Source organism: Xenorhabdus bakwenae (assembly GCF_030272115.1).
GTDB lineage: Bacteria > Pseudomonadota > Gammaproteobacteria > Enterobacterales > Enterobacteriaceae > Xenorhabdus > Xenorhabdus bakwenae.
Genome location: NZ_CP119194.1, coordinates 1383906 through 1498467 on the forward strand (window position 1 = coordinate 1383906; position 114562 = coordinate 1498467).

Below are 114562 nucleotides of genomic sequence, written 5' to 3' on the forward strand. Positions count from 1 at the left end.
GCGGGTAATTAAGCGGCCGTGATAACGGGAAAGACGGGTGAGAAATTCAGGTAAACGTTCGTGAGGCAGAGCGGGGTGATGGTTGGCTTTGACAGTGGAAAGTGCGCCAGCCATATCATTAGCCGGATTGGATTCAAGAATATCGTTCTGGACAGCGTAGCGCATGATGGAGGTCACACGTTGTTGTAACCGTTGGGCAATGTCGTGTTTACCGTCAGCATCAACGGTTTTGATCGGGGCTAAAAGCTGGCTTGTCCGCAAAGTGGAAATATCTAGCCTGCCAATATGCGGGAAAATATAATGCTCAAGGCTGCGCATGATACGGTTGCCGTGATCTTCACTCCAACGTTTATTGCTGGCGTGCCAGTCACGGGCGACTTTTTCAAAGGTATATTTTCCCTTTGCTCCGACATGTGCCTCTTTTTTCTCAGCTTTGGGATCAATGCCCTGAGCAATCAGCTTCTTGGCTTCATCTCGCCTGGCGCGAGCATCAGCTAAAGAAACGGTAGGATAGACACCGAAAGCCAGTCGGTCTTCTTTTTTATCGGTCGGTCGGCGATACTTCATACGCCAGTATTTTGAACCGCGAGAAGTAATCTCCAAATAGAGACCACCACCATCGGCGAGTTTGTAGGTTTTTTCTTTGGGTTTTGCTGTTTCGATGAGTCGTGCGTTTAGTTTCATTATAGGGGGCACATTTAAAATAGAAGTGTAGGTGCCCCTGATTATGCCCCGACGTGCATGTTGATTGCAATAGACTGGAGTAGACCTAAAAAGAAAAGACCTGATTGATTTATCAGGTCTTTCTAGGAGTTAGTTTACTAGAGTAGACGTTAGTAAACTTATGTTTGGTGCCCAGGGCGGGACTTGAACCCGCACAGCCTTACAGCCGAGGGATTTTAAAGACTAGTATACCACTTTTAAAAACAATAAGTTAAAAAAATCAAAGCATTATATGTGCTAAATATTACTATTTATTGCTATTTGTTTGGCACTGCTGCCAACAAAATTACTCGTCAAGTTGATCGTAAGGATTCAGTGTTAAAGCTAGTTCTAAATGGTCTGGTGCGAAGTGGGCATAACGCATAGTCATGTTAATTGTGCTGTGCCCTAAAATGCGTTGCAGAACTAAAATGTTACCTCCATTCATCATAAAATGACTGGCGAAGGTATGCCGAAGAACGTGGGTGCATTGTCCTTCCGGTAAATCAATTCCTGCTCTTTTAACCGCATTTTCAAAAGCATCGTAACAATTGGAAAATAATTTACCTCGCTTTTTAGGGAAGCGGTCATACAGTCGCTGTGATATTGGTATCGTTCTGTTTTTGCTGCTTTTGGTTTTTGTATATGTGACTTTGTATTTCATTAGCTGAGATTGGCTCAAATCCTGTGCTTCACTCCAGCGGGCACCGGTAGCTAAACAGAGCCGTACAACATTACCGAGATCTTTGTTGTTGGAATTATCACACTCAGCTAATAGTAGCTTAATATCGTTGGGATATAGGAACGCCAATTCTTTCTCTGATTCCCTAAATTGCCGAATGCCATTAAGTGGATTTTCACCTTCCCATTCACCCAAACGAGTCAACTCAGAAAAAACAGCGTGTAAGTATGATTGTTCTCTGTTTACAGTCGATTGGCTAGGTGATTTGCGCCCTTTGGCATTCCATTTGCCGTTTAATCTTTCTTCACGATAAACAGCAAACATATTCTTATTAAACTCTTTAGCAAATGGGTCTTTTAATCGCTCGCATATTGCTTTTAATTTTGCTTTTCGCGCTTCTCCATCTTTTAACGTTTTCCCATGTAATTCATACCAACGGTTAACCAATTCGCTCAATTTAATCGCATTGGATATATCAATATTCAGAGTTTGCTTTTGCATTAACTGCCGCTCGAATGCCATCGCCTCACCTTTTGTTATGAATTGGCGTCTGACACGACGACCATTACGGCCGTCAGGGAAGCATTGGCATTGCCATTTACCATTGGAAAGTTTGCTTACTGCCATAGTTCACTACCTCGGTAATTCATAACCTTGCGGAGAAAATTGGAAGGTTAAGGTGGGTTTATCTGATTGAACATCGATATATGCAGAATGCTCGTAGTTCTTTGACTGGTGATAATAACGTCCAGATTTTGATTTTGAGGCTAATGAATACATTTTAGTACTTAGTTTCATATATTCATTCGTAGTTCTGCTGGGATCTATGGCTGCTTGAAATGCAGAGACAACACAAAAGGCGGTAAGTTGCTCAGTCAATGTATTAGGAGCGGGGTATACATTAATATCAACATTGAATTTGCCTTTTGTATTGATATCTTTGGAAAAACTAACAAAAACATCGTTAGTAAATTGCGTGTTATATTGTATTTCGTCTTCATCGCCAATTTTACGGGGTATTTCTAGCGTGAATACTTGTTCGCTACATTGGACGTTATCCACAATATTATTTATGGCTTTTTTGTATAGCTCATTCACAGGGGTAGCATTAACAAAGCTAGACCAAGCGGAAACAATCATCATACAACTGGGAATAAACTGTTTTAGTTCCATAAGACACTATTTCCTTAATAATATATGATAATGAAATATAAAAATGATTGCGCCCAAAATTGTTAATGATGTAAATTTGAGGCGCAATCGTTCGTTACATTTGTTACATTTCTGCTTCTGATGGTGATCGGGTATGTAAGCGTATTGCTAAACGTATTGCTAACCGCTTGTAGATTTAAGCGTGACGCCGAATTCATGGCGCGATAGTAATCTATTATTTCTTGTTCATCTGCTAATATTGGTTGTTTTTTCAGCCCTGTAATGATGTAGACAGTATCGAATCCATGCTTTGCTATTTCTTGTAAGTATAGACTTTCTGGGGTTAGAACGTCATTTTCAAAATTAATCTGCGTTTGACTGGAATACCCTGTCAAGTATGCAAAGTCCGTTTGACTAAGTCCCAATCGCTCACGTTCCTCTTTTATCCTGAATCCTATTGTGCTCATTAATAAGTATCTCCTATGCCAAATTGAATGTATTTCGCTCAAAAACATAAAAAACAAATAGTTAGTGATTAGCAATGTAACATTACGGCATAAGTGAAATATATTCACAGATCACAATTACAAACAAACATAATTTCTTATTGTTACTTTTAATATAGTTAATTATGCCATGATGGAGTTTTGTAAATTTATGAATAAATGATTGGTAATGGTGTGTATAACTATCATCCATTCTTCACCTGTTTATCAGGTGCGGATTGTGCAAATGCAGAACCGACAGCTTGCATGTTGCGGCGTGATTCTTCGTTCATTGCTCGGTAGTTTTCAACCAATATTTTTTCATCTATTGATATGTCAGGTCGAGAAGAACGATTACCAGTAATTATATATAAAATATCAACACCTAATGCCGCTAGGCGCTCTAAATATTTAGCGTCTGGAGACTTCTGATTATTCTCATAATTCCCCTGAGTGTTTTTGTGTATCCCTCCTATATCAGCTAACTCAGCTTGAGTTAGGTTGAGTCTTGTACGTTCTTCACGCAGTCTAAAACCGATCGTACACATTTTTTTGTGACTACCTCTTTGCAAAACACAAAATTTTGTGTTTAAATGTCGTTAATGTTTCTTAGTGGATCACAATATAACATTATGACACAAGATAAGCATGTAAGGCGCTCGCGATTGCCGCGAGGAACTGCCTATAAAAATCCGGTTCATGTCCGGTTTTCTGATGAAGAGTTTAAAGAACTAGATGCTATTGCTATCAGAGAAGGTCGTTCAAAATCCAGCATGGTACATGTCATCTATATGAGCGCTGTACAGAATTTTCGGTGATGAGTTATGAGAAATATCTTATTTGATGTGAAAATCGAATCAGCCTATGTATCACTCAAAAAGTACTCAGAAATAACCAAAATTCCTTTTGCTACATGTCGTGCAATGGTCGCTGATGGTCGCATTATTATCAGACCGAAGAAAAGAGCTAAAGATATGATAGAAGTCAACATGATCGCTATGTTGATGGATGCATATAACAACAGCCAAAAAATTATCTAACAGAGGGTAATAAAATGAAAAACGCAACATCCCTGAACTGTTCAAAACAGCAATTAGCCCTGATGGTGCGCCTGTATGATGTTTTTAATGATTTCAAAAACGAGGTGGCAATCACCCCTGAATATATCCCGGACACGCTGGCGCAGTTTGCATATGTATCACTCAAAAGGTATTCAGAAATAACCCAAACCCCTTTGGTTACATGTCGTGCAATGGTCGCTGATGGCCGCATCATCACCAGACCGAAGAAAAGAGCCAACGATACGCTAGAAGTCAACATGATCGCTATGTTGAAAGATGCTATCGCAAATAGCTGAAATATTAACTCAACAGAGGGTAATAAAATGAAAAACTCAACATCCCTGAACCGTTCAAAACGGCAATTAGCCATGATGGCACGCCTGTATGATGTTTTTGATGATGTCAAAAACGAGGTGGAAGTGACGCCTGAATTTATCCAGGAAACGCTGGTGCGGTTTATGCAGATGGCGACGGGTAATGATTATCACATTTCTAAGTCAGCGCGTATTGGGTTTGGGGAATTAGTACAGGCTCAGTCGGGGGTAGATGCTAACTCGTTGGTAGATTCGGTTAAAAAAGCGCTAAATGCTACAGGGTTAAAGAAGTTTGATCATAAATTGCTTTGTAATACCGAAAAAACTCTGCAACAAGTTTTGTCTGCTGTCCGTAATACTTTTGAAAGTAAATCGTTCGAGTTTAATGAACAGCATTTATTAAATGCGGGAGGGGTTTCTTCTTCTTCGGTGTGTGGTGCTGGCAAACTAAAAATATTTAAGCATGGTATATATGTAGGTGATATTACCTTTGAATTTGCTGATCAATAAACAGCCCCATAAATTGAGGCTGAGTGGTTCATTATTTGAGGGTATTGAGCATGCTTACAAAATTAGCGCTGAGAACATGTAAATCTGCAACAGCCTTATCTGTTCGATTTTTCATCGGGTTATTTACATGTGAAAAAGAATTCATGAGGGTTAAAAAATCCTCTCTGCTTTCTTCTTTTAGTGAGGCTGCTATAGCGCAAGTCATGATTTCAAGCGCGGTTATTCTATCTTCAATAAGATGTGCTTCACGCGATTTTTTTGCATCTTCGAAGAATTGGATTAGTTCATTTTTTGAGGTCATTAGATTTAACTCCTTTTATAGGTGGTTGATGTTTTTCGCCTGAGTCTCCGCTCAAAGAAACCGCAGGCGCAAAGAGGATACCACAGTACCATGCGCCGGACATGGCTAAAAGTCGGCAGCACAATAATAACGATGAGGTAATAAATATGCGAAATACTATTCCAACACCAGAGGAATTAAACAAGGGGAAAATTAAATTCGGCACGTTATTCATTCGCCCGTTACGTATCAGCGCTGTTTGCCCGTTCATCCGTTATCAGGTCGGGGACGGTGAATATTGCTACGGTAAATTTAATTCCAAAGAACAGGCCATTGATTTTTGTCGGCAGTTATATGAGGAACGGTTAGATGAACCAATTAAAGAGAGTGCAACACAAATATAAAATTTCCAGTGATGATTTTAATAAAAAAGTCACTAATAAAAACCATTTGGCCGAGATTTTAATCTCAATTGGTTTGGCGACAACAATGTTAACCCCGTTATTATCCCTATTATGAGGTGATGCAATGGCGAATACTGAATCTCATCGCGCAATATCATTAACATTGGATGAGAAAATACGCGGCATGAGTAAAATATCTGAGTTTTTAAATAGCCATTTTGATAATAATGGATCGCGCACCGATAAACAGCTGGCGGATTTTCTTGATTACATGCGCGACCGTACTAATAACCGTGTTTGGAATAATGAACGGTTCCTGCATATGATGTTTCATATGGCCGGATTTGATAAATCCCGTTATCACATCGGAATTAATGAATTTACGCCCGAAGAGAAAAAATCTTTTATTTTTATTCTTCATCAATGTCAGGCGATATGCTCGGTATTACCCAATAAGTTGGTTATACCTAAATTAACGCCGCATTAATTAATCACTGTAATCAAATTTTTTATGTGCTGACGCACAGGGCTTTTTATTACCTAAAAACAGGAAATAGAAATAATGAAAGAAAGTTATTTAGCAAAATATGCCAGAAAAAACGCTGATGAAGAATTCATCAAACAACTGGTTAAAGATGTGCGCCAGGCAGAACGAAAACATTGCGCGAGTTTATATGCCGTCCGTTTGGTGAAGATGTCCTCCCATGTTCTGGATAACGCGCTGTCGCCTTCTGCCAGCGCTGACCTGATGCAACGCGAATCTGAAAACATCGAGCGTGAGGCGCAGGAGTGGAGTTATGTCTAGGGAACTCGACCGCGCCTGTGAACGCATCGCCGAAATGCTGGCGTGCCGGATAGCCGCCCATGTTAACCGCCCGGTCGGTGTTTCTGCGTTTGCGTGTGAAGACTGTGGCGCACCCATTCCTAAAGAACGTCGCATGATTATTGCCGGTGTCACCCGCTGTGCAACCTGCCAGAGCGTTTTTGAACTGAAACAAAAACATTACCGGAGTGTGTGAGATGGCTAATAAAACCATCCTCAAATGGGCGGGTTCGAAAGCCCGCATTATGGATAAGTTGCTGCCACACTTGCCTGCGGGTAAGCGACTGGTTGAGCCGTTCGCGGGTTCTTGTGCGGTAATGATGAATACCGATTACCCAGAGTATTTGGTTGCTGATGCGAATGCGGATTTGATTAATTTATACCGTGAAGTTAACGCCGTTCCTGTCGACGTGTTTCTTTGTAAAGCGGAAGATTATTTTGAAGATTGGTTTCATTGTTTTAACACTGAAGATGATTATTACAAAAATAGAGACATCTTCAATGAGCGGCCTTTCGCAACCAGTGATGCTGATAAAGCGTGTTTGTTTCTCTACTTAAATCGCCACGGTTATAACGGACTTTGCCGCTATAACACCAAAGGTGAATTTAATGTTCCTTATGGGAAATATAAAAAGGTTTATTTTCCAGAGGCTGAAATCATAGCGTTTCGCCGTAAATCACGGGAGCGTGCGAGTTTCTCATGTCTTGAATGGCAGGACACATTAACTCTCGTTGATTATGGTGACGTGGTTTATTGCGATCCGCCGTACCTGACCAAAGGTAAGGCATTCACCCAATATCATGAAGTGAATTTCACCCCTGCTTATCATGAAGCATTGGCTGTTGATTTGTACACGCTCAATGCGCATCTCGGTGTCCCTGTCACCGTATCCAACTCAATTGCCGCCAAATCGCTTTATGCCGATCTCGGTTTCACTATCCATGAAATCGACGCCCCGCGCACGATTGCCGCCAATGGCAACCGTCAGCCTGCGAAAGAAATTATTGCGGTGTTGGAGGGCGCAGCATGAATCAATTACTGAAACATCACTGCACCGCACAATCCGCGTGCTCTGTTCCTGCGGCAACGCTCCCTGCTGGGAAAATGATTAAACTTTTCGAGGGTGATATTTCGGGTGAATACCATTGCGGCAACCCGGTGTCCATTCACTATCCATTGTTGCCATCCATACCGGGTTTACATCACCGGCAACCACAGACGAAAGAAATTCATTCAACTGAGCAGAGACAGCAAACACCTTTGTGCCAACTGGCAGATGTATTGGATCGCCACTGTCAAAAAGTTCAACCGTTTTTCGAGTCGCCTGGGCAGAAAGATGAATATTTGTCAGTAGCTCTTCCTGAGTGTCCCGATCATCCCATTCGAATATATGGTGCCGGGGTGAATGCAGATATGCGGTTTCTAATGCGTGCCGAACTAGTTCTTTCCATTCTCCGTAAGGTTTCCAGTCGGATGGAATGTACGACTTCAATAGCTGAGCAAGATGCCTTCGATGCTCTTTTTTGGGCAGCCAATGACGTGTTATGTGGCATGCCGTTACGCCAAGAAAAGCGTCGCAAGCGTCGTACATCACGCGGGCTGATAAAAACCTTACTTCGCCTTGAAGAACGGTTGCACCGGATAAGAAGCTAATGTGGTTCGCGTAATAAGGCGGATCAGATGATATTCCTGAATTATCCACTTATTAATCCTTAATTATGGTTGATTGACTTTATGACTGAACAGCATTGCCGCAATGTACAAAATTCAATAGCGGTACACAATCGCCAACGCACTGCCAATGGCAACTGCCAGAGGGCGAAAGAGATTATTGCGGTGCTAGAGGCGCGTGCATGAGCGAATTGCAGGAACACAACAGCGACGTATATATATCAATGCGTCGCCAGCGTGAAGAGTTTCAGCCGGAGTTGCCAAGCGATGCGACTCTGGCTGAGCGCATTATGTGGGAAGCTAATCAGGACGACGCAGAGTGGCGGCACGATATTATCGCCCACGTCCCTGATTTTCTGGCGATCTATTTTGCCACCAAATACGCCAGAATATTTAAAAAATCCGGTCGCCGCCGTGCCAATGAATTTTTGCTCAAAACAGCCAAGAATGTATTGCCACGGTTTGAATTGGTGATGAAACAGTACGAATTCAAGCATCGTGCTTCCGGGACGGTTCCCTTTCCGTTTATTGAACAATTGGAGCGTATTGCCCAGCTAGACCGGTCGGCCATCAAATCACTGGCAACAGGCATCACCAATTTTATGTCTGAAACCTATCAGTCAGTCACCCATGATTTTGCGGATAACCCGCCTGTAGAAGAGTGTGAAGCGCGTAAACGCCTAGAACGGGTTTATACCTTACTGGCTAAATTAACCCTGCAATCAGGCACGCAGCCGCCGTACTGGCAGCAGTTCATCAAAGGAAGGATAGAACCCAATGATGATCAGCTCTGTGCCGCTTTACTGCGCATGATGGATGCGCAGTGGTGGTATCGCCGATTAAAACGACTGTGTGACATTAAACTCGAACACTTGGCCATTGCTATTGGTCAGGTGCAAAAATCAGCGTCCCCTTACGTTTCCCGCACTACTCTGCACCGTTGGTTGGAACAAAAGCGCAGTAACTGGCAGTTTCTGAAAGAGTTCGATCTCGAAGACGAGGACGGAAACCGCACCGAATTATCAAAAATGGTGCTCGCCAGTGTGTCTAACCCAGCAATCAAACGTTGCGAATTGATGGTCAGAATGCGCGGTTTTGAAGATTTGGCTAAAGAAATGGGGTGTGTGGGGGAATTCTACACTATTACTGCGCCATCACGTTTTCATTCAGCCTATCAGGCAGGTGGCTTTGTCAAAAACTGGCAAGGCAATGATCCACGGGAAACCCAGAAATATCTTTGTAAAGTCTGGGCAAAAATTCGTGCCGCTTATAGCCGCGCGGGTATTCGCGTTTTCGGCTTCCGCGTGACTGAGCCTCATCATGATGGTACGCCACACTGGCACATGCTGCTATTTGTCCGCCCGGAACAGGTGGAAGCGTTACGGGATATTTTCTGTTATTACGCCCGTCTTGAAGACTCCGAAGAATTGCAGACACAGAAAGCCCTGAAAGCCCGTTTTCACGTAGAGCCTATTGATGAAGAAAAAGGCAGTGCGACCGGTTATATCGCGAAATATATCAGTAAAAATATTGATGGCTATGCAATGGATGACGAAGTGGATGGTGAAACCGGGCAGAAATGTAAGGACATGGCGAGGGCAGTTTCAGCGTGGGCGTCACATTGGAAAATTCGCCAGTTTCAACAAATCGGTGGTGCGCCTGTGTCTGTTTGGCGCGAATTACGCCGCATGGGGGATGATACAACCTCATCGGACGGTTTAGATATTGATTTTGCAGAAGTTCATAAAGCGGCTGACCGGGGTTATTGGGGGGAGTACACCAAAGCGCAGGGCGGTGCTTTTGTACGTCGTGCCGATCTCGTGGCGAGACTGTGGTATGAACGTGAAGAAAAAACAAATGCTTACGGGGAACCCGTTGATTGTATTAAGGGGGTTTTCTGCACCTTGGTCGGCGAAGATACTCCGATCATCACTCGCGTAAAAAACTGGCAGATTGTGCCGAAGTTAAAGGCAGATAACGATCCTGCCAATGGGAGGTTTTTGCCTTTATCTGGCGGCGCAGCCGCCCCTTGGAGTTCTGTCAATAACTGTACGGAGGCACGGAGGACGATTAACGACAATAAAAAGTTAGTGGAAAAAATTATTGACTATGCCGATTCAATCGGGATGGATTTTAGCCGATTTATGGCGCGGTCATTAATCATGAGTGGAAAAATTAGCATCAATGAACAGCCATTTAAGTTGTGGACGAATGGCAGTTTTATTCCGGTGGAAACAGAACGGCAGAAACAGGTGCGCCGCGAGGCACTGCGGCAGCGGATTAATAATCTTGGTGAAATGAGGAAGTTATGAGAATCAATTTGGGTAAATACGTGATTACATCGGATAGTCGTTCATTCACGCTGAATAAAAAGATGATAGCCAAAACAGGGAAAAATGCCGGGCAGGAGTCTTTGACGCCATTCCGATATTACACACAGTTAGCGCATCTAACCCGCGATGTAATCACAATGGGGGTTGATAGCAATGATATCAGTACATTGCAGCAACTCAGTGAGCGAATAGAGGAAATCGCGGCAGATTTTGCAGCGAGGATAGCCGAGGATAGCTAAATGATCACCTTAAATTTAACCCCTGAAATCGTTAACAACATCAACCAGAAATTTGAGTCAGGTTTATTTGTCTGGCAGGCACGCTGGAAAGCCAATCAACATCACCGAAATCGCTTTTTGCATAAAGCCAGACAGGTGGGTGCTGATTATTATTTCGTACTAGAAGCCTTAAGTGATGCCTGTCGGACAGGCCGGAACAAGTTTTTTATGTCAAATAAGGAATTCTTGCCGTTTTTTGTTCATAACGTTGCTCAGTATTTCCCTCAGCAGCAAAAGCGCCTGATTGAGCAGGCAGACGATATTAAGTCACTGAGGCTTAGTAATGGCACTGAAATCCGCTTTGTGCATGAAAACAGCCATGTTGCTGCATTGTCTGGTGATGTGTATGTGTCAGAGTGGGCTTGGTCGGATAATCCCGTTCAGTTGATACAATTAGCTTTGAGTCTATCAATACATAAGAACTCGCATAGAACGTTTTATTCATCCAGAGCTTCAGGAGATAACGGAGAGGCAGCTTATAAGCGGTTTTTTACTGGAAATTGTATCGGACGTGGCCCTGCTTTTTTCGATACGGTAACGTTGTTCGATGATGTTGAAAATCGATTTAATGAAGAACAACTTCGTAAGGCATGGTCACAAGAGGCATTTGAAGAGCTGTTTTTGTGCCGTTTGCCTCATCCCCGTTGGTAACCAGAGAGGACAAACCCAATGGCGAAATCCCCCGCAGAACGCAAAGCCGCCCAACGTCAACGCCAGCAGGAAGCTGGCGTCACCAAAATAGAATTGTTGCTCGATAATCAAGAATTAGCGATGTTGAAGCGCAATTGTGCCCTGAGACGTCCGGGGCGTGAACCCTACGATGTGGTTGAATACCTGACATTGCTTATTCGCAAAGATGATGTGGAGTTGCAGCAGACTATGCAGGCATTGGCAACGCGACGATGTGGCAAATGTGGCGATGGTCTTCCTGTGGTCGAATGTTGTTTTTCTGGTGACTCAGCGTGCTGGAACACATTAGGCTGGCATAAATTAAAACTGCAATTGTGATCATGTGACATGTCACGAAATGGTAGTAACCCTGCCTCAATGCGGGTTATTTTTGTTCTTAGTCATGGCTGCATAAAACCCCTTATTCCGCGCATCAATCCGCAAGATCAAATCAGGATCTCACATCCCGTCAAGCACCAGTATTGGCGCTTCTTGGAAGATCCCTTGCAGGTGCATAAAAAGCGACACATTTAGTGGGCAGGCGCGGCGGGGTCACGACTGCGCGTGGTGGCGTGTAATGACGTGCCAAAATCAGGTTTCATCACATCATTATTACAGTTGAAACTACATTTCATTCGGGCAAAAAAAAAGACCGCCTCGCAGACGGTCGCATCATCAAGTGATGGAGGTTAATCGTTGCTGTCCATCTCCAGCGAATACCGGTCAAACCGGATAACTTCTTCCCCAAGCCAGTCATTCAACTGTTGCATCTTGCTTTGCAGTGGCAGCAGTTCGTTGCGCACAAACACTTTAGCCGCTTTCTCCACATCCCCAAAGCCGCCGGCGTTCTCAGGAATGATCCCCATGATTTGTGGCGGGACACGATGCGCGGCCAGCATGTCATCACGGCTCACGTTCTTGATATTCAGAAATTCATCTTTCGCTGCGGCTTCGGACAGCGGAATAGTCTGAATGCCGTCTTTCTTGCCGCCGGGCGCATACAAAAACAGGTTGCGAAAGTTGCCGGGACCCTTGCTACTTTTCAGGGCTTCACGAATTTTATCCACATCATCGGTTTTCTGTGCCGCATCACTGATATAGAGAATATACCCCGCGTGCGAGCCATTGAGGTAATACTTGCGGCGGAACAAGGTTGATGCTTCATTGAGCAGAACGGACGGGATCGCCGCCAGATATTCCGGCAAGCCATAAAGCTCCTGATTAATATCCGGCTCTATCAAATGAAATACTTTCCCGGTCTGAAATTCAAACGGCTTGGTCTCATAGCCATATTGCACAAACCAATAGGTATCGAGATCCGCACCCCGGCGCGTGAACTTAGCCGGCGAGTGTTTCAGTGTCAGCGGTTGGCCTAATCGGTTATCGCGCAGCTCAAGATAGCCGTTACCAAACAGTAAAAAATCCAGCGCCCAGCTATCAAACGCCTGGCGGCTTAAATACTTGTGCGGAATGAACGTGCTGGTCAGGATGTTACGTTTAACAAAGATGGCACTGCTATGGTGGGGTGCGGCTCGGAACGTACGCGCCAGCCCGTTAAAACTGATGGGCGGCTCATAGTAATTATCGACCCGTACACATTCCAGATAATCAAAGATTTCACGTTTATCTAAAACGGGAATGGGGTCACCAAACGTAAATGCCTCCATTGAGGCGGTATCCGGCGTCTGTGTCAGTTTCTGGCTCTGGCGTTTCTTATTCTTACGGCTCATTAAAAAGACCTCAACAATATTACGGTGATTACTGTTTTCACCCGTGATAGGTTCGTTATAGAGGGCGTGCATGGTCGCCCATGCCAGGTCGGCATGGCTGGCTTCTTCGCTGCGGTCAGCTTCATAGGTGGGGCGGTTGCCACTGGCGGTGGTTGCCCGTCGGATGGCCATAAAAGACTGGGTGATGTCATTGCTGCCGGCGTCATATTCCAGCCGGTCATGGCTGATCACATCATAGGCTTTCAGTACCAGGGCATTTTTTAACGCGGGGTTATAAACAAACTCTTTGGCCGCCGGGAAAAAATCCCGCACATTCTGTAAAACCCCGTGACCCAGCCCGGTGGAGTCAATACCGATATATTGCACGTTATAACGTTCCGTCAGCTCTTTAATCGCGTCAGACTGGGCGCGAAAATCCATACCGCGCCATTGGTGGTGCTCCAGTATCCGAAATTTACCCCCCGGGAACAGGGGCGGCGCGATGACCACACAACCGGCACTGTCCCCGTTTTGTGTCCCTTTGGCGGGGTCGTATCCAATCCAGACCGGGTGATAGGCATACGGACGGATCATAAGGGGTTGCACGTCGTCCCACACTTCCCAGCTATCGACCAGGCACTTCTGCATTAACTGCAAATTAAAGATAGACGCAATATCATCGACAAACTCACACATCAGCAGGTTTTGATATTCATCCGGGCTGTATTCCAGGCTTAACTGGTCGATATCAAACAGGTTGCAGCCCCCGTGCACCGCATCCTCAACGGTCACAATCTGCCGCCACTGCCCATCACCGCACAACCGGCCATCAACCAAAGCCTGATGGCTGATATCCACCTCAATACGCTCGGCCTTGCGGCGTCCACGATTAAAGAGTTTTCCTGACCAGAACGGATACGCACTGTGGGTCAGGCTGGAGGGGGTAGAAAAGTAGGTCTGCCGCCATTTCTTGTGCATGGCCATGCCCGATGCCACCTTGCGCAATTCCTGAAATTTCGGTATCCAGAAATATTCATCCAGATAGAGATTGCCGTGGTAACTCTGTGCGGTGCGGGCATTTGTCCCCAGGAAATATAAGGTTGCCCCGTTCGCCAGCACGATTGGGTCGCCTTTCAGATCAGTGTCCACTTCACGGGCCATTTCGATGATGTATTGTTTAAAGACGTGCGCCTGCGCTTTACTGGCCGATAAAAATATTTGATTGCGTCCGGTGATCAGCGCATCCATAAACGCCTCGCGGGCAAAAAAATACGTTGCCCCGATTTGGCGTGATTTGAGGATATTGCGGATACGGCACTTTTGGCCGGACTGATACCAGACTTTCTGATAACCAAACATATTGGCGTAGAACAGGGCTTCCAGTTTTTCAATCTGTGCTTCGCTAAACAGGTTCTTTTCAGGTGCACGACGTTCACCTTTGTTGCGATTGGCCAGCCTGGGGTTTAAATCCACCTCATTGCCGCCATCCTGATAACGGTGAATTTTGGCGTGCCGTTCCAGCTGACGATAAAGCAGGTCGATTTCTTTGTAGTCTTTTCCCTCCTTGTTTTCTTTACTGATCAGCGTACAAAGGCGCACCTCCACACTCATTTCAACGCGGTCAAACGGGGTGATGTCATCCCATTTATCACGACGTTTCCAGCTGTGAATGGTGACGGCTTTCTCGTTGAGGATTTCAGCAATGCGCACGATCCGATACCCGCTAAAATACAGGTGCATAGCTCTCTTACGTGGGTCAAGGTCTTGTGATGTATTCATGCCGCCAGATTACTGACTGGCTATTCCTCCCGCGCTGCACGCCCGTTGTGCCATTGCCCATACAATGGCCCGGCATTGTTTCTTATCGTCCATCCCTGAAAACATAGGCTTACTCTTTTTTTTACGCATGAACCTACATTCAATTGCCGGAGCCTGAGCAATGACGAAAAAAAAGTAAGCCGGTGCGCCTTTGTGTTGAAGGGGCCACAACGGATGGCCGCAAAGTCCCGCGCCAATGGCTGACGGATATCGAAAAGAATTACAACCCCACTGTTTACGGTGCCCGTATCAATATGGAGCACTGGAATTACTCGTGGATGCCCCGTTTCGGTGATGTGGATTCAGTCTACACCGAAGAAATCAGCGAAGGCCCCTTGTCCGGCAAGCTGGCGCTGTATGGCGTGCTGTCGCCGACGCCTGAACTGGTGGAAATGAATAAAAAGCGCCAGAAAGTCTACACCTCGGTGGAAATCAATCCGAGCTTTTCGGATATGGGCGGCGCTTATCTGGTCGGGCTGGCGGTGACGGATAATCCGGCCAGTCTTGGCACTAGCATGCTGCAATTCAGTCGCGGTGCTGAGGGGGGTGAGAGCAACCTTGCTGAACGTAAGCAGCACAAAGATAACCTCTTTACTGCCGCCGAAGAAACCCTGTTCGAATTCGTTGAAGAGGAAGGAAATTCCACCATGCCCAGTTTGTTTGACCGCATCAAGGCGAAATTCACCAAAGAGCGCCAGCGTACTGATGAAAACCTGTCTGACGTGCACCAGGCCATCGAACTGTGTGCGGAAGAACAGACCAACACGGCCGCGCAGGTTGCTACGCTGACTCAGCAGGTTGAAAGCCTGTCCGGTTTGACACAGGAAAATGAAAACCTGAAATCAGAACTGGACGCACTGAAAGACACCCTGAGCCAGCAGGATAATAACCCGCAACGCCCCCACGCTTTCGGCGGTCAGGGCGAAAATACTGAAAACCTGACGGACTGCTAAACGGAAACGACAATGAGAAAAGAAACACGGTTTAAATTTAATGGTTACTTAACCCGTTTAAGCGAAATTTACGGGGTTGAACCCGGGGCGTTTGCCACCGCAAAAGTGGAAATCGAACCTTCCGCCGCGCAAAAGCTGGAAAGCAAAATTCAACTGAGTGCCGCCTTTTTAACGATGATCAATATTGTTCCCGTTAAAGCGCAAGTCGGGGAAAAAATCGGTTTAGGGATCGGCTCCACCATTGCCGGGACAACGGACACTAAAGATAAAGACCGTGAACCCACCGACCCCACCGATTTGTCTAAACAAGAGTATCACTGTAAGCAGACCAACTTTGATACCGCCATTCGTTACGAAAAATTGGATATGTGGGCCATTTTTGACGATTTCCAGCGCCGTATTCGTGATGAAATTATCAAACGCCAGGCGCTTGACCGCATCATGATTGGCTGGAACGGCACACACCGCGCCGCCACCTCTGACCGCACCACTCATAAATTATTGCAGGACGTTAACGTGGGTTGGTTACATAAAATCCGACGGGAAGCGCCCGACCATGTGATCGGTTCATCCACCGATAAAGACAGTAATGTTACGACCGCCGAACCGATCAAAGTGGGTAAAGGGGGCGATTACGCAAACCTCGATGCGCTGGTGATGCAGGCTGTTGATGATGCCATTTCCGAAGTGTACGCCGATGATACCGAACTGGTGGTCATTTGTGGCCGTCAGCTGCTATCCGATAAATATTTCCCTATCGTTAACCGTGACCAGGCCAACACCGAAGCGTTGGCGGCGGAGGTGATTATCAGCCAGAAACGGATTGGCGGATTGCCTGCGGTGCGGGTGCCGTATTTCCCTAAAGATGCCATGCTCATTACCCGGCTGGATAACCTGTCTATTTACTGGCAGGAAGACTCTCGTCGCCGTCAGGTGCTGGATAATCCAAAGCGCGACCGGGTGGAAAACTACGAATCCGTTAACGAAGATTACCTCGTCGAAGATTACGATTGTGTCGCGCTAATCGAAAACATTGCGCTAATCAAAGCCAAGTCTGCCGTACCCGCCGATACGGAAGATAAAAGCGGAGAATAAGCGTGAACCCGTGGGAAAAGAAACGCATGCAAGTGGAGGCCAGGCACGCCGCTGAATATGGCGGCAGGCTGGCCGATCCCTCGGTCACCACGCAAGTGAAGCTGATGTTACGTCAGCACAAGCGAGACTTAGGGAAAATCCAGTCATTTGAACGCAAAGCCACTTACAAACGCAAAGCGTTACCGCTGTATGAAACGTGGATCACTGAAACCCTCCACAATCAATCAGGGGGACAGGATGACGTTTTGATGTACCTCATGTTGTGGAGCTTTGATGCCGGTGTTTATGAGCAAGGGCTGGATATTGCCGAATACGCGTTAACACACCAGTTAACCATGCCAGAAGGACAATCACGTACAACAGGTTGTGCTATCGCGGAAGAAATGGCAGACCGGGCCAAAGACGCGTACACCGTGAAAAACCCGATCCCACTGGAGATATTACAGCGCGTCAGCTCACTGACTGAGCATGAAGATATGCCCGATAAAGTCCGTGGGGAACTCCATAAATGGTTGGGCTACAGCTTGCGTGATAATGGCTTTCCCCAACCGGCGTTGTGTGAGCTGCTGCGGGCCCTTGAACTCAATGATCGCTCAGGGGTGAAAGCGGATATTAAACAACTGGAAAAAATATTGTCAGCGCAACACCGCGCTGATGATTAACGAACGTGCCAACGCGCCAGGGCGGCGCGAGATAAGAAACCCGTTTTCGACCTCTCGCCCACCGCCCTACCTATTTTGAGGCTGTTATGGATTTCATTTCACCCGAACCGATCAAAGAAGTAGACCAAATTATCACCAGTGGTGATTTCTGGCCATCCATCCATACTGCCGATTTTCGCGCCACCATGCGCAGTGATGGCACGGTGACCTCGGGCCGCCTGATTGAAGCGTTGAAAAATGCGGTCATTGAAACCAACCGGGAGCTGGCAGGCTGGCAGTCACAACAAATCAGCCAGGGCTATCACACCCTGAAATCGGTTCCGGCCAGCCGGATTAACGACGAATCTGAACTGTTATACCTTTACCGCCGCGCGGTGTATTGCACGGCAAAAGCCGGGCTTAGCGAGCGTTACCGCGACATTGACACCACGCCGGACGGGACGAAAAAAGCCGATTCACTGGAGCCTGCTATCGATGATTTGCACCGTGATGCCGTGTGGGCCATCCAGCGCATTAAAGACACAACACACAATATTGTGGAACTGATCTGATGCAGATACGGACACAACAATATGACACGGTGGACGCCCTGTGCTGGCGTCACTATGGACGCACACACGGTGTTACCGAGCAGGTACTGGAGGCCAATCCCGGTCTGGCTGATGTCGGGGTCATTTTGCCCCACGGCATGGCGCTGGAACTGCCGGATATCGCACCCGCGCCTGTGACACCGATGATCCAACTATGGGACTAAGAGATGGATAAACAACCTGATGTATGGGCTGACATGTTAAATGGCCTAAAAAACTCGTGGCCGCAAATATCCGGCTCAGTGTTGGCTGCATTGATTTGTTACGGCCGCCTGATTTACGACGGCGTGGAACGAAAGAACCGCTGGGTAGAGGCGCTGCTCTGTGGTGCCCTGTCATGGAGTGTATCCAGCGGGCTAGAGATGTTTGGCATTCCTATCAGTTTTGCACCGGCTATCGGGGGTGCTGTTGGATTTATTGGCGTTGAGAAAATACGCGAATTTGCTGTTCGTGCCATTAATAAACGGTTGGGAGATAAACCGCATGAGTAGAGGCATTGACAATCACAATCCGGGCAATATCCGCCACGGGGATAACTGGCAGGGACTGTGCAGCAGGCAGACAGATAAGTCATTTTGTCAGTTTATTGCACCAGAGTACGGTATACGCGCTATGATCAAAATCCTGCGCACTTACGAGCGCAAATATGGTGATAACACTATCCGCCAGTTTATATCTCGCTGGGCACCACCGAATGAGAATGACACTGAGGCCTACATTGCTTATGTGAGCGATGCAGTGAGTGTCTCTCGCGATTCGGTGATTGATGTTAATAATCAGGACGTCATGACAGCGTTAGTCAAAGCGATGATCCAGATGGAGAACGGCAAGCAGCCTTATTCCGATGACACTTTCACACGGGCATTTGAGATGCTATGAAATTCAACACTCAATACCTGACTTTCGGTTATCTGGCGATTCTCACTACTTTGGTCTGGTTCGGCTACGGCAAATATCAGGACAAGGCTAAGGAATACCATAACTTAAAGTTAACGTATAACGAACAGGTCACCATCAACACCACCCAGCAAGAGCGCATCCAGCAACTCGCAGAACTGGACACCCAACACACTCAGGAACTCGCCAATGCCCAGATTGAAATCGATACTTTGCGCACTGATGTTGCCGCTGGCCGTCGCAAGCTGCGCATCAAAGCCACCTGTCCCGTGTCTGAAACCACTTCCTCCGGCAGCGCGGGCGATGCAGGAACCCCACAACTTACCGAACCAGCTAAACAAAATTATTACGATCTCCTCCGAATGATGGCGGAGAACGAGCAGCAGACGAAGTACTTGCAGGACTACATTCAGAACCAGTGTCAATAACAGGTGCCCCATGAATAAACCCCGTTTATTACGCGCTGTGCTGGCGACGAAAATTCCTTACCTGCGGGATAACCCCGAATACCTGCATCTGTTTGTGGAAAACGGTGCCGTGGTGGCCACATCCGCATCATCACTGTCCTACGAATATGAATACACCCTGAACCTGATTGCGGAAAGTTATCCCGGCGATCAGAATATTCTGATGGCAGTGATAGTGCACTGGCTGCGTGAGCATCAACCGGACATCTTCGCCAATCCGGATAACCGTCACAGCGGCTTCACCTTTGACGTCAATATCCTCAATGACGCCACCGCCGATATCAGCATTGATTTGAAACTGACTGAGCGTGTTGTGGTCACTCAGCAGGGTGATGTCAGCACGGTGGATGCGGTCCCTGAGCCAGAAAACCCGTTTGACCGGTGGTGAAATGGAAACGGACGAATTGCAGCCACTGGATACCGCCCTGACGGCGTTGTTAACCCAACTGTCCCCGGCCAGTCGCAAACAGCTTGCCCGCGAGATTGCACGGGACTTACGCCAGAGCCAGATGCAACGCATCCGCGCCCAGCGCAACCCTGACGGCAGCCGCTATACCCAGCGCAAGGCGCAAATACTCAAGGTACAGCGGGGCATGAAGTTTGTCTGGCGCGGTGAAACCCGCACCTTGAAAAACTGGCAGATCCGCAAGGGTAAGAATGGCGAAGTGATCACGGGATATGATGCTGAGCGCAAGGGCCTGCGCACCTTCTATAAAAACGATATCCAGCGCTTTCTGGAAGTCAAAACCGATCGCATTAATACCCATAAAAACAGCAGGAAAACCCGCATGTTTAAGAAACTGGCGACCGCCCGTTACCTGCGCCTGTCGGCCAGCGATAAAGAAGCGGCCATCTTCTTTGCCCCCAAAGTGGCCACTGTTGCGCGCGTCCATCATTTCGGCTTAAAAGAACGGATGCGGGGCAAAAACATCGAAGTTCAGTACCCATCACGCCGCCTGTTGGGGCTGACAGCGCAGGATATCGCGCATATCGAAGAGCAAATTCTCGCGCATCTCACCCGCTAATGTGTGTCAGGACTGGCACAACCCCAATAACGTGCAGAGCGGTACGCACAGTGACATGTTGTGCGCATGAACACACAATTTACCGAACTTTTGCGCCGGCTGCGCAACCTGATCCGCATTGGCACTGTCACCCGGGTAGATACTGCCCGTGGGATTTGTCGCGTGGAAACCGGGCATCTTGAAACAGACTGGCTGAACTGGCTGACCGCCAGAGCCGGGAGCGCCCGCACATGGTGGGCACCCAGTGTTGGCGAACAGGTTTTATTACTGTCTATCGGCGGCGATCTGACCACCGCCTTTGTGCTGCCAGCGATTTTTTCCGACGAATTTCCGGCCCCTTCCCACTCACCGACGGCCGCCCACCTGGTTTTTCCCGACGGGGCGGTGATTGAATACGAACCCCAAACCAGCGCATTAACGGTCACGGGGATTAAAACAGCCACCGTGAATGCGGCAGTGTCTGTCCATGTCACCGCACCGGATATCACCTGTACGGCCAGCAACCAAATCACCCTGGATACCCCGACCGTGATGTGTACGCACCATTTGACCACAGGCAGTCTGGAGATCCGGGACGGCGGGACGATGCGCGGCAATATCACCCACACTGACGGCCAATTCAGCTCTAACGGGATTGTGGTCGATTCACATCGGCACAATGGTGTCCGCAGTGGTGACGGCACGTCAGGAGGCCCCGTCTCATGAGGTATCTGGGTATGAATCGCCAGACCGGTGAGCAACTGACGGATATTAACCATATTCGCCAGTCCGTCAGCGATATTTTAATGACGCCCGTGGGCAGCCGGATCGCCCGCCGTCAGTATGGTTCCCTGTTGTCGGCACTGATAGATGCACCTCAAAACCCAGCGCTGCGCCTGCAACTGATGGCGGCCTGTTATACCGCTATCCAGCAATGGGAGCCGCGCATCATCGTCACGGCGATAACACTCAGTCAAAATGCGGCCGGACAAATGACGGTCGATATCAGCGGCCATTATTCCCCCGCCCGTGATCCGATTGCGTTTTCCGTGCCAGTGAGGTGACAATGCCAGACCTTGACTTAAGTCAGCTGCCCCCGCCCGATGTGGTTGAACCGCTGGATTTTGAAACGCTGTTTGCAGAGCGTAAAGCGGCGCTGATTGCCCTGTACCCGCCAGAGCAACGGGAGGCAATTACCCGCACTTTGGCGCTGGAATCGGAACCCATCACTAAGTTGCTCCAGGAAAATGCCTACCGTGAATTGCTGCTGCGCCAGCGCATTAATGAAGCGGCGCGTGCGGCGATGGTAGCGTATGCCGGCGGCAGTGATTTAGACCAGCTGGGCGCAAACAATAACGTCAGTCGATTGATATTGCAGCCGGCTGACAATAATGCCGTACCGCCGGTGCCTGCCGTGCTGGAGCCTGACCGCGATTATCGCGTGCGTATTCCGCAGGCGTTTGAGGGACTGAGCGTTGCCGGTCCCGTTGGTGCCTATGAATACCATGCACGCAGTGCTGACGGTCGTGTCGCCGATGCCTCGGTTGTTAGCCCCGCGCCGGCTTATGTGACAGTCAGTATTTTATCCCGTGAGGGGAACGGCGCGGCCAGTGATGAGCTGATTGCTACTGTCAGTCACGCCCTGAATGATGAGGACGTGCGCCCCGTCGCCGACCGCCTTACCGTGCAATCGGCCAAGATTATTGATTATGACATTGACGCCGTGTTGTACTGCTATCCCACGCCCGAATACGAGCCGATATTGCAGGATGCACGGGCCAGACTGGCGCGTTACACCGCCGAGCAGCACCGGATTGGCCGCGATATCGTGCGCAGTGCCATTTTTGCCGCACTGCATGTCCCCGGCGTACAACGTATTGAACTGAAAGCCCCCGCACAGGACATGATCCTGGATAAAACTCAGGCGAGTTTCTGTACCCGTGCCACCGTGACTATCGGGGGTTCCGATGAATAACCGCTTGCTGCCGGTCGGTTCCTCACCGCTGGAAGTGGCCGCCGCCGAAGCCCTGTCCAGTCTGGCGGCTATGCCTGTCCCCCTCCGTGACCTGTGGAACCCCGATCATTGCCCGGTGCCGTTGTTGCCGTATCTGGCGTGGGCGTGGTCGGTTGACCGCTGGGATATGGACTGGCCCGAACGCACCAAACGTGAATCCATCAAGGCGGCAATGTTTGTCCATAAGCACAAGGGCACCATTGGTGCTATCCGGCGCGTGGTCGAGCCGTTCGGTTACCTGATCCGCGTGACTGAATGGTGGCAGACCAACGAGGCACCCGGTACTTTCCGGCTCGATATCGGCGTGATGGAAACCGGCATTACAGCAGAAACCCATCAGGAGCTGGAACGGCTGATTTTTGATGCGAAACCGGCCTCGCGCCATTTGATTGGCATGTCCATTCAATTGGAAACGGGCGGTACAGCCTATTGTACTGTGACCAGCTACAGCGGGGATAGCCTGACTGTATACCCCTATTTACCTAAAGAAGTGGTTGTCTCCGGCGCTGACGTGGTGGGCGTGGCAGTCCATGTTATTGATGAAATGAGGATTAAATCATGAGCACGAAATTCTTTGCCCTGTTAACCCGGCTGGGCGCGGACAAACTCGCCAATGCCGCCGCACTGGGCACCAAACTGAACATCACCCATATGGCGGTGGGCGATGGGGGCGGAAAATTGCCGACACCGGACACCGCACAAACTAAACTCGTTAACGAACGCCGCCGTGCAGCGATTAATGTCCTGAGTGTTGATCCCAAAAACACCAACCAGATTATGGCTGAACAGGTTATACCGGAAAATGAAGGCGGTTGGTGGATACGGGAAATTGGCCTGTTTGATAAGGACGGCATTTTAATTGCGGTCGGCAACTGCGCGGAAACCTACAAGCCGCAATTGCAGGAAGGTTCCGGTCGTACTCAAACTATTCGCATGGTGCTGATTGTCAGCCATACGGACGCGGTGACATTGAAAATTGATCCGTCCGTGGTGCTGGCCACCCGCGAGTATGCGGATGCCGTGGTCGCTAACGCTATCCGTGAGCATGAGCAAAGCCGCCGCCATCCTGACGCGACCCTGAAAGAAAAGGGGTTTGTGATCCTGAATAGCGCGGTCAACAGCAACAGCGAAACACAGGCGGCAACCCCGAAAGCGGTCAAGGCGGCTTATGATTTGGCGGCGACGGCGAATAATAATGCCAATAGTTGCCTGGAGAAAAACAAGAACGGCGCAGATATCCCCAACAAACCGGAGTTTGTGAAAAACCTCGGTTTAACGGGAACTGTGGAACTGGCGGAAAATGCCTACTCTAAAACAGGTGGCGTGGTGGGCGGGCATGTCGATGCTGAGGGTGAAATCACGGGAAACAATATCGTCCGTGCCCGCAGTAATCTATCAACGGTCGAGATTAATGCGTCTGAGTCTAGTCCTAAATTGACTAGCCGTCAGGGTAATGGTGGCTGGAATAGCGCCTATATTCCACAAAAAAACGGAACCATCGCATTTTTGGACGATATCCCAGCACCTATAACACCCACTACAATTGCCCAATCCACAGGCCAATCGACAACCAGTATTATGAGTCAGCAGGCAACAACTCGGGTATTGGAGACGAAATTTAGCAAATCTGGCGGTAATATTGATGGTTTTGTTTCTGTTGCGGGTGAAATAACGGGAACCAATATCGTCCGTGCCCGCAGTAATCTATCAGTGATTGAATTAAATGCGTCTGATCCCCAACCGCAGCTAACCAGTCGCATTGGAAATAACGCGTGGTTTAACGCCCGTATTCCACAAAAAAACGGCACACTGGCCTGTTTGGATGATATACCCGCGCCAACCCGTATCGCGCAGTCAACTGGCACGGCAACAGATGTGGTAATGAGCCAGAAATCGGTCACCGATGCCATTTCTGCTCACGGGGTCGGGTATGCCCAGTCGTGGGTTCATGTGACAACGAGCCGGGTGATTGGCGCCTGGTATGTCAATGACACAAACAGGCCCATATTTGTTGTCATAGCGGTATCCCGCGACACTCGCGAGGGAACAGAGCAGTCAGCCGCGAATATTTCGTTTAAACAGGGCGGGGACGTTATACATATTCCCCTGGTTAGGGGGGCCAATAGTGGGGGCGCCCAGCGTGGGACAGGCAGTGCAATCATACCTGTCGGTGCTGCCTATTCAGTGACGACGGAATTTGATAATAAAATTACGAATTGGTGGGAGTTACGATAACAATGACAATGATGAAATATTTCAAATCACTTGATAATCAGGTATATGGATATACTGCCGACGGGTCGCAGGACGCGTGGATTAGACCAGATTTAATCCCAATTACTGAAGCTGAGGCCATAGCCATCGGCACGCCGCCGCCAACGCCGGAACAACTACAGCAGCGTGCGGCGTATGAGAAACGCGGCCTGTTGAGAACGGCAACCGAAAAAATTGCGATTTGGCAGGATGCGATTGACCTCGATATGGCCACCGACGCCGAAAAATCCGCATTAACCGAATGGCGTAAATACCGGGTACTGCTCAATCGGGTAGATTGTTCTACCGCCCCCGATATCCAATGGCCTGAGCAGCCGGAATAATTAAAGGGGCGTGATGCCCCTGATTTTCACTCTGGTGTTTTAGGCCAGTCGATGTCAGGTGCTGTCGAACAGTCGACGCGGTTCAATAACACTGTATATTTTTTCCATTCTGTCAATTTGCTCTGCTCTGCGTTCGTCGCCATTTTGAGGTCAGCAGCATACTGTAACGGTGTTATGGCATTTGCAGCCTGTGACATCAAATGCCGTTTTTGGGATTCGGCCTGTTGCTGCAATTCCGCTGACGTTGGCGGCGGGATATCGCCCCATGAGGGCAACCCGTCAGGCCCCGCAATGCGGATTTTTCCCGCCGGAGGGGCGTTAATAGCAAATTCATTAAAAACATCAACACTCACGGCGATGCCGTCGTCCGGCCATGATCCCGCATCCACATAATTTTGTTTCCACGCAATCGGACAAAATGCGTTATTTTTTGCGCTATAGAAATAATTCATATCAATACCCCACCGCTAACCAGTTACACTGTGTTTCATTTGTCGCCATTATCGCTGTAAAACCTGTGTTACTACGGTTACGTGCCTGAACATTCATTGTGCTGGAACCACTGCCGGATAACGACACGGTTATCTGCACGTTGGCACATTCCGTTGGGAACAAGGTAGGAAATTGTATCCACGTACTGTCGGAGTCAGCTCTGTTGATGGTTCCCCATTGTAAAATCAACCCCGTGTCAGCGCATCGCCAATACCCTGTCGTTGATTTAACCAGTATGTTTTTGGGTATGCTCTCGACAGTCGCCAGCGGTTTTTCGTTTAACGTGACGTTACCATTTCCCACCGTTAAATGCGTATCCGTCCGGGCATTGACGATTGACACGTTGCTGGTTCCATTTCCGCAACCAACTCGGTATCGTGAGATGCCATTGATGTCTGTGCCTTGGATGTAATTTGCCGCTCCGGGCGTGGCATTTTTCAGCTCAATGATTTTATTGTCCGAAATGATTGTGCCGCCGAATGCCGATAACGCGCCTACATCGCCCGCATGTAAATTCACGTCGTTATACAACGATTTCCCGTTAATTTTTCGGCTATTCAGTACCGCATTTTTCGCTAGCTCTGCCGTTCCCGATAAACCGAGGTTTTCTAGAATTACGCACTGGGTGGATTTGGGCAGTAGAAACGGGTAACTGACTGTTGAACGGGTTGAAATTAAACAAATTTTCAGTTCAATAAATGTGCAAAATGTGAGTTTGGAGGAACATCGGCGTTGATGGGTAAAAAACAATCTAAATATGCCGCGTGTTTGATAAAAACACCGTAATATAATTTTTTGCGATTTAAATGAAACAGTTTTTCAATTCACGCGGCGCACTACATGCAGGCACGGCCGCCCATGATGATGTATTTTAATTAGGTATATTTTTTTTGCATTGTGCATTCATTATAGGGGGCGATCCCCTCATTAATGATTCACCTGATTTGTACCAGCCCTCACACAACCCCAATCACCTGCATTTTATTGTAAAGCCGACCACCATAACGAAATCACTTAAGCAGGAGTTTTTCGCTATGGCCCAAGATTATCATCACGGCGTGCGCGTGCAGGAAATCAACGCAGGCACCCGCACCATTACCACCGTCAGCACTGCCATTGTCGGCATGGTCTGTACGGGGGGATGATGCTGACCCCAATACCTTTCCCCTAAACACTCCGGTCTTGTTAACCGATGTCCTTACCGCCAGCGGCAAGGCCGGCGAAACCGGAACGCTATTCCATGCCTTGCGGGCGATTGCCGATCAGGCCAAACCCGTAACCGTAGTGGTGCGTGTCGCCCAGGGCGAAACCGAAGCCGAAACCACATCCAATATCATTGGCCGCGTCACCGATGAGGGCAAAAAAACCGGCATGCAGGCGTTATTGGCCGCACAAGGTCAGCTGGGTGTTAAGCCGCGTATTCTCGGTGTGCCCGGTCACGATACCCAGCCCGTGGCCGAGGCGCTGGCCGGCATTGCCGAGAAACTGAAAGCCATGGCGTATGTGAGCGCTTATGGCTGCAAAAAAATCGAAGAAGTTATCAACTATCGTAAAAACTTCAAGTATCGTGAGCTGATGCTGATTTGGCCGGACTTCCTGAGCTGGGATACCGTGATCAGCCGTGAAGCTGTTGCTTATGCCACAGCACGGGCATTAGGCTTGCGGGCGAAAATCGACGAGGAAACCGGCTGGCACAAAACCCTGTCCAACGTGGGCGTCAATGGGGTGACCGGCATTTCAGCGGATGTCTTCTGGGATTTACAGGACGTCGCCACCGACGCCAACCTGCTCAACCAGAACGACGTCACCACCCTCATTCGCAAAGACGGATTTCGTTTCTGGGGTTCCCGCACCTGCTCCGATGATCCGCTGTTCCAGTTTGAAAGCTACACCCGCACCGCCCAGGTGCTGGCTGACACGATGGCCGAGGCCCATATGTGGGCTATCGATAAACCGCTGACGCCCTCGCTGGTGCGTGACATTATCGAAGGCATCAATGCCAAGCTGCGTGAACTCAAATCTAACGGCTACCTGATTGATGGCCAATGCTGGTATGACGAAAGCGCCAACAGCAAGGACACCCTGAAAGCCGGCAAGCTCTATATCGACTATAACTACACCCCGGTGCCGCCACTGGAAAACCTGCTGCTGCGCCAGCGCATTACTGACCAGTACCTGATGAACTTCGCCAACAGCATTAACAGCTAAGGGGCTGCATATGGCATTACCACGCAAACTGAAATACTTAAACCTCTTCAATGACGGCAACAATTACGTTGGGATTGTCGAAGAACTGACGTTACCCAAACTGGGTCGCAAGCTCGAAGCCTATCGCGGCGGCGGCATGCCCGGGGCGGCCAATGTTGATTTGGGGCTGGATGACGGCGCACTGGATGCGGAATTTACCCTCGGTGGGGTTGACGCCCAGCTCTACAAACAGTGGGGCATTGATAAAGTCGATGGCGTGGCCCTGCGTTTCAATGGCTCTTTCCAGCGTGACGATACCGGCGAAGTGATTGCCATTGAGGTCGTCATGCGCGGGCGATTTTCCGAATTTGACCACGGCAGCTACAAACAGGGTGACAACACCCAGACTAAGGTCAGCGCCAAAAATACTTACTTTAAACTGACGTGGGACGGGGAAGTGCTGGTCGAAATCGACACTGTAAATATGGTGGAAATCGTCGGCGGCGTTGACCGTCTCGAAGCGCATCGCCGTGCTATTGGCCTGTAAATATTAACCTTTTTCATCCGAGGAGCTTTTATCATGACCGAACAAACCCCTGTTGCCCTGCCTGAACAGGCCTCCGTCACACTGGAAGAGCCGATTATACGGGGTGCTACCACCATTACGGACGTGATTGTGCGCAAGCCTAACAGTGGTGCCCTGCGCGGTGCCCGTCTGCAAGCCCTGATGGAGATGGACGTAGACTCCATGATGCTGGTGTTACCCCGCGTCACCGCGCCGGCGTTGACCAAAGGCGATTTGCTGCTGATGTCACCGGGCGACCTGATTAACCTGAGTATCGAGGTGGTCAGTTTTTTGCTGCCGAAGTCGGTGAAGTCCGATTTCCAGACCAACTAACCGTTGATGAACTGGTGGCAGACATTGCCACCGTCTTTCACTGGTCGCCTGCCGTAACCGCTGACATGCCCCTGCCGGAGTTGCTGGAATGGCGTTACCGGGCAATGAAGCGGAGTGGTGCCGATGAGTGACCGAAATTTACGCCTGCAAGTGATCTTAAGCGCCGTGGATAAACTGACGCGGCCCTTTAAAGGTGCGCAGGCAGCCAATAAACGGCTGGCGGAGACCCTCAAACAGTCCCGCCAGCAATTGCGGGATCTGAACCAGCAGGCCGGCAGGATTGACGGCTTTCGCAAGACCAAGCAAACCTTGCTCAGCACGCAGCAGGCTTACCGCGACGCCACCGACAAAGTGGCGGCACTGGCCCGTGCCCTGCAAGCCAGTGAAAACCCCACCAAAAGCCAGATTACCCAGTTTGAGCGGGCGAAAAAAGCCGCCGCCCAGTTTAAAGAGAAAACGCAAACCCTCAGCCAATCACTACAACGCCAGCGCGATGCCCTGCATGCCAGCGGCATCTCAACCAGCCAGCTTGGACAGGCGCAACGGCGTATCAATACCGATATCAGCCGCACCAATAACACCCTGAGCCAGCAGCGCCAACAACTGGAACGGCTGGAGCAGCGGGAAAAGAAACTGGCCGCGGCCAAGTCCCGTTATCAGAAAACCAAGAACCTGCGCAACGATATGCTCGGTCACGGCGCGGGCATGGTGGCATCTGGTGGTGCCATGCTGATGGGCGTCAAACCGATGCTGAATGAAGCGTCCATCTATCACAAGGAAATGTCAGCATTCCGTGCGTTGGGGGTCGGCGAAGACGTGTTGAAAGATGCGGATAAATTCGCCAGTGGCATGCGCATTATCGGTAACAGCGCCAGTGATAACCTGAAGATCCTGAAAGAAGCGCATTCGGTATTGCGTCATTACGATGAAGCTAAAATGGTCACGCCAGAATTGCTGAGACTACAATACGCCACCCGTTTTTTAGGGATGCACGGGATCAGCGATGAAAAAGCGCAGGAAATGCGCGACCAGTCACAGGAGGTTCTGAAAATCGCCGAACTGCGCAACATGATTAACAACCCTGACGATTTCAAAAAATCGGTAAACCTGTCCGCACAGGCGATGGCAGCTAGTGGTGGATTGGTGTTGCCCAGTGACTATATGGCCATGCTCAAAACTGGTAATGTCGCCGCAAAACAGATGAGTGATGAGGCATTTTATTTCTCTATGTCTCACATTATCCAACAAATTGGTGGTGATCGAACAGGGACATCCCTCGCGAGTGCGTACCAAAACCTGATGATGGGTCGTACCACACAGGGGGCTGCCGAAGAGCTGAATGCACTGGGATTGTTGCAAAAAGGCGCCGTCAAATACGGTAAAACCGGTCACATTACTAAAGTGAAGCCGGGCGCGTTGGTTAATGCGGAAAAATTTCAAACAGATCCATTCCGTTATCTCATGGATGAGATCGTACCCCGTATCCGTAAGAAAAACCCACAGCTAGACGAACGCGGCATGGAAACTGCCATTGCTAAACTGTTCTCTAACCGTAAGGGGGCTGACCTGTTTGTTACTATGTATCGGGAACATGCCAATATTGAGAAACAAATCAAGGCCGGACACGAAGCCTATAGCGTGGATAAGCTGGTCGGCGAGGGCAAGACCACCGCGCAGGGGCAGGAGCTGGAACTGGACGCCCGAAAACGGGATCTTTATAAAGAAATTGGTGACAAGCTGCTGCCAATTTATATCAAAGGGCTGGAAAAACTTTCCGAAATGCTCACAAAAGTTAAGCGGTTTTTTAATGATCACCCGACAGTTGCGAAATATGTCACTATCGCTGCCACGGGATTGGGTATTATTCTGGTGGTTATGGGTTCGCTCACACTGGTGCTGGCAACATTGTTGGGGCCGCTGGCCATGATCCGACTGGGTTTTTCCATGCTGGGCATCAACGGTGCCGCTTCTGTTCTAAAACTGGGTTCGGCCTTTTCTGCTGTCGGTAAGGTGCTGTCATGGTTACGGGTGCTGGTGCTGACGAACCCCTTGTTATTGATCATTGGCCTGATTGCCCTGGGCGCTTATCTGATTTGGAAAAACTGGGACAAACTGGGACCGTGGTTTAAGAAACTGTGGGATAACATTTCAAACTACGTTTCTACGGCATGGGCCAGTATTAAACAAAAGATCCTGAGTAAGTGGGCTGAAATTAAGGCCGACATTTTAGCCAGATGGGATACCATCAAAACCTACATATCGAATAAATGGCATGAAATTGTCGAAGACGCTAAGCAATTACCGGGCAAATTTAAACAATTCGGTGCCGATATGATTGAAAAACTGATCAACGGCATTAAAGAAAAATGGAAAGCGTTAAAACAAAATGTCACTGAGCTGGGGGCACAAATTAAGGACGCAGTAACACCGGATTTTGTGAAAGAACAGACGCAAAAGTCGGGCGTGAAACAAGCACTGGATGCCTATAACGACGCCACCCGCCCCCACGCTAACCCCCTCGCCGCCTTTTCCGGTGCCCATGATACCGGCGGTTATATTCCGGCGGGGAAATTTGGCCTGGTCGGTGAATACGGCCCTGAGCTGATAAACGGCCCAGCCCGCGTGACCAGCCGCCGGCAAACGGCGACACTGGCCCGCATGGCCGCTGCCGCGCTGTCGATGGGCGCATCCACGGTCAGCGCCCAACAAGCCCCGTTGCATCCCTACAGTCTGCCGGCCGCCCAATACCAGAGCGCAGGGGTCACGGTGATAAATCAACATCAACGCAGTGAGCGTCCTGCCTGTGAAATCCATATTCACCCCACACCGGCCCAATCGGCGCAGGATATCGCTCAGGCGGTTGCCCGTGAAATGGATCGCCGTGAACAACAACAACGTGCCCGCGCCCGCAGCGCCTTTGCTGACAGAGAGGAGTATTAACGATGATGGCCGCCCTGGGTTTATTTGTTTTTATGCTGAAAACCACCCCCTACCAGAGCCTGCAACACCAGCAGTCTTGGCGCTACGGCTTCAATAACCGGATTGGTGCCCGCCCCGCCTTCCAGTTTATCGGGCCAAACAATGACACCATCACCTTATCCGGTTCGTTATACCCGGAAATCACGGGGGGCCGGTTATCGCTGCTGGCGTTACAACTGATGGCTGACAGTGGCAAAGCCTGGTCATTTCTGGATGGTCAGGGCACCATTTACGGCATGTTTATTATCGAGAGCCTGGATCAGACCAAAACGGAATTCTTTGCCGACGGGGCCGCTAAAAAAATCGACTTTACCGTCACCTTGCGTCGTGTGGATGAAAATCTGGGAAAAATGTTCGGGGATCTGGGTACGCAACTGAACGACCTGAAAATCAGTGCGACCGATATATTAGGCAGCATTAAAACAGCGGCTACCGATAAAATTACAGGATTATTCCCATGATATCATTACCAAAGCTGGACTGGGTAACCGGCAACGCTAACTCGCCTGTCTATGTGCTGAGTGCGGGTGACAGCAATATCAATGCCCGTATCCAGGACAGGTTGATTTCCCTGAGCCTGACCGATAACCGCGGCTTTGAGGCAGATCAGCTCGATATTGAGCTGGAGGACAGTGACGGCCTGTTATCGTTGCCACCCCGTGGCACAGAGCTTTCCCTGCATCTGGGCTGGCAGGGCGAAGCACTTATCCATAAGGGCAAGTTTATTGTGGATGAAATCGAATACAGTGGCCCACCGGATAAAGTGACGGTTCGTGCCCGCAGTGCTGATTTTCGGGCGACCCTCAATATCAGCCGTGAGTTGTCCTACCACCAAAAAACCATTAGCGATATTGTGCGCACTATTGCCACGCGTAACAACCTCAAGCCGGAAGTGGAAGAAATACTGGCCGCTATCGCAATAAAGCATATTGATCAGACCAACGAATCCGACGGCAGCTTTTTAACCCGGCTGGCCAAACAGGAGGGAGCTATTGCCGCGGTTAAAAACGGTTACCTGTTGTTTATGCGGCGGGGGCAAAACCAGACAGTGAGTGGCCGCCCGTTGCCAGTGGTTATGATTACCCGTCAGTCGGGGGATAGCTACCGGTTCTCGCTGGCAGACCGCAGCGCCTATACCGGTGTATCGGCCAGTTGGCTGAATACCCGTGAGCCACAGAAAAAAGAGCAGGTCACTGTTAAGCGCAAGCGGCGTCAATCCCACAAGACCAGCCAGCCGAAAAAAGAGGAAAAACAGGGAGAATATCTGGTCGGCAGTGAGGGAAATGTGTTGGTGTTGAAACACACCTATGCCTATAGATCAACGGCTGAGCGTGCCGCAAAAGCGGAATGGGAAAAAATCCAGCGTGGTGTAGCGTCGTTTTCCATTCAACTGGCGAAAGGACGGCCGGAGCTGTTCCCTGAAATGAAAGTTCGGGTGATCGGTTTTAAACCGCAGATTGACCAGGCAGACTGGACATTGGTCACGGTGACGCATACCTTAAATGACAGTGGGTTAACATCATCGTTAGAACTGGAAGTGAAAATTTCGGATGCTGACATGGGCGCTTGATTTGCTATAATCACGCTATTGCCTAACAAAGCTGGCAGTCATTTTCAATAAGGCACCTCATATTATGATGAAATGCCCCCTTTGCCATCATGTTGCACACACTCGCAGCAGTTTTGAACACACCGCCGAAACCAAAGAACGTTACAACCAGTGCCAGAATATCAATTGTGGTGCCACATTCGTCAGTCATGAAACCTTTGTCCGTTGGGTGGCTAAACCCAACTTGATTGAATTCGCCCAGCCCCACCCTACGAATGGTCAACAAACGGTAATGTGTTTTGATAATCCCTGAATAATAAAAAGAGCCTCGACAGTGAGGCTTTTTTTACGTCGCCATTCCGTCGCCACTTTTCTGTTGAATACGATAAAATCACATTGATTAATAATTATTCAAATTTAATGGTTTTTTATTCAATGGAATTTTTTTAAAAATAGGAAAAATCAGGCGTTATCAAGGGCAAAAGGCGGGGCTAAATGATATTGTATAAATAAACAGCGTTGCCAAAGTGCTGCCAATCTGCTGCCAATTTCGAAATTTAATACAATCGCAGAAAGCAAAAAAAGCCACCGTAAAGGTGGCCTTTTCTGACTCTAACTCGATGTTTTACATCAAGTTTTTATTTGGTGCCCAGGGCGGGACTTGAACCCGCACAGCCTTACAGCCGAGGGATTTTAAATCCCTTGTGTCTACCGATTTCACCACCTGGGCTGAATTTGGAGGCGCGTCCCGGAGTCGAACCGAGGTGGACGGATTTGCAATCCGCTGCATGGCCACTCTGCCAACGCGCCTTTTTTGGAGCGGGAAACGAGACTCGAACTCGCGACCCCGACCTTGGCAAGGTCGTGCTCTACCAACTGAGCTATTCCCGCCTTTCTTCGAACTGCTTGATTTACTTAACTTGTTTCGTAAATTTCATGCGCCGTCCGATGCGATGCATTCTACTTACTTCACAAAATGAGTCAACACAATTATTTATAAAACGCGTTCGTTCGATGTTTTTTGCGTCATTTGGATCAACTTTCACGCAAATCATCCCATGCGGCGCTCAAATATTGAAACATTGACCAGAATGTCAAGACCGCAGCAGCGTATAATAGGATGAATCCTCCCACTTCGAGTTCAATGCAAGGACGCCATAATAAGGCAACCAATGCCGCCATTTGTGCTGTCGTTTTTATTTTTCCCATCCAAGAAACAGCGACGCTACTGCGTTTTCCCAATTCCGCCATCCACTCACGCAGGGAGGATATAATGATCTCACGGGCAATCATCGTTGCAGCAGGCAGCGTGATCCACCACGTATGGTAATGTTCTGCAATCAGTACCAGCGCAGTAGCCACCATCACTTTATCCGCCACCGGATCAAGAAATGCGCCAAAACGCGTTGTCTGCTTCCACAAACGAGCAAGAAAACCATCAAACCAATCTGTTGCAGCAGCAATAATAAAGATAATGGCACATGCCATCGGTGCCCATTGGAATGGCAAGTAAAATGCCAAAACAAAGAATGGGATTAAGGCAATACGAAATAGAGTAAGCCATGTTGGAATATTTAATTGCATAATGCTTAGTAACTATCTGGCCAAGTTAAGTTTATCAGTATGGTGCATCAATACTTCTAGTGTTTCAACGCATTATAGATTTTTTCTGCCAATGCATAAGAAATAGAAGGTACTTTTGCGATCTCTTCTACACTTGCGTTGCGTAAAGGTTGTAATCCTCCCATATATTTAAGTAACATTTGTCTACGTTTCGGCCCTATACCATCAATCGATTCCAATGTACTGGTCTTTTTCACTTTTTCCCGACGCTGACGATGTCCTGTAATGGCATGGTTGTGAGATTCATCACGAATATGTTGAATAACGTGTAACGCAGGTGAATCAGGAGGAAGTGCTATCCCCTCCCCTTCCGCTGCAAAGAATAGGGTTTCTAGCCCAGCCTTACGATCACTGCCTTTCGCAACACCAATTAGCTTAGGATACTTTTTATTCCATTCAACCTTCAAAGAATCGAAAACTTCAATCGCACGCGCAAGCTGCCCTTTTCCACCGTCAATAAAGATAATGTCCGGGATTTTTGTCTGATCGATAGCTTTGCTATATCGACGACGCAGGACTTGGCTCATCGCAGCATAATCATCCCCTGGAGTAATACCTGTTATATTATAGCGTCGATATTCTGCACGAACCGGGCCATTAGCATCAAAAACAACACATGATGCAACAGTTTGTTCTCCCATCGTGTGACTGATGTCAAAACATTCCATACGTTGGATTTTTTCAAGGCCGATAAATGCGGTCAGTGATTCTAATCGCTGATGAATTGTCGATTGTTGGGAAAGTTTGGTAAGCAAAGCGGTAGCGGCATTAGTACGTGCTAATTTTAAGTAACGCGCTCTGTCACCTCTTGGCCGTGCCTGGATATAAATTTTTCTGCCCGATATTTCAGCAAGTGATTTTTCCAATAGTTCTTTTTCAGATAATGCAAAATCCAACAAAATTTCTGTCGGCAATGTCCTGTTTTGGCTTCCCTGGAGATAAAATTGACCAAGGAAAGTTTGCACTACTTCATCTAATTTTGTATCAACCGGAATTTTGGGATAATAACTGCGGCTGCCCAATATCTTGCCCTGACGGATAAATAAGACATGCACACAGGCCATTCCCGCCTCAAAAGCAACGCTAATAACATCAAGATCATCACCTTCTCCAGAAACAAATTGTCGTTCCGTAACTTGCCGTACTGCCTGGATCTGATCGCGATAACGGGCAGCCTCTTCAAACTTAAGCCGTTGACTCGCTTTTTCCATTTTTGTAACCAGCTCATCCAATACTTGCTGATCTTTCCCCGCCAAAAACAAACGGACGTATTCAACTTGCTGCAGATATTCTTCATCTGTTACAAATCCCTTAACACAAGGGGCGAGGCAGCGCCCAATCTGATATTGCAAACAAGGTCTTGAACGATTGCGATACACATTGTCTTCACATTGGCGAATAGGAAATAGTTTCTGCAATAAAGCTAAAGTGTCACGTATTGCATGAGAATTGGGGAATGGGCCGAAGTATTCTCCTTTCGCATGCCTGGCTCCACGATATAAGGTTAAACGGGGATGGATATCACTACTCAAGAAAATATAAGGATAAGATTTATCATCTCTCAGTAATACATTGTAGCGAGGCTGATACAGTTTGATGTAGTTATGTTCGAGCAGGAGCGCCTCTGTCTCTGTGTGGGTAACGGTGACATCTATCTGGACGATATTTTTCACTAATGATTCAGTTTTGCGACTACTAACTTGTGCCCTAAAATAGCTCGATAACCGTTTTTTTAGATCCTTAGCTTTACCGACATAGATCACGGTGCCAGCAATATCATACATGCGATAGACACCCGGCTGACTGGTAACTGTTTTTAAAAATGCCTTTGAATTAAATAGTTCCGCCATGACTGATCACCCATCAACTCTTATTACCCACTGTGAGTTACCATATTCTGCGCATCAAGCAATCCACAGCGTATTGCCATATGGGTCAATTCTACATCACCTTTGATATTTAGTTTACTGAACATCCTATAGCGGTAACTATTCACTGTTTTTGGACTCAGATTAAGCAACTCAGAAATCTCATTAACTTTACGCCCCTGAGTTATCATTGTCATGATCTGCAATTCCCGATCCGAAAGTTCATCCAACGGGTTTTCTTTTGGGGGTGATAACTGGTTGAGTGCCATCTGCTGGGCAATGTCCGAGGAAATGTAACGCTGGCCTGCATAAACCGCCCGAATTGCATTGATCATATCCTGAGGAGCGGCAGCCTTGCTCAAATATCCCCTAATCCCTGCTTGCATCACTTTTGTGGGCAAAGAACTTTCAGTATGGATAGTTAGCATAATCACCCGTGTATCAGGTGAATAACGGATGATTTTTTTAGCCGCCTCCAACCCCCCTATTCCGGGCATTCCCATATCCATCATGACAATATCCGTGCTGTTTGATCTACACCATCTGACTGCATCTTCTCCACTACTGGCTTCCCCTACGACTTTTATCCCTTTTACATCATCAAGGACGCCTTTCACACCAATGCGCACCAGTTCATGGTCATCAACTAATAAAACATTAATCAAACAACATCTCCACTAACGTAATATCCACTATAATGATAAAATTAATAAATCCCAAAACGAAACGAACACGCTGAATTTATCTTTATGATTTTCATAAGATAAATTAACAAAAGATAACAGATTATACTCACATTAGCGCAAAACAGAAAGAAAATTGTTACATATCAATGAAATGTAATAAATATATACCAATCCAACTTCAAGATGCGTGTTATATTTCCCCGCACAGTGGGGAAATATAAGGCCTCACGTCGTCTTGCGGATTGCAACTTGAAGTTTATCAAGCATATAGCCAATTGATTTTATTTAATATTTTTTAAAAACATATCTCTATATTATTCATAGCAATCCATTTTAATCCAGAACAATATGAGGATGATATTTTCCCCCATACTGCAATGATTATTTAAATAAGTTAAGGATATCTGCTTTAGTCAGCATAGGGGTCTTTTCAACAAAGTTATAATATGCTGGCTTGCTGTCCACATAAATTTGGCGAGATAATTTACTTTTATTACTATTATCAAACAATGCAACTGGAACATAATACGCACTTGGATGATGCGAATGGTAAAAAAGATGTGTGCCGCACCTGTTACAGAAAGCGCGTTCTGCCCATTCGGATGACGAATATGTTGAAATATTTTCAGCTCCTTCTATTTTTAGGTCATCCTTACAGTCCACAGATAAAAATGGACCTCCATTCCATTTTTGGCAAGTTTTACAGTGGCATACGTTAATATCTCCAATACCTTGATTGGTTTTTACACTCACCGCACCGCATAAACAATGACCTTTATTCATCATTTAACTCTCTATCTATAATAAATTTATAGGGAAAAATCTTATATCTGAGATTGAGTAAATCTACCACTATATTTCATCAAAAATACTCTATTCACTACAATGATCCTCTAATTTTCAACCATACAAATAAGTTTTGGAAACATCAAATTATGGCTTGATAGCAGAAAATTAAGTTATTTATTTTTTCACATCTTCGTTATCCTCCTCTTCATCATCATCTATGTGCCAGCTATGCAATATTCTGTGGACAAAAGGCGTCACCACCATACCTACTGCGATAAAAAAAGATAGCCTGAAGGAATAGTCCATAAACGGCAGCAAAATATTTCCCCAGAGTACTGACGGGTTCAATATGCAAGTTTTGTGTTCCAATCATTGAAACTGAATTTAGTATTGCATCAGGAATAGCATGGCTTTCGATCAAGAAAAAACCCAGTACACCAGGAATAATGCCGATCAGAAAGATAATGAATGCATGCAAAAGAAAGCGCAGTATCCGTAAAAGAAATCGGTCAAAGCTAATTAATTTATCAGTAAATTTTTCCATAGCAGATCTCCACTAATAAATTAGTTACCATGGTGATTGTATGTTAGTTTTTATTTTTATCAATGTTCATGAACCGGACATTACTCAATATTCCCTGCCCCAAGAGCACCCCCACAATAGTGATAACAACGCCAATTATTTGTGGCCAGCTGGGAATATTTCCCATCATTAGCTGTATCATGAGTGCAAACATGGGAACCAAGTTAAAAAATACCGCCGTTTTTCCTGCGCCACGAATAGCAACCCCCATATTCCAAAAAAGATAGGCAACCGTAGAACCACCAATACCTATATAAAAACAGGCCAAATGGCTTTCAAATGTTCCCGAAGATAATGCAGTTATTGGCGATTCCACAAAAATCGCAATAAACGCTAATATGATCGCACCAAAAAGCATCGTCCAGCTCGTAGTCGCCAATGGCGTCGCATCTTTGACAAACACCCGTGTTCCCACTGTGTAAATTGACCAACCAAGACTTCCCATAAAAATGATTATATCGCCGGCTACTATCTGAGAGATACTTCCCAAATTCAATTCACCGTTGGTAATAACTAAAGCAACCCCCAACAAACTGATTGCCATACCAATAACCCGCATCAATCCAGGTAACCGACGATTTATCATCGCTTCCAGAATATTGGCAGAGATAGGCGTCGTTGCCACAATCAAAGCAGCCGTCACTGGATTGGAACTTTGCAGACCAACAAAAAATGCCCCATTAAATCCCGCCACACCAATCGCCCCAAGAACAATAAATGCCCACCAGTTTTGTTTCAAAACCTTGCTGTGAATCCCCTCTTTCCATGCAAAAAAAATAAAAATACAGATAACCGCATAAAAAAAACGCTCAACAGAAGCTGTCCACGGAGGCAAACTCGTAAGTGCAAATTTTGTTATCTGAAAATTTGATCCCCAAAAGAATGTTGCAATTAACGTCAGTGCAATCGCTGACTGTGGAGTTGTTTTCATATTCATTACCCTATCTTGATTTATCTTAAACAAAATGATCCTTGACAAAATCATTGTGGCACCTTTTAAAATTGAAATATTTAGGCAAAATTGGTAATCAAATTTTCAGAAATGGAAAACAAATCGTGCAATCACTTATTTGGGATGATATTCGAATATTCTTGGCAATCGCGCGAGCAGGTACTATCAGTAAGGCGGCTGAGTTTCTTGGTATTGGAGTGGCAACGGTATCGAGAAAAATCGAACGTCTGGAAAATACTTTCGGAATGCCATTATTTTTGCGGCATCAAACAGGTTATCAACTAACAGAAGATGGCGCAGAACTATTGGAAAAAGCCAAAGCCATGGAGATAGCAGCAAGTTCATTTCTGTTTGAGGCCGATCTACGGGCAACTATTGCAGGCAGTGTACGCCTTGCAACACTCGAAACATTATCCAATTATTTAATTATGCCCAACTTGCCGACCTTACAAAAAAATCATCCAAACCTGACATTAGAAATCACAACGGATAATTACACAGTAAACCTTCACCGCCGTGATGCTGATTTAGCACTTCGTATCATCAGACCGGAGCAAGGCCATGTTAATCTCCGACAACTGGGAACCTTGGGGTTTGGTCTGTATGGCAGCGAAACTTATTTAGCGACCTGCCCCTCCGATATATTCAAAGGTAAATACAACGATGCGCATTTTATTGGCTGGACAAGTGAGTACTCGCAATTTCCTTCCGTTAACTGGCTTAAACAAGTCTTACAAGGACGCTCACTTTCAGTCGCAACAACTTCGATTTGTTCTCAAATTGCGGCAGCAACTGCGGGCCTGGGATTAGCCGTACTGCCTCATATTGCAGCCAATGGCGCAGGGCTTACGTGTATTTCGCCTGATTTAGGCATAGATAAACCCATCTGGCTTGTTATTCAATCTGATTTGGCCCATTCCCCTAGGATCCGGAAAGTGGCAGATTTTCTGGCAGAGGTGGTTTTTCAAAATCAGGATAAACTTTCAGGACGGTCACACCAATCGGGCATACTATAACATTCAGCATGACCAACAGCGGCACACTTGGTTGGATAAGCGATAAGATAGCCATCTAATTTCAATTTGGACTCCTGTCTGATCAATTGCTATCGGCCAGGCTTCCGTTTAAGATTATGTTAAGATGTTAAAGATGAATAAATCTTTAACATCCGATTATATTCGTCTCAATGGGATTGCCTGTTAAAGCAAGTTAATAAATATTCTGATAATAAATTAATTAACTGAAATAGAAGTAAAATAACATGTTAAATATTTAAGTCATCAAGAGAAATTAACTTATCAGTCTTATGAAATGGATCAAACTGGCAACCCATTCAATCAAGCACTTCGTTCATCAATTTGGCAATTATCTTCAACTGATAAATGGCAACTTAGATTCCATCAAGGTACAATCATGCCTGTTTAAGAGAAAAATGGCCCAATATTTGGGCCACCAAAATTAATCAGCAGGATTTTTTTACTTCATGAACAAGGCGAGTTTTACGCTTTTTCACAATCTGAAACCCTATCATTAGAATAATAAACCAAATTGGTGTAGCCACTAACGCCTGGCGAGTATCTGGCTGCAAGGAAAGCAATACCAAAACAAAAGCAAAGAAAACCAAGCATATCCAAGACATGACAATACCAAATGGCATTTTGTACACCGAAGCCTGATGTAGTTCTGGGCGATGCTTTCTATAAACCAGATAAGAACATAAGATCATGCTCCAAATAAACATAAACAGGATCGCAGAAACGGTTGTCACTAGAGTAAAAACCCGCATCACATCGGGGATAAAATAGATCAAAATGACCCCAAAAGAGAGGCACAGACATGTAAAGACCAACCCTGATGCCGGAACCGAACGGCGGGAAAGACGGCTAAACTGCTTTGGTGCATCTCCTTCTTTTGCCAGCCCGAACAACATCCGGCTAGTAGAGAAAACCCCACTATTTGCCGAAGATGCCGCAGAAGTCAAAACCACAAAGTTAACAACGCTGGCAGCAGCAGGCAATCCGATCAAGATAAACAATTCCACGAAAGGACTTTTATCCGCACTGACGGCTCGCCACGGTGTAACTGACATAATGACAATCAGAGCCAATACATAAAACGTGATAATGCGAATAGGAATAGCATTAATCGCTTTTGGTAAAGATTTCATCGGATTTTTAGTTTCCGCTGCGGCAGTTCCCACCAACTCAATACCAACAAAAGCGAATATCGCTATCTGGAACCCAGCAAAAAATCCGCTTAACCCCATAGGGAACATACCACCATCATTCCAGACATTAGCAAGTGCTGCAACATGCCCTGCTGGTGATTTAAAATTGATGCCAATCAGAATGCCTCCTGTCACAATCAAGGCAATAATGGCAATAATTTTGATCATGGAAAACCAAAACTCCAGTTCACCAAACAGCTTAACTGTCGCTAGATTCAGAGTTAACAATACCAGAACACACAAAAGCGAAGTTCCCCATTCTGGAAAACCAGGCAGCCAATATCCAACATAAGCAGTGATGGCAACAATATCTGCTATACCAGTAATTACCCAGCAGAACCAATAAGTCCAGCCGACAAAAAAAACCGGCCCACGGCCCTAGTAAATCCGCAGAGAAATCGCTAAACGACTTATAGTGCAAATTAGAAAGTAATAACTCTCCCATTGCCCGCATAACAAAAAACAGCATAAAACCGATGATCATATAAACAAAAATGATCGATGGTCCCGCAAGAGAAACTGTTTTGCCTGATCCCATAAACAAGCCAGTACCGATAGCACCACCAATTGCGATTAGTTGTATATGTCGGTTGGTGAGACTTCGCTGCAAGTGCGAACTTTCAGTAGTGTGAGTGGGTTGTATTTTTTCTTCCATAGTTGTATCCAATTTATTCTCACAGCATGGTCTTAATACCCTCAAGCTGTGTTTAATAGAACATTTTGACATAGACAACCGCGCCATTAACAGAAGGATTTCACATGAAAAACAGAGTGATTGTAATTCGACCAATTCGTTAAGATTTTATTGTGCGTATTTTATTCAATTAGTAAAAAAATGGATAATAGGCCATTGACGCCCAGTTAACATTGGAGAATAATTAATCGCGTTGGGTCGTTAGCTCAGTCGGTAGAGCCGTTGACTCTTAATCAATTGGTCGGGAGTTCGAGCCTCCCACGACCCACCAATTAAATCAGTTAGTTACATACTTATTGCTCTGTCATTAACTGCTACTTGGGACGTAGATGAGACGTGACTGTTAAAAATCGTATCTATTTGTTTCGCGTGCTCGCTTAAATGATTAGGTGCTAGATGGGCGTAACGTCTAACCATCTCAATTGACTCCCAACCGCCCATCTCCTGCAAAATTGATAGTGGAACTCCTGATTGCACCAACCAGCTAGCCCATGTATGTCGTAGATCGTGAAACCGAAAATCTTCTATCCCTGCCCTTTTCAATGCGGAATTCCATGATCTATTATTATCAACACGCATTTTTCTGATTGTTGGCGTCATGGTTCCATCACTTCGCTTTGACGCTATTTTATGCACAAATACCCATTTATGATGGTTGCCAATCTGATCGCGGAGAACCTGACAGGCAGTATCATTCAGAGCTACGCCTATCGCTTTCCCTGACTTACTGTCTTCAGGGTTCACCCACGCCACTTTGCGTTGCATATCAATTTGCTGCCATTCCAAGTTAATGATGTTCGATCTTCTCAATCCTGTTGCTAGTGCAAATCTGACAACAGATTTCAGTGGCTCAGGGCATTCAGATATCAACCTTACAGCTTCGTGTGGCTCCAGCCATCGGATGCGCCTACCCTTTGGCTGGTTTACTTTTATGATTGGAGCCTTGTCAATCCATTTCCATTCTCGCTCGGCGGCTCTGAGAATAGATTTTATTAGTGCCAAATATGATGATTTAGTGGACTGTGTCGCTGGTTTAGGAACATAAGCAGGGATATCCTTCCCTTTTCTGATGCATGCCTCTTTTTTTGCCAACCATCTTGCTAATGTTGCTCTATTCTGTAATTTGCTAACAGCGGCATAAATTTTCGCTGACGTAATATCCTTTAATAAACATCCCGAAAAGCACTCCAACCAAAAACCCATCAAGCTCTTATCAGTATCAAGAGACTTTTTATCAGACTTTTCCTCCAACCATCTGATACAGGCTTCCTCAAATATGACGTCAGGATAATCCCCCAGTTTATCAACTCGCCATAAGTCAGCCCTCAATTTGTCGTGCAATTCCTGCGCTTGCCGCTTGTCCTCTGTGCCAAGAGATTGTTTAATTCTTTGGCCGCCCGGGATCGTGATGTCGGCGTACCAAGTCTTGTTTCTGCGGAATATTGACATTTGTTACCTTCCTTAGCGTCAACCGCGCTCACGGATATAGTGTGGATCGGATTATTTAATGCGGCAATGCAATTTTGCCGAGTGATAAGATAAGGGGATTGCTTCTTGGTTGGGTCTTTTCTCGACGCCACCAATCGGCCTGTTCTAATCCATTTTCTCAGTGTTGGTGGTGATATGCCGATGAAACCACATGCCTCATCAAATGTTAGAGGGTATCTATCCATCACTTACTCCTATAACGATTCATTAATCTCCTGAGATACAATTTCACTCTCAGCTTGACTAATTTGATTCGGTTATTTTTATGCCGGGTTAACTCGAAATATCTCTCGCATTTCTCACATGAATTTTCGTAATAATATAGCTCTTCGAAATCGAGTTTTTTATTGCAATGAATGCACTTCATTTCACCTCCTTCTGAATCATTCGCACATAATATCCCAGCACTGATTTAGCGCTGAATCGCATATGGTTGAGTGGTTTAAATTGGGGTGTGTACTTATCGAGGACTGCGGTCACTGCGGTATCGTCGTATTTGGGTAGGCTATTGAGTTCTTTGAGGCATTCCCTCGCCACCGTCCTCCTTGCGTTCTCGAATTCGCTAGTCATGGTTAATACGGCAGGAAATATTACCTTTATGCGATTCCCTTATTACTCCTGAGCGTTCATTGTTAATGGTAAAGAACACGGATTCATTTACTTTCCTATCTTTTTGCTTCACGAAATCTGCTACTAATCCAAATACCATATCAATGTCTTTCTTGTTCGGTACTTCGATTGTTACTTTCATGCTATTTTCCTCAATTGTTCATTGCCGACATTAATCAAATAATCTCGATCAACGGTTGTTATTATTCTGCGTGGGTTAGTGAATGGTCGCCAAATTAGCAATAAACTATCTTTGTTATTTCCATTTACTGGTTTTTGTGTTTCTGCGTTAACAAATGAAATCCTGCCACCCGTTATTAATCTGGGTGCATATTATCCTCCGTTAAACCGGAATAAATACAAATGATGAGATGATGAGTAGTGCGAGACGGCGCACATGGAAGCGCCGGTTCCTGATTGCCTATGGTTGTTTGGGTACGACTGCGCACCCGTCGAACATGTTGTTACGCATGTAACAGTCCCTCGTTAGTGAAAACGATTAGTGTTTTTCTGATTTGGATTATTTAGAGGTTAGAGAAATAAGCGCCCGGGCGTGCAGTTCGGCGGATTCGCGGTCGGGGTGGATTAGACCGCGTTGCAACCGTTCGGTATCACGTCTATCGTCAGACCACGTGAAACAGTATGAGAGATATTCTATTGACGGAATATGGTACTCAGTTCCAAATTTCAACGCCTCCCTTACTGGCTCTGGAACTTCGATATCCCCGATTTTGATAGTACGGGGTTTTAATCTAAAATCAATCTCGGGATGAAAGCCGAAATCGTGATCATATTCCAACCAATCATTTCCATCTGCATATCTGTACTGGAAATACTCCCACGGCCTATCAGTAATATGAGACAATCTGGCGTACTCAGTAATTAAATCGGCGTGTATATGTTTAGGCATGGTTATTCTCCAGTGACATAGCTCCGTCCTCTGGATAATCAGTACAATAAATTCCTAATTGCTCTATATAAATCCCACCGTCAACCTGAATTGCTAAATTATCGCCGATGGTAAATTCCTGCTCTAATTCATCGTTAGTCATTTCACCATGAGGAATTCCAGCAAATTTACATACTGCTAATATTTGTTTACCTGTAAGTGTTATTCTATTCATTGTTATTCTCCTTTCGGTATTTCAGGTAATGGCATCCAGTGAGTATAAGGTGCGACCTCAGATGGGCCTACACATACGCAATCTGGAACTGCCGCCGTTCCGCCGACCATCATGAAATGTTCATAATTATCACTATGGAAATGCCAAAAATCATAGTCGTAGTACTCAAAATCAATTCGAGAATTTTCTTCGTCACTATCTGGTGTAAATACCAGACAATGCGTTCCATTTTCAGGCAACCTATCGCTACATTTAATCCACTCCATAAACCCTCCTGTTATTCATCGTCATCACAGTCGCAATTGACAATTCTCTGGTTTAATTATTTAAATATTTCTCAATTCTCTTACAACTCTGATTATTTCTGCGTACGTAGCATATTTAAATTTCTCAGGGCGACCACGTTGAATATATTCATCTACAGACATCCGACGCCATTCAGGATGAGGCCTATCCCCACACAGAATAAATTTAGAATCGTCAACATCTTTTTTGAATACATCTACATTGATAGATTCTGACAGACCAATACCGTAGAACATTGTTGCAATTACGCGGATCGTGGTCTCGCCTTTATGAATAATATGAATTACCTGCATAACAATACCCTCAGAATTAATATTGTTTACTTTGGTTGCCTGCTTTGATAACTCACTCAGGCGGCGTGAGTTTTGCTACTCCCCAGCAACAAAAACAGTTAGAATAAATTCCCACCATGATGAGAATGAGAATTAATCTATGAGTGATCAGAAAAAAATGACTTTTGATGAGAAAGTTAATAAATTCGCTCAGACATGGGGGATCTTGCTGGTAGTTCTATTTTTCCCTCAGTCACTTAAATTATGGATATACCAGCATACCCCCAACTTTTTAGCTGCATTTTTAATTCAGTGTGCTGTATCTATCCTTATTCATATGGTTGTGATTGTTATTCCATTAAAATGGATCAGCTATCTGAAAAAGAAAAAGGCTAAACCCTAGCCGTAACCCCGCCCGACTCCGATCTACGGCGGGGCTTGGTTTTGGACTCACCTCGCTCTTTTGATGGGGCGCCATTTACTGCCGTGATGAAGCTGCTTAATGCGTTAACCGTGCCGCGTTCCTGTTTGGTTATAGCACTGCCAATGATAGTTATCACACAGTATTGCCGGGGGTGAGATGAAAAAGGGAAGTTTTAGGGAATTAGCCTATTTTCGGTCTGAGAATCAGCTTCGCCAGAAATGGTGCAAAGGAGTAGAAAAAATAACTCAATCCGATCGCACGTGGACGCGATATATGCTGATGCTATGGGGGGCCGCTAACCAGGGTGATGATTTGCCAAGTGGAAATATCAATGTCATTGGTCGCTTAATGGTGCGTGATAATTGGGATGATGGAACGACTGCCGCAATTAAACTGGTAATGACCAATTATGCGAAATTAGGCTACACCGGAAAAGAGTTATTAGAGAAAGTGAAAGAAGTCATTATGCTTAATAAATCAACACTCGGCGCACTTCGCCTCGCCAAAGAAAAAGATGACGCCGAATTTGTTGAAAAGTGTATGACTGAAATATTCACAATCGATAACCCAATTCGCGATGTAGTTATTAAACGATACAAGGACTGCAAAAGCTCGCAAAACATTTTAGAAGACCTTTCTCGGAAAACAGGCATTGATCTTGATTCAGCAAAAAGGCGAATCAGATGGGCGAATAAAGCTGCTGAGGATATGCTTTATTCCATTATGGCGGCAAGAAAGTAAAAATATTTTCTATATATAAATAAAAAAGGAGAAAATTATTTGACAAATACGCCTAAAAACTATATGTTTCATGTTATGCTCGGGCAGTAAAACCGAAAAGCAAATAAAGCCTCACTAATCACGTGGGGCTTTTCTTTTTTCTACCCGTAGTCAACTCAGCGTTCACAACTCGATCGGGGTCGATCAATACCTACATCACTTTTAAATCAATAGGTTATATTCAATATTAACCATTCCGATCAGCACCTCGAATGGGTATAGAGAGTATCCCATGAAAGATGAATTCGATGGCTTTATCCAACCTCTGCAAAAAATGCAGTAGTTCAAAATCCCGCAAGTTCGGGATGTTTAGATGAATATTCCAATTTCTCGATATCGGAAATCCGATAACGTAACAAATTCAAGTAGTTACTCCAAGGCTGCGCATGGCGTGGCCTTTTTGTTTTTGGTCGCCAACTACCGTGTAAGTGTTGGGTGCGTTGCGGATTTACCTATTCCAGCCGACCGCAAACGCTCATATTGGCAGGATCACAATTTAACATCTGAAATTATGCAGGGTTATACCTGCTATCAGTACGCACTGCGTATCTACCGCCCTCAATTCTGAGGGCACCCTATTCATAATCAGGTCGCTACGGCGGCCTTTTTAGTTTTTTGGTCGCCAACTACCGAAGATTTTCAGGTAGTTCAAAATCCCGCAAGTTCGGGATGTTTAGATGAATGTTTCTGATTCCCCGATATGGGAAATCCCATAACGGAACTAATTCAAGGCTGCGCTCCGGCGTGGCCTTTTTTCTTTTCCCTCAATAAAGTTAGAGATCACACAATGAAAACGTTAAAGGTGACAGTTTCAGGTTTAACTGAAAATAACACTGCTAACTCTGTGAATTTCAAGATATGGCAGCATGATAAATTGCTGGTTGAAGATACCCTGAAAGGCAAAATATCAGGAGAATACACCAAGGCTTATGATGTTGATTGCTCTGATGAACCGATTAGGGCTGAACATAACCGTAATGACCTGTTATCACTCAAAATCACTGTCAACATCGCATAATCAATAGCATTTGATTGAACTTTAATTAATCCATTAATAATCTATTTTCCGGGTACCCAAACAAAGGAAATAGATATGTTTGTAGAAGAAGCGCTAAAGCCAGATCCCCTTAATGTAGGTTTTGTGCTCGGATGGGGAGTTATTCGTTATTCCCCGTGGCATTTGGCAGGTGTGTATGCCATCAAAGAAAAAGCCGAAATAGAAGCAGCTAAGCTAGGCTCAGCATATGAAGTACATTACGGATCCCACAGAACGGGTAGTGATGACTTTGTATGGCAGGGTGATTCTTAATATTTACGTCTCGATAAATTAATTCATGGTCGCTTAGGCGGCCTTTTTTTATTACCGGGTATTCCACTGATGACCATTGATAACTCACCAGCGAGGTGAATGATGGAAAAGCGTATTGAAGAACTGGAGAAAAAAGTTGAAGGGTTGGAAAAACAGCTCGCAATAAATGAGTCTAGTGCGAGCTGTAGCCTGACTAGTGCCTTGGTGAAAATAGAGGCTCTAGAAAACTATCTTTATAATGTGAATGAAGATTTTAAGATAGCCATAGAAAATATCCATGCTCAGTTAAATGGATAATTTCTCCTTGTAGATACTGTATGCCAAGTCTGTTATTTCCCGCAGAGTCATGTCCACTAGGTTATGGTTATTGCCGTCAATATTAATAATGGTAGTAGTTCCATTCACTCTTAAAGCAACACTGACATTTTTATCGGGGAAGTCTACGTCCGTGGCTGTGATGTGGTAAATGCCATGGATTGCACCAATGAAGTAGTCATCCATCACTTCGGTTATTAATTGATTTTTGGCTGACCCAACAGCTTACCTTAACTATTAACCTATTACTTTTAACCTACTCACAGGGGTAACCATCGTTCACCCCACGGACGCCCATTGTTCAAATGGGGTGGAATATGAAGATGAAAGAAAATCCTGATTTATGGGCTGACCTGTTAAATGGCCTGAAAAACTCGTGGCCGCAAATATCCGGCTCTGCTTTAGCTATCGTAATTTGTTACGGACGCCTGATTTACGACGGCGTGGAACGAAAGAACCGCTGGGTAGAGGCGCTGCTCTGTGGTGCTTTGTCATGGAGCGTATCCAGTGGGCTAGAGATGTTTGGCATTCCTATCAGTTTTGCACCGGCTATCGGTGGCGCTGTTGGATTTATTGGCGTTGAGAAAATACGCGAGTTTGCTATTCGTGCCATCAATAAACGGCTGGGAGACAAACAGTGAACAGAGGCATTCGCAATAACAATCCGGGCAATATTGATCACAATCCCGCTAATAAGTGGCAGGGTCAAATTGGAATCGAAACAGGTGTAAAAAATCCTCGGTTCTGTCTGTTTGAATCACCGGAATATGGTATCCGGGCACTCATGAAGTTGCTGACCAATTACCACAAGAACGGTTATCAGAGTGTGGCCAAGATGATAGATCGCTATGCTCCAAATAACGAGAATAACACCTCAGCCTATATCAAGGGTGTTGCTAAGGCACTGAATGTAGACCCGAATCAGGTTCTGGACATCAATAAACCCACGCTGATTGCGTTGGCTAAGTCCATCATCCGGCACGAGAACGGCAAGCAGCCTTATTCGGATGATGTATTTGAAAAAGCCTACAGCTTAATCTGAATTCCATAGCCTCGCATTTGCGGGGCTTCTTTTTTATCTGCGTACTGACGTGCGCGAACCCCAATCATGAGCTTATAGAAATAGAGCCTGAGAAATATCGCTATAGATGGCGATCTCTCGTGGGCGATATTTCTACGTCAGCAGGCTCTTATTTCTATAGGAATACGCAAGATGAGACTTTTAGTTAAAAAATCCAATGGTCAGCCTGTAGTCACAACAGATGTTATTGCCAATGAGTTTGGTAGAGATCATAAGAACGTCTTGCAGAACGTAAGAGAATTAATAGAAAGCAGTCATTTAGGAGGGCTTGATTTCAAGCCCTCCTCATATATTAGCAAACAAAACAAAGAATTACCTTGTTATGAATTAACTGAACGGGGATTCCTGATTGCCATGCCGTTTATTGGTGGTGATAAAGCCCGTGATGGACAAGTACGCTTGGTTGACAGTTTCATTAAGTTTCGTGAAAAGGCAACAAAAGAATCTCAAATTCAACTGGAGCGAGAAAGAGCCAGAGTTGAATACCGACCGATGACTGATGCTATTAAAAATAGCCGGGAACAGGACGGGAAAGAAACGGAGCATTTTCATTACAGCAATGAAGCCGACCTGATTAATGATGTCGTCCTCGGAATGAAGTCGGCCAAGTTTAAGAAGCACAATGATATTGGCAAAAGCGAAGCAGTCAGGGATTACTTGACTGAGTGGCAGATTAAAGCCATTACCGAATTACAGCGGGCAAATACGGTTCTTATTTCAATGGGCTGGGATCGTGAACAAAGAAAACAGGCGTTAAAAGGGATTTTTGATAAAAACTATCGTACCCCTCTGATAGAAGAGCAAGCAAGGTTAAATTCATAGCGATGAAACTCAATAGCCAATACTTCACTTTTGGTGTCATGGGGCTGCTCGCTGGTGCGCTCTGGTTCTATTACAGTGAGTATCAGGACAAGGCCAAGGAATACCGTAGATTAAAGCTACAGTATGAAGAACAGGTCGCCATCAACACCAACCAGCAAGAGCGCATCAAGCAACTCGCAGAACTGGACACCCGACACTCTCAGGAACTCGCCAATGCCAAATCTAAACTTGATGAGCTTAGCGATACTCTCCGCACTAACGTTAAGCGCGTGTACGTCAAAGCCGAGTGCCCCGTGTCTAAAGCCGCTGCCCCCTCCGGCGTGGATGGTTCAAGACCCGCCAGACTGGCGAAAGACGCTGAACAGGATTATGTACGTCTCCTCGGAGAACTTGAAACCCTTGAAGCCCAGTTCCTCGGACTGAGGGATTGGGCGAAGACTGAATGTGGGAGTAATAATGGAAAACCAACACCGTAAAATCACTGGCTATCGTGAACTTACCCAAGATGAAATTAATTGCATGAACAAGATTAAGGCGCTGGGTGAAGAATTAGGTCAACTCTATGACTATTTAGCAGTTACAAATGCACAAACAGGAAACCACCAAATTGATATGCGTTGGCTGAACGAAGGGCGAACTGACCTGCAAAAGGGCATTATGTGTTGGGTTCGTGCCGTGGCTCAACCAACGACATTCTGATTACCACCTCAGAGCAAATGATGCTGGGGTGGTGGGAGTAAATACTGTGTCATGACGAGAGGACGGCAGGAATGCTACCGTCCTATTTGATGTGTATTATAAAAATGCACACATAGCGTATGCCCCTGGACCTGGATAGCTATTTGTTAAGCACCAAACCATACAATCACCCCATGCCTGACCAGTCTGATTCGAACAAATCGTAGCATAAGTCTGCATTGGCGCTAAAGTCGTTATGAATGTTACCAGACCAAGAAGAATATATTTTTTCATTTTATTCACCCTATTTTGCTGACTACAACAAAGACTAATAAACCCAGTAAACCCATTTCCACACAATAACAAGCGAATAATGCTTAACCATTAGTTACCCTCTGAAACTAAATGAAATATTTCTGTGTCCATTCCCTGAGTGGCTACAGGAATAACCCATGCTGCCACCCCGTTCCTACCGCGTACCCAACGCACACGGGCTGGTGGCATTTTTATTTTCACCGCGCACCGCAGCGCCAATCTAAACATCGAGCCTTTATTTAGGAATGAGCCTTTGAGGAATCAGCTAAAACTGATGCTACTCGATGGGCTGATCTCCTATTGCGGCAAAGGTTCATTACCTAAGTAAGGATAAGCATCGTGAGTACGGCATTAACTTTCAAAGAAAAAGAAGTGATCCCTTTTGATAATGGTGACGGGAAAATTTGGTTTACTGGTAAACAAATGGCTGAGCTTCTGGGTTATGCTCGTGAAGACTCAGTCTCAAGAATTCATGACCGTAACAAAGATGAGTTCTCACCCGATATGACTATGGTCGTCAATTTGACGGTCAGCGGGGAAATCAATGGGTTACAACACAAGACGGTCAGGGTTTACTCACTTCGTGGTGCTCATCTTGTAGGGATGTTGTCGAAAACCAAAGTCGCCAAAGACCTTCGTAGATGGCTACTTGATCTGGCAGAGAAAGAACACCAACCACGAGATTTGTCCTTGATGGATATGGAAAGCCTCAAAGAGCTAACCATTGGTGAAATGCAAAATCGCCTGGTATCTGCCAATAAGTGGTCATTCGAGAACTTCGGACGCAAAGGTAGTGATCTGATGAACCTCCGCAAGCGTCACCTCAAGAAAATCCGTAAGGCGGAAAAAGCCATCCTTGAATTATCACAGCTAACATTACCCGGACTTGACGAACTTCCCGATGGAGAAGAACCCGCATGAACCACGAGCAATTTATCGAGAAGAACGTACAGGCCGAGTTAACCAAGCTCGGCTTTTCTTCATCTATAGCGGCGATGGCAAGTGACCGGGCGAAAGAACACTATCGCTGTTCGGGATCAGCCAGCAGAAAGGGCAAGCTGTTTGATGATTGTCTGAGCATTGCCAAGGCATGGGCGAGTAAGTATTCAACAGAGAAGCCAAAGGGTAAGAGAACTTAGTGATGAAATATATATATGCAATCATTCTGGATGCAATTATCGCGTCCTTTTTGTTTATTGGTATCACACAGAATGCCGAGGGTTTTGTGAATGTAGGTTATTTCGCTGGCTGGCTCTTTGGTGTGATTAAGTTCTTAGGGTATTTGTTTGCTAGTGATTCACTGGTTAAAGATTACAAACACATTCCTATCTCTTTTCGATGTTACGACATGCTGACTGATACTGCATTTGTCATTTTTGTTGTATTTCAGGGCTGGTTTGTTTTGGGTGCTATTTACGCAATAGGATCAATAGCCAAAGCTCAGTTTCAGAGTGAGCAAGAAAAACGGTTGAAAGAGCAGAAGTAACCATTTTACAAAACTCTGCAAAGCATCCACATTCGGGTGCTTGATAGAATTTTGTGGAGGTTTTGGGCTTCGGTGGTATCGCCCGAATAGGGGGTTATATCAACCAGACCAGTTAATTATTCTGAATGAGGGAAGGAGATGGGACAACAAACAAATCAGGTAGGTTGCCCTAGCAAGCTGAATGATGAGCTAATCGCTAAGGCAAAGACATATCTGTATGGCGGTTACACTGAACATGAAGCTGTCATCCCTAGTGTGGCAGGATTGGCCTGTTTCTTAGGTATCGCTCGTTCTACAGTCTACGAGTACGCAAAGCTCAATTCCGAATTTTCGGACACGTTAGAAAGGATTCTGGCGCTACAGGAAAGTAAGCTGATTAACAAAGGGTTGATAGGTGAATTTAACGCAACAATCACAAAGTTAATGTTGGCTAATCATGGGTATTCTGAGAAGCAGGAAGTGGATCACAAATCATCTGACAGCTCGATGTCACCAACAAAAATAGTTCTATAGCTAAATCATACCAATATGGCATAATATCCCAATCCAATATGACAAGGCATAAAGTGAAATGGGTTACAGTCTAGATTTTCGAAAAAGAGTCCTGGCATACAAAGATAAACATTCGTTGACTTTCGAGCAAACGAGTGTCCATTTTGAGATTTCTATTCGTACCCTGTTCCGGTGGAGCCATAAAATAGAACCTTGCATGACGCGTGATAAGCCTCCCATGAAAATCCCTGATGAGGTGCTTATCGCGGATATCCAAAAATTTCCCGACGATTATCAGTGGGAAAGAGCAAAACGTTTAGGTGTCTCGCAGTCGGCTATTCATTACGCCTTGAAACGACTTCGGCTCACGCATAAAAAAAACGCTGGAACACCCTCGCGCTGACCCTCAGGCTCGTCAAGCGTTTGTCGAGCGGATCAATGGCTATGAACAGGCAGGCAAACCGATAGTTTACTTAGATGAAAGTGGTTTTGCTCAATCCATGCCACGTACACATGGGTATGCTGAAAAAGGACAGCGCTGTTTTGGTACACACGACTGGCAGGCGAAAGGCCGTATTAACGTGATTGGGGCCATTCTCAACAATCGCTTCGTCACCTTAAGTTTGTTTACCGGGAGCATTAATGCGGATGTCTTTCATGCATGGATAACGCAAGATTTATTGCCAAAACTCCCGCACGGTGCAGTGATAGTCATGGATAATGCGTCTTTCCACAAAAGAAATGACACGAGACAAGCGATAGTGGATAGCGAATGTCAACTGGAATGGCTTCCTGCTTATAGCCCTGATTTGAATCCGATAGAACACAAATGGGGTGGAGCAAAAGCAATAAGAAGACAAAAAAGATGTTCAGTTGATGAGCTGTTTACAGAGCATATTGAATATGCCATGTTATGATGATTTTGCTATATCGAACAGGCTACAGGCCAATCGACAACCAGTGTTATGAGTCAGCGGGCAGTGACTGACGCGATTAATGCAGTACCCATGATTGGTATTAATCAGACGTATAAACCGTTGGGCAACATGGAAACGAACGTACGGTACACAAACAACAGCAATAAACCGATTTTTGTATGTATCAATTTTCATAACCAAAATAACGTCAGCAGGCGTATTTTGGTCGGGGGTGTTGTTGTTTATGAGGTAATCCCCGTTGACGATGGGGATAATCCCGCACCTGCGACATTTATTGTACAACCCGGGGCTGTGTACATCGTCCAAACAAACGGGGCTGTCAAACACTGGGTGGTAATGGAATGAAATATTATATTGATAAAAAACAACAGATTTACGCGTACGAAGATTGGGTTGATGAATCGGTAATTAAATCTGGTTTAACCCCAATCGCAGAGGCTGAGGCGCTGGCAATTGCAAATCCGCCACCGACGCCTGAGCAGTTGCAGCAACAGGCTGAACAGCAAAAATTCTCATTGAGACAACAGGCAGATATTGCTATCGTTCCGCTCCAATACGCGGTCGATCTCCAGGTCATGCTTCCAATCATTAGATTGTTGTAGTAAACTCCCCACTTTTTATTACTGGTGAGATATGGCTAAAGTTGATGTGGTTTGTCGTTACTGTCACAAAGCGGAAGAGGTCAAAGGGCATGGAAAAGGAAGCAGCGGACATCAGCGTTATCACTGTTATGCCTGCCGTAAAACCTTTCAACTGAATTACACCTACCAAGCCTGCAAACCCGGAATGAAAGATCAGATTGTGGATATGGCTGCGAATAATGGCGGTATCAGAGACACCGCTCGTGTCCTGAAGGTGGGTATCAACACCGTTCTTCGTACCCTAAAAAACTCGAACCCAGACAGGTAACTACACTGCCGCTGGCCGCAAATAATATTCATATTATCTGCGAAATTGATGAACAATGGTCTTTTGTCGGTAACAAGAAGAATCAGCGCTGGCTTTGGTATGCCTGGGAACCGGAGCAAAAGCAAATAATCGCGCACGTATTGGGGGATCGCAGCAGGAAAACACTGAGCAAATTGCTGGCACTTCTGGCTCCTTTCGAAATTCAATTTTTCTGTACCGATAATTATGCCGTTTACGATTGCCTTTCTGAGGAAAAACACTTTAGAGGGAAGAAATTTACTCAACGTATCGAAAGAACCAATCTGACCTTACGTACTCGCATCAAGAGACTGAATCGGAAAACGATCTGTTATTCCAAATCCGAAGAAATGCATGACAAAGTGATAGGCACTTTCATTGAGCGTGAATACTATCTTCCAAAGGTTATCTAACTATTGGGTGCATGACCGCAATTCTAGCTCTCTCTTTCAGGCTACGAGAGTTTTGTTGCCATTACAGCTATGTGACCATCTATGATGGTGATTGAGCAGAATCAGATTATCGAATTATATTAGGTATAGCAATAAGAAAATCAATGCACCTATTGTTTTGAACATTGAAATACTGTCCCTGTGTGCTAAGGCTGCCAATAAGGAAGAGAGGATTCACCTGGATTATCAATCACGATTGCGACACTTTGTCTTGCACGTGTTACAGCTACATAAAAACTAGCAGCAGGAGTTGGTGCAAGATATTCACCTTTCTGTATAAATTTAGAGATACCATCAGTTGGTAAAATTAATACCCTTTCAAAGGTAGCTCCTTTTGATATTTTAAAATTCAAAAAATCAAAATAAAACTCTTTACCTGAACTAACCGAGTGGCGAAGGCATTGCGGATTGAACTGCTCTACATAAGATGCAGCATGTTTTTTCTGAACAAGAAATACTCCATCATGCCCCGTAATAGTTACGTTCATTGATTCTGTAACCGGAAATTTCCAATTTGGGTTGAAAATAGTGTCAGAAAAAACAGCTATATTTTCATGGCAACGCCATGTTTTCGAGTTTTCTACAATATCAAGAAGACCTTTATCTTGCCGCTCTCTAAACCAGTTTATTATTTCAGCATAAGCATACTGTTTGTTCTTAGAACTACGAGGGTTAGTGGAAAGTACAGACTGGCGAATATCTCCAACCATTCGTACATCAATTGATGATGAAAGTAATATATCGATAATTTCCCAATCATGACCACTCAAATCCTGAACCTCATCGATCAAAATTTCATCGTAAAGGCATTCTAAGCGATATAACAATGCTCCTTTACTATCTGAGATCAGTTCATGAGCAAGACGTCCAAGTTCACAGGCATAAATAGCGTCTTTAGAATCCATAAAACGACTTATCCCTTTTGCCATTCGAGCAGGTCGAGCATCAAAATGGAACCCTTGAACACGTTTATGAGGAAATTTAAATGGCAAAAAAGGCTTAGCAAAATGGCGAAGCAAAAATGTATACCACCCTAGCACTTCTATTCCTTGATGATCTCCCGCATAAACAGAAAGACGATGACGTAATTCATGCTGATTTCTCTGAGTATAGGTTAATACGAGTACATGCTTGCTTTTAGGAAGATCAGAGCAATATTCAACAATGCCTTGAGTTTTTCTAGATCCAGCAACAGCAAGAGTTAATTGATTATTCATAAATAAATTTTACAGCCTCTTGGATATAAGCAGGTGCTACAATAGTTATCTCAGAGCTAGCAATACGCAAAGCACCTTCCGTTTTTTCTCGTTTCATCCAAATTCCCAAATCTGCGGCTGGAGTAATACCAAGAATTTTACGCATTATAGATTCATCATTGTGTGCTATTAGTTGTGGCTCTAGCGTCTTACCATACTCAATATTGCCAATAAACAACTCTCTTCGTCCTTTTTTTAGCCAATTTTCTATCGGTTTTTGTAACTCAGATGGATCAATACCATCATTATCACGGAGAGCAGCAACTGGTTTGTCTAATGCCGCACATAGCTCTAAACACCTACCAAGAGATAATCCCCTCATGCTTATTACATCAATGCCAAGCTCCATAGGACGCTTACCATAATTATCCCTAAATATCCGTTCGAAAATGATTTCATCAGAAGGCCCTTCTACAAGAACTATTTTGTGTGCAAGAACCATTCGGAGTGTGTCATAGCCGGGAAGCTTCTGAAAATAAAAAATAGTCTCTGGACTAAGAGAAGATATTTTACTTATAGCATTACAACCAACTAATATCAGAGCATCCAATCCTAATCGGTTCAGAACAAAAGTACTGTGAGTAGTAATAAATAATTGTTGTTGTTCACTCGCTAATGATTCTATACGTGAAAGAAGGGTAGTTAAGCTAGTATGTGAAAGGTGATTTTCTGGTTCCTCGATCATTACAAAATTAGCTTTCCCTGAGTGTCGATTCATAGCAAGAGAAATTTTGATTGCAGCCTGCTGCCCCAAACCTGACATTGAGAAGGGTATATTATTAACATGGGGTGTAATGGCTCCTTCCCATGCTGTTCGTGAGCTCTGATCCATTGCTAATTCGATCGATTGATTAGAAAGAGAGGCATGTAATCCGCTAATTCTTTTATTCACTTCTGTTAATGCATTCTCAGACATATAAGCTTTTGCTTTTCGATATTGTAGTGAAATTTCAGCTCGTTCAGTTGGTGCCAAATGATCATTCATTATCTGGCGTAAATGAAAATCCATACCAGATGAAACTCGAACAGTACGGGAATCAATTACTGCTGTTACCAATTGCTTAGGTCTAGCTGTAAGTTTATCATCAGCGAATGTACGCCATTCTACCTTGTAGTACTCAACCGGAAGTAATGGTGAAGGTTCTTTTAACCATTCATCTAATTCGTCTACATATTCAGGATCAGGTATTATACTGAAAACAACACCTGGACAAGCTGTAGTTGGTACATCACTGTTAATTGCACCACATAGAGCTTGTAAGTCAGGTTGGTTATCGAAGAATAATTCAATACTAATTTCTGGAAAAGAAACTCTTTCACCCTTTTTATGCTCAAGTAAAAAATCATTCACAAAATCAGTATTAAACCAATGCGAATTAAACTCTTCCGATGCACTTCGTCCGTTAATTCGTCCTGTTAAAGCTAATACAATAGCCTCTAATAAAGTTGATTTACCTGCTTCATTATCACCCACAATAATGTTTAATTTTGTATTTGGAGTAAGCACTAACTCTTTATAAATTCTATACCCGTGTATTTTTATTTTTTTAATCAAAACAATCTTTCCTTTATGTAATTGATAAATTTTAATAAATGATATTTTTCAGAAAACACTAAATTATATAAAACACATCAAATTATACCTATTATTTGTAAAATCACATTAATAATAATTGTAAATATAGATGGCATAAATTGGCAACCTTAATCAACCAGTCTTTTCTTCAAACACTGCCACTCCTTTTCAAAATGCTTCCGTAAAAAACGTTGTCTGATCTTTTCTTTTATTTTTCCTATATTACCTACCGATAACTGTTTTCTCCGTAATTCCTGAATATCCTCCCAAAGCTGTTCACGATCAAAAAAAGTCCATACGGGAGGTACAGGAATAAAACCATTGGTATAACACACCGGAGCCACCCACTCGAAAAAGACCATTTCTACATGCTCAAGTGGAAAATGTTTTGCTACAGAAGCTATATACTCATAATCAACTTCATTATCTACAAAGATGTCAGATAACGCTTCACATAAATCTATATCAGTTAATTGATTGCCCAACGGGTAAATTCCTCTATTTCTTCATCTAAAGTATCAGCAACCACTGAACCAACAATTGCTCCTGCCGCGCTCCCTACTAATACCAAAACAACAGCACAAACGGGAGCACCAGGCCCACATACCGGAGATACAGTTAAACCAGCAAGTGCTCCACCAGCAGCACCGCCACCAATTTGTATACCTTGTTTAATAGCTTCCTTAGGTTTGTTTTCAGCATTCAATACTTCATGTGTTGCTAATACTGCCGTAAAGATAATTCCTACTTTTCCGATAACTTTTAATCGTTTATTTGCTGTCGTGAATTTAGGGTTGTCTCTTGCTGAGGCTTCTATGATCTCATAGTAAATTTTACTTTTTTGATCTGGAGTGAGGTTACTAAATACTTTCCCAAATTTTTTCTGAGAATATTTATCAATAAGCTTTTCAAAAGATGGAGGTGTTTTCTTATGTCTCTCAGCAAAGGCCAACCCCTGTGCTGACGTGAATTTTCTATGCTCTGCCATAATTTGATTACGCATTTCGTAACAAAATTCAGCGGCTTCTTTCACTGAGATTTTTTTTGTACTCACCATCTGCTTAATTTCAGAAACTGATCTTTTAATATTTGAAGTATAGCTTTGTCTGACATTAGCATCGTTAATTACATCGGTAGAAAATTTAATTGAAGCACCTTCTAATGCTGCCACCGCCTTATTTAAAATAGGGTCATTAATAGAATGTTCTTGTTTTCCTGCATATGTTCCATCTACCACTTCATATGTCATGATTTCATCCAATAATTTTATTTAATAAGATTTCTGTCAAGCTTTGTGGAGAACTTTCTTTTTCAAAATGCTCTATTTCAAGTTTTACACACTTATGGCCTGTTATTGATGTGAACATGACTTTATTTTCTTGGTTAAACTCACCATTAAGGACTGAACCATCATCAAGCGTGGCAATACATTTTATGCCGCAATAATCAATATCAGGAGCAACACTAAAACCAATCCATTTTTTTGTTTCTGAGAGTAATTCCTGCGGTTCTGTTTTTCCTGAGGAGGGTGCTGTATTTTGATAACTATCAGGAATGGAGGGAATAAAATTTGCTCCGCAAGGACAAGTACTCTGGCTATCTAAAGTTCCTGCCAATTTAATTCCCATATCAAAAAAGCAACTCACACCACCTACGATAGAAAAGTTGCCTGAGTAGTTTCCACAAGTAACAAGGGAACCTTCTACCGCAGCCTGCCGTCCATAAAATGTAATATTACTGGTTCCTGTAAGAATTGTTCCTTTACAGCTTGTCTTATCCCCTACAGTCAAAAAGTGTCCTATAGCCATACTTCTTTCTCCCTATCTCGATACAATTTTATACTGATAGAACAATTTATGAACGCCATGATATACCAGAAAATTTTAAGAATTCCACTATGAACAAGGATTATTCAATAAAAATGTGATAATTATCAGTTTTAATATAAAATCAAATAATTACATGATTTAAATTTAACGTAATACAACAAATTAAATTCACACTGACGCGCTACGCTTGCCTTCTCCGAGTTACCGGGCTAATAAATTAACCCAGTAACTCAGAGATCTGAAAGATCATCTGCCAGAGAAAACATTTTTACCTACCCCCTCCCTATTAAAGAATTAGTAATAAAACTGTTCACCCTGTTCACATTTGAATAATTTTATTGAAATTCATACTGTTAAAGGGTGATGAGTTGAAATTAAACTCTTCACTACTCTTCACCCAACCGTTCACCCCCAATCAGAAAAAAAGGTGAACAGTGATGAATAGTTGTGAACAGTTTAAAAATAACTATTCACCATATAATGCATTGATATATTTAGTTTAAATTATAAGGTGAACAGTGGTGAACACTTTTTTATTTTCTTTGAAAAATAGCTGTAATCAGAAAAAATTATTCTTCTGGCGGGCTATTCCTTGTCAGTTTTGGCATCCATTCGATTGCAGTATCAAGATTCAGGCTCAGATTGCTACGAATGCCTTGTTTGCTTTTCTTGCGTAAGTATTGCTGGCTGTACTCTGCCAGTGCGCCCGGCATATCCATACCGAAGCGAGTCACAGAAACAGGTTTATTCAAATTATTACCTTTCATATAAGCAAGGTAGGTGTGATAAAGGTACTTACGGGGATTGAACGGCATAATTTCCGCATTGCCGATTAACAGACCATCAGCTTCATGGGAAGCAATAAGATAACCGCAAAAATCGACTAGTGGATCTGTACCACGTTTGATATCCAGTGCCTCCGCAGATTTCTGCTGCTCTGCCAGTAAACGCCTCGCTGATTGTGGATCAGCGAAACGATGCAATAAATGCCGGATAATTACAGGCAACTCTACAGCAATTTTATCCCGCAGGAACGGATCACGCTCATTTTCCGGCACGACTTCGGAAAAATTAAAAATCACCCGACGCCGCGATACTCCACCACTGCGATCACTGAAACTCATGGCATTATTGTTTACTGCCAGCACCACCGCAGGAATGCGGGTTGAATAAGGTTGTTTGTGTTTCGGATCGATAGCAACTTCATCGCCGCCAGTAATTGCCTTGATGCCGGAGCCATCGCCCACATAGCGGGTTTGGTCTGGCAGGATAATCAGCGAATAGCCGACAATCAACGCCCGTTCCCGTGGGTTTTCCAGTGCTGCCATACTTGCGGAAACGGTATTGCCTTTACCTGCCAGCATTGAACATATTTCTGCAAAGATGCTTTTGCCACTGCCTCCGGCTCCTGTGACTTCCAGAAAAAGTTGCCAGTCATAACGGTTCGCCAGCACCATAAACAGTGCCGCTAGTACTCTATATGTTTTGTCTTCACAGTTGGCTGTTGCCTGATTGAGCCAGCGCCAGAACTGTGGAGCGTGATCTTGCAGGTTTTCCCCTGAAACAGGGGAATTGAATTCAACATCATTGGCAAGCAATAACCAATCATTTTTACGGTGAGGCCGGAACTGGCAGGCTTTCAGGTCAAATACGCCGTTACTGAATCCGATTAAGTGACGTTCTGGCGGCTGCATCATGGGAAGCTGTAATTTCAGGGCATCCACGGCAGAGCTGATACCATGTGGCGAGTACGGTAGTTTCTCTTCCATAAAAGCAGCGACCATTTCCCGCCTTAAATCACGGTCACTGACCAGACGCCAGATAATACCGTCATAGTGATGAACGGTTTCCGAAGCACCATCCAGTGCCAAATCACCGTTATACCGTGCCAACAATACTTCCCCGCGCTGGCTGGCTCCCATCTGACATAGTGTCAATTTTGAAGGTTCGGCATCATTATTAAGCTGAGTGGCTGCTTTATTCTTGGTTAATGCTGGTTGATAAAGCCCCTGAGCAAAGGCTTGTTTTGCCGTGTCCACACCATATTGTTGTCGATAATCATCCCAATCAGCTTTTAATTCCGTAGGCGGTAGCGTTACCCATCCATTAATCGCTATGGCGGTTTTCTCTGCTGCAACCTTGCCGATATTCTTTTTCAGTCTGCCGTTTTTGTCTCTTTCTTGCGGTTCGTACCAGTCGTTATCAGCGGCAATGATGATTCTGGAGTTTAGATATTGCGCTCTAACCTGCTCGGCAACAATCAATAGGTTGCTTTCATCAATCGCTGCCAGTACCACACCTTTATGCAGTTGACTGACAGTTAAAGCTGTAGCGTAACCTTCGGTAATGATGATTGTGTCCGGCGTTCCGGCTATCTCAGTGATCGGAATAAAACTGCCTTTTTTCTGCGAACCGGAAACAAGACGTTTTTCGCCGTTCGGTTTGATGGTCTGTGCGCCCGTAATTGTGCCGCCCAGCGTTTGAGTCACCAGCAATAAAGAACCGTCTTTTAACAATCGCTGATTGGAGTATTGCAATCCCTTTTTCATCAGATATTGAGATTCACCCGTAACAGCAGTGGCAACCAGTTCTGTGATGCGCTCTGCGATCGGTTTAGGGATATGAGTCGTCATTTTGGCTGGCTTCGGTTCTGGCAAAGGCAATGCCAGAGCATCTGCAACAATTTTCGCAGCTTCAAATATTGAGATCCGGTTGGTTTTTACCACTAAATCCAATCCATCACCATAGTTTGGAGCATCACACTGGCGGCAATGCCAATTTCCGTGATGGTGATCGTCGATAAAGTGGAAACGGTCAATACCACCACAGATAGGGCAAGCGCCATGTTTACCCTTTGCGGGAATATCAATACCACAAGCAGGCAGCAGATTTTCCCAATGATACATGGCGGATTTTTTCACAGACTGGATAAAATCGAGTGGTTTTTGTTCGTCTGTTTTATCTGAAGATGTAAATTTAGGGTGAGTTTGGTTAGACTGTGTATCAGCCATCATCGTTACCTCATATAACGGTTGTTGGTCAGACGCCTCAGATGTGTACCAGCACACTGGGGCGTTGCTTTTTATGTTACTTTTCTTAAAAAATCTTTATCGTTATGCCCTTTTGCCAAATTTCCCGATCAGCACATTTTCGCCTCGTTCCAGCATCTCCATATAATCGGCATACCATTGCAGCATTTCCCGGCGACCATCCAGATATTGAGCGTGGTTGTAAGTGCCTCGAATGCTGTTTTTATCGACGTGAGCAAGCTGTTTTTCAACCCATGCAGAGTTAAAGTCTTGATCATGCAGAATGGTACTCATGGTGTGGCGGAAGCCGTGGCCTGTCGCTTGGCCTGAATATCCCATACGGCGGATCATAGTATTGATTGCCATATCAGATATATGCTTTCTGTAATCTGTACGGCTTGGGAAAACATACTGATAACTGCCGCTGATAGGCTGAATCTGCTTCAATAAATCGATAACTTGCTCTGATAATGGCACTACATGAGTACGGCGCATTTTCATTTTTTTCGGCTGGAATTGTCCAAACAGCCTTATCTAAATTAATCTCTGACCATTCAGCTTTGCGAAGTTCTCCCGGACGAACGCCCGTTAATATCAGCATACGCAAAGCCGTTCTGACTATCTGACTTCCCATGTATTTATCAATAGAGCGCAGAAATTCAGGTAATTCATCTACTGAAAGGTGAGCATAGTGTTCGCGTTGATGAGGGATAAAAGCACTCGCTAAATCGGGAGCTGGGTTATATTCGGCTCTGCCCGTAATAATCGCATATGTCCAAACTTCACCACAGCGTTGGCGGACTTTCTTTAATTTATCGGTGACGCCTCTCTTTTCCATAATAGAAAGGAGGTCTAATAATTCGAGGGGTTTTATTTCAGCAATCGGGCGATGACCAATATAAGGGAAAACGTCTTTTTCGAATGCGTCCATCATATCTTCACGATAACCGACAGACCACCTGTCTTTTCTGCCCTCGTACCATTCACGCGCAATGCTTTCAAAGGTGTTACTGATTTCTCCCTGAGCGGCCAGTTTCTTTTGTTTTTTATCTTGGTTGGGATCAATACCTTCGGCTATCAGTTTCTTGGCTTCATCACGTTTTCTTCTGGCCTCTGCCAACGTAATAAGCGGGAAAGTGCCAATAGCGAGTAACTTTTCTTTTCCTGCAATGCGGTATTTCAGTCGCCAGTATTTAGAGCCGGTTGTCTTTACCAGCAGATATAAACCGCCACCATCCGATAGCTTAAAATCTTTATCTTGGGGTTTTACTGTTTCAATTTGTCGGGCTGTTAGTTTCATATTTCCAGCATCCTTGCCCCCTCACAGTAATGGGGGTATTTTTTAGGGGGTACAGAAAGTTACCCCTATATATACCCCCTGACTGGGGTACATTGCAATAGATGCCAGTAGACGTTAATAGAGCTTTATTTGGGAGTTTTCGTTGATTTTACTGGGGAAAGTAGACTTTAAGAGATGCTGCTAGAAGCATAGATGGCGGAGGAGGAGAGATTCGAACTCTCGGATGGTTTCCCATCGGCGGTTTTCAAGACCGCTGCCTTCAGCCGCTCGGCCACCCCTCCGCAATGCCGAGCACTATAAACATCACCGTTCCCAATGTAAAGCATTTGTCTGTTCAACTGCCGTTAATTTATTCACAACACTGTCTTTTGGTCTGTTTATTCAGCATTTTTGGTAATCCTTCTTGGGGATAGTGGTGATTTTTGCTAAATTGCAGCCATCGTTATTGGATGGTAAAAAGTTATGTTGGTATTTGAAAGTCGTGAGATCGAAACTGATGCACAAGGTTATCTAAAAAACTACCGTGATTGGCAAGAAGCCATGGCTCCTATCATTGCCGAGCAGGAAGCAATCGCTCTAACCGAACAGCATTGGGAAGTTATCCGTTTTGTACGTGAGTTCTATGAAGAATTTAATACTTCACCCGCTATTCGTATGCTCGTCAAAGCGATCGCCCAAAAATATGGGGAGGAGAAAGGGAATAGCCGTTACCTCTATCGCCTGTTTCCCAAAGGGCCTGCAAAACAAGCAACAAAAATTGCAGGCCTTCCCAAGCCCGTCAAATGTATTTGATTTATTCATCCGCCGCTAATGGCGGATGCTAAAATCACTCATCTCTTCTACGTCACAAAACTGAGATTGAAAATGTTCTATTTTGGCACCAGGAGGCCCACCCTGCTCTAGCCAATGTGTTAACATTTTGATTTGTCCATCATTGCCACAAGCGACAATCTTTACACTCCCATCATTCATATTACGCACATATCCCACCAGCTTATTTTTCTTTGCCCAATGGTAAGTGTGATAACGGAATCCAACTCCCTGCACCTTTCCGTAAACATAAATAGTCATGCTGCATTTAGTCATCGTTATATTCCTCCCAGATAAGATGGTAAAAACGTTGAAACCCACTTTTGTTATTGTATTTTATATACGCAACAGCTAACCTGAAATTATGAGATGGTGATCACATGCCATCTTGATTTCAAAAATCATGCAAAATTCCGGCTACCGTTACCGGGTGTGCGCTTGAAATTTACCTGACCGCCCTTATATAAGTGTCATTGCAAGGTTTCTTTGGAGGTGGCTATGATGATCGCCAGCAAATTTGGTATCGGCCAGCAAGTACGACATAGATTGCTGGGTTACTTGGGTGTTATTGTAGATATTGATGCTGAATATTCTTTAGAACAGCCGCAGGAAAATGATATTGCATCTAATGCTACCTTACGTTCAGCGCCGTGGTATCACGTTGTGATGGAAGATGATGATGGTCAACCTATCCATACTTATTTGGCAGAAGTCCAATTGACTTACGAAACATCAGATGAACATCCAGAACAATCTTCTCTGGATGAGTTAGCCGAATCTATCCGCAGTCAATTACAAGCTCCACGACTACGCAATTAAATACTTTTATTACCGTTATCCAATGCATAACAGTAAGGTGGTGAATAATGAACCCATCACCGCCTTATTCACTTTTCCATCCCCAACCGCAGGATTTCAATTTTTGGGCAACGATCCATCACAACATCTAGCCCTTCATTTTCCGCCAATAATTTTGCTTCTTCATTGATAAATAATTTATTCATATAAAGGTATCGCTATGGCATCAACTGTTCGCACCTTAGCTGAATCGAAAAAGATTGCGCTTGTCGCACACGATCATTGTAAAAATTCCCTGCTGGCCTGGGTTAATACCCATAACACTTTGTTAGCAAAGCATACTTTATATGCTACAGGAACGACGGGGCATTTAATTCAGCAGAAAACAGGGTTGCCTGTAACAAGCATGTTAAGTGGGCCAATGGGAGGTGACCAACAACTCGGTGCGCTGATTTCGGAAGGCAAAATTGATGTTTTAATCTTCTTTTGGGACCCTCTGAACGCGGTTCCTCATGATCCTGATGTTAAAGCGCTGCTACGCGTGGCAACGGTTTGGAATATCCCTGTTGCAACCAACTGTTCAACCGCCGATTTTCTTATCAACTCAGCACTTTTCTCTCAAGATGTTGATATTTGCGTACCCGATTATCAGCACTATCTCAATGAGAGATTGAAGTGATTTCAACAGTCATCAGGGTGAAATTTAGGGCTTACGCTGGATCGGCACGCCCAATTGCGCCAGTTGATGAATGAAAATAGAAGGTTTTTTCAGCTTCTGCATGAGCCAAACCTGCTTTTTTGCTCGCGTCAATGCGACGTATAACAGACGGCGCTCTTCCGCATCAGGGAAATTTTCAGGTTGTGGTAATAAAACTTGTTCTATCACAGATTCCCTTTCCGGCGCCGGAAAACCGTCTTTGCCCTGTTGCAATCCCAGTATAATGACATAATCCGCTTGCTGCCCTTTAGCCGCATGAATTGTCATGAAATCAATCTTCAAATTTGGCCAGCGCGTCGGCGCTTTTTTCAATAATTCGGGTTTGAGATAGTGATAGCGAGCCAATAATAGGATGGTTTCTTGTCTGGTAACATAACCACTCATTTTATTAAGTAGTACCTCTAATTGCTCTTCCGGTAAAATAACAACCGTTTTTTTATTGCCTTTTGTCAGGCTACTGAGAGGCTTTTTTAATTGATAAGGATTTTGCTGCACAAATTGGTTGGCAATCTCCCTAATACGGTCATTAAGACGATAAGTCGTATCCAGTGCACATTCAGCTACTTTATCAAAGTAGGTTGAAAATGCTGTCGGTAACGATAATTCAGGGCCACTGAAGCGATAGATTGCTTGCCAATCATCTCCCACAACAAATAAATGACTTTGCCTATTTTGTGCCTGCAATGCCGTTAATAATTTGACCCCCAAAGGAGAAATATCCTGAAATTCGTCCACCAGAATATGTTTCCACGGGCTGATAAATCGACCTTTCTGTAAAATATTCACCGCCTGATGGATCAAACCAGAAAAATCGACCGCGCCCTCAGATTCCAATGCCGATTTCCAGGCTTTCAGCAAAGGTGCCATCAGCCGCAGACGCTTCTGAAATGCATCAATATAAGCAGCAGGTGCCTGCTCAAGCATCTCTTTTTGACTGCCACCCTGCATACGCATTAATTCCAGCCAACGTTCTAAACGAACCGATAAACGAGTCGTCAATGAGCTATCATGCCAATATTCACCTTCCGGCAATTGCCAATTCAATTCTGCATTCAACCATTCTCGCCAACTTTTAGCCTGTGCTTTTTTTTCTCCGCACTGTTTTTGCCATTCTTGAATGAGAAAATCACGGCGCTTTTGCAGATTAATTTCCAGCTCGCTAATTTTGGGTGACTTATTACTGCCTTGCTGAATAATATGCAATGCCAGAGCATGAAATGTTTTGGCTTTTATTTCCTGGGTTCCTAAACGAGCCTGAATACGTTCATTCATTTTATCAGCAGCCTGGCAATCGAAAGCCAACAACAAAATTTGCTCTGGAAGTGCGTATTGACGTAACAATAACCATCCTGCGCGCGCAATTAAAACAGCGGTTTTTCCACTGCCCGCCCCCGCTAATACCAGAATATTTTGTTCACCATTCATCACTGCCTGACACTGAGAACGATCAAGTGGTGACGCTTCTATTGTCTGGAAAAATTGTCCATATTGCACCCGCATATGATCAACCCATTGCCGGTTCAGCATTTGGATTATTTTTTCACCTTCCTCTGACCAATCCAGACAAATCTTATAATTGTCACGACAATTTTCAAATTGTGCAACTCGTTGTAATGGCAACGGTAAAGCCTGAAATGTTTCCTGAATTTGTTGCTTCACAGAAGCTAAATCAGTCGTTTTCAGCCAACGATTCTGTTGTTTGATTTTAGCTATATCATTTACTTGAGCTGCCAAAACATCAGCACTGACTTCGCTCATGGCAAGACTCCATTTTTGCCATTCTTTTAAGAGATAATGGTAAAAACGTTGTGTTTGCTGCCATTCAGTGCCATGCAGGCGAACCACTTTTCCTTCTGGCAGTTCAAATTCCAGTTCCCCCCAAACAATCCCTCGCTTACACTGGATCCCAATTAATTGATTAAATGGGATAAGGTACTGGTGCTTATCACCGCTAATTTCAATGCCAGCATTAAGTAGACGTACCCGATTATAAGGATGCTGCGCAAGGCGTTGGCCGATTTGCGTTGATTTTAGTTCTATTGTCATGGCACCGTACCTGAAAATTGTTGAACTTCTTCATCACGTCAATGTTGCCAGGGGTATTTTGTGCTAACGGTTTTATCCAGTTCCCGTCATCTTCTGTATAACAGTCACACCCTCTATTATATCCGTATATTCATTGCACTAACAGGAACCACCCTTATTCCCTGGTTATTAGGGGAAGAACTCAAAATAACCATTCCACTGCTACTGGGTGTTGTTGCGGCAGCATTAACCGATTTGGATGACCGTTTAGTTGGCCGATTACGTAACCTCACCATTACCTTAATTTCTTTTTTTGTTGCTTCCGCTTCTATTACATTGCTGTTTCCCTATCCATGGCTTTTTATGCCTGGTTTAGCCGTATCCACTTGTGGTTTTATTCTGCTTGGAGCATTAGGGCAACGTTACGCCACTATCGCTTTTGGTGCTTTGCTCATCGCCATTTATACCATGCTCGGTTCGTCAATTTTCCCTGTCTGGTATCAACAGCCTTTATTACTGCTTACCGGCGCAATCTGGTATAACTTATTAACATTAACCGGCCATTTATTCTTTCCGATTCGCCCCTTGCAAGAAAATTTAGCGCATTGTTATCAGCAACTTTCAGCGTATCTCTATGCCAAAAACAGCCTGTTTGATCCCGATTCTGAGGCTGAGGAATATAAACAATCAATGTTTGATGTCGCCATGGCGAACAGTGCGTTAGTCGCAACGTTCAATCAGGCCAAAAGTTCTTTGTTAAGTCGTTTGAAGGGAGACCGGGGACAACGGGGGACTCGCCATACATTGCATTATTATTTTGTAGCTCAGGATATCCATGAACGCGCCAGTTCATCTCATGTTCAATATCAGAAACTACGAGACGTGTTTCGCCACAGCGATATTATGTTCCGCGTCCAGAGATTGCTTTCCATGCAAGCGCGGGCATGTGAACAGGTTGCACAATCTATTATCCTGCGTAAGCAATATCAGCATAACCCACGGTTTGAAAGTGCATTCAGTTACCTTGAAAGTTCGATTGAGCGTTTAAGAAATCAGCAAGGCACTGACACTAAGATGATGGCATTTGATAATTTGCTGAAAAATTTACGGGCCATTGACGCCCAATTAGCCGGGCTGGGTTCAGATCAATATCTTCTTTCTCAGAACACCGTTCTAAAAGATAAACAAGAAGAAACACAGTTATCCGAGGAGGCTTTAACTGGCTGGCGTGATATCTGGCTTAGGATCAGAAGTCACCTGACACCACAATCTGCCCTATTTCGCCATGCTATCCGTATGTCCGTTTTGCTGTGTACTGGTTATGCCATTATTCAGCTATTTGATTTACAGCGTGGATATTGGATCTTGCTCACCAGTTTATTTGTTTGCCAACCGAACTATAGCGCCACTCGCCGCCGTCTGGCCTTACGTGTGATGGGTACGCTAACGGGAATTTTAATTGGCCTGCCCATTCTCTATTTTGTCCCCTCCATTGAAGGCCAATTAGTATTGATTGTTATTTCTGGTATGTTGTTCTTTGCCTTTCGTAATAGCCAATATGCACATGCAACGCTCTTTATCACTCTGCTGGTATTACTAAGTTTCAATTTATTAGGCGAAGGGTTTGAAGTAGCGCTGCCAAGAATCATTGATACATTAGTAGGTTGTGGTATTGCTTTACTTGCTGTTAGTTTTATCTGGCCAGACTGGAAGTTCCGTCAATTGCCTCAAGTGATTACCCGCACAATGGGAGCGAATTGCCGCTATCTTAGTGCAATTTTAATCCAATACCACCAGGGTAAAAGTAATAGCCTGAATTATCGGGTCGCCCGTCGTGAAGCTCACAATTGTGATGCTGAACTGGCATCAGTGATCTCAAATATGGCATCGGAACCCAAAAATTATCGAATCTCCCAAGAAGCCGCTTTTCGTCTGCTATGCCTCAATCACACCATGTTAAGTTATATTTCTGCATTAGGTGCCCATCGAGATAAACTTAACGATCCGGCAATCTTAAAAATTCTTAATAATGCAATCTGTTATGTTGAATCCACATTAGAACAAGGCCTGGTGAATGATGCTACATTGCAAGCCGCAGTGAATAAGATGTTACAAAAAATTAATCTGATACCTTCTGAAAGTAACAGTAAAGTCCAGCTTATACTACAACAAATAGGGTTGCTCATTGAGCTATTACCGGAAATTGTCTGTTTAAAAAAACAATTTAGTGAGCAAGAGCCACACTAATCAGTTATATCCGGGGGCGATATCGCCCCCGGATATATGATAGAATCATTGCCTCCCAATGAATTATTAAACACCATTAAAAAACCACTATCAAATAAATTATATTCTCGATAAATTTCAAGTTGCAATCCGCAAGACGACGCGAGGCCTTATATTTTCCCGCTGCGCGGTAAAATATAACACGTATCCTGAAATTGGATTGGTATATAAATAAACACCCCATCAATTTTCAATAAAGTTGCCATTTACAAAAATTAATATCATCAGCGTTCGTTTTTGATATTGATTACACATGAAACTTCTGTAGAGTTGAAAATCTATAAAAAACAACAAATCATATTTATTTGATTTTTATCAATAGCGATAATTATCACTTTTGAATTTATGAACAAATGGAAAATGATATGGAAGAAACAATTGCCATTGCTAAATACCCTATTGGCCTGAACCCGGAAAAGCTTTTTGCCACCCCCAAGCTTAACTATGCATTTATACGCATAAATAATATTTGTAATGCACGTTGCGAATTTTGCGATGTATGGCAAACCGCTCAGGTTGATGCAGATAAACAAATAGACATGATTAGACTTTGGCAAGAGTTAGAGGCTCTCTCACCACAGGAAGTCAATATTCATGGAGGAGAAGCTTTTTTATCAAAAGATTTTCTGACTATTCTGGATTGTAATAAAAACACACCGATCTCCATTACAACCAATGGAACTGCTTTATCAAAAAAGATCTTCAATCGTGTACAAAACAAGAGCCATCTTGTCAGAAAATTTTATATCTCAATTGATCATGTAGAACCCGAAAAAAAATGGCAAGTCACGAGGCATTCGTTGGTTAACAAACAATCTTTATGATGCCATGGAATATATTAAACAAGAAATACCAGGCTCTGTTATTGTCGTCAATCATGTTGTTACTTCATTAAATTACGACACTATCGATAAATTCCTGCTTAAAATGGCCGAACTGAACGTTGATGGTGTTAATCTTATTCCGATTAAGGATTATCCTTTGCTGTTTTTAAATACTGCTCAAATTAAGTTATTTATGCAGAAAATAAATACCTTACTGGAAAGCAAACAGATTTCACGTCATTTATTTATGGATGCCAATTATGAAATTTTCGGCCGCAATGAAGAGGATTATTGCCGCGCTGAAATGGGGCATTATAACGCATCCAGTAAAAAAGCGTGTGCCATTCCCCTGACAACGCTATTTATTGATGCCGTAACAGGAAAGGTCTACCCTTGCGACACTACGATGTATCGGCCAAATCCCGAGCAGTATGTTATGGGGAATATCCTGGAGAATTCACTATCCGATATTTGGCATGGTGATAAGTTCTCACTGTTCCGTAAAAAAATGTATCCCGTAATTACTTGCGATTGCATTAAAGGCTGTGATCCTGCTAATAGATTAAGGTAAAAAGATGTCTCCAGAAATACATATCAATAATCAGGCTCGTTTTTATCGCGGGAAGCCAACTATTTTCTGTATGCCGGATATCAAAGATAGTGAACGTTTTGTTCAACTCTGCTATCAACATCATTTAAATCTTATTCTGTTGGTCAAGAAAAAATGGCTGGATTCAACGGATTGCTCTTTAGCACTAGCATATATCGTGATTGACGATCCGTTAGCTAACCACGCCGGTAAAAAAATAATAGAAGCACTGAAACAGGTCAAAGGGACACTATCAATTCTTACCGCGCCAATTCATATCGATTATTTTATGGCATTTTCTGAGCTTCATGTTGAATTGATGGCCGCTATCGCTGCTCATATTAACCAGGATACCCACATCATTGATGTAGCCCGATCATTCAGAGATAAATGGATAATGCGGAAAACTGCCAGTGCGCGTGGGCTATTTTGTCCCAGATTCACACTGGCATCGGAAATACTCACCTCACCTGAACAGTTCGAGGTCTTTACAGAATCCGTTGAGAATTCTGCCAAACATAAAGGTAACCAGGTCGGTTTTATTGTAAAGCCACGCTCATTTTGGGGATCGATGGGAGTGACCGAGCATCCCGATCGCACCTCCTTGCTTTGTGCATTACAGAAACTGGATGCGCCAGAAGAGTATCTCGTTGAAGAAAAAATCCAGGGCAGATTATTACATGTTGATGCCGCAGTATTTCAACATAAGGTTATCTATCAAGGCATCGGCGTTTACGCCTGTTCATTACTCTCTTCCGATCAAACCAAACCTGACCATTTTATGTGGCATACTATGTTGCCAGACTCTCCAGATAGCCATAGGTTGTTTGAATTTAACCACCGGGTATTGCAAACATTCAATCTCGAATACGGTTTTACTCATACTGAAATTTTCATTGAAGAAAATACCGGTAATCTCCTGCTTTGCGAAACCGCATCACGCCCACCAGGGCTAAGACTATTCGACCTTCATGCGCAAGCCTATAGCAAGCATGCCTTTGATGTCTTTATCAATGCATTAATTTCTCCTGCTTCGATTGGCAAAGAGCCTGCTTTCTCCATAGATAACCCTGATCTCAGTTGCATTGGGATGATCATTTTTAACCCGCCGATTGGAGAAGTAAAATCCATAACGCCTATAAAAAAAATTATTGATGAGCATGTGATTGAATGGGAGCAATATGCTGAAACGGGCTGTTATTTTTCCAACACCCATTACACTGAAAAAATGGGGTATATTATTTGCTCTGCTAACAATGAACATGACTGTCTGAAATATTTAAACAATTACAATAATAAATTTCATTATACAACCATAAAACAAGATTAATACGATGATAAGATATCTGTTTCTTATTTCTTTATTTATTAATGGCGTTGGCTCCAGCATTCTTGCCGTCGGATACCCCTATATATTATTATCTGAGGGCACGCCAATGACATACTATTATGCCAATATGGGGATCATATTTTTATTTACCTCCATTGGCGCTTTGTTATGGGGCTATAAAATTGACTATTCAACAGACATTTGGAAATTTCGTATTTTTATATTATTAATTGAAATACTTAGCACACTGTTATTATTAATCTTATTTTTGAGTAAAATAGCATTTTCTCCCATTATGTTGCTTCTATTTATCTCATTGTTGGAATTTCTTTTTGCCTATGAAATTCCATGGTCACGTGTTGCCTGGCACGAACTTAATGACTGGACAGAACAACAAGGTGGCAAGCATTTGAATGTTTCTCTCTATATTGTTATTGCTACATCGCTTATTTCAGCTATTGGCCCTGGATTTGGTGCTTTACTGGGAATTACTCAAGGGATAGATACGCTTGTGACTATCAAATTATTTTCTCTGTTGCCTTATTTTTATGTCTGTTATCTTATGATAAAAATGCAGATAAAACGGACAGCAGGGAAAAAATCTCAGTTATCCGTTGGGTTACGTGCTGTATTTCGGCAAAGCTATTATAAGACATTTGCCATTGCCATTGTCTTTACAATTTTTGCCAATGCATTTTTGATGGTGGCACTCCCTGTTGTTGTTATGGAAAGTTTGGCGAATGAAAGTTATGGATTGGTCACTCTATTCTATTTACTCAGTGCCCTGATACCCATTTTCTGTACAACATTACTCAATAAAACAAGCATTGATAATCGTATCCAACGTTATCCCATTTCAATATTTATTGGTCTGTTTATATTTGGTATTCTTTTTTTTCAGCTACCCATTTTTTATGCGAAGGCGTTTTTCTATTTGCTCTATAACATCGCAATAATTTATTTCAATATCTTAATTACCAAAACCATTTATCAACAGGGTTTGGAAATGCATCAAGGTCGTCTATTTTCTTTATTTCAGATCACAATGAACTTTTCATTCCCAATAGCTGCAATCACCGTATCCATTGCGCCTGGTTCCACACAATCTTTTTTACCTGTGGCCGGTTTCTCTATACTTTTTCTGATTGCAATAGCTGTTTATTTAATCATTCAAATGAATAAAGTATCTGCTCCAACCCATCATTGGCACAGGTGATATTAACAAAAATATTGATTATTAGGATTATAATATGTCATATCTTAGACCTTACCTCGGTAATGCCAAAATTGCTGATAATATACAATACCGCTTGCAAACCGTTCTTGATAATAAAGCGGTGTTTAGATATGCCACAGAGAGCCAATATTGTCGTCAGGCGGAAAGGCTGTTACAACATATTCTGCATACCCAACATGCCATCCTACTGACAAATGGTACTGTCGCGCTCAAAGCGGCTTTGCTTGGGCTTAGGCCCCAAATAGGGCAATGGGTACTCATTCCCTCCATCTCATTTATCGCTACTGCCAATGCCGTACTCAGTTGCGGATTAATCCCTGTTCTTGTTGATGTCGATGACACTGGCATGATGTGTCCAGAGGCATTAAACAAGACAATAAATCAAATGGATACCAAACCTCTGGCTGTCATTGCCGTTCATTTGGAAGGTACTGCTGCTTCCATTGCTCAGATCGCCCAAATTTGCCAACAACATAATGTGTACCTGATTGAAGACTGTGCACAAGCGATGGGAGTGAATTATCAAAATCAACCTGTAGGCACATTTGGCGAATATGGCTGTTTCAGTTTTCAGGCCAATAAATTGATCAGTAGCGGTGAGGGAGGTTTACTGATTGCCCAAAATCATTCTCTATTCATTAATGCCTGCATGATGACTGACCACGGTGCTGAACGTACCGCAGAGGGCTATCCAGATTGGAGCAATAGTATTGGTTTTGGTGACAATAATAAATTCAATGAAATACAAGCTGCGTTACTGATTAATCAATTGGAAAATATTGAACAATTCCGTGCCTTATTAACAGAGCGTTATCAAGCAATCCTGCAATATTTACCCACAGATTGGATCACTGCACGCCCGGAAGGAACGATACCCGTTTCTGTCTGGTTAAAACGCAGCAAATTGCCCAAAGATCGCTTCAATTCAACACTACTATATGATTGGCAAGCCTGGGATCTGGCTAACCATCCGATTATAAAAAATCAGCTTTCCCCCTACTCTGACCGTTTTCCCTGGACTCTACAAAAAAGTCCACTCCCTGTATCAACATTAGAGAAACATAAAGTCATCTTGAGTGACCGTATTTGCCTGCCTGTACCTATTGATAATGCGACTTACGAAAATGTCTTACAGTGGGCTATGGAAGGAAACCTGTCATGATATTAGACAATAACTTTTTCACCCAACTCAACGGGAATAACCAGTCTGTCCAATATGTGTTGGGGGGGTCTTGTATCTGTTACGCAAAAGGTGTACCAGCCCGACTTTCACTACAAGATTTGATCGATTCTGTGCTGCCAACAATCATCGCTTCGCAGCACAATGCTCCTGTTTATCTCTATTTTCAATCCCATGAAGCAATCATGATGGCCGACTTATTGCATTTTGACCCTCAGCAAGCTAACCACAACACAATGAGAGAATGGTTAGAAGCCGGCATCGTTTATACTTTGGAGCAGTTGAATATCCCCTTACCCCCAATCTATTGGGTGGATACCTCCGAAGATAAGATCCGCCAGCATATTGATCAATGGGTTCCTCACATCAAAACCGTGTTGCCAACCTCAATGCTATATGGTCTCTACGCCAAAAAACCGGACGCCACTTATCCACAGGGAACAGACGAAGAACAGATGATGTTGGATGTGTATTACCGCAACATTACCCTTTATACCCCCGAATTCCTCAGCACAGCGCTTGAAATTTCTCCAGAGCAAACGCTGTTTGTGGAAAATACCACGCAACAAAAAGCCATCCAGATTTACTATCATGCCATTGGGCAGAATTGCAATATATTGCTCTACACCCCGCCACCAAATACACAAGGAAAGGAAATGTGTTTGGGTAACAGCAATCATAAAATCGAGTTACGTCTCACCGCAAAACAGATTATGCATCGTGCCGCTAAAATTGGTCATGATGATTATTATCAAACCGTCTTTAATCAGCATTCTATTGCCGATATCATGCGAGGCTGGCAATTAAAGGTATTAGGTAATGAAGCATAAAACTGTTGTTGTCATTAGAGGAACACCGGCAAGTGGTAAATCCACAACGTGCAACCACTTGAAAGATGTCATGCTGGCGCAGGGGCTAACTGTCTCCTATTTACCGTGGGATACTTTTCATCATTTTGTTGAACCAAGAACATACCTGACACTGAAAATCATCATGGAAGATACCTTGCGGTTGTTAAAGGTTGCTGATGATTGCCTTGATGCGGGCAGTGACTTGATCATTCTGGATGGCGTATTCATTTATCCTGAAGAAATTGACGCTATCCACTCCCTATTTACGCAAAAAGGTGTCCGAATTCTGCATTATCGGCTCGTTGCGCAGGAGCCAACGCTGATTACCCGTAATCAGGAACGAGCTGTAGAAGATCGTTTACCAGCTTCCCGTATTAAAGAAGTCGTTCAGGATAGTTTGTGGGAGCACAATGTCCCTCATGAAATTGTGCTTGATAGTACGGAATATTCTCCAGACAGTATTGTGGCGCTGATAAACCAGGCTATTATGCAACCTGAATCAATTGTCCCTCTTGCCAATCCAACGACTTCTCATTTATGGCGTTTAGGAACCGCATTACGTTACCCTGAATTCAGGCGTTTTGAGCATGTTGATCTGGTTTGGCAAGAAGGCCAGCAACAGTGGCAAAGCAATACATTCTTCGATTTCATTTTTACGGTTCAAGAAGAAAAAGAATTACGCTCTTTTTTACAGCGACAACCTGTTTTATTTAAGTATCTGAACGCAAAATCCCGCACCTATTTCTACCTGCATGATTTAGCACAACAGCACGGTTTACAGTGTCATGAAGAAAGCCAATGGTCAGCCCCCATTGTCAACATACCGCCTGAAACAACAGTCGCTGACTTTTTGATCCAGCACTCAACACGATTAAAACGCAGTCTTAAGAAAGCACGCACCCATCCTACCGTCACACGTTACAGTACTTCGGGTCACACTGAGCAATTGTGGCAAGATGCGCTGTATGTGGACGCCAAAGGCTGGAAAACCACTCAACAAAGTGATATGCGCAGCCTGAACCGTGAAGACCTCCAATATCTCCCTGGCCTGTTATCCAACAGTCACCACTATCATCTGGCAGTCACTTATGACGATAAAGGTACTCCTGGTGCCTGGTCATTGATGATAAATAACGGTGTCGGTCAATGGTATGCCGCTAAATGGGGTTGTAGCTATCTGGGTAGAGAAAAATTAATGGGGATCCATTGCCTGATTAGTCATCTGGAAACGCTCTATTGCCCTTATACTGGCCTTCAGCTTGATCTGTGGGGCAGAGAAAATGAATTCTATGACCAGTTAGCCAATCAATATATTGAGCGTCTTCATCTCAGGATCACACCATGATATCTCACCGCAACCTACTCGCTTTGCAAGGTATACCGTCTCAGCAAGATATCATGTCGCTGGACAATATCATGAACTCTGGCTGTTCAGTCCGGCGTTTTTTCCGCGAAGATCTGCAGGCCGTGGCTGGTCAGGGCTATTGCCTGATGCCAGAGTGGATATGTCAAAGCATGGTTGAATCTGTTTACGCAGCCAATTGGCAGCCACTTTTCTATCCTGTTTTATCGCCAGAACAAGCCAACATGATTTTGCAAGCGGATATCCAGGCTATGATGGCAATGCTAAACTCTCTTCCACAACCATGTGCCATACTTCTCGCCCATCCTTTAGGTTATATCGACCCAGGATGCATAGAATTTTTGCGAGAAATTCAAAGCAACCACAATATTTATGTATTTCTGGATCTTTCTCAGGGTTATGGCAGGAAAGAGTGTTTACAGGAACTCCCGCATGTTCATGCCGCTTATTATTCTTTCAACGGCAATAAACTTCTCAGTACCGGTGGAGCATTGCGTCTTCGTCTCACAAACAGAGAGCATATTCCCGCTGCTGTCAGAAATATTTTGACTGCCTTTTATACCGCAGCCGAAGAAAAATTCGCGGTATTGAGAAAGCATCTGCAATCTCACTTTATTGAAGATGATATCCACAATGTCTCACTGTACGCGTCTTACCAATCAAGCCCCTACCGTACCGTATTAAATTGGGAGAAATGTTCTCCCTCCCTGCAAACATTACTTAAACATCAGGGCCTGGTTCAGCCGTTACTCGCCAACCCCCGACAAGAAAAAGCGTATTCCAGCTTAAATTATCATCAATGGTGTGAGAAAGTGATGTTGATGTTTAGTTCACCAAGAGTTGAATGGAGTCAGTAATATGTTAGAACTCAAACAAGTTACCCCTCAATCTCCCTTGTGGAATTCATTTCTTCATCTTTATGGAGAATATTTTCAACGCCATTGGCCAGAAGTCTTTGGGGATCAACCAGAAGAGGTGATTGCAAAGGAAAATCATACTATCCTTGAACAACGCATCCTGCAAGGTGACAGGGGGCTGTTTTTGTTGCTAAATGCCGGGCAATTAGCGGGATTAGCCAATGTGTATCTTGAACGGGAAGGGAAAGTGACCCTGAATATTGCTGAATTTTATATCAGGGATGAATATCAGCGCCAGAAACTGGGTTATGGATTATGGCATGCCATGTTGCAATGGGGACGTCGCCACGGTGCCACACATGTTCATCTGGAGACAGATACAGGAAAAAATGCCACCTTTTTTTGGCAATCTCATGGACTTTCAAGCCATCAAATAGAGGGACGCATACACTACAATGGTCCCATCCCCCCCTTAAAGATACTGTGGATCAGACATGGACAAATTATCCCGCTTGACCATCTCGATTACTGCCCTGAAGATAATGTGATCGCTCTTGATGCCACATCAATCAAACAGGCTGAAAAAATTGGTAGACGAATATTGGGGAAACTGCCGTGGCAAAATATTTATACCTCACCTCAACGTCGGGCGCTTGAAACGGCCAGAGCACTCAGTTCAGCATATCAATCTTGTTCAATACAAGAAACTGATGCACTTTGTGAATTCTTTCCAAAAGAGCTTATTGGCCTGAAACTGGCAGATATTCCGCATCGCTACGGTGAAGATTATGCTTATCGGTTACTGTATACCCCCCTTGATTCCCCTTTCAAAGATTCAGAACAAGTGACCGACGCAGCTGATAGAATTCATCGTTTTATTATGCAAATTGGCGATGAACTCTCGATGTCTTCTATGCGGATTATTATCTCCCACCAAAATTTACACAATATTTTCTTAGCTCATTTAATGACAAATAATCTCAATCTTTCTGGCCGATTACATCTTAATAACCTCCATGGTAGTACCTTTTTATATTGTCCCTATACTAAACAATTTGATATAGAAAATGTAAATATTCCTTTATGAGAGAGCAATATGTTAAAAAATATGCCATATATTATTTTTGACGCCGATCCCTTCTGTTTTGGCCCAATATCCACCACGTTAAATGTGGTGGAGAGATTAAAGCGTCGGAATAAATTAACGCCGGACACTAAATTTATTTTATTAGGCACACTGACTTCTTCTCAATTAGGTGAGAAATCCGGCCTGTTTGATGAAATTTATGAATGTGATACCACTTCAGTTACAGAACTTTCACGCTATTCTGAGCTTATTTCTGGTGCAAGTTTGTATATCATTAATACTAACCTTAACTCGATTTATTTCGTTTCAACGCTTAATACATCCATTATCTATATCGACACACTATTTTGGATGTGGGATGATCTTCATGTTGACCTGCACAAAACTGAAAAAACATTTATTCAAGACTTTCATGGAATAGAACGTAATATTGAGCGATTCCATGATAAGCTTGGTGATTATCAAGTTATTCCACCAATTCTTCACAATTCTCTGCAACAATGCATAATGGATGATCATCCTCCAGAAGGGATATTAATTACTCTTGGTGGTATTGATACAGTCTACGCCGATACCACAGATTTTTATTATCATTTCCTCGAAGAGTTATTGTCTATTCCCTATCTGCAAAATGAAACCAACATTACTATTGCAGGAGGAGGTAAAACTATCGTAAATTTGGCAGAAATGTTTGCCAAAACGCATCCTCATATTCATATTGGCTGTTTTTCAAGACATGATTTTCTGCAAAAATTACACCGTGCCCGTAAGGTATTAGCCAATCCTGGTCTGACAACATTTTATGAATGCGTCGCTCTCAATAAAGATGTTTTTTTCTTACCACCACAAAACTATAGTCAGCAATTACAATTAGCTGTGTATCTACAAAATTATTATCGTCAGGAATACGGTTTCTTATGGCAACCGGAATATGGTTATCCTGATATCCCCCCATATCTACCAGAGAAAGACGGATTAGCATTAATTAAAAAATGCAATAACTTATTCATTAATAACCCTAAAGAACGAAAACGGGCCATAAATAAGATAAGTCAATTTCTTGAAAAAGAAAAAAACAACACTAATTCTTGTCATGACATTTTTCAAAATAATTCAGATGATATTATTGCTGATTACATTGAAAATAGGGCATCCAATCAAAAAATATAATACACAATCATAACTTAGATATAATACAACAATGAGAATATCATTTATTCCGATAATCATTTTTAATATCTGTATAAAGAAATAAATTATTATCATCTATTCATATACTCGATAAACTTCAAGTTGCAATCCGCAAGACGATGCGAGGCATTATATTTCCCCACGCATCGGGGAAATATAACATGCATCTTGAAGTTGGATTGGTATAAATATTAAAACTTATTTCCATAAGAGGCGGCTCTATGTCCATAATATTTTCTGATGTTAAAGTATTTGTTGGTGGCCCTATCCAACATGCATTGAAATTAAGGGTATTAGACACTAATTTACAAGTTCACATTAAATCTGCTATTCACCATCTTGAATCACTTGGTGCAGAAGTTTTTTCGGCCCATCGTACAGAACAATTCGGCGGAACAACGCACTTATTTACTCCAGAAGAAGTCTCCCAACGGGATCGCCAATGGATGGAGCAATGTGACATTTTCGTTGCCATTTTGCCTGTCTGTCCACAACAGAAACAACTAATGAGAACAGATGGTACTCATATTGAATTGGGTTGGGCTTCCGCCTTAAGACGCCCAATCATATTAGTCACCGAAAAACCCTTTGATAACTCTGCCAGCCATTTACTAAAAGGCCTGTCTGCTATTGCTTATGTTCATCATATCCCTCTGAATGATTTTGTCTATGACCCGGCTATATTAAGCCATACAATTCAATCTATTATAGAAAAGAAAGTTACTCCAAAATCTTCAGCCGTTGCATGAAACGGAAATAGTAGGGGCTAACGCCCCTATTCACTATATTTTACTTATTATGGATGATTATCTGAATTATCGTGGACCAGCTCGCTGTGCCAGTTAATTAATTCGTCACGTAATTTTTCTGGTAATACTGCAACATGACACCCTTCTATTGCACCTGCTAATGCAAGCAACAAACTGACATTTGTTTTTTTCCTATGCTGCTGGAGTTTAAGGTAAGTTGCTTTTGCCCCCAATATTCTTAATTCTTCTACTTTAGAAATACCAACTTTCCATAATTGCCTTTCTAAAGCGATCCCTAAATTAGGAAGATCTTTAAGCCTAAGAGGTATTTTTTGCCTATTTATCATTTCTTTCATTGTGTATTGGTAGGCTAAATTGACATACTCAAATAATTGTTTTTGATCCTGCCAAAGTGATTCATTAACACGGTAATACCGCAAAGTCACAGGTATTCCTCTTTTTAAATAAATAAATTTTTCCATTCCCCTGGCTTTAAATAGTACCTCAGCGTGACTATTCCCTCGTAAATAAAGCTCTCCATCAGAACTGATGGCAAATAAAACATCATCAATTAACAATCCAATGCCGCCAAATTGAGATTTTTTCTTAAGCTTTCCCAGTGAAGATACACCATGCTGCAATTGAACAAAACTAGCTCCAGATAAAAACATTTTTTATCACTCCATGAATCACATTCCAAAGTAATGTTTGATCATGCCTTCTGTTAATAAAATAGATAACCAGAACAATTAATTAAAACCATACGCAATCTATTTCCAACTGCCAATCGTTAAGGCATAAAAATCCTAATTTCTGTAAATTTTTGCGAAGCGCTTTGAAAAAAAAGAGACTTGCTTTTAATCAAATATCGTTATACTGTATATATATACAGCTTGTTATGACGGGGAACATTATGAGCATTCGATCAGCGTGGGCATATCTCACTGAGAAAACAACAGCAGCTGCTAACACAACCGTGAACGAACATAAAACAGACAAAAAAGTGGTTGGGATGACCATGAAAAGAGTGTCTTTTGTGGAACCACTTCAATGCACTTCACACACGATAAAAGGCATGGTCAGTGAGCTGGTTTACAATGAACACCAGCCTGTCATTAATCACATTCTTCTTCCTTTATTGCACCAGTCTGGAAAAGAAAATCGATGGTTACTTTGGGTAAATCCTAATAAGCGGTTAAATCGCCAATGGTTAATCGATGCCGGGCTTCCTTTAAATAAAATTGTTCAACTAAACCAAATCCATCCTATTGCTTCAATTAGTGCTATGGAAAAAGCGTTGGCAAGCGGCAATTATAGTGTTGTATTGGGTTGGTTGCCGGAGTTATCAGAATATCAATTAAATACGCTACAAATCGCTGCTCAAAAGGGTATTACCCTCGGTTTTATTATGCGACCACAAAATTTATCACATCCATTTATTACACAAGCGAATAAGCTACAAATTCATTCTGATTATTATCATTGAGTTAAATTAGGATTAATCCCAATATTTTTTATGAAAAATTAAGCTATTCGTTGATAGTTATTATTGTTTGTAATGAAAATCAATATATTAATACTGTAAACATTGTAAATGTTGGTCAAAAATACTTATTTTTTGTCAGTCAATAATTAATTTTTTGCGCCATGAGTCACAGTGCACTTGTAACTTTTTAACTTCGTTGTAGACTTTACACAGTTTAGGGCGTTGTGCTTACCGCTCTTATATTTCAGAACACATCTTCTGATAAAAGCACAGTTACCTAACAGAACATTTTAACCAGTGGCTAACAATAAGGCTTTTAAAGCCAATTGCCTATTTGGATGATAACGAGGCGTAAAATGAAAAAGACAGCTATCGCAGTAGCAGTGGCAGTAGCAGCTTTCGCAACTGCTGCTCAAGCAGCTCCAAAGGACAACACCTGGTATACCGGTGCTAAACTGGGTTGGTCTCAATACCATGACGTAAATTTCTACGGTAATGGTTATGATAACCGGATTGGTAACGGCTCTACCCATAAAAGTCAGCTAGGTGCGGGTGCTTATGTCGGTTACCAAGCAACCCCATACTTAGGTTTTGAACTGGGTTACGATTGGTTAGGTCGCATAGCTTATAAAGGCAGCACCGATAATGGCGCTTTCCGTGCCCAAGGTATTCAACTGACCACGAAACTGAGTTACCCAGTGCTGGACAATCTGGACGTTTATACTCGCCTTGGCGGTATGATATGGCGTGCAGACTCTTCTGCAACCTATAATGCCAATGCAATCGCTGGAACGGGTGAAAAAGATCAGCGTAGACTGAAAAACGACGACACAGGTGTTTCTCCTCTGGCCGCGATTGGCGTCGAATACGCATTGACCAAAAATCTGGCAACCCGTTTGGACTACCAGTGGGTTAACAATATCGGTCATGCCACTACCGTTGGTGCCCGTCCAGATAACGGCCTGTTGAGCGTTGGCGTTTCTTACCGTTTCGGTCAGGATGAAGCTGCGCCAGTCATTGCACCAGTAGCACCTACTGTTGTGCCAGCGCCTGTCGTTGAAAATAAGAGCTTTACTCTGCGCTCTGATGTTCTGTTCAATTTCAACAAATCAACACTGAAAGCAGAAGGTAGACAAGAACTGGACAACCTTTATAACGAACTGGCTAAAATCGACCCAACGCAGGGCAAGGTTCTGGTACTCGGTTACACTGACCGCATCGGCAGCCAAAATTACAACCTGCCATTATCTCAGAAACGTGCTCAGTCCGTCGTAGATTATCTGGTTGCTAAAGGCATCCCAGCAGATAGCATTCAGGCTGAAGGTCGCGGTAAGAACAATCCTGTTACTGGTTCTATCTGTGACAAAATTAAAGTTCGCACTAAACTTATCGACTGCCTGGCTCCAGATCGTCGTGTAGATATCAATATTCAGGGCACGACTGAAGTGACCACTCAACCCAATGTGGTTCAGTAATATCGTTATCATCAAGTCAATAAAAGCCCCATTTTAGTGGGGTTTTTATCTGTCTATCGTGGGCTTATTTCCCTAATATTGCTTCCAAATCCTGCTTCAAACTCGACATTTGGTGAGTATACTTTTCCCGATATTCCGCATCTTCCAATAACTGTATGATGGTTTCTGACAGGGTATTGCCACGACGTCGGGATAGCGCTGAAAGCCGCTGCCAAACACGAAAATCCAAATCAATGGATTTCTTACGCGAATGTTGATGTTCAGCATTAAAATGACGTTTACGTCGCGCCCTAATCGTTTGCTTCATTCGGTTAGACAAATCTGGATTCATATGTAAAGAAATCCATTTCAGTACCTTGACTGGCTCGCTTTCTAAATGCATTAATTCATTGACCGCATCTTGCGCTGCACTTTTTTCAATGTATTTAGTAATCGGCTCACCTTCACGGTGTTTTTTTGCCAAATAAGCCCATTTCCAGCCACATTCCAGATTTTCCAATTGTTGATATTTCATTTCATCTCTCAGTGACAGCGTAACTTAAATCAAGCATAGCAACTATTTCTTTAAATTGCCTATAACAACACAGAATATTGGCATATCTTACAAGCAATGAAAGCGCTGGCCCAAATGTCGTTTCTTTCAAAATTCTGGCATGTTGGTTCATTGCCTAATCTTGTATAATAAATGATTCCCTTTTCACTATATGATGTAGCTATCACCTTGACGAATATAAAACTAGACTGGCAGGCATTACAGCCAAACAATGCGCCTTATCAGGCACTCTTTAATTCTGTCGCTGAATTGTCCCCCATTACAATGGATGTGGCTCAACCCAGGCTGCATAGTGGGTTATCCCTGTTTTGTCAGGCCTCCCTGCGTCAACCTTTTATGCTGCTGAAAGCAGAAGAAAGTGATGTTTATCTGTCTCTTCTATCCAATACTGTTTCCTCCCTGCTGCCGGAGAGCTGCCCTAATATCGGTGGTTATTACCAGATAGAGCACCAAACCATCACCTTGCACTCTTCAGGGGAAGGTATTTTTGCGCCAACTGAACGAGTTGCTTACCGTGAGTGGATTGAGCCAGAGCAATTATTTGGCAATGTCTATACGCACCAAGGAATACTTCAACTACAACCAGGCCTTATCCATCAAGTCAATGGTGGTATTTTAATTTTGCCTCTGCGCACCCTGCTTTCTCAGCCATTGATGTGGGTGCGTCTCAAGCAGATGATTATTCAGCGCCGTTTTGACTGGTTGTCACACGATGAAAATCGTTCCCTGCCATTGCCGATACCGCCAATGGAATTGGATCTGCGTCTGATTTTAGTCGGTGACAGGCTCAGTCTCGAAGAATTACAGGCCATTGAACCTGAGCTGACAAGCAATGCATTGTATGGCGAATTTGAGCTGGATATGCCTTTCCATGCAGAAGATGATCTCACAATATGGTGCCAGTACGTTAGTGGAATCATTCAGCAACAAAACTTGCCGCCATTAAGTGCTGATGCCTGGCCTGAATTGATCAAACTTGCTACCCGTTACACAGAAGATCAATTCCGGTTACCTCTGGATCTTCCATGGATACAGCAAAAATTGGCAGCCGCAGCTAATTATCAGCAGGAAAAGCAGATCACCAAACATTCCCTGCAACAAGCGGAAGATAATCGTACCTGGCGTCATGGTTATTTGGCTGAACGCAGCATAGATGAAATTCTGAAAGGCCAGATATTGATTCACACGCAAGGCTCAGTTATCGGCCAAATCAATGGGCTATCCGTACTCGAATATCCTGGCCATCCTGAACCAATGGGTGAACCTTCCCGTATCAGTTGTGTTGCACACTTAGGAGATGGGGAATTTATCGATGTAGAACGCAAGGTTGAATTAGGCGGCAATATTCATGCAAAAGGCATGATGATCATGCAGGCTTATTTAATTTCTGAATTGAAATTAGATCAACCACTACCGTTCTCTGCTTCGATTGTATTTGAACAATCCTATAGTGAAGTGGATGGAGACAGTGCTTCACTCGCCGAATTGTGTGCCCTTATCAGCGCCTTGTCACAACAACCTATTGACCAGCAAATTGCCGTTACTGGTGCCATAGATCAATTTGGTTATGTCCAACCTATTGGTGGCGTTAATGAAAAAATTGAGAGCTTCTTCCGTATATGTCACTACCGGGGGTTAACCGGTCGTCAGGGTGTCATTATTCCAACCACAAATGTTCAACATTTGTGCCTAAATCAAGGTGTTATTGATGCGGTAAAAAATGAGCAATTTCATATTTGGCCAGTTGAGCATGTTTCTGAGGCTGTGTCATTGTTAACGGGGATCCCTTATTATGATCCACAAAAAGAACACTTGTTAGCTATGATATGTGAACGCATTGCACAAGCTAATATTCAAGAACGACCCCGGCTTCCCTGGTTTCTCCGCTGGCTAGATTAACTCCATCACTATCTGATCGGAGTTGTTGAGCGTACAAGTGTACGCTACTCTCTAGCCCTACACGATTATAAGGCTATCTGTGAATATGTTTAAAAAACAAGAGTCCTACACGAAAGAAGAACTTCAAGCCTCTGGGCAGGGTAAATTGTTTGGTGAAAATGGGCCACCACTGCCTTCTGGCAATATGCTGATGATGGATCGCGTCACGAAAATGACAGAAACCGGCGGGATTTACAATAAGGGGTATATCGAGGCTGAACTCGATATTAACCCTGAGCTGTGGTTTTTCGATTGTCATTTTGTTAATGATCCTGTCATGCCCGGCTGCCTTGGCCTTGATGCCATGTGGCAGCTTGTCGGTTTCTTCCTGGGCTGGATCGGTGGAGAAGGTAAAGGCCGTGCACTCGGCGTTGGGGAAGTCAAATTTACGGGGCAGGTATTACCAACAGCCAAAAAAGTGACCTATCGCATTAATCTCAAGCGTGTCATTAATCGCAAATTAATTATGGGCCTGGCTGATGGTGAAGTTCTGGTCGATGGCAAACTGATTTATACTGCAACTGATTTGAAAGTAGGCTTGTTTAAGGATACTAGTGCCTTTTAATGAATGATAGCCTCTCTGAGCACCTCCGCGACTACGGAGGTGCTTCGGCTTTTTGATTAACCCACATACGATCTTTTTGCGCCTGGCACCATCCCCCTATGCATACTCGGTTAACGTTGCAAAGAGAGTTGCCGGGCAATAGATTTTCCTAACTGGCTGTAACCCTTAGCTAATGTAAGCACTAATTCAGCGTAGCCATCTTTTTCCTGCTTCAACTTAAGACTGAATGACCGCCTTATCACGCTGTCTGGGTTAGACAATATCCAATAGCCTTCAATCAATACCTGACCATCATAGCGCCCGTGAAAAGCAGTTATCGTGATATCCAGCGCATCTGCGTCTTTTTCTAATTCCTGCTGAGAAACCAAACGATATGGAAATGCTGCGCTCAGTTCTGAAATCAATACTTGTTGTAACTGTTGCTGCAATGGGCTAGCCCATAAATGGTTCGATGCATTGATATAGCTCACCTCCCCTGTCTGATACACAATTCCTGGAGCGGCAAGGTAGTCAGCCAGGTTAACCCTTTTTATCCACAACTGCCGTTCATGTTTAGCCCCTAATTTACCTTCCTGCGATACCAAGTTAGCCAGGACCGGTAACTGATAATATGTTTTTTGTGGCTGGCTATCGCTGCATCCTGCAATCAACCCACTTCCAACAATAAACATACTGGCGGAAATAAAAAATGCCAATTTTGAAATCAATTTTTTCATCAGTCAGGTGCCTTTTTGGGTTCAGGATCTTTTATCGCTTCAGCTTCAAATACCAATGCATTACTCTTGTTATTGAGCGTCTTTAAAACAGGTTGTAATTCACGTAATACCTGCTCCAACTGTTGCATATTATCCATCAGCTGACTATAAGCGGGTGAGCCTGGCTGGATCCCCTGCATACTGCGGTTCAACTCATTTAATGTATTTTGTATATCTTTAGGCAATTCCTGTGCTTCCTTACTTGCAAGAACGCGATTTAATTCATCCATTGTTTTCTGCGCTGTTTTGATTGCTGTTTGACTTTCTTTAAGCGTCTGTGTTGCCTGAATAAGCACCGGTTCAATCGGCATATTGTTGATCTTATCCAGCACCGTAATGACTTTTTGTTGAATTTGCGCCAAGCCACTACTTACTGTAGGCAAAATCTTATAACCTGAGATTTCATATGGGCCTTTCCAGGGTTTCTCATTAGTGAAAAAGTCCAGATCAATAAACAACGCACCTGTGAGTAAATTGCCCGGTTTCAAAGTAGCTCTCAACCCTCTGGCAATAGTTTCCTTCAATTCGTTATCTGTGTTGAATCCATTACCTAACTCTTTCACAAATCGTCCAGGCTCTACATGAATCAATACAGGAATACGGAAGTCATTGTCGATGCGCTGCTTAATATCTTCACTATAAAAAGGCACTCTTGCTACCGTTCCTACTCGAATACCACGGAACTCGACAGGCGCTCCCGGCTGTAAGCCACGCACAGAATCAGAGAAAAACAGTAAAAAGTCTGTATGTTCTGCATACAGGGCGTTTTGGATACTTTTCTCGCTATCGTAGAGTCTAAAGACCTCTTTTTCCTTCACTGAATTACCCAGTTCCCAACCTTTTGGTACATCAAAACTCACACCACCGCCAAACAAAGTCGATAATGAAGTAACTTCAACCCGTATACCTTGTGATGACATATCAAATGTGACACCGCTGTCTTTCCAGAATCTGACATTTGTAGTCAGTAAAGCGTCATAAGGTGATTTAACGAAAATTTGGTAACGAACCAATCGGGATGTTGGATCAAAAGTGCCGGCCTCAACTGAACCCACACGATATCCCCGAAATAGCACTGGATCTCCGAGCGTTAATCGTCCTGCTTTTTCACTGGTCAGGATCAGACGAATACCTTTTGCATCAGGGGAAGCTAGCGGGGGGGCATCAAGCAATGAAAAGCGGCTTTCTTCTTCGCCTTGTGTGCCGGGCTGTAATTCGATAAAAACACCGGACAGTAATGTACTCAGACCAGAAACACCTTCACGGCCAATCTGAGGTTTCACAACCCAGAAAGCTGTATCTGTACGTAACAAGCGACTCATTCCATCATTTAGACGGGCTTTAATAATAACTTGCCCCAAGTTTTCGCTCAAAGACACGTTTTCGACAACACCAACGTCAACACTGCGGCTTTTAATTTTAGTTTTACCTGCCTCAATACCTTCAGCATTAGACGTAATCAATGTGACTTCCGGTCCCTGATGACTGAAATGGTAAAACAGTATCCAAGCCCCAATCAGCACAGTGATAATTGGTACGATCCATACAGGTGACCAACTCTTAAGTTTACGAATTCTGGCCTGAGTCAGATCTTCTTCTTTATCCGTCACCTTATAACTCCTCATTCTTATGTCGCTCAAATTTACGATTGGCTTTGTCCCAGGTTAAACGCGGATCGAACATGATTGATGCAAACATCGTCAAAATAACAACCAGGGCAAACAGGACCGCGCCCAGGGCAGGATAAATACTCATCAGTTGCCCCATTCGAACCAACGCGGATAGGACGGCAATAACAAATACATCAATCATTGACCAACGCCCAACAAACTCCACCATTTCATAAATAAAATTCATCTTTTCTGAGTCATGGCTTGTCTGACTTTTTGCATCCCAGCATAACCAACCAATAGCCAGCATTTTCAATAAAGGTATCATGATACTGGCAATAAAAATAACCATTGCAACAGGATATGAGCCAGAACCCCAAAGCAAAATAATGCCTTCCAGAATGGTGGAATTAATTTGCTGTCCCAGTGCCTGAGTCACCATGATAGGTAAAATATTCGCTGGAATATAAAGTATGGCTGATGTTATCAGGAGTGCCATTGTGCACTGAAGGCTATTGCGGCGGCGTGCCCCCCCCTTTGGTATGGCATCGCGGGCACCGGGATTGTTGGGCGGGCAAGATGGCGGTACAACTTTGGCAAAGCCTGACACCTTGCACCAGGCCGGGCTTTCCTGCCTGCAAGGTATGGCAAATTTTAGGCGCCGGAGCAATTTCATTCCAAAACCAATGCCTGTCAAGGCACTGAAATGCCCTGACCTGAAACAGACAAAACAAGCAGTAAGGGAAAAAACTCAGACCGATACTGATTTCACCATGTGCTATAAGTTTAACAAAGCTGACTAACACGCCCGCCAGGAAGATTTCTGCCATGCACCATGTCTTCATCTTAAACAGAATGCGCGCCAACTCTATTTTCAAGCGGCGCGCCATTTTAGCGTTCTGACATAAGAGGATGATGGCAACCATACAAAATGTCGGCACAAGCTGAACGAAGACCAAAAAAAGCGCAGCCATGCTGGAGTAGTCTTCGTTGAACATCACTTGGGGGATCTGAGTCAACTTTATTTCACTCACAATCCCCGCCACACTCATGCTAACAAAAGGAAACAGGCAAGCGAGAAAAAGCATGATTAATGCGCTTAATGCATAGCCTGTTGGTTGATTGCGTGGCTCTCGCCATTTTGCTGTCAGTAACGCATGACACCGTGGACAAACCGCCTTTTTCCCTTGTTCCAAATCAGGCACAGCCACCAGCATGTCACACTGGGGACAAAGAACCAGCTTATCGTGCTGGTGGTTATTGGAACACAAAGTGTTTCTCCTTTAGCAAAAACCCCAAGTTTCTTTTATGCGGCAGCTATTATCCATTTTTCATCATTTCCAATTCCTGCCAGCGATCAAACGCTTTTTCCAATTCTTGTTCTTTATTTGCCAGTTCATTCAGAACATTTTGCGTAATTTCATGTGGTTGATTGAAGAACTCCGGGTCACTGACCTGAGATTGCAATTTATTTATCTCTTCTTCTAATTTCTCTAATAATAATGGTAGTTGTTCTAATTCACGCAGTAAATGGTAACTTAGCTTATTGTTTGTTCGTTTAGGTGATTGTTTCGGCTTAACTGCCTTGTTTTCAGCACTAACTATTTTCTCCGAAGCCTGGCGCAGGGAAACTGTTTGTGCCTGTTGCTGCTGGGCATCGTAATATCCCCCCGTATAATTGTTGATTTCACCGTTGCCTTCAAAAATCCAGCATTCAGTGACTGAATTATCAACAAATTGGCGGTCATGGCTGACCAAAATCACGGTTCCGGTATAGCTATCAACTAATTCTTCAAGTAACTCCAATGTTTCAACATCAAGGTCATTGGTCGGCTCATCAAGAATAAGCAAGTTACTTGGTTTCAAGAATAGACGAGCCAGCAATAAGCGATTGCGCTCACCACCAGACAACGCGCGTACAGGGGTCATCGCGCGTTTGGGATGGAACAGGAAATCCTGCAAATAACCCAATACATGACGGGAACGTCCATTAACCATGACTTCCTGCTTACCTTCAGCGAGGTTATCCATAACGGTCTTATCCGGGTCCAGTGCGGCACGATGCTGATCAAAATAAGCCACTTCAAGTTTGGTCCCACAATGAATACGCCCGCTATCTGCTGACAAATCGCCTAACATTAATTTCAATAATGTCGTTTTACCGCAGCCGTTTGGTCCCACTAACGCAATTTTGTCACCACGTTGGACTTTAGCCGAAAAATTTTTGACTAATGTTTTACTACCAGTCTGGTAATTCACATTTTCCATTTCAAACACAATCTTACCGGAACGTGTCGCTTCTTCGACCTGCATTCTCGCCGTTCCCATAACATTGCGGCGTTCAGCATGTTCCACACGTAATGCTTTCAATGCCCTTACCCGGCCTTCATTACGGGTACGCCGTGCTTTAATACCCTGACGGATCCAAACTTCTTCCTGCGCCAGTTTTTTGTCAAATTCGGCATTCTGCAACTCTTCAACCCGCAGCGCCTCTTCTTTTCCATCAAGATATTTATCGTAATTTCCCGGCCATGAGGTCAGCTTTCCGCGATCCAGATCAACAATACGTGTCGCCATGTTGCGAATGAATGAGCGGTCATGGGAAATGAAGACAAGGCTGCCATTGAAGTCTTTCAGGAAATTCTCCAGCCATTCAATAGTATCAATATCAAGATGGTTGGTTGGTTCATCAAGAAACAGCACTTTTGGAGAGCAAACCAGCGCCCTGCCCAATGCCGCCTTACGCAACCAACCACCAGACAATGAAGCGAGCTTCGCTTCTGCTGGCAAGGAGAGTTGTTTTAATACGTCGCTAATCCGGCTATCCAATGTCCATAGGCCATGGATATCTAGCACTTCCTGCAACTCAGCCAGATGGTTGAGATTTTTCTCGCTAGGATCGGTTTCTACCAAACGCAAAACATTATGGTACGCTTTGATGTATTCAGCCTGCTCTTTTACCCCTTCCGCAACAAAATCAAATACCGTACCTTCTATGTCACGGGGAGGATCTTGCTGTAAGCGCGCAACAATCAGATCTTGTTCATAAATCACCAGGCCATCATCCAATGGTTGTTCTTTTGCCAACACACGCAACAATGTGGATTTTCCCGCACCATTGCGCCCAACCAGACAGACTCTATCGTTTTCTTCGATATGCAGTTCAGCATTATCCAACAGCGGCGCATCACTGAATGATAACCAAGCACCGGATAAATTAATCAATGACATAATGTTATTTGCCCTCGCCAACGTGATGCAGCAACCAGCAGTTATGGATCTGATTATTACGGGTAAAATCCTGAGATAAAGTCTTTTCTGTTATTTCGTTTGCAACCAGACCTAGCTTATTTAATTCAGCAAAATCCATTTTAAAACCCCGTTTATTATTGGAGAACATTAAGGTTCCACCCGGACGTAACAGACGTTTTAATTGTTTCATTAATTCGATGTGATCACGCTGAACGTCAAACGTGTTTTCCATTCGCTTGGAGTTAGAGAATGTTGGAGGATCAATAAAGATAACATCAAATTGTTCACGGGTCTGAGCTAACCATCCTAAGCAATCAGCCTGAATCAAGCGGTGCTGATGCCCGGTTAAGCCATTAGCCTGTAAGTTTTTCTCTGCCCATTCAAGATAAGTGCGAGACATATCGACCGTAGTTGTCGAACGTGCGCCCCCCAATCCTGCATGAACTGTCGCCGAACCGGTATAGGCAAATAAGTTAAGGAAATCCTTGCCCCGGCTCATCTCACCCAGTTTTTTGCGCGCGATACGGTGATCAAGGAATAATCCCGTATCTAAATAATCAGTCAGGTTAACCCAGAATTTCGCACCATACTCGTTGACCAAAAAGAATTCTTGCTTCTCAGCCATTTTTTCATACTGGCTTTTGCCTTTCTGACGTTGGCGCGTTTTCAGGATCAGTTGGTTGGATGATAAGCCGAGCACATTCATTGTTGCACTGATCACATCAAACAGGCGTTGACGGGCTTTATTGACCTCCACAGATTTCGGGGGCGCGTATTCTTGCACAACGATTTTATCGGCATAGCGATCAACAGCAACATTGTATTCAGGTAAATCCGCATCATATAAACGATAACAATCAATACCCTGCTGCTTGGCCCATTTACTGATTTTTTTCTCATTTTTACGCAGACGGTTAGCATAATCTTCCGCGATACCGATATCCAGTGACTGAGGTTTATCCGTTAGCTGTTCACTTTTCTGGATGAAATAATTCTTCTGGATACAATCCAGAGGGCCATTTTTAGCCTTAAATTCACGCTCTGCGCGTAATTGCAAACAACCCAACAATTCAGGCGAAGCACTAAACAGTGATAAACGCCAGCCAGGGAAACGGGCTTTCATCACGCGACCCAATACACTGTGCAGCGCGATCAGTGCAGGTTCACTTTCAAGACGTTCTCCATAAGGCGGGTTGCTTAATACCGTGCCCTCTGCTCCTTCCGGCAGAGGGTTTTCCAGTTTACTGGCATCTCCCTGCTGGAACTGGATCAATTGGGACACCCCGGCCCTACGTGCATTTGAACGTGCCATATCCATGACACGACGATCAATATCTATGCCAAAAAAGCGGGAAGTCGTTTCCTGTAGCCCCTTACGGAAACGGACCTGTGCTTCTGTAGTCACTTCACGCCAGATTGTTTCATTGAATTGCAACCATGATGTGAATCCCCAATGCTTACGATACAAGCCGGGGGCGCAATCTGCCGCCATCATGGCCGCTTCTATCAGCAACGTTCCTGAGCCACACATTGGGTCAACCATTGGCGTTCCTGCATTCCAACCAGAACGTAAAATAATCGCGGCAGCAAGGTTCTCTTTCAGTGGTGCTTGTCCAGCCAGATCACGGTAGCCACGGATATGCAGGCTATCGCCACTCAAATCGAGTGACACGGTGGCTTTCTCTTTATTCAGGAAAACCTGAATACGGACATCAGGTTGTTGTTTAGCAACATCAGGACGTTGTTTTATTTTGCGCATAAAACTGTCGACAATCGCGTCTTTTACTTTCAATGCGCCATATTGTGTATTTCTGATCTCCTCATTCGTGCCGTTGAAATGAACAGAAAACGTACTGTCAACTGAGAAAATCTCGCTCCAGTCAATGGACTGGACACCAAGATACAGATCCAAATCACTATAAACTTTAAATTCGTTAAGTGGCATCATGATACGGGATGCCAGTCTGCTCCACAGCAAACTTTTATACATCATCCGATCATCACCCTGAAAATGAACCCCACCCTGGGCAATCCTACAGGATTGCGCTCCCAGGATTTCCAGTTCGTTCTTTAACAGTTCTTCCAGTCCACGTGCCGTGCTGGCAAAGAGAGAGTTCATCTTATTAATCACCACAAAAGTTCACCACCAAAAAAATTGTGGCACATTATAGCCAATACCTTCGACATGTCCTAAAGTTGCTGACACAATAAAGATAAAAATACTTTGGCAAAGATAAAAATATTTGGGAGATAATGGATGTTAACTTTGTCGCGCCTCTATACCTACCCCGTCAAATCCATGCGTGGATTACAATTCTCTCATTCTCTCGTCAATGAAAGTGGCCTGATGTTTGATCGCAACTTTATGATCACCACCACAGAGGGGACTTTTATTACTGCCCGCCAACATCCACAGATGCTGCTATTTACTCCAGCTATGCTCCATAACGGTCTGTACTTGCAGGCACCAAACGGAGAAAGCGCCACTGTACTTTACGATGATTTTAAAGAGGAGCGCCTCCCCACTGAAGTTTGGGGAAATCATTTTACCGCGTTAGTCGCTCCTGAGAGGGTGAATAGTTGGCTCAGTGGCTTCTTTAATAAACCTGTACAATTACGCTGGCTCAGTGAGGAACTAACACGACGGGTCAAGAAATTCCCCGATATTTCTTTATCATTCGCAGATGGTTTTCCCTATTTAATTATCAATGAAGCCTCTTTTCATGCCTTACAGCAACGCTGCCCTGCCAGTATTAAATTGGAGCAATTCCGTGCCAATATCCTTGTCACAGGTGCAACCCCTTTTGAAGAAGATAGCTGGCAAACCATCCAAATTGGCGATATTGTTTTCGATCTGCCAAAACCGTGCAGTCGCTGTATTTTGACAACAGTCAGCCCGGAAAAAGGCCGTAAAAATCCGCAGAGTGAGCCACTGGCTACACTACAGTCTTTCAGAACAGCCAAAGAAAATGGTGCGGTTGATTTTGGGCAGAATGCCATTGCCCGTAATAGCGGCATTATCCGAGTTGGGGATCGCGTCACCATTTTGGAAAAGAGAACGCCACGCGAATATGGTAGTGGTGAACACGCGGCCGATTTGCCTGTAAAGGAAGAAGCTCAACAGTCCGTTGCTATTGAATTCAATGGACAACGTTTTATTGGCAATAATCAGCAAATTATTTTAGAACAACTCGAAGATCAAGGTATTCAAATTCCTTATTCATGTCGTGCCGGAATTTGTGGCTCCTGTAAGGTATCCCTGATTAAAGGGGATGTATTGCCACTAAAATCAACTTCCATTAAGGATAATGGAAAAATTCTGGCATGTAGCTGTATACCTCAAAATGATTTAGTTATTGAATTAAATTAAATATTAATAACATATACCAATCCCACTTCAAGATGCGCGTTATATTTCCACGCACAGCGGGGAAATATAACGCGCATCTTGCGGATTGCAACTTGAAGTTTATCGAGTAAATAATGATAATATTTGCATTTAAATCAGGCAGTATAAGTAAGTCACCTGTCTGATTTTTACTATTTAAAATTATATCTTAATATGATGATAATTAGTGAATGCTGCTTTTTTGCATGCATTGACCTACAATATGAGGACAGTGTGAATATTTCCCTGCATTATTAGTAAATATCCGTGACTCTGATCATCCATGATTTTTAAATAAAAAATTTATAACAGTGATCGACCTTACATTTATTTTTAAAAATCCACCTCATACATATATTCACCAAACTCTTCGAAATAAAATTGTTGAGTTTTCATAAAACGTTCATCAAATGTTTCTAATGCATCCGCTGCCGAAACTCTTGCTCCAGAGGATGGAGAATGATGAATGAAATAGCCATAAATATTTTCACAGTCTTTTTTATAATTTATAGTATCTAAAATATGATGATGCCATATTTCATCTATTTCAATAGATGGAATAAGATCTCTTCCTTCCTTGTTATATTTATAGATAAGAAACATAAATTTTTTATACTGTTCCACAGCATCACGTGCACCTTCTTCTGTCCATACCCTAGCTATATTAGGGTTTTCTTGTGTAATCCTCTTTATGATACTTTCAAAATCAACACTTTTTACTTTTTCGAAAAATTCTTCTTTAGTCATTTTAACAATTCTCTTTTTTACTTATTAAATAATAAAGCAGGAACGGAAATTAATTCTATCCCTGCAAGTATTTACAAATTTAAACATTATCTACTGCTAACCAAAACAAAATAGGACTATTACATATTTATGGTTTAGTCTTTAACTTCACATGCTGATGGTTTGGCCATTTTACGTTCTTTAACTTCACAGGCTGATGGTTTAGCCATTTTACGTTCTGTTTTCATAACATTCACCTCTGTTAATTAGTTTTTCAATGTCAATTTAATATTCAATATAACAAAAATATAAATGACAAATGAAGTATAACTAAAGAGTATAAATATAGAATAATAAAAAATGAATATTCAGCGTTTTTTTGTATTTTAATTTTTAAATCATGCCATTATTAGATTTTATACTTTTTTTTGGTTTTTATTTGCGTGTTTTTAAAATAATATAATGATATTATCATTTAAAATGAAATTTAATAAAACACCGCATTATCCTCAATAAACTCACTAACAAAACAGTAACCAATGAATATCTCTTTGATAATGCCTGATTTTCTATAAAGTGCAAGTAAACCCGTTTTGACTGTTCCCGCTCTTTCGACTCAACAGCCTAACGACACTAAATTGCCCTATCATATATCGATGACTGAGTTGGCTCGACATAGGGCATGATGCGATCATTCATGACCTTAATGGGATCACAGAAATTCATGACACGACCAGGCATCTCTAACTTTTGTTGGGCCAGTAGACACAAGCTGGCATTGTCACCCACTTCTGCGACCATGAACAGCGCCTCAGTACCGCTATCCTGTAATTTAAGCTGAATGATTTCACCGTGTTCTGGTTGCTCTGCCAAAGAAAAATGGGAAAAATACCAGCTCTTAGGCATTTGTGGTTTCATAAAACGTAACGCAACCACCCCGTTCAGCGCTAATTCAGCGCTAAACGCAGGCGCCATATTGATACGACGCAAATGCTCTTCAAAAGTGTAAAAAAGCGCAGCATCATCGACTGAGAATGACATTTCTTTCATTGCAACAGCATAATCAGTCAATATTTTGGCCGGGAAACAAGAACGAAAAACCATGCCATTAGCGAGATCAAGCATGACACGACTATGCTCAGGATCAAAATACCAGCGCCACTGATCATCAGGTCTAATTTTCATTGATTACCCTTTTATGCTCAAAATAGCTTTTTTGGTTAAAAATAAGCATTACCAGCGAAATAAGAATTTTAAAAAAAATGATAAACTTTAATCTATAAGACAAAATATAGACGAGTTGAGGGCAGAAATAAACCCCCACCCTCAAATTGCAGCAAATATTCAGATATGATTAACAATATCTTTGATGAGTTTTGGCCCTTTATAGATAAAACCGGAATATATCTGAATTAATGAAGCACCGGCTTCCATTTTTTCTCTGGCAGCAACAAGTGAATCAATTCCACCGACACCAATAATCGGTATGTCACCTTTTAATTCTTGAGCAAGACGACGGATAATCTCTGTGCTACGCAACTGCACAGGGCGTCCACTCAATCCCCCTGCTTGCTGGCAATGATTTAATCCCGCGATAATATTCCTATCTAATGTGGTATTTGTTGCAATCACCCCATCAATATGATGGCGTATTAAACTATCAGCAATTTTTATTAATTCTTCTTCTGTAAGATCGGGAGAGATTTTAACAGCAACCGGAACATACTTTTGGAATTTTTGTTGTAGTTCAGTTTGCTTATTTTTAATCGCAGAGAGGAGATCATCCAGTGCATCACCGTACTGTAGTGTCCTCAAGCCAGGCGTATTAGGAGAAGAAATATTGATAGTGATATAACCTGCATGTGGATAAACTTTATCCATGCAAATTAAATAATCATCTTTTCCATTTTCGACCGGCGTATCTTTATTTTTACCGATATTGATCCCGATAATTCCGTCATATTTTGCGCGTTTAACATTCTCAACCAGATTATCTACCCCAAGGTTATTAAACCCCATCCGGTTGATGATCCCTTCCGCTTCAATCACCCGGAATAATCTTGGCTTATCATTTCCAGCTTGCGGGCGCGGCGTTACTGTACCAACTTCAACAAACCCAAAACCCATTGCTCCAAATGCATCAATGCAATCACCGTTTTTATCAAGACCCGCGGCTAAACCCAGTGGATTTTTGAAGGACAATCCCATACAAGTAACGGGCTTAGTGGCAACTGACTGGCGGATAAGAAATTCGAAAGGAGTACCGGCAACACGTTTGAGTTGGCGGAAAGTCAGCTCATGTGCCTGTTCAGGATCAAGCTGGAACAATGCCTTCCGTACTAGAGAGTAATACATTTAAATTAACCTATTGTTCTTTATGATTGTTTTTACGTGAGAATTGTCAGTGGTACATTTTGAATTATACGCAATCTCATACATATATAATTGCTGCGTTGTTGTAGCAGGAAGAGAGCGTTAATTTACCATTATATGAGTCAACAAAAAAAGCCCTCTCTATAATCAGCGGGCAGGCAAAAACAAACCCCGTTTAAAACAACAACGGGGTTTGTTAGCAATCTCATTTCCGGCAATGATCGAAAGAATATGTTACATATTAACTTTCAAGCGCCTTGGTAATCTTTTCGAACAAATCACCAGATAAATTCTCTATGTCTTTCAACTGCTCCAATGCCGCACGCATCAAAGCCTGACGTTTCTCATCGTAACGTTTCAGACGAATCAATGGATCAATCAAATGTGATGCGACTTGCGGATTTAGGTTATTCAGTTCGGTTAGCACTTCCACCAAGAATTGATAACCACGGCCATCGTCAGCATGGAAAGCGACGGCATTTTTGCTAAAGAATATTCTCAGCAGTGAATAAACACGGTTTGGATTGCTCAAACTGAAAGAACGATGTTTCATCAAACCACGCACTTTCTCAAGCACATCGAAGGCTGGGTTAGTTGCTTGCAGCCTGAACCATTTATCCATAACCAAGCCATTCTGATGCCAACGCTGATCAAATTCATCCATTAATTGATAACTGCAAGGCAATTCAGCTGATACAGCCGCAGATAAGGCAGCGATACTGTCAGTCATGTTATCAGCGTGATAATATTGCGCCGCCACTAATTTATCGGCCAACTCTTTGGTATCAATAAAGGCCAGATAATAGAGGCTGGTATTACGCAAGTCACGTTTTGCAATATCCTTATGCTCTACACGGTATGCCCCTGTCTGGAGACTGTGATAAACCGCAGAAAACTCATCCGCCATTTCATTAGCCAGTGTCTTTGTCATGGCACGAATGACATCATGGATAGCTTTCGGATCTACTACCGTAAATAGTTCTGCCACTTCATTTTCAGATGGCAGGGTCAAGATCAATGCGGCCAGAGCCGGATCGATCTCTTTATCCAACAATACAGCACGGAAAGCATCAATGACATGCATTGGCAATTCCAGTGGCAGAGATTTTTGGTGACGGGCAACATTCAGCTTCACATAGTTGGTTAGCAATGTCTGCGCTGCATCCCAACGGGAAAACTCATTACGCGCATGTTTCATTAAAAATGAAAGCTGCTCATCACTGTATGGATAATCCAATTTCACCGGTGCTGAAAACTCACGCAATAAAGAAGGAACTGGCCGTGATGGAACTTCATCAAAGACAAATGATTGTTCTGCATTAATAACATTTAGAACATGATGCACAGGCTGACCATTACGACGCAGCGGGATCACTCTTCCTTGTTCATCATAAAGTTCAATATCCAGAGGAATGTGCAGCGCTTGTTTCTCTTTCTGATCTGCCGTTGGTGATGTCATTTGACTGACATGCAAAATATATTGTTGCTTTTCTGCATCGTATTCATCACGGACAGTCAGCACCGGTGTCCCGGATTGGCTATACCAACGACGGAAGAGAGTCAAATCGACGTTTGAAGCGTCTTCCATCGCCTGGACAAAATCATCACAGGTAGCCGCGCTACCATCATGACGATGGATATAAAGCTGCATACCCGCCTGAAATTGTTCTTCACCCAATAAAGTGTGGATCATCCGAATCACTTCTGCGCCTTTTTCATAGACGGTCAACGTATAGAAGTTATTCATTTCCATCACCTGATCAGGACGGATAGGGTGAGCCATAGGGCCGGCATCTTCGGCAAATTGTGCAGAACGCATAACACGCACATTCTTGATACGGTTAACCGAACGTGAACCCAGATCAGAGCTGAATTCCTGATCACGGAATACTGTCAGCCCCTCTTTCAGGCTTAACTGGAACCAGTCACGACAGGTAATGCGGTTTCCGGTCCAGTTATGGAAATATTCATGCCCGATCACCGCTTCAATGGCGAGATAGTCTTCATCGGTCGCCGTTTCCGTTTTTGCCAGAACATATTTGGAATTGAAGATGTTCAATCCCTTGTTCTCCATCGCTCCCATATTAAAGAAATCAACAGCGACGATCATATAGATATCAAGGTCATACTCCAGACCAAAGCGGGTTTCATCCCATTTCATCGAATTTTTCAACGATGTCATGGCCCAGTCAGCACGATCCAGGTTACCTCGATCAACAAATAGCTCCAGTGCAACCTCACGGCCACTGCGGGTCACAAACGTGTCACGCAGGACATCAAAATCCCCTGCAACCAATGCGAACAAGTAAGCCGGTTTTGGGAATGGATCCTGCCATTTTACCCAATGGCGCCCGTCTGCCAGCTCCCCTTGTTCAATACGGTTACCATTGGAAAGCAGGAATGGATATCTGGATTTATCCGCAGTAACGCGAGTAGTAAAACACGCCAGAACATCTGGACGATCCAAATAATACGTGATGTGCCGGAATCCTTCGGACTCACACTGGGTACACAAAGCATCGCCAGATACATACAACCCTTCAAGGGCGGTATTTGCTGCCGGATTAATTTCATTCACAATTTTCAGAATAAACCGGGCTGGAAGTTGTTCAATCCGCAGCTTTCCATCCTGTTCCTGATAATGCTCCCACGCTTTATCATCGATATAGATGCCTTTTAACGTGAGATTTTCTCCATCCAAAACCAGTGGGGTCATGCCATTGACCTGACGTTTTACCTGACTGATTGCCGTCACCGTTGTTTTTTCAGCATCCAGTTCAAAATCGAGATCAATGTGAGTAATTGTGTAATCTGGTGTTTTATAATCCAGACGGTGTTTAACGAGTCGCTGTTGTGTCATAGGGAACCTTTTCCATTATTTTTAACAAGCATAAACGCTGCCATAGAGAAACTTTCCTTTCAATCAATAAGTCTCTTTTTTAGATGTTAATAACTTATTAAATAAAGGTATAAATAATGTGTCAGCATATTAGTACTTTCGTGCTAATTGTCATCTCATATCTCATTTAACATGATATTATCTCTAAATGGATTAACCTTAATCTTTAGATTCGGGAAAATATATGCAGTTATATGGCTTTAATAACCCAATAATCACGGTATACTCTCCCGACTTTATCGATTTAGCTGACACGAATATGCTCCGCGAGGATGCCTGACGCGCCATGACTTTAGACGCTACCCCGATTATCAAATCACTGCTTGATACAGATGCCTATAAGTTTCACATGCAGCAAGCAGTGTACCACCATTACAACAATATTCCTGTTGTTGCAGAATTTCGTTGCCGTGGTGATGAACGGCTCGGAGAATACGCCGAGCCATTACGTCATCAAATTGACATGATGGCAGACTTAACATTGACAGAATACGAAGTCGATTATCTTTCTCGCCTTCCGTTCTTCAAAGAGGATTACCTGAACTGGTGCAAAACATTCCGCTTTAATCCTGAACAAGTCGAAGTTTCTGTTACCCATGAAGGGCAATTAGCCATCCGCATTTCCGGTTTATGGCACGAAGTTATCTTGTGGGAAGTGCCTCTGCTTGCCCTGATCAGCGAATTGGTTCATCGTCATCACTCACCTGAAATAACGCCGGAAGATGCCGTTATTCAGCTGAGAAAACTGGTAGAGCTGTTTTATAAAGACGCTGCGGAAAAAAATATCGACCTATCCGGTTTTAAATTAATGGATTTTGGTACTCGCCGTCGTTTTTCACACGCAGTGCAGTATGCCATTATCAATGAGCTGAAAAATAGTTTTCCTTATTTGATTGGAACCAGTAATTATCAACTGGCAGAACAGCTTGATCTTCCGCCTCTCGGTACACAGGCCCATGAATGGTTTCAGGCCCACCAACAAATTAGCCCGGAACTTGCCAATAGCCAGAGAGCAGCACTCCAAACCTGGCTGAATGAGTATCCAAACCAGTTAGGCATCGCCCTGACTGACTGTATTACCATGGATGCTTTTCTGCGAGATTTTGACAAACCATTAGCAACAGCCTACCAAGGTCTGCGTCATGACTCAGGTGATCCCATTGAATGGGGTGAAAAGGCCATAGCACATTACCAATCATTGGGTATCGATCCAAAGACGAAAACCCTGGTGTTCTCTGACAGTTTGGATCTGCAAAAAGCACTGGCGCTGTATCACCATTTCCATAAGAGAGTTAATGTTGTTTTCGGCATTGGCACACGGCTGACTTGTAATATTCCGGGCATAAAGCCACTGAATATTGTTATCAAATTGGTTGAATGCAATGGTAAACCCGTGGCAAAACTGTCGGATAGCCCCGGAAAAACCATCTGTGAAGATGATGAGTTTGTCAACAGGTTACGTCGGGCGTTCGACATTCCCTATATAGAGAAAGTGGTATAGAAAAACGGCATAACCTGTCTGATTATCTTTTGCGTAACCGGCTTCATGCAGGTTACGCAAATAAAAAAACAACTTTTCCCTCTGTTTCCCCATTAAGACCCGCAATTTCCTCTTGTTTCCTGAGAGATGACAAGTAAGATAGGCGATCTGCTCCCTGATTAAGGGAGTATTTGGTAAATCTATCTAGTTATTAATCCACTATATACAAAAGAGAGAAATTTATGAGCGTAGCGCCTGTAGTCGATGTACTGCAAGGCCGGGTTCCGGTTGACAACGAAGTCACCGTGCGCGGTTGGATACGTACAAGGAGAGATTCTAAAGCTGGTATCTCGTTCCTCGCCGTCTATGACGGTTCCTGCTTTAATCCATTACAGGCCGTCGTTAATAATAGTTTACCTAATTATCAGGATGAAATATTACATTTAACCACGGGCTGTTCTGTCGAAATCACCGGTACGGTGGTGGAATCGCAAGGTAAAGGTCAGGATTTTGAATTGCAGGCCACTAAAGTCGTTGTTGTTGGCATGGTTGATGATCCTGATACTTACCCAATGGCGGCTAAACGCCACAGTATTGAATACCTGCGCGAAGTGGCTCATCTTCGCCCTCGCACCAATTTGATCGGTGCCGTTGCCCGTGTTCGCCATACGCTGGCTCAGGCCCTGCATCGTTTCTTCCATGAAAAAGGCTTCTTCTGGGTATCTTCGCCGCTGATCACCGCATCAGATACAGAAGGCGCTGGCGAAATGTTCCGCGTTTCCACGTTGGATTTGCAAAACTTGCCCCGCACAGATAAAGGCGAAGTGGATTTCAGCCAGGATTTCTTCGGCCGTGAAGCTTTCCTTACTGTATCCGGTCAGTTAAACGGCGAAGCTTATGCTTGTGCATTGAGCAAAATCTATACCTTCGGACCCACTTTTCGCGCAGAAAATTCCAATACCAGCCGTCACTTGGCAGAATTCTGGATGGTTGAACCCGAAGTGGCTTTTGCCGATCTGAATGATATTGCCAGGCTCTCTGAAGACATGCTGAAATATGTTTTCAGGGCCGCATTAGAAGAACGTGCTGATGATCTGGCCTTCTTTGCAGAACGAGTTGACAGCAAAGTTATCACTCGGCTGGAAAAATTTGTTGATTCAGATTTCGTTCAGTTGGACTACACCGATGCGATAGAAATTCTGGAAAATTGTGGTCAGGAATTTGAAAACCCGGTTTTCTGGGGTGTGGATTTGTCATCAGAGCATGAGCGTTATCTGGCAGAAAAACATTTCAACGCGCCAGTGATCATGAAAAACTATCCAAAAGACATTAAAGCCTTCTATATGCGCATGAATGACGATGGTAAAACTGTTGCAGCAATGGATGTATTAGCGCCAGGCATCGGTGAAATCATCGGTGGTTCCCAGCGTGAAGAGCGTCTGGATAGGCTGGATCAACGTATGGAAGAAATGGGACTAAATAAAGAAGACTACTGGTGGTATCGCGATCTGCGCCGTTACGGCACCGTTCCTCATGCCGGTTTCGGTTTGGGCTTCGAACGGCTGGTCGCTTATGTTACTGGCGTCTCCAACGTTCGTGATGTTATCCCATTCCCACGGACACCAAGAAACGCAAGTTTCTAATGAATCAGCTCAATAAATAAGCTAAAAATCAATCCCATGAAAAGCCAACGAAAGTTGGCTTTTTTTATTTTATAGCGAAAAGCACACTAAAAAAGTTCCCTGATATTTACATTTTGAAACATCTATTTTCAATTTGTTACTGATTCTGTGCTTTTGTAGCATTTTGAGGGTAGATAAAATTCATTACCAATGGAACACTGGTCGCCGACTAATAAGACACTCGATACCCACAAATAGTTCCAAAATTTTTTAGTGTTCTATTTCTGGCAGTGGCAGGTGTCTAGATAACACCAATGAGGGTAATAATAATGAAACGCAATATTCTTGCAGTGGTAATTCCAGCTCTGCTGGCTGCTGGTACAGCAAACGCAGCTGAAATTTTTAATAAAGACGGCAACAAACTTGATTTTTACGGTAAAGTAGACGTTCGTCACCAGATCGCTGATGAAAGAAGCCGCGAAGATGGTGATGCTTCTTATGTTCGTATCGGTATCAAAGGCGAAACTCAGATTACTGACCAACTGACTGGTTTTGGTCGCTGGGAATACAACCTGAACGCTAGCGGCAAAGAAGCTGACAGTGATCAAGCAACTAAAACTCGTCTGGCTTTCGCGGGTTTGAAATTCGCTAACTACGGCTCACTGGATTACGGCCGTAACTACGGCGTGAACTATGATATCAACGCATGGACTGACGTACTGCCAATCTTTGGTGGTGACTCCATGTCTCACACTGACAACTACATGACTGGCCGTGCTACTGGTCTGTTGACTTACCGTAACACTGATTTCTTCGGTCTGGTTGACGGCCTGAACTTTGCCCTGCAATACCAAGGTCAAAACAGCAAGCACACCAAGAATGATCGCAGTGGGACTGATAAAGACGGTAATAAAAACGGTACTGCAAACGGCGATGGCTATGGTTTGGCGACTACCTATAACGTAGGTTACGGTATCACTGTTGGTGCTTCTTACGCTAATTCTACTCGTGCAAACGGTGACTGGGTTAAAACTGTTGCCCATGGTGAACGTGCTGAAGCATGGAACATCGGTGCTAAATACGATGCTAACAATGTCTACCTGGCAGCAATGTACGGCGAAACCCGTAACATGACTTCAGGTAAAGGTGGTCATGAACACAGCCGTGGCTCAGTGGATCGCTTTAGCGGTATCGCTAACAAAACTCAAAACATTGAACTGACTGCGCAATATCTGTTCTCTGATTTGGGCCTGAAACCATCTCTGGCTTACGTTCAATCCAAAGGTAAGGATCTGGAACGTAACGACGGTAACAAAGGTTTCAACGCTGATCTGGTTAAATACGTTTCTGTAGGTACTTACTACTACTTTAACAAAAACCTGTCTACCTACGTTGATTACAAAATCAACCTGTTAGACAAAAACGAAAAAGGCGATACAAACGCTCGTAACGTATTCGGTGTTGGTCTGACTTATCAGTTCTAATTACTGTTGATAAACTATTTAGCGAAAAGCTAATAAGTCTATCTCAGAAAAAGCAGCGCTCCGGCGCTGCTTTTTGCATTTTACCTCTCTGTTTTTTCAGGCTCTTTTTTTCACTCCGTAAACTACTTCACAAGATTTTATTCTTTTCGCTACAAGTGGTTGGCAAATAGGTTCCTTAAGGTTACCCTGAGCAACGTATCACTTATTTTGGGCTTAACTCTCGAGTCTTGGAATCAAAAAAATGTTTGAAAAAATCACAGTAGCGCCTGCCGACCCTATTCTTGGTTTAGCCGATAGCTTTAAAGCAGATCCCCGTGAAAACAAAATCAATTTAGGTATTGGCGTCTACAAAGACGAAACCGGTAAAACCCCTGTTTTGACTACCGTTAAAAAAGCAGAGAAGTTCCTGCTGGAAAACGAAACTACCAAAAATTATCTGGCAATTAGTGGGTTACCTGAATTTGGTCACGTCACTCAGGAACTGCTTTTCGGTAAAACCAGCCCTATCATCACTGATAAACGCGCCCGTACGGTACAAAGCCCAGGCGGAACCGGCGCACTGCGTATTGCCGCTGACTTTATTGCTAAGCAGACTAATGCAAAACGTGTCTGGATCAGCAACCCAACCTGGCCAAACCACAAAGGCGTTTTCTCCAGCGCTGGTCTGGAGATCCGCGAATATAACTATTACGATGCAGAAAATCATGCTTTGGATTTCGATGGCATGCTGGCAAGCCTGTCGGAAGCACAAGCCGGCGATGTCGTTTTACTGCATGGTTGCTGCCATAACCCAACGGGTATCGATCCAACCGCTGAACAGTGGCAGAAACTGGCAGACTTATCTGCGGCAAATGGCTGGCTGCCCGTATTCGACTTTGCTTACCAGGGCTTTGCCAAAGGGTTGGATGAAGATGCAGAAGGCCTGCGTATCTTTACCAGAAACCACAATGAACTGATCGTTGCCAGCTCTTATTCCAAAAACTTTGGTCTGTACAATGAACGTGTCGGAGCTTGCACCATTGTTGCAGCAGACAGCGATACCGCCGAAAAAGCATTCAGCCAGGCAAAATCCATTGTACGTACCAACTACTCTAACCCGCCAGCGCACGGTGCTTCCGTTGTGACAACCATTCTGTCCAATGATGATCTGAAAGCCGAATGGATTCAGGAATTGGCAACAATGCGTGAACGCATTAAACGCATGCGCCAACTGTTTGTAAACACCTTACAAGAAAAAGGTGCAAAGCAAGACTTTAGCTTTATTAGCGCTCAAAATGGTATGTTCTCATTCAGCGGATTGACTAAAGAACAAGTTGATCGCCTGCGTGAAGAGTATGGTATTTATGCGGTTAGCTCTGGCCGTATCAACGTCGCGGGTCTGACGCTGGAGAATATGGTTCCTCTGTGTGAAGCTATCGTTGCAGTACTCTGAGTTTCTCAAAAGCCGCTGAAAAAGCGGCTTTATCTTCTTCACACTATCTTATGGCAAGAAAAACGTTTGTGATTAATCCTGTAAAAATGGATTGGTTTTCCGCTCATGTCCTAAAGTTGACATCGGACCGTGACCAGGTATGAATTGATACTCGTCCCCCAATGGTAATACTTTTTTCTTAATAGATTGAATCAATTCATCATAGCTTCCACCCGGAAAATCAGTGCGGCCAATACTCCCCTTAAACAATACATCTCCCATTGAGATGATATTATCGGTATGGTTAGCAAGGATAATATGCCCCGGTGTATGCCCCGGACAGTGCAAAACGGATAACTCAATACTGCCAATTTTTAGTGTATCTCCTTCATCTAGCCAGCGATCGGGCGTAAAAGAGGGGCATGGTTCAACACCAAACATTTGGCATTGAATTTCCAGGCCTTCTATCCAAAAAGCATCTCCCTTATGTGGCCCATAAACAGGCACGTCAAAATGCTGCGCGACTTCAACCGTAGCACCGACATGATCATAGTGACCATGGGTCAGCAAAATTTGGGTAAGTTTCAGCCCACGGCGCTCTATCTCGGCAATAAGCTGTTCGGCATTACCACCAGGATCAACAATCGCTGCTTCCTGAGTTTCTTCACACCAAATCAATGTACAATTTTGCATCGCCCTTGTGACGGGGATAATGTGGTATTTCATCATACTGTTTCACTCCACAATCAAGACTCATTGTTGGTAATAAGATTACCACGTCCTGACCGGGCCTGTATCAAGATGAATAAAATTACTCTTTGGATAAAACCCTACTCCCCCTGCCCGCATTTTCAGTGCCGCCTTACGAATATGTGTGAGATGAATACCATCAATATGGAAATCCATGGCTTGTCCACGGGTATGATAACTATGTTTTGCCACGCCACCACTGGCGTGACGCAACATATTATTTGTTTCCAAGGATCGATAACCAGAAACTAATTGAACAGGTTTATTTATTCCCATCAGCATTTGCAATAAATAAATTTGATCAAATAATTTCGGGTCAATGGTTTTAACCTTATTTTGTCGAAAATCGCGGAATAAATAGTTCAGGCGAGCCAATTCTGATTTATTATACCTATGACCATCAAAGAATTCGGCTTTGAGTGTTTCTCCGGTATGCAGGTTATCAAAACGTAAAATTCGAGGACGTGGTGTTGTTAATGCAGCCAAAACCGATTGAGGTAATAAACTTAATCCCAATGCGGCCACACTTATACCAAGCCACTTTCGGCGATCGTGGTCAATGTTATTCATGGATAATATGCCCTGCCATTCTTTAATGTATTAATACTGTCTAAATGCATTTATAACTCAACTTAATTGTCTAGTAAGACATCAGGAAATAAAAAATAGTTTCAATCATTTTGTATTTTACTGTAAATTTACCACCTTATTATTGTGATCTGCCTAACATAATTAAAATCACTTTAAGTTTATTGTCAACAACAAAACAATTCATTAAAAGTGAGTCATAGTAAAAAACACTTTTAAAATAATAAGTAATACAGAATAACAGAGAAGAAAACATTATTTTCTTCTCTGTTTACAATATAGACATCCACACCAATTTTATTTCTTTAAGTCTCATAGGTAACGGAAGAAATTATAAATCATTCCTGGCTACCAAGATCTTGTAAAGTGATGCTGAATGCTGCCTTGCATTCATATCATAATCATAGATATCATCTCGGTATTGAGCTTTCCCTCCCTCATCGACCCACGCTGTTTGATAATAGAGAAACACAGAAATTCTTTTGGGAATATTAACATATTTTGTTGACCATGTTTTCAATGAACTATTAACTTTAGTTTTATCCCAACCCGCATCTCCCAACAACATATTAGCCAATTCAGGTGCTTTATTAACACGCACGCAACCAGAACTAACCGCCCGCATTTCTCGGCTGAAAGACGCTTGATTAGGTGTATCATGCAAATAAATGGCTTCTGAATTTGGCATATTAAATTTAAAACGCCCCAATGAATTAGTTGGGCCTGGTGCTTGCCTAATACGATAAGGGAAATTACCCGGTGTTATTACGCCCCAGTTAATAGAAGAAGGATCGATAACTTTAGCGTCATTGCTCCAACTGGAAAATACCGTATAACCACGCGTACGAAAATAATTTGAGTCACGCATCGCCCTCGGTGCAATATCTTTTCGGGTCATGCTGATGGGTACATTCCACGGAGGATTGATCACCACATTATTTAATTCACTACTCATGATAGGTGTTTTTCGGCTGGGACGACCGACGACGACTTTAGAACTCAACACTTCTTTTCCATCCAGATAATAGAAAAGTGAGTAATCAGGGATATTAACTAAAATACCTGTAGGAATATCTCCGGGAATAATTCGTAATCGTTGGATATTTAAGGCCATAATACGAGCGCGGGTTTGTGGGGTCGTATTTAACCATGCTTTAGTGGATTTACCGATAACCCCATCGGCGGATAACCCATGCAAGGCTTGAAAATGTTTTATTGCCGCTGCTAATTCTTTATCATAAACCCTACTATCGGATTTGGCAGCAGATAAATCCAATATCCCTGAACGAGCCAATATTTTCCTTAATGCAATAACACTTTCACTACTTTGTCCTGGCCTTAAGGTTCCGTTAAATGAAAACTCGGCCCATGGCCGTTGATCAGCCAATTGGAACCGCATCTCCTTACGCATATTTTCATACATGGGATGATCCGGAGATAAACGCATAATATAAGAAAAAATGCTATTGCTATTGATATGCTGTTGCCATGTATTAATTAAAGAGGACGGAGGTAATTCAAGCTTATAAGGGAATTTACTATATAACCATGAGTTCCCTTTTTTATCAACATTATTAATAAAATGGAGATAACCTAACAGAGCATCAGATAAGATAACATCACGCCCCATTTCACTTAATTCAGGAGAATGAAGTTGTATCAGCCATTTTTCGAATTGAGGTTGAAAACCAGCTAGCGACATTTCAACTAATTGCTCTTCAAATTGCTTAATAGCTTTATTATCTGACCACAATGGTTGCATTTTATTGTTAGCATATAAACTTGTTAAACGATCAAGAAATATCGGTTTTACTTGTTGTGGTAACCAAGTTTGTAACTGTTTTCTATTTTCATCAATAGAATTCATCGGAGAACTAGGAGTTGTCTTATCAATCAGAATAACAGGGCCTTCTTTTTTGGGTTGCACACCATTTGATAACAGTCCATCTTGTTGATTTGCAATAGTTCCTTCTGATACCGACAATGTGCTACAGATAAAAGAAACTTTCAGTAACCTGACCGTGTTCTTCACCATAATAGCTCTCCTCACCTTATTAGATATGCAGCTATCCAATGATTTATTATAATTATCCGCAGACCTATTTTATCAGAAAGAATACTGCTAATTATATACATAATTTCCACTTAAGATAGAGTGCTTACCTAATCAAAGTCGAACTCACCAGGCAAAGTAAAATCTAATAAAAATAAAATTTTCATCATAATAATTTAAATTATTATGGCTTAAAAAAAGGAAAAGGCACCTTTAGTGCCTTTAATCAGAGTATATTATGTTGAATTTTAAGATTAATACTCAGAATTAATGGCGACTTCTTCTCCAAAGCGGCCAGCTTTAGGCAGGGGCTGATAAGAAGAGTTTGATGCTCTCAAGATACGAATACCTCGAATATTCAATTCACGGGCTGCGGCAATATCAGTATCTGCATCGCCATAATAAATCTTCAATTTATGCTCTCTCATCCAACTGACTTTGTTATTTTTACCTGCTTCATCTCCCGCGAAAATAACGGCATTCATTTTATCGGCTGGAATATGTAAGTCTTCCTGTAAGTATTTGGTCACCGCTTCTGTCTTAGTTTTTGTCCGGGCTGTAATGAAATAAATATCATCCCCCCGCTTTAAGTGCATCTGAACCAATTCAATGCCGATCTTTTTGGGTATACTGAATTTATCCCATTCATTATTCATTTTTTCCCAAAATGCCGGGTTTTTCAGATAACTATTGTCATGAGGTGAATACTCTGATTTACCACGATAAAAACCTGGACTTGAAAACAGTACGGTA

The 114562-nt window shown here is 43.7% G+C and carries 126 protein-coding genes, 5 tRNA genes and 5 pseudogenes (2 of these 136 only partly in view); 83 read left to right on the plus strand and 53 right to left on the minus strand.

What is annotated here, in order from left to right:
* The 5 genes from PXH59_RS07290 to PXH59_RS07310 all read right to left on the minus strand — a co-directional run.
* Positions 1 to 684, minus strand: partial view of a tyrosine-type recombinase/integrase gene (locus tag PXH59_RS07290; RefSeq protein WP_285810988.1) — the 5' portion only. The gene continues 579 nt to the left of window position 1, outside the view; only the first 684 of its 1263 coding nucleotides appear in the window; it begins with the start codon at positions 682 to 684; the stop codon falls past the left edge of the window.
* A 325-nt stretch (positions 685 to 1009) separates the two neighbouring features.
* Positions 1010 to 2011, minus strand: a complete 1002-nt coding sequence (locus tag PXH59_RS07295) for a phage integrase (RefSeq protein WP_285810989.1) — start codon at positions 2009 to 2011, stop codon at positions 1010 to 1012.
* Positions 2012 to 2017: 6 nt separating this feature from the next.
* Positions 2018 to 2557, minus strand: coding sequence for a hypothetical protein (locus tag PXH59_RS07300; RefSeq protein WP_285810991.1), 540 nt, complete (start codon positions 2555 to 2557; stop codon positions 2018 to 2020).
* A 62-nt stretch (positions 2558 to 2619) separates the two neighbouring features.
* Positions 2620 to 3003 (minus strand): helix-turn-helix domain-containing protein, encoded by a 384-nt coding sequence (locus PXH59_RS07305; RefSeq protein WP_285810994.1) that lies wholly within the window; start codon positions 3001 to 3003, stop codon positions 2620 to 2622.
* A 224-nt stretch (positions 3004 to 3227) separates the two neighbouring features.
* Positions 3228 to 3569 carry a helix-turn-helix domain-containing protein gene (locus PXH59_RS07310; protein WP_285810996.1) on the minus strand — a complete coding sequence of 114 codons (342 nt, stop codon included), beginning with the start codon at positions 3567 to 3569 and terminating at the stop codon, positions 3228 to 3230.
* A gap of 117 nt (positions 3570 to 3686) precedes the next feature.
* Between PXH59_RS07310 and PXH59_RS07315 the strand changes: the two genes are divergently transcribed.
* From PXH59_RS07315 to PXH59_RS07330, 4 genes are all read left to right on the plus strand, one after another.
* Positions 3687 to 3839, plus strand: a complete 153-nt coding sequence (locus tag PXH59_RS07315; RefSeq protein WP_285810997.1) for a hypothetical protein — start codon at positions 3687 to 3689, stop codon at positions 3837 to 3839.
* Between the two features lie 6 nt (positions 3840 to 3845).
* The gene (locus PXH59_RS07320) at positions 3846 to 4061 is read left to right on the plus strand and encodes a DNA-binding protein (RefSeq protein ID WP_285810998.1); all 216 of its coding nucleotides are present in this window, start codon (positions 3846 to 3848) and stop codon (positions 4059 to 4061) included.
* Between the two features lie 125 nt (positions 4062 to 4186).
* Complete coding sequence (locus tag PXH59_RS07325; protein WP_285811673.1) at positions 4187 to 4378, plus strand: DNA-binding protein; 192 nt, start codon at positions 4187 to 4189, stop codon at positions 4376 to 4378.
* A 27-nt stretch (positions 4379 to 4405) separates the two neighbouring features.
* Positions 4406 to 4906 (plus strand): hypothetical protein, encoded by a 501-nt coding sequence (locus tag PXH59_RS07330; RefSeq protein ID WP_047769523.1) that lies wholly within the window; start codon positions 4406 to 4408, stop codon positions 4904 to 4906.
* 31 nt (positions 4907 to 4937) lie between these two features.
* Here PXH59_RS07330 and PXH59_RS07335 read toward each other — a convergent pair whose 3' ends face one another.
* Positions 4938 to 5207: a hypothetical protein gene (locus tag PXH59_RS07335; RefSeq protein WP_047769521.1), complete on the minus strand. Its 270-nt coding sequence runs from the start codon at positions 5205 to 5207 to the stop codon at positions 4938 to 4940.
* Positions 5208 to 5353: 146 nt separating this feature from the next.
* On the opposite strand from PXH59_RS07335, the gene PXH59_RS07340 reads away from it, so the two are divergent.
* The 11 genes from PXH59_RS07340 to PXH59_RS07390 all read left to right on the plus strand — a co-directional run bounded on the left by PXH59_RS07340 (position 5354) and on the right by PXH59_RS07390 (position 11704).
* Positions 5354 to 5590: a hypothetical protein gene (locus PXH59_RS07340; RefSeq protein ID WP_053460693.1), complete on the plus strand. Its 237-nt coding sequence runs from the start codon at positions 5354 to 5356 to the stop codon at positions 5588 to 5590.
* A 124-nt stretch (positions 5591 to 5714) separates the two neighbouring features.
* Positions 5715 to 6077, plus strand: coding sequence for a DUF5347 family protein (locus PXH59_RS07345; RefSeq protein ID WP_285810999.1), 363 nt, complete (start codon positions 5715 to 5717; stop codon positions 6075 to 6077).
* A 75-nt stretch (positions 6078 to 6152) separates the two neighbouring features.
* Positions 6153 to 6395 carry a DUF2732 family protein gene (locus PXH59_RS07350; RefSeq protein WP_285808906.1) on the plus strand — a complete coding sequence of 81 codons (243 nt, stop codon included), beginning with the start codon at positions 6153 to 6155 and terminating at the stop codon, positions 6393 to 6395.
* Positions 6388 to 6609 carry a TraR/DksA family transcriptional regulator gene (locus PXH59_RS07355; RefSeq protein WP_285808905.1) on the plus strand — a complete coding sequence of 74 codons (222 nt, stop codon included), beginning with the start codon at positions 6388 to 6390 and terminating at the stop codon, positions 6607 to 6609. Before PXH59_RS07350 ends, PXH59_RS07355 begins: the two co-directional genes overlap by 8 nt.
* A gap of 1 nt (position 6610) precedes the next feature.
* On the plus strand, positions 6611 to 7444 hold the full coding sequence (locus PXH59_RS07360) for a DNA adenine methylase (RefSeq protein ID WP_285808904.1): 834 nt from the start codon (positions 6611 to 6613) through the stop codon (positions 7442 to 7444).
* Positions 7441 to 8067 carry a hypothetical protein gene (locus tag PXH59_RS07365; RefSeq protein WP_053014246.1) on the plus strand — a complete coding sequence of 209 codons (627 nt, stop codon included), beginning with the start codon at positions 7441 to 7443 and terminating at the stop codon, positions 8065 to 8067. Before PXH59_RS07360 ends, PXH59_RS07365 begins: the two co-directional genes overlap by 4 nt.
* Positions 8068 to 8148: 81 nt before the next feature.
* Positions 8149 to 8271 (plus strand): hypothetical protein, encoded by a 123-nt coding sequence (locus PXH59_RS07370; protein WP_255334729.1) that lies wholly within the window; start codon positions 8149 to 8151, stop codon positions 8269 to 8271.
* Positions 8268 to 10397, plus strand: a complete 2130-nt coding sequence (locus PXH59_RS07375; protein WP_285811000.1) for a replication endonuclease — start codon at positions 8268 to 8270, stop codon at positions 10395 to 10397. Before PXH59_RS07370 ends, PXH59_RS07375 begins: the two co-directional genes overlap by 4 nt.
* Positions 10394 to 10657, plus strand: coding sequence for a hypothetical protein (locus PXH59_RS07380; RefSeq protein WP_285811002.1), 264 nt, complete (start codon positions 10394 to 10396; stop codon positions 10655 to 10657). Before PXH59_RS07375 ends, PXH59_RS07380 begins: the two co-directional genes overlap by 4 nt.
* Complete coding sequence (locus PXH59_RS07385; RefSeq protein WP_285811004.1) at positions 10658 to 11347, plus strand: terminase large subunit domain-containing protein; 690 nt, start codon at positions 10658 to 10660, stop codon at positions 11345 to 11347. It begins immediately after the preceding gene.
* Between the two features lie 18 nt (positions 11348 to 11365).
* Complete coding sequence (locus PXH59_RS07390) at positions 11366 to 11704, plus strand: hypothetical protein (RefSeq protein ID WP_285811005.1); 339 nt, start codon at positions 11366 to 11368, stop codon at positions 11702 to 11704.
* A 350-nt stretch (positions 11705 to 12054) separates the two neighbouring features.
* Here PXH59_RS07390 and PXH59_RS20075 read toward each other — a convergent pair whose 3' ends face one another.
* Positions 12055 to 14853, minus strand: a complete 2799-nt coding sequence (locus PXH59_RS20075; protein ID WP_352232131.1) for a phage portal protein — start codon at positions 14851 to 14853, stop codon at positions 12055 to 12057.
* A gap of 182 nt (positions 14854 to 15035) precedes the next feature.
* Here PXH59_RS20075 and PXH59_RS07405 point away from each other — a divergent pair, with 182 nt between their 5' ends.
* The 16 genes from PXH59_RS07405 (at position 15036) to PXH59_RS07480 (ending at position 25171) form a co-directional block, all read left to right on the plus strand.
* Positions 15036 to 15845: a GPO family capsid scaffolding protein gene (locus PXH59_RS07405; RefSeq protein WP_285811006.1), complete on the plus strand. Its 810-nt coding sequence runs from the start codon at positions 15036 to 15038 to the stop codon at positions 15843 to 15845.
* A gap of 12 nt (positions 15846 to 15857) precedes the next feature.
* Positions 15858 to 16940 (plus strand): phage major capsid protein, P2 family, encoded by a 1083-nt coding sequence (locus tag PXH59_RS07410; protein WP_285811008.1) that lies wholly within the window; start codon positions 15858 to 15860, stop codon positions 16938 to 16940.
* Positions 16941 to 16942: 2 nt separating this feature from the next.
* On the plus strand, positions 16943 to 17602 hold the full coding sequence (gene gpM / locus PXH59_RS07415) for a phage terminase small subunit (protein WP_285811009.1): 660 nt from the start codon (positions 16943 to 16945) through the stop codon (positions 17600 to 17602).
* An 86-nt stretch (positions 17603 to 17688) separates the two neighbouring features.
* Positions 17689 to 18153 carry a head completion/stabilization protein gene (locus tag PXH59_RS07420; protein WP_285811010.1) on the plus strand — a complete coding sequence of 155 codons (465 nt, stop codon included), beginning with the start codon at positions 17689 to 17691 and terminating at the stop codon, positions 18151 to 18153.
* Positions 18153 to 18356 carry a tail protein X gene (locus PXH59_RS07425; RefSeq protein WP_047769485.1) on the plus strand — a complete coding sequence of 68 codons (204 nt, stop codon included), beginning with the start codon at positions 18153 to 18155 and terminating at the stop codon, positions 18354 to 18356. Before PXH59_RS07420 ends, PXH59_RS07425 begins: the two co-directional genes overlap by 1 nt.
* Positions 18357 to 18359: 3 nt before the next feature.
* Positions 18360 to 18683 carry a phage holin, lambda family gene (locus PXH59_RS07430; RefSeq protein WP_285811011.1) on the plus strand — a complete coding sequence of 108 codons (324 nt, stop codon included), beginning with the start codon at positions 18360 to 18362 and terminating at the stop codon, positions 18681 to 18683.
* Complete coding sequence (locus PXH59_RS07435; protein WP_285811012.1) at positions 18676 to 19071, plus strand: structural protein; 396 nt, start codon at positions 18676 to 18678, stop codon at positions 19069 to 19071. Before PXH59_RS07430 ends, PXH59_RS07435 begins: the two co-directional genes overlap by 8 nt.
* The gene (locus PXH59_RS07440) at positions 19068 to 19517 is read left to right on the plus strand and encodes a lysis protein (protein WP_285811013.1); all 450 of its coding nucleotides are present in this window, start codon (positions 19068 to 19070) and stop codon (positions 19515 to 19517) included. The genes PXH59_RS07435 and PXH59_RS07440 overlap by 4 nt, the downstream gene beginning before the upstream one ends.
* A gap of 10 nt (positions 19518 to 19527) precedes the next feature.
* Positions 19528 to 19944, plus strand: a complete 417-nt coding sequence (locus PXH59_RS07445) for a phage tail protein (RefSeq protein WP_285811015.1) — start codon at positions 19528 to 19530, stop codon at positions 19942 to 19944.
* Complete coding sequence (locus PXH59_RS07450) at positions 19904 to 20581, plus strand: phage virion morphogenesis protein (RefSeq protein WP_285811017.1); 678 nt, start codon at positions 19904 to 19906, stop codon at positions 20579 to 20581. The genes PXH59_RS07445 and PXH59_RS07450 overlap by 41 nt, the downstream gene beginning before the upstream one ends.
* Positions 20582 to 20647: 66 nt before the next feature.
* Positions 20648 to 21286: a phage baseplate assembly protein V gene (locus PXH59_RS07455; RefSeq protein WP_285811020.1), complete on the plus strand. Its 639-nt coding sequence runs from the start codon at positions 20648 to 20650 to the stop codon at positions 21284 to 21286.
* Positions 21283 to 21624, plus strand: coding sequence for a GPW/gp25 family protein (locus tag PXH59_RS07460; RefSeq protein WP_285811021.1), 342 nt, complete (start codon positions 21283 to 21285; stop codon positions 21622 to 21624). The genes PXH59_RS07455 and PXH59_RS07460 overlap by 4 nt, the downstream gene beginning before the upstream one ends.
* 2 nt (positions 21625 to 21626) lie before the next feature.
* Positions 21627 to 22535 carry a baseplate assembly protein gene (locus PXH59_RS07465; protein ID WP_285811023.1) on the plus strand — a complete coding sequence of 303 codons (909 nt, stop codon included), beginning with the start codon at positions 21627 to 21629 and terminating at the stop codon, positions 22533 to 22535.
* Positions 22528 to 23136 (plus strand): phage tail protein I, encoded by a 609-nt coding sequence (locus tag PXH59_RS07470; RefSeq protein WP_285811025.1) that lies wholly within the window; start codon positions 22528 to 22530, stop codon positions 23134 to 23136. The genes PXH59_RS07465 and PXH59_RS07470 overlap by 8 nt, the downstream gene beginning before the upstream one ends.
* On the plus strand, positions 23133 to 24809 hold the full coding sequence (locus PXH59_RS07475; protein ID WP_285811027.1) for a phage tail protein: 1677 nt from the start codon (positions 23133 to 23135) through the stop codon (positions 24807 to 24809). Before PXH59_RS07470 ends, PXH59_RS07475 begins: the two co-directional genes overlap by 4 nt.
* Before the next feature lie 2 nt (positions 24810 to 24811).
* On the plus strand, positions 24812 to 25171 hold the full coding sequence (locus PXH59_RS07480) for a tail fiber assembly protein (RefSeq protein ID WP_285810160.1): 360 nt from the start codon (positions 24812 to 24814) through the stop codon (positions 25169 to 25171).
* Between the two features lie 26 nt (positions 25172 to 25197).
* On the opposite strand, the gene PXH59_RS07485 is transcribed toward PXH59_RS07480, so the two are convergent.
* On the minus strand, positions 25198 to 25623 hold the full coding sequence (locus PXH59_RS07485; RefSeq protein WP_285811029.1) for a tail fiber assembly protein: 426 nt from the start codon (positions 25621 to 25623) through the stop codon (positions 25198 to 25200).
* 1 nt (position 25624) lies between these two features.
* Positions 25625 to 26413: a gp53-like domain-containing protein gene (locus PXH59_RS07490; protein WP_285811031.1), complete on the minus strand. Its 789-nt coding sequence runs from the start codon at positions 26411 to 26413 to the stop codon at positions 25625 to 25627.
* Positions 26414 to 26697: 284 nt separating this feature from the next.
* On the opposite strand from PXH59_RS07490, the pseudogene PXH59_RS07495 reads away from it, so the two are divergent.
* From PXH59_RS07495 to PXH59_RS07530, 8 genes and pseudogenes are all read left to right on the plus strand, one after another.
* A pseudogene (locus PXH59_RS07495) lies at positions 26698 to 27871 on the plus strand (phage tail sheath protein).
* Positions 27872 to 27881: 10 nt separating this feature from the next.
* The gene (locus PXH59_RS07500; RefSeq protein WP_285811033.1) at positions 27882 to 28397 is read left to right on the plus strand and encodes a phage major tail tube protein; all 516 of its coding nucleotides are present in this window, start codon (positions 27882 to 27884) and stop codon (positions 28395 to 28397) included.
* A 33-nt stretch (positions 28398 to 28430) separates the two neighbouring features.
* Positions 28431 to 28748, plus strand: coding sequence for a phage tail assembly protein (locus PXH59_RS07505; protein ID WP_285811034.1), 318 nt, complete (start codon positions 28431 to 28433; stop codon positions 28746 to 28748).
* Positions 28749 to 28762: 14 nt separating this feature from the next.
* Positions 28763 to 28879, plus strand: coding sequence for a GpE family phage tail protein (locus PXH59_RS07510; protein ID WP_072161182.1), 117 nt, complete (start codon positions 28763 to 28765; stop codon positions 28877 to 28879).
* Positions 28872 to 31688, plus strand: coding sequence for a phage tail tape measure protein (locus tag PXH59_RS07515; RefSeq protein ID WP_285811036.1), 2817 nt, complete (start codon positions 28872 to 28874; stop codon positions 31686 to 31688). Before PXH59_RS07510 ends, PXH59_RS07515 begins: the two co-directional genes overlap by 8 nt.
* Before the next feature lie 2 nt (positions 31689 to 31690).
* Entirely contained in the window at positions 31691 to 32188 is a 498-nt protein-coding gene (locus tag PXH59_RS07520; RefSeq protein ID WP_047767871.1) for a phage tail protein, read from the plus strand.
* Complete coding sequence (locus PXH59_RS07525) at positions 32185 to 33297, plus strand: phage late control D family protein (RefSeq protein WP_285811038.1); 1113 nt, start codon at positions 32185 to 32187, stop codon at positions 33295 to 33297. The genes PXH59_RS07520 and PXH59_RS07525 overlap by 4 nt, the downstream gene beginning before the upstream one ends.
* Positions 33298 to 33361: 64 nt before the next feature.
* The gene (locus PXH59_RS07530) at positions 33362 to 33589 is read left to right on the plus strand and encodes an ogr/Delta-like zinc finger family protein (RefSeq protein WP_047767876.1); all 228 of its coding nucleotides are present in this window, start codon (positions 33362 to 33364) and stop codon (positions 33587 to 33589) included.
* Between the two features lie 330 nt (positions 33590 to 33919).
* Here PXH59_RS07530 and PXH59_RS07535 read toward each other — a convergent pair.
* The 9 genes from PXH59_RS07535 to PXH59_RS07575 all read right to left on the minus strand — a co-directional run bounded on the left by PXH59_RS07535 (position 33920) and on the right by PXH59_RS07575 (position 39756).
* Positions 33920 to 34006 (minus strand) — tRNA-Leu (locus PXH59_RS07535).
* A gap of 6 nt (positions 34007 to 34012) precedes the next feature.
* Positions 34013 to 34086, minus strand: a tRNA-Cys gene (locus tag PXH59_RS07540).
* 5 nt (positions 34087 to 34091) lie between these two features.
* Positions 34092 to 34167 (minus strand) — tRNA-Gly (locus PXH59_RS07545).
* A gap of 144 nt (positions 34168 to 34311) precedes the next feature.
* A complete protein-coding gene (gene pgsA / locus PXH59_RS07550; RefSeq protein WP_047767881.1) occupies positions 34312 to 34860 on the minus strand; it encodes a CDP-diacylglycerol--glycerol-3-phosphate 3-phosphatidyltransferase in 549 nt (182 codons plus the stop codon).
* Between the two features lie 56 nt (positions 34861 to 34916).
* The gene (gene uvrC, locus PXH59_RS07555) at positions 34917 to 36749 is read right to left on the minus strand and encodes an excinuclease ABC subunit UvrC (RefSeq protein ID WP_285811040.1); all 1833 of its coding nucleotides are present in this window, start codon (positions 36747 to 36749) and stop codon (positions 34917 to 34919) included.
* A gap of 23 nt (positions 36750 to 36772) precedes the next feature.
* Positions 36773 to 37432: a UvrY/SirA/GacA family response regulator transcription factor gene (gene uvrY, locus PXH59_RS07560; RefSeq protein ID WP_285811041.1), complete on the minus strand. Its 660-nt coding sequence runs from the start codon at positions 37430 to 37432 to the stop codon at positions 36773 to 36775.
* 402 nt (positions 37433 to 37834) lie between these two features.
* Complete coding sequence (locus PXH59_RS07565; RefSeq protein WP_285811676.1) at positions 37835 to 38236, minus strand: GFA family protein; 402 nt, start codon at positions 38234 to 38236, stop codon at positions 37835 to 37837.
* 232 nt (positions 38237 to 38468) lie between these two features.
* Positions 38469 to 38786, minus strand: a complete 318-nt coding sequence (locus tag PXH59_RS07570) for a hypothetical protein (RefSeq protein ID WP_285811043.1) — start codon at positions 38784 to 38786, stop codon at positions 38469 to 38471.
* Between the two features lie 43 nt (positions 38787 to 38829).
* Positions 38830 to 39756, minus strand: coding sequence for a DMT family transporter (locus PXH59_RS07575; protein ID WP_285811045.1), 927 nt, complete (start codon positions 39754 to 39756; stop codon positions 38830 to 38832).
* 125 nt (positions 39757 to 39881) lie between these two features.
* Here PXH59_RS07575 and PXH59_RS07580 point away from each other — a divergent pair, with 125 nt between their 5' ends.
* Positions 39882 to 40793, plus strand: a complete 912-nt coding sequence (locus PXH59_RS07580; RefSeq protein ID WP_285811046.1) for a LysR family transcriptional regulator — start codon at positions 39882 to 39884, stop codon at positions 40791 to 40793.
* Between the two features lie 446 nt (positions 40794 to 41239).
* Here PXH59_RS07580 and cycA read toward each other — a convergent pair.
* A pseudogene (gene cycA, locus PXH59_RS07585) lies at positions 41240 to 42746 on the minus strand (D-serine/D-alanine/glycine transporter).
* Between the two features lie 147 nt (positions 42747 to 42893).
* Between cycA and PXH59_RS07590 the strand changes: the two are divergent.
* Positions 42894 to 42969, plus strand: a tRNA-Lys gene (locus PXH59_RS07590).
* 14 nt (positions 42970 to 42983) lie between these two features.
* On the opposite strand, the gene PXH59_RS07595 is transcribed toward PXH59_RS07590, so the two are convergent.
* The 8 genes from PXH59_RS07595 to PXH59_RS07630 all read right to left on the minus strand — a co-directional run bounded on the left by PXH59_RS07595 (position 42984) and on the right by PXH59_RS07630 (position 46518).
* Positions 42984 to 44141 (minus strand): site-specific integrase, encoded by a 1158-nt coding sequence (locus PXH59_RS07595; RefSeq protein ID WP_285811677.1) that lies wholly within the window; start codon positions 44139 to 44141, stop codon positions 42984 to 42986.
* On the minus strand, positions 44024 to 44371 hold the full coding sequence (locus PXH59_RS07600; RefSeq protein ID WP_285811048.1) for a helix-turn-helix domain-containing protein: 348 nt from the start codon (positions 44369 to 44371) through the stop codon (positions 44024 to 44026). Before PXH59_RS07600 ends, PXH59_RS07595 begins: the two co-directional genes overlap by 118 nt.
* Positions 44372 to 44748: 377 nt before the next feature.
* Positions 44749 to 44937: a hypothetical protein gene (locus tag PXH59_RS07605; protein ID WP_285811051.1), complete on the minus strand. Its 189-nt coding sequence runs from the start codon at positions 44935 to 44937 to the stop codon at positions 44749 to 44751.
* Positions 44934 to 45113 carry a DNA N-6-adenine-methyltransferase gene (locus PXH59_RS07610; protein ID WP_434223370.1) on the minus strand — a complete coding sequence of 60 codons (180 nt, stop codon included), beginning with the start codon at positions 45111 to 45113 and terminating at the stop codon, positions 44934 to 44936. The genes PXH59_RS07605 and PXH59_RS07610 overlap by 4 nt, the downstream gene beginning before the upstream one ends.
* 202 nt (positions 45114 to 45315) lie before the next feature.
* Positions 45316 to 45705 (minus strand): hypothetical protein, encoded by a 390-nt coding sequence (locus PXH59_RS07615; RefSeq protein WP_285811053.1) that lies wholly within the window; start codon positions 45703 to 45705, stop codon positions 45316 to 45318.
* Positions 45698 to 45919: a hypothetical protein gene (locus PXH59_RS07620; protein ID WP_285811054.1), complete on the minus strand. Its 222-nt coding sequence runs from the start codon at positions 45917 to 45919 to the stop codon at positions 45698 to 45700. The genes PXH59_RS07615 and PXH59_RS07620 overlap by 8 nt, the downstream gene beginning before the upstream one ends.
* 2 nt (positions 45920 to 45921) lie before the next feature.
* Positions 45922 to 46185, minus strand: a complete 264-nt coding sequence (locus PXH59_RS07625; protein WP_285811056.1) for a DUF551 domain-containing protein — start codon at positions 46183 to 46185, stop codon at positions 45922 to 45924.
* A gap of 60 nt (positions 46186 to 46245) precedes the next feature.
* Positions 46246 to 46518 carry a hypothetical protein gene (locus tag PXH59_RS07630; protein ID WP_285811057.1) on the minus strand — a complete coding sequence of 91 codons (273 nt, stop codon included), beginning with the start codon at positions 46516 to 46518 and terminating at the stop codon, positions 46246 to 46248.
* A gap of 139 nt (positions 46519 to 46657) precedes the next feature.
* Between PXH59_RS07630 and PXH59_RS07635 the strand changes: the two genes are divergently transcribed.
* From PXH59_RS07635 to PXH59_RS07720, 18 genes are all read left to right on the plus strand, one after another.
* Positions 46658 to 46900, plus strand: a complete 243-nt coding sequence (locus tag PXH59_RS07635; RefSeq protein WP_047766222.1) for a hypothetical protein — start codon at positions 46658 to 46660, stop codon at positions 46898 to 46900.
* A gap of 177 nt (positions 46901 to 47077) precedes the next feature.
* Positions 47078 to 47662 carry a hypothetical protein gene (locus tag PXH59_RS07640; protein ID WP_285810405.1) on the plus strand — a complete coding sequence of 195 codons (585 nt, stop codon included), beginning with the start codon at positions 47078 to 47080 and terminating at the stop codon, positions 47660 to 47662.
* An 826-nt stretch (positions 47663 to 48488) separates the two neighbouring features.
* Positions 48489 to 48719, plus strand: a complete 231-nt coding sequence (locus tag PXH59_RS07645) for a hypothetical protein (RefSeq protein ID WP_285811059.1) — start codon at positions 48489 to 48491, stop codon at positions 48717 to 48719.
* 75 nt (positions 48720 to 48794) lie between these two features.
* Positions 48795 to 49010 (plus strand): hypothetical protein, encoded by a 216-nt coding sequence (locus PXH59_RS07650; RefSeq protein ID WP_285811060.1) that lies wholly within the window; start codon positions 48795 to 48797, stop codon positions 49008 to 49010.
* A 102-nt stretch (positions 49011 to 49112) separates the two neighbouring features.
* Complete coding sequence (locus tag PXH59_RS07655; RefSeq protein ID WP_285811062.1) at positions 49113 to 49307, plus strand: hypothetical protein; 195 nt, start codon at positions 49113 to 49115, stop codon at positions 49305 to 49307.
* Between the two features lie 335 nt (positions 49308 to 49642).
* Positions 49643 to 49966 (plus strand): phage holin, lambda family, encoded by a 324-nt coding sequence (locus PXH59_RS07660; RefSeq protein ID WP_235428367.1) that lies wholly within the window; start codon positions 49643 to 49645, stop codon positions 49964 to 49966.
* Entirely contained in the window at positions 49963 to 50367 is a 405-nt protein-coding gene (locus tag PXH59_RS07665; protein ID WP_285811064.1) for a structural protein, read from the plus strand. The genes PXH59_RS07660 and PXH59_RS07665 overlap by 4 nt, the downstream gene beginning before the upstream one ends.
* 171 nt (positions 50368 to 50538) lie before the next feature.
* Positions 50539 to 51228 carry a Rha family transcriptional regulator gene (locus PXH59_RS07670; protein WP_285811065.1) on the plus strand — a complete coding sequence of 230 codons (690 nt, stop codon included), beginning with the start codon at positions 50539 to 50541 and terminating at the stop codon, positions 51226 to 51228.
* Between the two features lie 2 nt (positions 51229 to 51230).
* Positions 51231 to 51704 carry a lysis protein gene (locus PXH59_RS07675; RefSeq protein WP_285811067.1) on the plus strand — a complete coding sequence of 158 codons (474 nt, stop codon included), beginning with the start codon at positions 51231 to 51233 and terminating at the stop codon, positions 51702 to 51704.
* Entirely contained in the window at positions 51685 to 51927 is a 243-nt protein-coding gene (locus tag PXH59_RS07680) for an Acb2/Tad1 domain-containing protein (RefSeq protein ID WP_285811068.1), read from the plus strand. Before PXH59_RS07675 ends, PXH59_RS07680 begins: the two co-directional genes overlap by 20 nt.
* A gap of 633 nt (positions 51928 to 52560) precedes the next feature.
* Positions 52561 to 53142, plus strand: coding sequence for a BRO family protein (locus tag PXH59_RS07685; protein ID WP_285811070.1), 582 nt, complete (start codon positions 52561 to 52563; stop codon positions 53140 to 53142).
* Positions 53139 to 53360: a hypothetical protein gene (locus tag PXH59_RS07690; RefSeq protein ID WP_285811072.1), complete on the plus strand. Its 222-nt coding sequence runs from the start codon at positions 53139 to 53141 to the stop codon at positions 53358 to 53360. The genes PXH59_RS07685 and PXH59_RS07690 overlap by 4 nt, the downstream gene beginning before the upstream one ends.
* Before the next feature lie 2 nt (positions 53361 to 53362).
* A complete protein-coding gene (locus PXH59_RS07695; protein WP_285811073.1) occupies positions 53363 to 53707 on the plus strand; it encodes a hypothetical protein in 345 nt (114 codons plus the stop codon).
* A gap of 138 nt (positions 53708 to 53845) precedes the next feature.
* Positions 53846 to 54220: a DNA-packaging protein gene (locus PXH59_RS07700; RefSeq protein WP_285811074.1), complete on the plus strand. Its 375-nt coding sequence runs from the start codon at positions 53846 to 53848 to the stop codon at positions 54218 to 54220.
* A gap of 58 nt (positions 54221 to 54278) precedes the next feature.
* Positions 54279 to 54602: an IS630 transposase-related protein gene (locus PXH59_RS07705; protein WP_047769920.1), complete on the plus strand. Its 324-nt coding sequence runs from the start codon at positions 54279 to 54281 to the stop codon at positions 54600 to 54602.
* Entirely contained in the window at positions 54583 to 55116 is a 534-nt protein-coding gene (locus tag PXH59_RS07710) for an IS630 family transposase (protein WP_235428344.1), read from the plus strand. Before PXH59_RS07705 ends, PXH59_RS07710 begins: the two co-directional genes overlap by 20 nt.
* Positions 55117 to 55478: 362 nt before the next feature.
* Positions 55479 to 55739, plus strand: coding sequence for a tail fiber assembly protein (locus tag PXH59_RS07715; RefSeq protein WP_285811076.1), 261 nt, complete (start codon positions 55479 to 55481; stop codon positions 55737 to 55739).
* Positions 55740 to 55770: 31 nt separating this feature from the next.
* A protein-coding gene (locus PXH59_RS07720; protein ID WP_285808308.1) for an IS1 family transposase occupies positions 55771 to 56477 on the plus strand; the annotation gives its coding sequence in 2 pieces (ribosomal slippage) (positions 55771 to 56020 and positions 56020 to 56477; 708 coding nt in all).
* 185 nt (positions 56478 to 56662) lie between these two features.
* Here the strand turns inward: PXH59_RS07720 and PXH59_RS07725 are convergent.
* The 8 genes and pseudogenes from PXH59_RS07725 to PXH59_RS07760 form a co-directional block, all read right to left on the minus strand.
* Positions 56663 to 57733: a UvrD-helicase domain-containing protein gene (locus PXH59_RS07725; RefSeq protein WP_285811078.1), complete on the minus strand. Its 1071-nt coding sequence runs from the start codon at positions 57731 to 57733 to the stop codon at positions 56663 to 56665.
* Positions 57726 to 59327, minus strand: coding sequence for an ATP-dependent nuclease (locus PXH59_RS07730; protein ID WP_285811080.1), 1602 nt, complete (start codon positions 59325 to 59327; stop codon positions 57726 to 57728). Before PXH59_RS07730 ends, PXH59_RS07725 begins: the two co-directional genes overlap by 8 nt.
* Positions 59328 to 59476: 149 nt before the next feature.
* On the minus strand, positions 59477 to 59833 hold the full coding sequence (locus PXH59_RS07735; protein ID WP_047768122.1) for a DUF7079 family protein: 357 nt from the start codon (positions 59831 to 59833) through the stop codon (positions 59477 to 59479).
* Positions 59818 to 60597 carry a hypothetical protein gene (locus PXH59_RS07740; protein WP_047768120.1) on the minus strand — a complete coding sequence of 260 codons (780 nt, stop codon included), beginning with the start codon at positions 60595 to 60597 and terminating at the stop codon, positions 59818 to 59820. Before PXH59_RS07740 ends, PXH59_RS07735 begins: the two co-directional genes overlap by 16 nt.
* A gap of 4 nt (positions 60598 to 60601) precedes the next feature.
* The gene (locus PXH59_RS20080; RefSeq protein ID WP_047768117.1) at positions 60602 to 61156 is read right to left on the minus strand and encodes a PAAR domain-containing protein; all 555 of its coding nucleotides are present in this window, start codon (positions 61154 to 61156) and stop codon (positions 60602 to 60604) included.
* Positions 61157 to 61746: 590 nt separating this feature from the next.
* Positions 61747 to 64188: a DUF5906 domain-containing protein gene (locus PXH59_RS07750; RefSeq protein ID WP_434223349.1), complete on the minus strand. Its 2442-nt coding sequence runs from the start codon at positions 64186 to 64188 to the stop codon at positions 61747 to 61749.
* 102 nt (positions 64189 to 64290) lie between these two features.
* Positions 64291 to 65506: pseudogene (locus PXH59_RS07755) on the minus strand (tyrosine-type recombinase/integrase).
* 193 nt (positions 65507 to 65699) lie between these two features.
* Positions 65700 to 65787: transfer RNA gene (locus PXH59_RS07760), tRNA-Ser, on the minus strand.
* A gap of 181 nt (positions 65788 to 65968) precedes the next feature.
* On the opposite strand from PXH59_RS07760, the gene tusE reads away from it, so the two are divergent.
* A complete protein-coding gene (gene tusE, locus PXH59_RS07765) occupies positions 65969 to 66298 on the plus strand; it encodes a sulfurtransferase TusE (RefSeq protein WP_047768115.1) in 330 nt (109 codons plus the stop codon).
* Between the two features lie 15 nt (positions 66299 to 66313).
* Here the strand turns inward: tusE and yccX are convergent, their stop codons facing one another.
* Entirely contained in the window at positions 66314 to 66592 is a 279-nt protein-coding gene (yccX, locus tag PXH59_RS07770) for an acylphosphatase (RefSeq protein ID WP_285811084.1), read from the minus strand.
* A gap of 222 nt (positions 66593 to 66814) precedes the next feature.
* Between yccX and hspQ the strand changes: the two genes are divergently transcribed.
* Positions 66815 to 67135: a heat shock protein HspQ gene (hspQ, locus tag PXH59_RS07775; RefSeq protein WP_200897748.1), complete on the plus strand. Its 321-nt coding sequence runs from the start codon at positions 66815 to 66817 to the stop codon at positions 67133 to 67135.
* Positions 67136 to 67203: 68 nt separating this feature from the next.
* On the opposite strand, the pseudogene PXH59_RS07780 reads toward hspQ, so the two are convergent.
* A pseudogene (locus tag PXH59_RS07780) lies at positions 67204 to 67308 on the minus strand (CoA-binding protein); the annotation flags it as partial.
* A 26-nt stretch (positions 67309 to 67334) separates the two neighbouring features.
* Here PXH59_RS07780 and mgsA point away from each other — a divergent pair.
* The gene (gene mgsA / locus PXH59_RS07785) at positions 67335 to 67793 is read left to right on the plus strand and encodes a methylglyoxal synthase (protein ID WP_285811086.1); all 459 of its coding nucleotides are present in this window, start codon (positions 67335 to 67337) and stop codon (positions 67791 to 67793) included.
* Between the two features lie 24 nt (positions 67794 to 67817).
* On the opposite strand, the gene helD is transcribed toward mgsA, so the two are convergent.
* Positions 67818 to 69872, minus strand: a complete 2055-nt coding sequence (helD, locus tag PXH59_RS07790; RefSeq protein WP_285811679.1) for a DNA helicase IV — start codon at positions 69870 to 69872, stop codon at positions 67818 to 67820.
* Between the two features lie 66 nt (positions 69873 to 69938).
* Between helD and yccS the strand changes: the two genes are divergently transcribed.
* From yccS to PXH59_RS07850, 12 genes are all read left to right on the plus strand, one after another.
* Complete coding sequence (yccS, locus tag PXH59_RS07795; RefSeq protein ID WP_285811087.1) at positions 69939 to 72104, plus strand: YccS family putative transporter; 2166 nt, start codon at positions 69939 to 69941, stop codon at positions 72102 to 72104.
* A 404-nt stretch (positions 72105 to 72508) separates the two neighbouring features.
* Entirely contained in the window at positions 72509 to 72967 is a 459-nt protein-coding gene (locus tag PXH59_RS07800) for a radical SAM protein (RefSeq protein ID WP_285811089.1), read from the plus strand.
* A gap of 4 nt (positions 72968 to 72971) precedes the next feature.
* The gene (locus PXH59_RS07805) at positions 72972 to 73538 is read left to right on the plus strand and encodes a radical SAM/SPASM domain-containing protein (RefSeq protein ID WP_285811091.1); all 567 of its coding nucleotides are present in this window, start codon (positions 72972 to 72974) and stop codon (positions 73536 to 73538) included.
* 4 nt (positions 73539 to 73542) lie between these two features.
* Positions 73543 to 74886, plus strand: a complete 1344-nt coding sequence (locus tag PXH59_RS07810; RefSeq protein ID WP_285811092.1) for an ATP-grasp domain-containing protein — start codon at positions 73543 to 73545, stop codon at positions 74884 to 74886.
* Between the two features lie 106 nt (positions 74887 to 74992).
* Complete coding sequence (locus tag PXH59_RS07815; RefSeq protein ID WP_285811094.1) at positions 74993 to 76102, plus strand: hypothetical protein; 1110 nt, start codon at positions 74993 to 74995, stop codon at positions 76100 to 76102.
* Between the two features lie 34 nt (positions 76103 to 76136).
* Complete coding sequence (locus PXH59_RS07820; RefSeq protein ID WP_285811096.1) at positions 76137 to 77285, plus strand: DegT/DnrJ/EryC1/StrS family aminotransferase; 1149 nt, start codon at positions 76137 to 76139, stop codon at positions 77283 to 77285.
* Positions 77282 to 78133 (plus strand): hypothetical protein, encoded by an 852-nt coding sequence (locus tag PXH59_RS07825; RefSeq protein ID WP_285811098.1) that lies wholly within the window; start codon positions 77282 to 77284, stop codon positions 78131 to 78133. Before PXH59_RS07820 ends, PXH59_RS07825 begins: the two co-directional genes overlap by 4 nt.
* A complete protein-coding gene (locus PXH59_RS07830) occupies positions 78123 to 79499 on the plus strand; it encodes a P-loop nucleotide/nucleoside kinase family protein (protein WP_285811100.1) in 1377 nt (458 codons plus the stop codon). Before PXH59_RS07825 ends, PXH59_RS07830 begins: the two co-directional genes overlap by 11 nt.
* Positions 79496 to 80374, plus strand: a complete 879-nt coding sequence (locus PXH59_RS07835) for a hypothetical protein (protein WP_285811102.1) — start codon at positions 79496 to 79498, stop codon at positions 80372 to 80374. The genes PXH59_RS07830 and PXH59_RS07835 overlap by 4 nt, the downstream gene beginning before the upstream one ends.
* 1 nt (position 80375) lies before the next feature.
* Positions 80376 to 81461: a GNAT family N-acetyltransferase gene (locus PXH59_RS07840; RefSeq protein ID WP_053014215.1), complete on the plus strand. Its 1086-nt coding sequence runs from the start codon at positions 80376 to 80378 to the stop codon at positions 81459 to 81461.
* Between the two features lie 9 nt (positions 81462 to 81470).
* Positions 81471 to 82631: a hypothetical protein gene (locus PXH59_RS07845; protein WP_285811104.1), complete on the plus strand. Its 1161-nt coding sequence runs from the start codon at positions 81471 to 81473 to the stop codon at positions 82629 to 82631.
* Positions 82632 to 82873: 242 nt separating this feature from the next.
* Positions 82874 to 83401, plus strand: coding sequence for a nucleoside 2-deoxyribosyltransferase (locus PXH59_RS07850; RefSeq protein ID WP_083446784.1), 528 nt, complete (start codon positions 82874 to 82876; stop codon positions 83399 to 83401).
* A 47-nt stretch (positions 83402 to 83448) separates the two neighbouring features.
* Here PXH59_RS07850 and PXH59_RS07855 read toward each other — a convergent pair whose 3' ends face one another.
* Entirely contained in the window at positions 83449 to 84072 is a 624-nt protein-coding gene (locus PXH59_RS07855; protein WP_047768092.1) for a TfoX/Sxy family DNA transformation protein, read from the minus strand.
* 164 nt (positions 84073 to 84236) lie between these two features.
* On the opposite strand from PXH59_RS07855, the gene sulA reads away from it, so the two are divergent.
* A complete protein-coding gene (gene sulA / locus PXH59_RS07860; protein ID WP_434223350.1) occupies positions 84237 to 84887 on the plus strand; it encodes an SOS-induced cell division inhibitor SulA in 651 nt (216 codons plus the stop codon).
* Positions 84888 to 85243: 356 nt separating this feature from the next.
* A complete protein-coding gene (ompA, locus tag PXH59_RS07865) occupies positions 85244 to 86362 on the plus strand; it encodes a porin OmpA (protein ID WP_285811107.1) in 1119 nt (372 codons plus the stop codon).
* Between the two features lie 64 nt (positions 86363 to 86426).
* Here ompA and matP read toward each other — a convergent pair whose 3' ends face one another.
* Positions 86427 to 86876 carry a macrodomain Ter protein MatP gene (gene matP, locus PXH59_RS07870; RefSeq protein ID WP_285811109.1) on the minus strand — a complete coding sequence of 150 codons (450 nt, stop codon included), beginning with the start codon at positions 86874 to 86876 and terminating at the stop codon, positions 86427 to 86429.
* Between the two features lie 207 nt (positions 86877 to 87083).
* On the opposite strand from matP, the gene PXH59_RS07875 reads away from it, so the two are divergent.
* A complete protein-coding gene (locus PXH59_RS07875; protein WP_285811110.1) occupies positions 87084 to 88814 on the plus strand; it encodes an AAA family ATPase in 1731 nt (576 codons plus the stop codon).
* Positions 88815 to 88899: 85 nt separating this feature from the next.
* Positions 88900 to 89418 carry a bifunctional 3-hydroxydecanoyl-ACP dehydratase/trans-2-decenoyl-ACP isomerase gene (gene fabA / locus PXH59_RS07880; protein ID WP_047768084.1) on the plus strand — a complete coding sequence of 173 codons (519 nt, stop codon included), beginning with the start codon at positions 88900 to 88902 and terminating at the stop codon, positions 89416 to 89418.
* Between the two features lie 110 nt (positions 89419 to 89528).
* On the opposite strand, the gene pqiC is transcribed toward fabA, so the two are convergent.
* The 5 genes and pseudogenes from pqiC to rlmKL all read right to left on the minus strand — a co-directional run bounded on the left by pqiC (position 89529) and on the right by rlmKL (position 97154).
* Positions 89529 to 90134 (minus strand): membrane integrity-associated transporter subunit PqiC, encoded by a 606-nt coding sequence (gene pqiC, locus PXH59_RS07885; protein ID WP_285811112.1) that lies wholly within the window; start codon positions 90132 to 90134, stop codon positions 89529 to 89531.
* The gene (gene pqiB / locus PXH59_RS07890) at positions 90134 to 91783 is read right to left on the minus strand and encodes an intermembrane transport protein PqiB (RefSeq protein ID WP_434223351.1); all 1650 of its coding nucleotides are present in this window, start codon (positions 91781 to 91783) and stop codon (positions 90134 to 90136) included. The genes pqiC and pqiB overlap by 1 nt, the downstream gene beginning before the upstream one ends.
* Position 91784: 1 nt before the next feature.
* Positions 91785 to 93054: pseudogene (gene pqiA / locus PXH59_RS07895) on the minus strand (membrane integrity-associated transporter subunit PqiA).
* A 49-nt stretch (positions 93055 to 93103) separates the two neighbouring features.
* Positions 93104 to 95014, minus strand: coding sequence for an ABC transporter ATP-binding protein (locus PXH59_RS07900; RefSeq protein ID WP_285811116.1), 1911 nt, complete (start codon positions 95012 to 95014; stop codon positions 93104 to 93106).
* Positions 95015 to 95018: 4 nt separating this feature from the next.
* Positions 95019 to 97154 carry a bifunctional 23S rRNA (guanine(2069)-N(7))-methyltransferase RlmK/23S rRNA (guanine(2445)-N(2))-methyltransferase RlmL gene (rlmKL, locus tag PXH59_RS07905; RefSeq protein WP_285811118.1) on the minus strand — a complete coding sequence of 712 codons (2136 nt, stop codon included), beginning with the start codon at positions 97152 to 97154 and terminating at the stop codon, positions 95019 to 95021.
* Positions 97155 to 97292: 138 nt separating this feature from the next.
* Between rlmKL and PXH59_RS07910 the strand changes: the two genes are divergently transcribed.
* Complete coding sequence (locus PXH59_RS07910; protein WP_285811119.1) at positions 97293 to 98405, plus strand: YcbX family protein; 1113 nt, start codon at positions 97293 to 97295, stop codon at positions 98403 to 98405.
* Between the two features lie 351 nt (positions 98406 to 98756).
* Here the strand turns inward: PXH59_RS07910 and PXH59_RS07915 are convergent, their stop codons facing one another.
* The 4 genes from PXH59_RS07915 to pepN all read right to left on the minus strand — a co-directional run bounded on the left by PXH59_RS07915 (position 98757) and on the right by pepN (position 104382).
* Positions 98757 to 99170, minus strand: coding sequence for a glycine-rich domain-containing protein (locus tag PXH59_RS07915; RefSeq protein WP_285811121.1), 414 nt, complete (start codon positions 99168 to 99170; stop codon positions 98757 to 98759).
* Positions 99171 to 99782: 612 nt separating this feature from the next.
* Complete coding sequence (locus PXH59_RS07920) at positions 99783 to 100334, minus strand: cell division protein ZapC (protein ID WP_285811122.1); 552 nt, start codon at positions 100332 to 100334, stop codon at positions 99783 to 99785.
* A 159-nt stretch (positions 100335 to 100493) separates the two neighbouring features.
* On the minus strand, positions 100494 to 101504 hold the full coding sequence (gene pyrD / locus PXH59_RS07925; protein ID WP_285811123.1) for a quinone-dependent dihydroorotate dehydrogenase: 1011 nt from the start codon (positions 101502 to 101504) through the stop codon (positions 100494 to 100496).
* 259 nt (positions 101505 to 101763) lie between these two features.
* A complete protein-coding gene (pepN, locus tag PXH59_RS07930; protein ID WP_285811124.1) occupies positions 101764 to 104382 on the minus strand; it encodes an aminopeptidase N in 2619 nt (872 codons plus the stop codon).
* A 325-nt stretch (positions 104383 to 104707) separates the two neighbouring features.
* Between pepN and pncB the strand changes: the two genes are divergently transcribed.
* The 4 genes from pncB (at position 104708) to PXH59_RS07950 (ending at position 110439) form a co-directional block, all read left to right on the plus strand.
* A complete protein-coding gene (pncB, locus tag PXH59_RS07935; protein ID WP_285811126.1) occupies positions 104708 to 105922 on the plus strand; it encodes a nicotinate phosphoribosyltransferase in 1215 nt (404 codons plus the stop codon).
* 221 nt (positions 105923 to 106143) lie between these two features.
* Entirely contained in the window at positions 106144 to 107544 is a 1401-nt protein-coding gene (asnS, locus tag PXH59_RS07940) for an asparagine--tRNA ligase (protein WP_285811128.1), read from the plus strand.
* A gap of 308 nt (positions 107545 to 107852) precedes the next feature.
* Positions 107853 to 109007 (plus strand): porin, encoded by a 1155-nt coding sequence (locus tag PXH59_RS07945; RefSeq protein WP_285811130.1) that lies wholly within the window; start codon positions 107853 to 107855, stop codon positions 109005 to 109007.
* Between the two features lie 241 nt (positions 109008 to 109248).
* Positions 109249 to 110439, plus strand: coding sequence for an amino acid aminotransferase (locus tag PXH59_RS07950; protein ID WP_285811132.1), 1191 nt, complete (start codon positions 109249 to 109251; stop codon positions 110437 to 110439).
* A gap of 72 nt (positions 110440 to 110511) precedes the next feature.
* On the opposite strand, the gene PXH59_RS07955 is transcribed toward PXH59_RS07950, so the two are convergent.
* The 4 genes from PXH59_RS07955 to aphA all read right to left on the minus strand — a co-directional run.
* Positions 110512 to 111144 (minus strand): MBL fold metallo-hydrolase, encoded by a 633-nt coding sequence (locus PXH59_RS07955; protein WP_285811683.1) that lies wholly within the window; start codon positions 111142 to 111144, stop codon positions 110512 to 110514.
* A gap of 45 nt (positions 111145 to 111189) precedes the next feature.
* Entirely contained in the window at positions 111190 to 111738 is a 549-nt protein-coding gene (gene mepK / locus PXH59_RS07960; protein ID WP_285811134.1) for a peptidoglycan L,D-endopeptidase MepK, read from the minus strand.
* Between the two features lie 349 nt (positions 111739 to 112087).
* The gene (ldtD, locus tag PXH59_RS07965) at positions 112088 to 113791 is read right to left on the minus strand and encodes a L,D-transpeptidase (protein WP_285811136.1); all 1704 of its coding nucleotides are present in this window, start codon (positions 113789 to 113791) and stop codon (positions 112088 to 112090) included.
* Positions 113792 to 114063: 272 nt separating this feature from the next.
* Positions 114064 to 114562 carry the 3' portion of an acid phosphatase AphA gene (aphA, locus tag PXH59_RS07970; protein WP_285811138.1) on the minus strand. 215 nt of this gene lie beyond the right edge of the window, so the window shows 499 of its 714 coding nt (coding positions 216-714); the start codon falls outside the window, past its right edge — the gene reads right to left on this strand; its stop codon occupies positions 114064 to 114066.

What these genes read in the sequence shown, in the direction of transcription:
- PXH59_RS07295 (WP_285810989.1), bottom strand. Translation starts at nt 2,011, where the DNA reads ATGGCAGTAAGCAAACTTTCCAATGGTAAATGGCAATGCCAATGCTTC.
- PXH59_RS07300 (WP_285810991.1), bottom strand. Translation starts at nt 2,557, where the DNA reads ATGGAACTAAAACAGTTTATTCCCAGTTGTATGATGATTGTTTCCGCT.
- PXH59_RS07305 (WP_285810994.1), bottom strand. Translation starts at nt 3,003, where the DNA reads ATGAGCACAATAGGATTCAGGATAAAAGAGGAACGTGAGCGATTGGGA.
- PXH59_RS07310 (WP_285810996.1), bottom strand. Translation starts at nt 3,569, where the DNA reads ATGTGTACGATCGGTTTTAGACTGCGTGAAGAACGTACAAGACTCAAC.
- PXH59_RS07320 (WP_285810998.1), top strand. Translation starts at nt 3,846, where the DNA reads ATGAGAAATATCTTATTTGATGTGAAAATCGAATCAGCCTATGTATCA.
- PXH59_RS07330 (WP_047769523.1), top strand. Translation starts at nt 4,406, where the DNA reads ATGAAAAACTCAACATCCCTGAACCGTTCAAAACGGCAATTAGCCATG.
- PXH59_RS07335 (WP_047769521.1), bottom strand. Translation starts at nt 5,207, where the DNA reads ATGACCTCAAAAAATGAACTAATCCAATTCTTCGAAGATGCAAAAAAA.
- PXH59_RS07340 (WP_053460693.1), top strand. Translation starts at nt 5,354, where the DNA reads ATGCGAAATACTATTCCAACACCAGAGGAATTAAACAAGGGGAAAATT.
- PXH59_RS07345 (WP_285810999.1), top strand. Translation starts at nt 5,715, where the DNA reads ATGGCGAATACTGAATCTCATCGCGCAATATCATTAACATTGGATGAG.
- PXH59_RS07350 (WP_285808906.1), top strand. Translation starts at nt 6,153, where the DNA reads ATGAAAGAAAGTTATTTAGCAAAATATGCCAGAAAAAACGCTGATGAA.
- PXH59_RS07355 (WP_285808905.1), top strand. Translation starts at nt 6,388, where the DNA reads ATGTCTAGGGAACTCGACCGCGCCTGTGAACGCATCGCCGAAATGCTG.
- PXH59_RS07360 (WP_285808904.1), top strand. Translation starts at nt 6,611, where the DNA reads ATGGCTAATAAAACCATCCTCAAATGGGCGGGTTCGAAAGCCCGCATT.
- PXH59_RS07365 (WP_053014246.1), top strand. Translation starts at nt 7,441, where the DNA reads ATGAATCAATTACTGAAACATCACTGCACCGCACAATCCGCGTGCTCT.
- PXH59_RS07370 (WP_255334729.1), top strand. Translation starts at nt 8,149, where the DNA reads ATGACTGAACAGCATTGCCGCAATGTACAAAATTCAATAGCGGTACAC.
- PXH59_RS07375 (WP_285811000.1), top strand. Translation starts at nt 8,268, where the DNA reads ATGAGCGAATTGCAGGAACACAACAGCGACGTATATATATCAATGCGT.
- PXH59_RS07380 (WP_285811002.1), top strand. Translation starts at nt 10,394, where the DNA reads ATGAGAATCAATTTGGGTAAATACGTGATTACATCGGATAGTCGTTCA.
- PXH59_RS07385 (WP_285811004.1), top strand. Translation starts at nt 10,658, where the DNA reads ATGATCACCTTAAATTTAACCCCTGAAATCGTTAACAACATCAACCAG.
- PXH59_RS07390 (WP_285811005.1), top strand. Translation starts at nt 11,366, where the DNA reads ATGGCGAAATCCCCCGCAGAACGCAAAGCCGCCCAACGTCAACGCCAG.
- PXH59_RS20075 (WP_352232131.1), bottom strand. Translation starts at nt 14,853, where the DNA reads ATGAATACATCACAAGACCTTGACCCACGTAAGAGAGCTATGCACCTG.
- PXH59_RS07410 (WP_285811008.1), top strand. Translation starts at nt 15,858, where the DNA reads ATGAGAAAAGAAACACGGTTTAAATTTAATGGTTACTTAACCCGTTTA.
- PXH59_RS07420 (WP_285811010.1), top strand. Translation starts at nt 17,689, where the DNA reads ATGGATTTCATTTCACCCGAACCGATCAAAGAAGTAGACCAAATTATC.
- PXH59_RS07425 (WP_047769485.1), top strand. Translation starts at nt 18,153, where the DNA reads ATGCAGATACGGACACAACAATATGACACGGTGGACGCCCTGTGCTGG.
- PXH59_RS07430 (WP_285811011.1), top strand. Translation starts at nt 18,360, where the DNA reads ATGGATAAACAACCTGATGTATGGGCTGACATGTTAAATGGCCTAAAA.
- PXH59_RS07435 (WP_285811012.1), top strand. Translation starts at nt 18,676, where the DNA reads ATGAGTAGAGGCATTGACAATCACAATCCGGGCAATATCCGCCACGGG.
- PXH59_RS07440 (WP_285811013.1), top strand. Translation starts at nt 19,068, where the DNA reads ATGAAATTCAACACTCAATACCTGACTTTCGGTTATCTGGCGATTCTC.
- PXH59_RS07445 (WP_285811015.1), top strand. Translation starts at nt 19,528, where the DNA reads ATGAATAAACCCCGTTTATTACGCGCTGTGCTGGCGACGAAAATTCCT.
- PXH59_RS07450 (WP_285811017.1), top strand. Translation starts at nt 19,904, where the DNA reads ATGCGGTCCCTGAGCCAGAAAACCCGTTTGACCGGTGGTGAAATGGAA.
- PXH59_RS07455 (WP_285811020.1), top strand. Translation starts at nt 20,648, where the DNA reads ATGAACACACAATTTACCGAACTTTTGCGCCGGCTGCGCAACCTGATC.
- PXH59_RS07460 (WP_285811021.1), top strand. Translation starts at nt 21,283, where the DNA reads ATGAGGTATCTGGGTATGAATCGCCAGACCGGTGAGCAACTGACGGAT.
- PXH59_RS07465 (WP_285811023.1), top strand. Translation starts at nt 21,627, where the DNA reads ATGCCAGACCTTGACTTAAGTCAGCTGCCCCCGCCCGATGTGGTTGAA.
- PXH59_RS07470 (WP_285811025.1), top strand. Translation starts at nt 22,528, where the DNA reads ATGAATAACCGCTTGCTGCCGGTCGGTTCCTCACCGCTGGAAGTGGCC.
- PXH59_RS07475 (WP_285811027.1), top strand. Translation starts at nt 23,133, where the DNA reads ATGAGCACGAAATTCTTTGCCCTGTTAACCCGGCTGGGCGCGGACAAA.
- PXH59_RS07480 (WP_285810160.1), top strand. Translation starts at nt 24,812, where the DNA reads ATGACAATGATGAAATATTTCAAATCACTTGATAATCAGGTATATGGA.
- PXH59_RS07485 (WP_285811029.1), bottom strand. Translation starts at nt 25,623, where the DNA reads ATGAATTATTTCTATAGCGCAAAAAATAACGCATTTTGTCCGATTGCG.
- PXH59_RS07500 (WP_285811033.1), top strand. Translation starts at nt 27,882, where the DNA reads ATGGCATTACCACGCAAACTGAAATACTTAAACCTCTTCAATGACGGC.
- PXH59_RS07505 (WP_285811034.1), top strand. Translation starts at nt 28,431, where the DNA reads ATGACCGAACAAACCCCTGTTGCCCTGCCTGAACAGGCCTCCGTCACA.
- PXH59_RS07515 (WP_285811036.1), top strand. Translation starts at nt 28,872, where the DNA reads ATGAGTGACCGAAATTTACGCCTGCAAGTGATCTTAAGCGCCGTGGAT.
- PXH59_RS07520 (WP_047767871.1), top strand. Translation starts at nt 31,691, where the DNA reads ATGATGGCCGCCCTGGGTTTATTTGTTTTTATGCTGAAAACCACCCCC.
- PXH59_RS07525 (WP_285811038.1), top strand. Translation starts at nt 32,185, where the DNA reads ATGATATCATTACCAAAGCTGGACTGGGTAACCGGCAACGCTAACTCG.
- PXH59_RS07530 (WP_047767876.1), top strand. Translation starts at nt 33,362, where the DNA reads ATGATGAAATGCCCCCTTTGCCATCATGTTGCACACACTCGCAGCAGT.
- pgsA (WP_047767881.1), bottom strand. Translation starts at nt 34,860, where the DNA reads ATGCAATTAAATATTCCAACATGGCTTACTCTATTTCGTATTGCCTTA.
- uvrC (WP_285811040.1), bottom strand. Translation starts at nt 36,749, where the DNA reads ATGGCGGAACTATTTAATTCAAAGGCATTTTTAAAAACAGTTACCAGT.
- PXH59_RS07565 (WP_285811676.1), bottom strand. Translation starts at nt 38,236, where the DNA reads ATGAATAAAGGTCATTGTTTATGCGGTGCGGTGAGTGTAAAAACCAAT.
- PXH59_RS07570 (WP_285811043.1), bottom strand. Translation starts at nt 38,786, where the DNA reads ATGGAAAAATTTACTGATAAATTAATTAGCTTTGACCGATTTCTTTTA.
- PXH59_RS07575 (WP_285811045.1), bottom strand. Translation starts at nt 39,756, where the DNA reads ATGAAAACAACTCCACAGTCAGCGATTGCACTGACGTTAATTGCAACA.
- PXH59_RS07600 (WP_285811048.1), bottom strand. Translation starts at nt 44,371, where the DNA reads ATGGATAGATACCCTCTAACATTTGATGAGGCATGTGGTTTCATCGGC.
- PXH59_RS07605 (WP_285811051.1), bottom strand. Translation starts at nt 44,937, where the DNA reads ATGAAAGTAACAATCGAAGTACCGAACAAGAAAGACATTGATATGGTA.
- PXH59_RS07615 (WP_285811053.1), bottom strand. Translation starts at nt 45,705, where the DNA reads ATGCCTAAACATATACACGCCGATTTAATTACTGAGTACGCCAGATTG.
- PXH59_RS07620 (WP_285811054.1), bottom strand. Translation starts at nt 45,919, where the DNA reads ATGAATAGAATAACACTTACAGGTAAACAAATATTAGCAGTATGTAAA.
- PXH59_RS07625 (WP_285811056.1), bottom strand. Translation starts at nt 46,185, where the DNA reads ATGGAGTGGATTAAATGTAGCGATAGGTTGCCTGAAAATGGAACGCAT.
- PXH59_RS07630 (WP_285811057.1), bottom strand. Translation starts at nt 46,518, where the DNA reads ATGCAGGTAATTCATATTATTCATAAAGGCGAGACCACGATCCGCGTA.
- PXH59_RS07635 (WP_047766222.1), top strand. Translation starts at nt 46,658, where the DNA reads ATGAGTGATCAGAAAAAAATGACTTTTGATGAGAAAGTTAATAAATTC.
- PXH59_RS07640 (WP_285810405.1), top strand. Translation starts at nt 47,078, where the DNA reads ATGAAAAAGGGAAGTTTTAGGGAATTAGCCTATTTTCGGTCTGAGAAT.
- PXH59_RS07645 (WP_285811059.1), top strand. Translation starts at nt 48,489, where the DNA reads ATGAAAACGTTAAAGGTGACAGTTTCAGGTTTAACTGAAAATAACACT.
- PXH59_RS07650 (WP_285811060.1), top strand. Translation starts at nt 48,795, where the DNA reads ATGTTTGTAGAAGAAGCGCTAAAGCCAGATCCCCTTAATGTAGGTTTT.
- PXH59_RS07655 (WP_285811062.1), top strand. Translation starts at nt 49,113, where the DNA reads ATGGAAAAGCGTATTGAAGAACTGGAGAAAAAAGTTGAAGGGTTGGAA.
- PXH59_RS07660 (WP_235428367.1), top strand. Translation starts at nt 49,643, where the DNA reads ATGAAGATGAAAGAAAATCCTGATTTATGGGCTGACCTGTTAAATGGC.
- PXH59_RS07670 (WP_285811065.1), top strand. Translation starts at nt 50,539, where the DNA reads ATGAGACTTTTAGTTAAAAAATCCAATGGTCAGCCTGTAGTCACAACA.
- PXH59_RS07675 (WP_285811067.1), top strand. Translation starts at nt 51,231, where the DNA reads ATGAAACTCAATAGCCAATACTTCACTTTTGGTGTCATGGGGCTGCTC.
- PXH59_RS07680 (WP_285811068.1), top strand. Translation starts at nt 51,685, where the DNA reads ATGGAAAACCAACACCGTAAAATCACTGGCTATCGTGAACTTACCCAA.
- PXH59_RS07690 (WP_285811072.1), top strand. Translation starts at nt 53,139, where the DNA reads ATGAACCACGAGCAATTTATCGAGAAGAACGTACAGGCCGAGTTAACC.
- PXH59_RS07695 (WP_285811073.1), top strand. Translation starts at nt 53,363, where the DNA reads ATGAAATATATATATGCAATCATTCTGGATGCAATTATCGCGTCCTTT.
- PXH59_RS07700 (WP_285811074.1), top strand. Translation starts at nt 53,846, where the DNA reads ATGGGACAACAAACAAATCAGGTAGGTTGCCCTAGCAAGCTGAATGAT.
- PXH59_RS07705 (WP_047769920.1), top strand. Translation starts at nt 54,279, where the DNA reads ATGGGTTACAGTCTAGATTTTCGAAAAAGAGTCCTGGCATACAAAGAT.
- PXH59_RS07715 (WP_285811076.1), top strand. Translation starts at nt 55,479, where the DNA reads ATGAAATATTATATTGATAAAAAACAACAGATTTACGCGTACGAAGAT.
- PXH59_RS07725 (WP_285811078.1), bottom strand. Translation starts at nt 57,733, where the DNA reads ATGAATAATCAATTAACTCTTGCTGTTGCTGGATCTAGAAAAACTCAA.
- PXH59_RS07740 (WP_047768120.1), bottom strand. Translation starts at nt 60,597, where the DNA reads ATGACATATGAAGTGGTAGATGGAACATATGCAGGAAAACAAGAACAT.
- PXH59_RS20080 (WP_047768117.1), bottom strand. Translation starts at nt 61,156, where the DNA reads ATGGCTATAGGACACTTTTTGACTGTAGGGGATAAGACAAGCTGTAAA.
- PXH59_RS07750 (WP_434223349.1), bottom strand. Translation starts at nt 64,188, where the DNA reads ATGGCTGATACACAGTCTAACCAAACTCACCCTAAATTTACATCTTCA.
- tusE (WP_047768115.1), top strand. Translation starts at nt 65,969, where the DNA reads ATGTTGGTATTTGAAAGTCGTGAGATCGAAACTGATGCACAAGGTTAT.
- yccX (WP_285811084.1), bottom strand. Translation starts at nt 66,592, where the DNA reads ATGACTAAATGCAGCATGACTATTTATGTTTACGGAAAGGTGCAGGGA.
- hspQ (WP_200897748.1), top strand. Translation starts at nt 66,815, where the DNA reads ATGATGATCGCCAGCAAATTTGGTATCGGCCAGCAAGTACGACATAGA.
- mgsA (WP_285811086.1), top strand. Translation starts at nt 67,335, where the DNA reads ATGGCATCAACTGTTCGCACCTTAGCTGAATCGAAAAAGATTGCGCTT.
- PXH59_RS07800 (WP_285811089.1), top strand. Translation starts at nt 72,509, where the DNA reads ATGGAAGAAACAATTGCCATTGCTAAATACCCTATTGGCCTGAACCCG.
- PXH59_RS07805 (WP_285811091.1), top strand. Translation starts at nt 72,972, where the DNA reads ATGGAATATATTAAACAAGAAATACCAGGCTCTGTTATTGTCGTCAAT.
- PXH59_RS07810 (WP_285811092.1), top strand. Translation starts at nt 73,543, where the DNA reads ATGTCTCCAGAAATACATATCAATAATCAGGCTCGTTTTTATCGCGGG.
- PXH59_RS07815 (WP_285811094.1), top strand. Translation starts at nt 74,993, where the DNA reads ATGACATACTATTATGCCAATATGGGGATCATATTTTTATTTACCTCC.
- PXH59_RS07820 (WP_285811096.1), top strand. Translation starts at nt 76,137, where the DNA reads ATGTCATATCTTAGACCTTACCTCGGTAATGCCAAAATTGCTGATAAT.
- PXH59_RS07825 (WP_285811098.1), top strand. Translation starts at nt 77,282, where the DNA reads ATGATATTAGACAATAACTTTTTCACCCAACTCAACGGGAATAACCAG.
- PXH59_RS07830 (WP_285811100.1), top strand. Translation starts at nt 78,123, where the DNA reads ATGAAGCATAAAACTGTTGTTGTCATTAGAGGAACACCGGCAAGTGGT.
- PXH59_RS07835 (WP_285811102.1), top strand. Translation starts at nt 79,496, where the DNA reads ATGATATCTCACCGCAACCTACTCGCTTTGCAAGGTATACCGTCTCAG.
- PXH59_RS07840 (WP_053014215.1), top strand. Translation starts at nt 80,376, where the DNA reads ATGTTAGAACTCAAACAAGTTACCCCTCAATCTCCCTTGTGGAATTCA.
- PXH59_RS07845 (WP_285811104.1), top strand. Translation starts at nt 81,471, where the DNA reads ATGTTAAAAAATATGCCATATATTATTTTTGACGCCGATCCCTTCTGT.
- PXH59_RS07850 (WP_083446784.1), top strand. Translation starts at nt 82,874, where the DNA reads ATGTCCATAATATTTTCTGATGTTAAAGTATTTGTTGGTGGCCCTATC.
- PXH59_RS07855 (WP_047768092.1), bottom strand. Translation starts at nt 84,072, where the DNA reads ATGTTTTTATCTGGAGCTAGTTTTGTTCAATTGCAGCATGGTGTATCT.
- ompA (WP_285811107.1), top strand. Translation starts at nt 85,244, where the DNA reads ATGAAAAAGACAGCTATCGCAGTAGCAGTGGCAGTAGCAGCTTTCGCA.
- matP (WP_285811109.1), bottom strand. Translation starts at nt 86,876, where the DNA reads ATGAAATATCAACAATTGGAAAATCTGGAATGTGGCTGGAAATGGGCT.
- fabA (WP_047768084.1), top strand. Translation starts at nt 88,900, where the DNA reads ATGTTTAAAAAACAAGAGTCCTACACGAAAGAAGAACTTCAAGCCTCT.
- pqiC (WP_285811112.1), bottom strand. Translation starts at nt 90,134, where the DNA reads ATGAAAAAATTGATTTCAAAATTGGCATTTTTTATTTCCGCCAGTATG.
- PXH59_RS07900 (WP_285811116.1), bottom strand. Translation starts at nt 95,014, where the DNA reads ATGTCATTGATTAATTTATCCGGTGCTTGGTTATCATTCAGTGATGCG.
- rlmKL (WP_285811118.1), bottom strand. Translation starts at nt 97,154, where the DNA reads ATGAACTCTCTCTTTGCCAGCACGGCACGTGGACTGGAAGAACTGTTA.
- PXH59_RS07910 (WP_285811119.1), top strand. Translation starts at nt 97,293, where the DNA reads ATGTTAACTTTGTCGCGCCTCTATACCTACCCCGTCAAATCCATGCGT.
- PXH59_RS07915 (WP_285811121.1), bottom strand. Translation starts at nt 99,170, where the DNA reads ATGACTAAAGAAGAATTTTTCGAAAAAGTAAAAAGTGTTGATTTTGAA.
- PXH59_RS07920 (WP_285811122.1), bottom strand. Translation starts at nt 100,334, where the DNA reads ATGAAAATTAGACCTGATGATCAGTGGCGCTGGTATTTTGATCCTGAG.
- pyrD (WP_285811123.1), bottom strand. Translation starts at nt 101,504, where the DNA reads ATGTATTACTCTCTAGTACGGAAGGCATTGTTCCAGCTTGATCCTGAA.
- pepN (WP_285811124.1), bottom strand. Translation starts at nt 104,382, where the DNA reads ATGACACAACAGCGACTCGTTAAACACCGTCTGGATTATAAAACACCA.
- pncB (WP_285811126.1), top strand. Translation starts at nt 104,708, where the DNA reads ATGACTTTAGACGCTACCCCGATTATCAAATCACTGCTTGATACAGAT.
- asnS (WP_285811128.1), top strand. Translation starts at nt 106,144, where the DNA reads ATGAGCGTAGCGCCTGTAGTCGATGTACTGCAAGGCCGGGTTCCGGTT.
- PXH59_RS07945 (WP_285811130.1), top strand. Translation starts at nt 107,853, where the DNA reads ATGAAACGCAATATTCTTGCAGTGGTAATTCCAGCTCTGCTGGCTGCT.
- PXH59_RS07950 (WP_285811132.1), top strand. Translation starts at nt 109,249, where the DNA reads ATGTTTGAAAAAATCACAGTAGCGCCTGCCGACCCTATTCTTGGTTTA.
- PXH59_RS07955 (WP_285811683.1), bottom strand. Translation starts at nt 111,144, where the DNA reads ATGAAATACCACATTATCCCCGTCACAAGGGCGATGCAAAATTGTACA.
- mepK (WP_285811134.1), bottom strand. Translation starts at nt 111,738, where the DNA reads ATGAATAACATTGACCACGATCGCCGAAAGTGGCTTGGTATAAGTGTG.
- ldtD (WP_285811136.1), bottom strand. Translation starts at nt 113,791, where the DNA reads ATGGTGAAGAACACGGTCAGGTTACTGAAAGTTTCTTTTATCTGTAGC.